Below are 113,307 nucleotides of genomic sequence, written 5' to 3' on the forward strand. Positions count from 1 at the left end.
GCGTCCTCGAATTGCGCGATTTCGCACGGCGCGACGGGCAAACCGTAGCCCGCGACGATTTGCGTGCACAGCCACTCGTTTTCCACCGAGGTGCGCATGTCGGCGCGCATGTTGCCGACGAGGCCGAGCGGCAGCTTCAGGATGTGCGTGGTCGGCGTGCTGCCCTGCGGAAGCAGCCACTGCCCGCCATGCCGCAGCAGTGCGGTCTTTTCCTGCGCCCCGGCGATCGACAGCCGCAGGCTGTCCACGGCTTCGTGCTCGCCCGCATGCGGCGTGGCGGTGGTTTCGCGCAGCAGTTGCGCGATGTCGCCTTCGCTCAGGGCGCGCCCCTTGATGCTCTTCAGGCCGGTGGGCGCTTCGCCAGCTGGAAGGATCTGCAGCGCGCCCACGCAATCGCGGCCGAGCGCGGCGAGCAGCTCGAACGGCGAGGTGCCGCCGGTCTGGTAGCGCGCGGCGATGCGTCTGCGGATGCGGTCGCTGTCCGGCAGCAGATTGTCGAAATAGTCCGCGACGATCTGGCCGCGGTAGGGCTGGTTGCCCGGCGTGAACGGCAGCGAGAGCGAAAGGGGGCGGCCTTGCTCGTCGTAGAGCCAGCTGTCGAGGTAGACGAGGCGTTCATTGCCGCGCACGTTCTCCCAGTAGCCCACCGGGAGGCCGTTCATCCACAGGTCGAGCCGGTTGGGCAGGCGGGGGCGTGTGCTCACCAGTCCTCCCTCGGCTTGCGGCGGCCGGCGGACTGGCGCTGCGGCGCGGCCTCCGCCGGCGTGGCGCGGGTGCGTTTGCGGGCGGCCGGGGGGTTGGCCGCGCTCGGCATCCTGGCTGCAGCCGCAGGTGCTTTGGCCGGGCGGGGCGCGGCTTTCGCCGCGACAGGCGAGGCCTTGGCTTCGGGCGCGCCGAGCTTGATTTCGACGTCGACGAGGCGCAAGACCCGCACGAGCCGCTCGACGCTCGCGGCTTCGGGATTCGCCTCGAACGCGGCATAGCTCTGCTGCGAGATGCCGAGCCGCGCGGCGATGTCTTTCTGGGTGAGGCCGGCCTTCTTGCGGAAGCCGACGAGAATCGGGCGCAGCTGGCTCAGGGTCTTGAGAGGGTAGTCCACGGCAACTCCGGGCGGCGAAATGCCGATGCAGACGGCCGAGGCAAACGGAAACGCGCGGCGCAGTCGGATACAGTCTATACCCTGTAAAGTAAAAATACAAATCACAGGCTGTAATTTAAAAATACAGTCTACAGGTTGTATTCGCTGCGAGGGCGGCGGTAGGTGCATGACACGCCAGTAAATGTGCAACTAACTGTCAATCGCCGCGCAACCCCGCCCTAGCCGCTTCGCGGCCAGGGCAGTCTGCTTGCAGGCGTCCGGGCCCGTCTTCCCTTTTATCAGGACTCCGATCAGCGTTCGGCGCCATGCATCGGCTCGCCGAGCACGAACGGTCCGCCCTGATACTGCTGCGCAGCGTCGCCGAGCTCGGCGTTCGGCGCGGTCGCCGGGAAGCGCTCGGCGTACGGCGCCGAGCTGTCGCGCGGGCGGTAGCCGAGGAATCCCGCCTTGCCGTTGTCCCACCAGCTCGCCGGATTGTCCGACACGCCATAGACGATCGCATGACCCACGCGGTTGGTGAACAGCGAGCAGCGCACGAGTTCGATGAAGTCGCGATAGCTCAGGAACGTCACGAGCATGCGTGCGTTCTTCGGTTCTTCGAACGACGAACCGATGCGCAGGCAGACCGTCTCCATGCCGAAGCGATCGAAGTAATAGCGCGACAGCGATTCGCCGAAGCATTTCGTCACGCCGTACAGGCTGTCCGGCCGGTGCGCGGCATCGGTATCGAGCACGCTCGTGACGGGATGGAAGCCCGTGACGTGATTGGAGCTGGCGTAGACGATGCGCTTGACGCCGTGCTTGCGCGCGGCTTCATAGAGGTTGTACGTGCCGCGAATGTTGGCTTCGAGTAGATCGTCGAATGGCGCGTCGATGGAGATGCCGCCCAGGTGCACGATCGCGTCCACGCCCTCCACGAGTTGCATGACCGCCGCGCGATCCGAGAGGTCGACGCGGCGCGTTTCCTCGTGTGCCGCCCCCTCGCCCGGCTCCGTGATGTCGCTGACGCGAACGATCTCGGCCCAGTTCGCGAGCGCGCCGCGCAACTGACGGCCCAGATTGCCGCCCGCGCCGGTAAGAAGAAGGCGGCCGAACGGTTTGGCTACAGGTGGGTGTTGCGACATCAGGGCTCCCTGGAGATATTTTGGTATTGAAAACGCGAGGAAAACGTTTTCCGAATATAGCCATCGGCAGACGCAGCGTCAATGGAGGAATACCTGCGGCGAATACCGGGGTTCACCCCAGGTCCGTTTCTGCGACAATGCTCGCCGTCGATCCTCCCTGGCGTTGCCGATCTATGAAAAGTGGTTCCCCGACGATTCGCGATGTCGCCGCCATGGCCGGCGTTTCGGTCGCGACGGTATCGAAGTACGTGAACGGCACCCAGCGCTTTTCGCCGGCGGTGGAAGCGAAGGTCAAGGACGCCATCGCGCTGCTCGGCTACCGCTCCAATCCGCTGGCGCGCTCGATGATCACGGGGCGCACGCGCACCATCGGCATCGCCATTCTGGACATCGCGAACCCGCACTTCACGAACGTGGTCAAGGGCGCGAACCGCGTGGCGCTCCAGCACGACTACACGCTGCTTCTCGTGGACGCCGAAGAGAATCTCGCCCGCGAACGCTCGCTCATCGAAGCGCTCGCGCCGCGCGTGGACGGGCTCATCGTCAGCTCGCGGGCTTCCGAGGAAATCGCCCGGTGGACGATGAATCTGGGCAAGCCGGTCGTCATGCTCAGGACCGTGCGCGGGCTCGACATGCCCACCGTCGGTTTCGACAACCGGCTCGCGACGTCCATGCTGGTGCGTCATCTGCTCAATCTCGGGCACCGGCATATCGCCTATCTGGGCTTCGCCGCGGCGACCATCAACGACGAGCGTATTGCCGGCGCCACCGAGGCGCTGGCCGAGGCCGGCCTCACGCTCGATGTCTACGAAACGCACGCGCCGACCGCCCAGGCGGGCGAGCACGCCTGCTCGCGGGTGATGCTCGGCCCGAAACGCCCGCAGGCGGTGATCTGCTACAACGACCTCATTGCGCTCGGCTTCATGAAGGAGGCCAGGTCGCTCGGCTTTCGCGTGCCGCAGGACGTCTCGGTTGCCGGCATCGACAACGTGCCCTATGGCGAATACGTCGAGCCGCGCCTGACCACGATCGACGGGCAGAGCGAGCGCATGGGCGAACTGGCCATGCAAAAGCTCATCGACGTCCTGGCCGGCCGCGCCGATGTCGAGCAGGTCGTGCTCGAACCCCGCCTCGTCGTGCGCGACTCGACCGTCGCCTGTCGCTGATTCCCTGATCGCTGTAGATCCCCCGCGCTGGCCGCCAGACAAAGGCCGGCGGCCTTGCCACGCCTGTTTCCGATACGCCAACTGGGCCGCGCCAACCCTGCTTCGCTCCGCGTAACTACCTACTAGCCATTTTGAAGGGAACGCATTAAATTTCGAGAAAACGTTTTCCAGAAATGGCACACGAAGAACAAAAGGAGATCGGGAAATGGCGGAGAACAGGCGCCGGTCGAAGTGCGCTGTGGTCGGGGTGGCGATTGCCGGCGCCCGCCCCCGCCTTTGCGTCGTCCTTCACGCAGGTATCACCCACCACCGGTTCTGAGACACCCGGTTGGCCAGCGAATCAGCCCAAACACGGCTCGAAAACAACTCTTCCATTCTTGGGGCAAGCAATGAAAAAGACCTTTCGCAACTCACAGGGTGCACGCACCGCGAAGACCGCAATGACCGTTCTGGCGGCGGCGCTCGCGCTCACCGCAGGCGCTGCGCACGCGCGCGTGTTCCGTGTCGCCGACGTGCACAGCGACACCTTCCCGACCAACATGGCGCTCAAGCACATGGGCGAAGAAATTTCGCAGGCCACGGGCGGCAAGGATTCGATCAAGGTGTTCGGCAACAGCGCACTCGGTTCGGAGAACGATACGATCGATCAGGTGCGTATCGGCGCGCTCGACATGGTGCGCGCCAATGGCGCCGCGTTCAACGAGATCGTGCCGGAATCGATGATTCCTTCGCTGCCGTTCCTCTTTCGCGACATCGACCATTTCCGCAAGGTGATGTACGGCCCCGAAGGCCAGAAGATTCTCGACGCGTTCAAGGCCAAGGGCATGATTGCGCTGACCTTCTACGAGAGCGGCGCGCGCTCGATCTACGCGAAGCGTCCGATCAAGTCGCCGGCCGACATGAAGGGCCTGAAGGTGCGCGTGCAGCCGTCTGACCTCATGGTCGACGAAATCAAGGCGATGGGCGGCACGCCCACGCCGATGCCGTTCGCCGAAGTCTATACGGGCTTGAAAACGGGCCTCGTGGATGCAGCGGAAAACAACCTGCCGTCGTACGAGGAAACCAGGCACTACGAAGTGGCGCAGGTGTATTCCGAGACGGACCATGCCATGACCCCGGAGGTGCTGGTGTTCTCGAAGAAGGTATGGGACACGCTCACGCCGCAGGAGCAGGAGATCATCAAGAAGGCCGCCGCCGACTCGGTGCCGTACTACGTGAAGCTCTGGACCGCGCGCGAAGACACGGCGGGCAAGACGGTGGAAAAGGGCGGCGCGACCATCATTCCGGCCGCGCAGGTCGATCGCGCGGCCTTCGTGAAGGCCATGCAGCCGGTCTGGACGAAGTATGAAAAGACGGCCGACATGAAGAAGATCGTGGACGAAATCCAGGCGATTCACTAAAGCCCGGGGCTCCGCGTCACAAGCGGCGCGGAGCCGGAAAAACGCCGTTGTGCAGTGTGTGCCGTGCAAGGATGGATCATGACTTTCCTGAAACTCCCCAACGATTTGCTGTTTCGCCTGCTGACGATCGTTGCCTCGGTTGCGCTCGCCGCGCTGACGGTTCTCGTCTTCTACGGCGTGATCATGCGCTACGTGTTCGAGAGCGCACCCGATTTCGTCGAGCCGGTCGCGTTGCTGCTGGTAGTCACGATCGCCATGTTCGGCGCCGCGCTCAAGGTGCGCGAGCGCGGGCATATCGGTCTCGATTCGCTCGTCAAGAAGCTTTCCCCGCGGGGGCAACTGATCGCGGAGGCGTTCCAGCACCTCTGCCTGATCGCGCTCGGCGTGGCGATTTTCTTCGGCTGCCTGCAAATGGCGGACACGACCATGGATGACCACATCGCGATTCTCGGCATACCGGAAGCGGTGCGCTATGTCATACCGGTCGTGGCCGGTACCTGCATCGTGCTGTTCTCGCTCGAGCATCTTCTGGCGCTGTTCGTACGCAAGGCAAAGTAGGGCAAACATGGAACTCGCAATTCTTTCGCTCAGTTTTTTGGTGCTCCTCGCCGTTGGGGTGCCGGTTTCTTTCTCCCTCGGTCTCGCCTGCGTCAGCACGTACCTTTACGAAGGACTGCCGGCCGCGACTGCCATGCAGTCGATGATCTCGGGCATGAACGCGTTTTCGTTTCTCGCGGTACCTTTCTTCATTTTCTCCGGCGAGCTGATGCTGCACGGCGGCATTGCCGACCGCATCCTGCGCTTCGCCCAGGCTGCAGTGGGACATTTCCGTGGCGGACTCGGCATGGCCAATGTCGTCGCGTGCACGCTGTTCGGCGGCGTTTCCGGTTCGCCTTCCGCCGATACGTCGGCGATGGGTGGCGTGGTCATTCCGCTCATGAAGCGCGAAGGCTATAGCGCGGCCTATGCCGTCAACGTGACGACGCACTCGTCGCTGGCGGGCGCGTTGATGCCCACCTCGACCAACATGATCATCTATGCGTTCGCGGCGCAAGGCATTACGGGCACGCTGAACGGCCAGCAGATGAGCGGCGTGTCGATTGGCGACCTGCTTTTCTCGGGCCTGCTGCCGGTGTTGTGGGTCATGGGCTTCGTGCTGATTGCGGCTTACTGGCAGGCGCGCCGCTTCGGCTATCCGCGCAGCGCGGACGGCTCGACCAGGCTGCAGGTGTTTCCCGGCTGGCTCGCCGTGGTGCGGGCGTTCCTCGGCGCGCTGCCTGGGCTGTTCGTGATCGCGATCATTCTCTTCTGCGTGGCGCGGGGCATTGCGACCGCCACCGAAGCGGCCGCGATTGCCGTGGTGTATTCGCTCGCGCTCACCGTGGTCGTGTATCGCTCGATGACGAAGGAGAAGCTGTTCTTCGCCCTCTCGCGTGCGGCCAAGACCACGGGCGTGGTGCTGCTGCTGATCGCGGTGTCGAACATGCTGCGCTATCAGATGGCTTATCTGGAGATTCCGGAGGCCATCGAGCGCGTGCTCGCACATGCCACGACCCTTCCCTGGCTGATGCTTCTCTACATCAACATCATCCAGGTGTTTCTGGGCACGTTCATCGACATGGCGGCGCACATCCTCATCACGACGCCGCTCTTCCTGCCGCTCGCCATGCATAGCGGCGTGGGCCCGGTGCAGTTCGGCATCATGATCCTGCTGAACTGCGCGCTGGGCCTCGTGCATCCGCCAATCGGCTCGGTGCAGTTCATCGGCTGCGCCATCGGCGACGTGTCGATCGGGGAGACGACCAAGGTCGCGTGGCCATACTATCTCGCGATTTTTAGCGCGATCAATCTGGTCACCTACTTTCCGTTCTTCTCGACGTGGCTACCCAGCGTGATCAACGGGCATCCGGTTTTCTAGAACGACCGGCACAAGAAGAACGGAGCGGGCACCATGCGTGCCCGCTTCGCTTTTCTGCGCACGTGCTCTCAGGCCACGCGTATCACGACCTTGCCGAAATGCTTGCCGGCTTCCAGCCACGCGTAAGCTTCGGGCGCTTCCTCGAAAGCGAACACGCGATCCACCACGGGGCGAATCTGCTGCGTGGCGACGAAACGTGTGAGGTCGTCGAGCATCGTGCGGCTGCCGACCATGATGCCGTGCAGACGCTTGATACCGCCGATCACCGATAACAACCCCAATTCGGGGCCCGCGAAACTCGTCACGCCGCCGATGATCGAAACAAGCCCGCCCATCTTCGCGGCCGCCACCGAGCGCGGCAGCGTATCGCGTCCGCCCACTTCCACGACGATATCCGCGCCTTCGCCGCCCGTGAGCCGCAGCACTTCGTCCTGCCATTCGGGATGCGAACGATAGTTGATGGTCTCGCTCGCGCCGAGGGTGCGGGCGCGTTCGAGCTTCTCGTCGCTCGAAGAGGTGATGATGGTCCGCAAGCCCGCCGCGTGGGCGAGCTGCAGCCCCCAGATCGACACGCCACCGGTGCCGAGCAGCACCACGGTCGCACCGGGCCGTGCGCCGCCATCGGCGAAGATCGCGTTCCAGGCGGTGATGCCGGCGCACGAGATCGTTGCGGCCTCCTCGTAGCTCAGGTGCGCGGGAATCGAGACGAGCGAGGTTTCCTCAGCGACGAAGCGTTCGGCGAGCACCCCGTCGAATTGCGCACCGGGCGACTCGCGCACTTTCCACGGTGTGGGTGGGCCATCCACCCAATGCGGGAAGTAGGTGTTGATCACGCGGTCGCCGGGCTTGAAGCGCGTGACGGCCGCACCGACTTCGACCACTTCGCCCGCGCCGTCGGCGACGGGCACGAGCGCCGTGTCGCCAAGGCCGAGGTAATCGCCGCGCGCGAACATCAGGTCGCGATAGTTGAGCGAGGCTGCGTGAATCTTCACGACCACGTCATGCGGACCGGGCGCGCGCGGCGTGAAGTCGGTGCGCGCGAGTGCGCCATGGCCGCTGCCGGCCTTCAGTTTCCATGCGTTCATGACTGCTCCAGTACGAGTGGGAGCACCTATGATAGTGTTGCTTGCGAGGCGACATTGGTGAGATTCCGGAGCTTGGTTGTCGCCGCGGTGGATACAAAAGGAGTGGGGATATGAACGATCGCCTGAGCGGCGTGGCCGAATTCGTAGACGTGGTGGACGCGGGCAGCTTCTCCGCCGCGGGCGAGCGCCTTGGCGTGACGCGCTCGGCGGTCGCGAAGATCGTCGCGCGGCTCGAACAGCGCCTGGGCGTGCGCCTGCTGCAGCGGACCACGCGCAGCTTGAGCCTCACCGACGAAGGCCACGCGTACTACGAGCAGTGCCGTCGCGTGCTCGGGGAGCTGAGCGCCGTGGAAGCCGCCTTCGATCACGGACGGCGCGAGCCTGCGGGGCGCTTGCGGATCAGCGCGCCGGTGCTGTTCGGACGCCAGTGCGTGGCGCCCGTGGTGCGGCGGCTCGTGGAGGAGCATCCGCGTCTGAATGTCGAACTCTCGTTTAGCGACCGGGTGGCCGATCTCGTCGAGGACGGCTTCGATCTGGCCGTACGCATCGGGACGCTGCCCGATCACGGCACGCTCGTCGCGCGCCGGCTTGGCGTGCAGCGCATGGGGATCTGCGCGTCGTCTGCGTATCTCGCGCAACACGGCAAGCCCGCGGACGTCGCAGCCCTCGCCACTCACACGGGCATCGCCTATGGCCGAGCGGGACAGAGCCCGGCTTGGCGCGTGCGCGGGCCCGGCGGCGAGATCGAGGAATGCCGGCTCGCGTCGCGGCTGTGCTTCGACGACCTGCTGGCGATCGCCGATGCCGCCGCCGCCGGCGCCGGCCTCGCGTGGCTGCCGTGCTGGCTCATGAGCCCGTATTTGAGCGACGGTCGACTCGAACTCGTCATGGACAGCAAGAGCGTGATGGGCGACGAAGTGCACGTCGTGCGGCAGAAGGCGCGTCACATGCCGTCGAAGGTGCGCGTGGCGGTGGATGCGCTCGTCGCGGATATTTCGCGCATGCTCGGCGCGCAACCGGACTGACCGTGCGCAGCGCGTCTCGCACTGCCGACGCGTCATGGCGTCGTGACGATCAGTGACACTTCATCAAAGCATGAATGGCGTCCTTTGATGCGACCGCGAGGCCAGTGTCCACGCCACGCAAACTCACGCAGGCCCGACAACTGTTACTTCGCCACCGGCATCGAAAATTCCGCACCCTTTTCGGTGCTTTCCGGCCAGCGCTGCATGATCGACTTCTGCTTCGTATAGAAGCGCACGCCTTCTTCGCCATACGCGTGCATGTCGCCAAAGAGGCTGCGCTTCCAGCCGCCAAAGCCGTGCCATGCCATCGGCACCGGAATCGGCACGTTGATGCCCACCATGCCCACTTCGATCTGGCGGCCGAACTCGCGCGCCACGTGGCCGTCGCTCGTGAAGCAGGCGACGCCGTTACCGAACTCGTGATCGTTGATGAGTTCCACGGCCTCGGCGAAATCCTTCACGCGCACGCAGGCGAGCACCGGTCCGAAAATTTCTTCCTTGTAGATGCGCATCTCGGGCGTGACGTCGTCGAACAGCGTACCGCCGGTGAAGAAGCCTGCTTCGTGGCCCGGCACCTTGAGGCCGCGTCCGTCCACCACGAGCTTCGCGCCTTCTTCCACACCGCTCGCGATATAGCCTTCGATGCGCTCGAGCGCCTGCTTCGTGACGATCGGGCCCATTTCCGCGTCGGCTTCCATGCCGTTCTTCACGATGAGGCTGCGTGCGCGCTCGGCGAGGCGCGGCACGATCTTGTCGGCCACATCGCCCACCAGCACGGCCACCGAGATCGCCATGCAGCGCTCGCCGGCCGACCCGTAGCCCGCGCCGATCAGCGCGTCCACGGTCTTGTCGAGATCCGCGTCGGGCATCACGACCATGTGGTTCTTCGCGCCGCCGAGCGCCTGCACGCGCTTGCCGTGCTTCGCACCGGTCTCGTAGATGTAGTTCGCGATCGGCGTGGAGCCCACGAAGCTCACGGCCTTCACGTCGCGGTGCGCGAGCAGGGCGTCGACCACGGCCTTGTCGCCTTGCACGACGTTGAACACGCCGTCGGGCAGGCCGGCTTCCGTGAGCAGACGCGCCATGAAAAGCGAAGCGGAAGGGTCGCGCTCGCTAGGCTTGAGGATGAACGTGCAGCCGGCTGCGAGCGCCACCGGGAACATCCAGCACGGCACCATGCAAGGGAAGTTGAACGGCGTGATGCCCGCCACCACGCCCAGCGGCTGGCGCACGGTCCAGTTGTCCATGCCCGTGGAAACCTGTTCGGTGTAGTCGCCCTTGAGCAGTTGCGGAATGCCGCAGGCGAATTCGATCACGTCGATACCGCGCGCCACTTCGCCCTGCGCGTCGGAGACGACCTTGCCGTGCTCGGCCGTGATGATCGCCGCGAGTTCGTCCGCGTGACGGTTCATCAGCTCGAGGAACCGCAGCATGACGCGCGCGCGGCGAATGGGCGGCGTGTCGCGCCACTTCGGGAACGCGGCTTTCGCGCTCGTCACGGCGGCGTCCACGTCGGCGACTTCGCCCAGCACGAGGCGGCGCGCGGCGGCGCCGGTCGCGGGGTTGAAGATCGCTTGCGTGCGGTCGCCCGTGCCGCGCTCGGTCTTGCCGCCGATGAAGTGGACTACGTCTGCGGAATCGGTATAGGCCTGCATGTCATCTCCTCGTTAGGTGAGTGCGTGCCGCCAGTCTACGGAGGGTGCGGGGGCGAGGAAAGACGCTGGCGCTGAATTGATTGTTTTTAGCTGTGAACAATCACTGGCGTAGTCTGTGAAAAGTGCGCGAACGGCATGCTAGTATCGACGCGGGATTCACGAGTTTTGACGCGGACTTTTTATCGATGGATACGCAGCGAGTCGAAGCACTCTGGACGCATTTGCACTGGCTCAATGTGCTGGCCACCCAGGGCAGCTATACCGCGGCGGCGACGCGCCTGGGCGTGAGCAAGGCGGCCGTGAGCCAGCGCATCGCGGAACTGGAGCGCGTGGCGGGCGTGCCGCTTGTGCAGCGCACCACGCGCAGCGTGCGCTTCACGGAGGCGGGGCTGCGGCTCGTGGAGGACACGCGCGCGCAGTTCGACAGCATCGCCGCGAGCTTCGCGAGCGTGCGCGAGATGGCCGACGTCGCCCGCGGCACGGTGCGCGTCACTGCACCGGTCGCCTTCGCGCGCCAGCAACTGGTGCCGCGTCTCGCGCACTTTTCGCGCACGCATCCCGAAGTGCGCGTGCAACTGGAGCTTTCCGACCGGCTCAGCTCGATTGCGACCGAAGGGTTCGATCTCGCGATTCGCCATAGCGCGCAGGTGCCGGAAACCCACGTGGCCTGGAAGCTCTGCGACACGCGCTCGGTCATCGTCGCCACGCGGCCTTACCTCAAGCAGCGAGGCACGCCGCAAACGCCCGCCGATCTGGCGCAGCACGACTGTCTGTTCTATCCGCGCCCGCTGGGGGCGGGCGTGTGGTCGTTCGAGAAAGCCGGCCGCCGCGCGGAAGGCGCGCGCGAGACGGTGACGGTAAACGGCCCGTTCTCGGCGAACAACAGCGAGGCGTTGCGCGACGCGGCGCTGGAACATCTCGGCATCGCGCTGTTGCCCGATTTCAGCGCGCAGGCCGCGCTGCAGGCCGGCAAGCTCGTCGTGCTGCTGCCCAACTGGCGCCCCGTGGGCGCGTTCGCTTCGCAATTGCACGTCGTGCGGCCGTATGGGGCGCAAGTGCCGCGAGCGGTCAAGCACTTTACGGAGTTTCTGCGGCAGACGTTCAAGGATGGCTTTCCGCTGGAGTGAGGTGGCGCACGCAGCCCTGCCGCCGCCTTCCTGATGCGGTTTTGATAGATTTTTGGTATCCACGGCGCCGGGTGCCGACGTTATGCTTGATCCAACACGGAGGCAGACGCATGGACCAGCACGAAATACCGGTGGCGGATTTGGGGCGGCAATGGTACGTCGAACGCGAATGCTCGCTGGACGCCTTCGTGAACCGACTGCGCGACGACGGCAGCCCGTTGCGTTACGCCTGCGATGTGAGGCAGCGCATTCCCGTCTACGACTGCGTGGCGCTCGAAGGCGCGCTGCACGACGCGGCGCGGCGCGCGCAGTTGCAGGCGGAATGGGCGCATGTGCTGCGCGACGGCGCCGGAGTGCTGGTGCTCGAGCGCGCCTACGCGAACACGCAGCCCGTGGACGATGCCACCGCCGTGTTCGAAGCCATCATCCGGGCCGAGCGGGAGCAGGGCACGAGCGGCGCGGACCATTTCGCGAAGGCGGGCGCAAACGACCGCATCTGGAATGCGCAACAGAAGCTCTGCCTCGAAGCGCCTGCCGTGTTCGTCGACTACTTCGCAAATCTGCCGCTCATGGCCGTGTGCGAGGCGTGGCTCGGACCGTGCTATCAGATGACTTCGCAGGTCAACGTGGTGCGGCCCGGCGGCGCGGCACAGGAAGCGCACCGTGACTATCACCTGGGATTCCAGACGATCGAGGAGGCGCAGCGTTATCCGGCGCACGTGCATCATGTATCCGCTTTCCTCACGCTCCAGGGGGCGGTGGCGCACAGCGACATGCCGGTCGAGAGCGGGCCGACGAAACTCCTGCCGTACTCGCAACGCTATGCCGAGGGCTATCTTGCATGGCGGCGAGCCGATTTCCGCGCGTACTTCGAAACGCATTGCGTACAGTTGCCGCTTACCAGTGGCGACGCCCTGTTCTTCAATCCCGCGCTATTTCATGCGGCGGGCGCGAACCGCACCGCCGACATACAGCGCATGGCGAATCTGCTGCAGGTTTCGTCGGCGATGGGGCGCGCAATGGAAGCGCTTGACCGTACGAGCATGTGCGAGGCGATTTATCCCGTGCTGCGCGAGTGGCGCAGGAAGGGCCTGGGCGTTGCAGACGAACTCGCGACAATGGCGGTCATCGCGTCGTGCGCCGAAGGCTATCCGTTTCCCACCAATCTCGACCGGGACCCGCCTCTGGGGGGCCTCGCGCCAGAAAGCCAGCAGGCACTCATGCAGCGCGCGCTGCATGAGGACTGGGAGCCAGGCAGATTCGCCGTGGCGTTGCGCGCGCATGACGCGCGACGCGACCCCGCGTAAGCGCGGCGATGGCGTCCGCGACCACGAGACGGTGAGGTGAGGATATTCAGGATTGCTGCCGGATCAAGTCGACGCTCCCACCTCGGTGAAGCGCGCTTCGTTCAGATCGGCAATCAGCGAGGGACCGGTCGGGCGCCAGCCTAGCCGCGCCTGGGTGAGCGCGCTCGAAGCGGGCATGTCGAGGCCGACGAACATCCCCATCCAGCCGAAATGCGCGGCTGCCTCTTCCGGCGCGATCGAAACGACCGGCAGGCCGAGCCCGCGGCCTAGCGCCCCGGCGATTGCGCGGCTCGTCACGCCTTCTTCGCCAACCGCGTTGTAGCGCGCGCCCGGTTGACCTTTTTCAACGGCGAGCCGATAAAGGCGCACGACGTCGGAGAGGTGGCCGGCCGGCCAGCGGTTCTGACCGTCGCCCACGTAGGCGCAAACGCCTTTCTCGCGGGCGATCGCGACGAGCGGCGTAATGAGCCCCTGCCGGAACGGGTTGTGGACCTGGGGCAGCCGCACCGCGCCTACATTGAGCCCTTGTTCCAACAGTACCTGCCCAGCCAGCTCGGACGCAATACGCGGGTTGGGATGGCCCGGATTGAAGACGTCCTCGCTGGCCAGTTCGCCTGGCTGGGCGTTGCCGATGCCCGTGCCGGACGTGATCAGTAGCGGACGATCCGAGCCGGCAAGAGCGGTGCCGAGCGCCGCAATGGCGCGCTTGTCCTTTTCGCAGTTTTCGACGAAGCGCGAAAAGTCGTGGTCGAAGGCCGTGTGGATCACGGCGTCCGCTTGCTCCGCGCCGCTGCGCAGGCTTGCCGGTTCCTCCAGCGTGCCGCGATGCACGCGTGCACCCGCCCTGGCGAGCGCCTGTGCACCGGCTTCGGAGCGGGTCATGCCGATCACTTCGTGACCGGCTTCGATGAGTTCCGGCACGAGCGCCGAGCCGATGAAGCCGGTCGCGCCAGTTAGAAAAATACGCATGGTCATCTCTCCTGGGTCATGACTGGCGTACTATCTCCAAATTCTCTATACCGTTAAAGTAGTGAGTTCATCATAGTAAGATGACTAACAGGCTTTCCATTCCGATTCATTCGGCGGGCTCGTCGACGAGTTGTGCAGCATGAGCCCCGAGTTCGACGCACTGTGGCGCGAGAACGAAGTGCCGGCACATGCAGAAGCCGACCACGTGAAGCGCTTGCACCATCCCACGCTGGGTCTGATCGCGCTGGAGCAATCGGCGTTTTCCGTCGATGGCCGGCCCGACCTGCACATGATCGCCTACAACCCGGTCGATGCCGGGCAGGCCGAGCGCATCAAGGCGCTCATCGAGCAGTCGTGACCCTGCCGCACGCATCCTGACCTCCCTCGTCTTCCTCTCTCATCGCCACACTCCGAGCGTGTCCTGGCTGCACCACAGCGGGCGCGAGGCTTGCGGGCAAAGGCCGTCCGCTGCTCGCCGTCGCGAGCGCGTTTCGCTTCGCGGCAGCGAGGCACGGGCGGATTGCCAGCGCCGCATCCAACCAGGAGACGTGTCATGGGAGACGACAATAGCCCGCATCACGGATACGACCGGCGCCGCTTTCTTGCCGGCGTAGCGGCGGTTGCCGGCAGCGTTGCATTATCGGGCTGCGGTGGCGGAGGCGGTGACGACCCGGCCGGCCAGAACGGCGACGCGCCCGCGCCCTCGGTCGGCGACGTTCCCTCGCCGGACGGCGCTGACCGTTATAGCTTGCCGCGTCCGGCGTTGCCGAATCCAGCGAGTTCGGGCATCGACTTCATCGTGCTCGTCACGATGGAAAATCGTTCCTTCGACCACTTCCTCGGCTGGGTGCCGGGCGCCGAAGGCATGCCCGCGAACCGGCAGTTCAAGGACGCGTTCGGCGCGACGCAAACGCCGTTTTCGCTCGCAGCGAATTCCGCCTATGGCTACCAGGCGTGCGCGTACCAGGACCCCAATCACAGCTACGACGGCGCGCGTACGCAACTCGCTTCGGGCGCGATGAACGGCTTTCTCCTCACACCCGGCACGAGCCTGCATCAGGGCGACTTGCTGCCCATCGGTTACTACACTTCGGCCGATGTGCAGTTCTTCGACGCGGTCGCGAGCAGTTACACGATCGGCGACTTCTACTTCACCGGCATCCTCACCAGCACGTTTCCCAATCGCCTTTATCTGCACAGCGGCGCCACGGATCGCCTCGACGACAGTATCGACAATTCGACGCTCCCCACGATCTGGGACAGGCTCAGCGCCGCGAATATCGGCTGCAACTACTACTATCACGACGTGCCGTTCACGGCGCTTTACGGCAGGCGCCATGTCGGCATTTCGCGTCCGTTTGCGGATTTTGTCGCGCAGGCCGGGACGGGTACGCTGCCGCCGTTCTGCATGGTCGATCCGGCATTCGCGGGCGAGCCGCAAGGCACTTCCGCGGACGATCATCCGCACGCGGACATCCGCAACGGCGAGGCGTTTCTCGGGCAGGTGTACGAAGCGCTGCGCACGAGTCCGACCTGGAACCGCACGCTGATGATCGTCGTCTATGACGAGTGGGGTGGCTTTCTCGAACACGTGGTGCCGCCCACGAGGCCGATCAGCAAGAACGAGCTCGCGCTCGGCAACGACGGCAAGCTGGGTTTTCGCGTACCGCTCGCGCTGCTGGGGCCGCGCGTTCGCGCGGGCACGGTCACGCGCTATCCGTTCGACCCGAGTTCGATTCACGCGCTGCTGCAATGGCGCTTCGGCTTGCAGCCGCTCGGCGTGCGCAGCAGCGATTCGGCGACCTTCAATCTGGCCTATGCGCTCGATTTCACCGATGCGCCGCGCACAGACGCGCCTGCGTTCACGATTGCCCAAGGCACGTTCGGCGGGGAGTGCTCGGGGATCCCCGGGGTGTCGCCGTCGAATCCGGTGTCGTCGATCGATCAGTCGCAGCTCGCGACCAACCCGAACGTGGACCGCTTCGCGGACCTGCGCGCCAAGGCGGCATCGTTAGGATTCCAGACGGGAGGTTAGCGCTGCGGGGAGGGCTGCCTGTGTCAGCGATCGCCGTGTCAGCGCACGGCGATCGATGCGGCGATCCGGTCGGCGAGCTCGCCGAGCACGCGACTGAGCGCAGCGGCTTGCGCCGCCGCATCGTGACCCTCGACCGGCGCGCTTAGCGCCGCCTCCTGGCTCATTGTGGTTCGTGCGGGCTGACCCGCGAGCAGCGTCCACGCCACTTGCAGCGTGAGCGTGCCGCCCGCGCTCGCGTTGCAGTCGAGCACGGTGACGACGAGCGTGCGCGTGCCGACGGGCGCGGGCGCGTCCGGAAAAACGAATGCGCCGGGCGGCAGGCGCGGCAGCAGGTCCTGCGCGAGCGTGCTGCGCATCATCTGCCCGAGCGGCGCCCCCCAGCGGTCGTTGTCGTCGACGGCGAGCCGGTTGGGCGCGACATGCGTCACCACTTCGGGCCGGTCGAGCACGGCGGGAATATGCACCGCGCCCAGCTGCACCGGCGCCATGGCGGCGGTGGCAAGCGGCGCTTGCGCAGGCGTCGCGTTGAGCGTGACGTAACGCGTGGGTGCGCTGTGGCCACATGCGGTGATCCCGACGACGATACCCGCGAGCACGGCCGCATCTAGCAGTCGCGTGATCGAAGCCCGGCTCGCATGGCGACGCATCATTGGCTCTCCTCCTGTGCCTTGCCGCGCAGCAGCGCTTCGGGATGCCGGTCGAGATAGTCGGCTAGCGCGCGAACCGAGCGCGCGGTATCCGTCAGCTCGCGCAGCGCGGCGGGCAGGTCGTTCTGGCTCGAGGCGTCGGCGCCCAGCGTGCGATTGGCTGCCGCGACGGTGCGATCGGCTTCGTTCGCCGTCTCGCGCAGCTGCGCGACGAGCGGGCCGATCTTGGGCGACACCTGCGCGAGCGTCTGATCGATTTGCGCAACCGAGCGGTCGATATGCATGAGGCTGTCGCGGATCTGCGGCGAGGCGCTGATGGCGTTCACGTGCGCGGCAATGCTGCGCACTTCGTCGCCCGTTTGCTTGATCGGCAGGTCGTCGATCTTCCGGATCACCTCGCCGGCGCGCGAGGTCATGGTATCGAAATCGGCGGGGGCGACGCTCGGGATCACGGGGAGCCCGCTGTCGGCGGTGAGCGTCGCGCCCGCTGCGCCCGCAACGAAGTCGAGATTGACCTTGCGCGGCCCGACGAGCGGCGGGTCCTGCGAAAGGCGCGCGCGCAGCCCGTCGGCGACGAGGTGATCGAGCATGCCGTCGACGAGCGGCCGCCAGTTGCCGTCCGCGGGCGGCGGTGCGCCGACGATGCCAAGCTGCGACGGGTCCAGCGCGAGTTGAACCGGGGTGCTCAGCGCGCCAGTGCGCACGTCGTAGCTCAGGCGCACGCTCGTGACGGTCCCCACGGGAAAGCCGCGCAGGTCCACTTCCGAGCCGGACTCCAGGTTGCCGACCGCGCCGTCGAAGCGCACCGCATAGCGCACCATCGGACCGTGTTCGGGCGCAAGCGGCGGCCGGCGATCGCTGCCGTCGAAGTGGTCGGCATGTTTGCCGGGACCGGGCTCCATGACGATTTCGGGTCCCGAAAGCATGGCCTTCAGCGAGGCAGGGTCGCTCAAATCCACCTTCGCGCCGCGCAGGTAAAACCGCGTGCCCGAGCGCAAATACGGATTCTCCGCCCGGTCGATCCGGAGCTTTGCTTCGACATGCTGACCATCTGGCGCGAGCGACACGTCCGAGACGGCGCCCACTTTCACGCCGTGCAGCGTGACGATCGTGTCGTCGGGCTTCATGCCGTAGGCATTGTCGAACGTCACGACAACCGTCTCGCCGTCATGGACGAGCGCGCGCAGGCCGAGCCATCCCGTCGCGCCGATGGCGGCAATCGGCACGGCCCAGATCCAGCCGGGCCAGGCGCTGCGCCGCACTTCGGCTTGCGTGCGGTGGCGATGCGGGCCGCTCATGGCTTTCTCCGCCTATGCACGTCCCACATCATGCGCGGGTCGAAGCTGCGCGAGGCCAGCATCGTGAAGAAGACGACGAGTGCAAACGCCGTCGCGCCGGTGTCGGGTCTCGCCACCGCCACGCCATCGAAGTGGATCAGCGGCACGAATGCCGCGATCGTGAAGACGTCGACGTTCGACCAGCGGCCCAGTTCGTCGATCCAGCGATAAAGATGGGTCTTGGCGCGCAGGTGCCGGCGCGAATGGCGCAAGACCGAGGTGATGAACCACGCCATGCCGCCGAGCTTCGCAAGGGGAATGACGATGCTCGTGCCAATGATCAGGATGCCGAACGGCCATAGTCCGACGTGAAAGAGCTGATAGACGCCGTCGATGATGCGGTGCGAGTCGTAATGCCCGAGTTGCCGCGACATGGTCATCGGATAGAAGTTGGCGGGCACGGTGAGCACGAGCGCCGCGAGCGTGAGCGCGGCCGCGCGCACCACGGCGTCCGGCTTGCGCGCGCGCAGTTTCAGGCCGCAGCGCGGGCATGGCCGGCCTTCATGCGAAATGGGCACGACGAGGTCGCACACGGGGCAGGACAGCGCGCCATGCCCGTGCGGCGCCTGTTGGTCGGGGACGATGGCGCGCCAGACGGTGCGGCGATCGAGCGAGGCGCGAGTGAGCATCGACATGAGCGCGGCTAGGATGAAACAGTAGCCGCCCGCCCCGATCGTTCCCGTGAGGTTCTGCGTGACGCGCGCATAGCCGACGAGGCAACCGGCGAGGTAGACGTCGGGCATGGCCCAGATGTCGAGCGCGATGGACCAGCGAAAGAGCGTGCCGATATGCCTGAATCGCACACCGAAGCCGACCAGTCCCAGCACGATCATGAGCAGGCCGAAGCGTACGAACGGCAGCACGATGCCGAATGCGCCGAGCAACAGCGCGAGCGCGAGCCAGCCGTCGCGCCAGATCGACACGATGCCCGACGCGAGAACGGATGAACGATCGGCGCCGAGCATGTGCACCGTCATCAGCGGCGCGAGGTTGGCGGGGAACAGCAGGACGAAGGTCGTGATGGCGCAGGCGAGCGAAGCGGTGATGCTGCGCCCGCTGCGCCGCTCGAGCGGGTAGTGGCAGATCCTGCAGCGCGCGAGCATGCGCGGGCCGAGCGGAGGGATGTCCTCGAGGGCGCCGCATTCGGGACAGCCGATCGTCATGGGCGGAGCTCCTGACTACGCCTCGCGATGACACACGATTCGCATCAGTGAGGCGATTTCACGACCACGCGCATAAAGCGTTCCCGAGCCGGGGTTGGCTTTCAGCCTTCGGATTTATTGCGGTTCAAGACCCATGCCGCGCCGAGCGCGAAGCCGACAGCGGCGGCGAGCCCGAGCGCGGTCATGGGCTTGTCGGCGACGTTGTCGCGTGTTGCGTCGGCCGCATCGTTCAAGGCCTGTTGGGATTTGCCGTACAGCACCTTTGCCTTGCCGGCCAAGCCCATGGCGGGGTCGCGCAGCATGCGGCCGGCCAGGTGCTGCGCTTCTCCCGCGACCTCATTCGCGATGGCGTGTGCGTGTCTCGTGTCCATGATCGTGCTCCTGTGTGCTCAGGGTGGGTCATCGAATTTGCGCGCTCCACTTGCGCAATGACGGTGGAGCAACGCGAATGCCCGCCGTGCAGCGATCGATGAAACACGGGCGAATCAGCGCTCGCGCGCAAGCATCAGCGCGGCGGTGAGCTATTCAAGGCCGGTAGGCCTGGCGAGATGCCGATCGAAGCCGGCCTGCGCGTTGCGCTGCACGCCGGGGCGACGCTTTCCGAGGTGAAAGACACGTTGGGCCTGACTTATTTCGATGCCTGAATAGCGCGGGGCGCAGGAACATGCGATGCGAATTTAAGGTATCCGAAGTCCGATTGGCTGATCATGCCGGCATGCCCGATGCACCGTATCAATGGGGATGCCGCGGGTTGGAACATCGGAGTGAGTTGGGAGGGAAACGACGATGCGCAGGAAATCACGCTCATTGCGAGCGATGGCCGATAAATGGCTCTTCTTGCGGCCGGACACGCAAGTGCATGTGACGCGTGTTGCGCAGGGTGCGAGGAAGCATCGGTCGTGCGTCTATGTCAGCGCGGTCGGCGCCGTCGGCGAATCGGGCATGTTCTTCTTCCGTCACGACGACGGCAGCTGGTACATCTTTCCGCCGGACGAAGCGCGTCCGGCGCTCGGCGTCGAGGGCCGTGACGTTTGAGCGCCGAAGCAAGCTGCGACACGCCCGGCCGGCGCGCTGGCGCCGTTCACGGGCCGAACAGGCCCTGCGTTGGCAGCGACAGGTTGCCGTGATCGACGAAGCGTGTGCCGCCGCCGATGCCGCCCGCCAGGCGCCCGCGTATTTCGTAGGGAATGTTGCCGGCCTGTGCGCTGCCCGCAAAGGCGAAAGCCTGCCGGACGGCGGAGAGTGCCGGCACGGTCAGCGGCACGATGATCACCGCTTCGCCGAAGCGCGGCACGACGCCGCTTTGATCGCTTACGCCGCTCGCGAACGATTGACCGTTCAGGTCCAGTTGCAGTGACACGCCGCTAAATTCGACCGGCGTGTCGTTGGGATTCTGGATGCGCAACTTCACGTTGAAGCGCATTTCCATCCCCTCGCCCTGGAGTGGCTCCAGCCCCGCCACGTTGACCCGCAGCGGGTCTCCCGTCAACCCCGCGCAGCCGCCAAGCCAGAACAGCACACAAAGCAAGGCGCAAACAAGTCGCATTGAGCGCCTGACGTCAGGTGCTGGCATGGCGAGTACCTCGTCTGGAGAGTTCGCGGGTGCCGCTTAGTGTAGCGTCGATCCTTCGCGGATTTCGCGCTATGCGCCCGACTGTTGCCGGCCCCCGAGTTTCGATTCGCGTGTTCGAGCGGGCGAAGTCGACCGGATCGATCCGGATTGCATGGATTCGGGCCAAACCTGGGATACGATGCGTCCCCGACGCTTAAGCGATATGCGCCACACGCGGCCTGGATTCTTTCAATATGCTTTCGATGGTCGTCGTGCTGCTCGTGCAGGGCACGCGCCAAGTTTTTGGCATGCGTGCCGTGTGGCGGTGCAGCCGTCGCCCTGGAACGTGGTGCTGCTCGGCCTTGCGATCGTCACGTTGCCTTGCATGTCGATCGGCATGGTGATGCTCGCTCACGACCGGATACCTGGGCGCATGGAAAAACTCGCGACGATCGACGAACTGACGGGCGCCTCGGTCGACTTCAGCCGCGAGGTGCAGACCGTCCTCTATTCGCGCAACGACGGCGACGTGCAGATCATGGAGGGCCTGCAGGTTCAGTGGTTCGACACCCTCTGCAAGCGCAGTCTGGAAAGCGGGCGGCGCGTGGTCAGCAACGTCAAGGATATCCGGGGCGATTCGCGGGCGGCCTCCGAACTCGGGATTTGCACCTATGCGAGCGCACCGGTCTGCGCGCAAGGCGGCGCCGTGATCGGTACGCTATGCGCCATCAGCCGGAACATCTCGCACAACGCGCCCTGATCGACGACATGACGGAACTGCCCAACCGGCGCGCGCGGCTCGCGCCGGCAAGAGCAACTGGACATTCGGGTAAGTCTTCGGCTGCCGCTTTCAACCCCCTTTAGGGTCTTCCCTGCCATAGGTGTTTCCGCCTGTTTTTGACGACTCGACGCGCGTATTCTGGACTGCTACCTTGCCGGGCGCAGGTGCACCCGCAGCGTCGATCACGTTTGCGGCGTGCGCCGCGAGGGAATGTCCGCGCCGCAACCATGCGGGCGGTGTTTATGTTCTTGACCACCTTGATATCCAGAACCGAGGGGATCCCATGAAAAAGTTGTTTGCAGCCGTATCTATTGCCTTGATCGCCTCCACGGCCAGCGTCGGCGCCTTTGCGGCGGACACCATTCGCTTCGGTGTCGATGCAAGCTATCCGCCGTTCGAATCGAAAGCGCCGGACGGTAAACTGGTCGGCTTCGACATCGATCTCGGCAACGAGATCTGCCACCGTCTGAATGCCAAATGTGTCTGGATCGAGAACGACTTCGACGGCATGATTCCGGCGCTGAAGGCGCGCAAGTTCGACGGCGTGCTTTCGTCGATGTCCATGACCCCGGCGCGCAAAGAGCAGATCGCGTTCTCGGACAAGCTGTTCAACACGCCGACGCGTCTCGTCGCCAAGACGGGTTCGGGCATCATGCCGACCGCCGAATCGCTCAAGGGTAAGCGCGTGGGCGTGGAGCAGGGCACGATTCAGGAGGCCTACGCAAAGGCGCATTGGGCAACGGCAGGCGTTGAGGTCGTGCCTTACCAGAACCAGGACCAGGTTTATCAGGACCTGCTGGCCGGCCGCGTGGACGCCGCGCTGCAAGACGCCGTGCAGGCCGACGTGGGCTTCCTGAAGACGCCGCGCGGCAAGGGCTACAGCTTCGCGGGCGGCGACCTCGACGATCCGGCAACGCTCGGCAACGGCGCCGGCATCGGCCTGCGCAAGGAAGACGCCGCGCTCAAGACGAAGATCGACGGCGCGATCGCCAGCATCATCAAGGACGGTACGTACAAGAAGATCGAGAAGAAGTACTTCGACTTCGACGTGTATGGCAAGTGATGTGACGCGTCCAGCGTGACGTGTGCACGGCGCGAGAGCGGATGCACCGCTCTCGCGCTGCGTGTCAGCGGAGCGTGCTACGCGGCCTCGCGCAGTGCCTTCGCTTGAGTCGAGTCTTTTTTCGGTGGCGCTCCGAACATTCGCGTGTATTCGCGGCTGAACTGCGAGGCGCTCTCGTATCCCACTTCGAAGGCGGCGGCCTGTACGCTCATCGACAGCGAAAGCAGCAGTCTGCGCGCTTCCAGCAGCCGCAGCTGCTTCTGGTACTGAAGGGGCGGTAGCCCGGTCAGCGCCTTGAACTGCCGGTGGAACGCCGAAGCGCTGAGCTGGGCGACTGCCGCCAGGTCTTCCACCCGCACGGGTTCGGCAAACCGCACACGCAAGTTTTCCACCGCGCGCAGCAGGCTGTGAGAAGGGCTTTCGGTCGACGCCAGCCTCGCGATTTCCGAACCGTTCGGACCGCTTAGCAACCAGTAGCAGATCTCGCGCATCAGCATGGGATACAGCATGCCGATGGCGTCCGGCGTGTCCAGCAGGCGCACGGCGCGCAGCGCGCAATCGGCGAGGGGGCCGTCGAAGTTCGCGACGAACACGCCGCGGCTTGCGTCCGCCGCCGGCACGGGTGCAGGCGATATCTCCTTTGCCACGGCGCGCAACATGGCCAGGTCCAGCTCGAGAATCAGAACCAGGCAAGGCTTGTCCGGGCTCGCCTCGAACACGCGGCCCCGCGACGGCGTTTCCACGCCGACCACGAGCGCTTGACCGGCGCGATACTCCAGTTGTTCCCCGCCAAAACTGGCCCATTTGGCGCCTTGGGCGACGATGCACAAAGCCGGCCGCGCCGAGCGAAACGTGGGCGGCGCGGGATGGTCGGAGCGCAGGATGAGCAGTCCGTCGACAGCGGTGCTGTATGGGCTCGTGCCCGGCGGTGTTTGCGTGTAGCGCAGCAGGGCGGCGGCCAGATCGTTTGTCATGGGGGCTGGATAAGAAACGCGCGACGGAAAGTGCGCGACGGTCCATCTTAGTCAGCGAAGCAGGATTAGGCAAGAATCGGGGAGATTCGGGTATTCACTCGCCGGTCGCGTCAGGCGCAGAATCGACGCTATCCAACCCAGCGAGAGGTGCCAAATGGCAACGAACAACGGCAGTCAGTCGGGCCCGAAAATCGCGGTCGTCACCGGAGGCAGCCGAGGGATCGGTCGCGACACGGTGCTGCGGCTGGCAAGCCGCGGCGTCCATACGGTTTTCACCTACAACACCAATCGAGACGAGGCGGAGAAGGTCTCTGCCGAGATCGCGCAAGCGGGCGGCCGGGCGATTGCCCTGCAGTTGAATATCGCGAATTCGGGCGCGTTCGACGACTTCGTCGCGCGCCTGCGAGAGGCGCTTGGGACGCTCAATGCAACGGGCTTCGATTATCTGGTGAACAACGCCGGTATCTCATCGACGGCCACGCTCGCAGCGGGCACCGAAGCGGAGCTCGACGCGCAGTTCGCGGTGCATTTCAAGGGGCCGTTCCTGCTGACGCAAAAGCTGCTGCCGCTCATTCATGACGGCGGCCGGATTGTGAACATCTCCTCGGGCCTTGCGCGCTTCGCGTACCCGGGCCGCTCGATTTATGGCCCGATGAAGGCGGCTGTCGAAGCGCTCACGCGCTATATGGCGCTCGAACTCGCGCCGCGCAGGATTGCGGTCAACGTCGTGGCACCGGGCGCCATTGCCACCGACTTCAGCGGCGGCATCGTGCGGGACAATCCTGAGGTCAACAAGGCAGTGGCGGAACATACCGCGCTGGGCCGCGTGGGATTACCGACGGACGTGGGGCCCGTGATTGCCGGTCTACTATCGGATGACTTTGGCTGGGTGAACGCGCAACGCATCGAGGTGGCTGGCGGCATTCATATCTGATTGCGCGGTTGATTTCGCGCGTTAAGGCGTGACGCTTTTGCCGGACGCGTCGACTTCGATACCCCAGTTGCCCTGTTCGAGCCAGTCGTCGCCGAGCAGTTCGGCCGGATGCTGCGTGCGGCTCTGGCCGTTGCCGCATCGCATGTCGTTGGCCGGGCAGTAGTGGTCGCAGCCCCAGCACAGGCGCTCGGGGCGCAGCGGGTGAATCGGAAACTTCTTTGCCATGATGTCGCCCCCGCGCGATCTCGGACGGAACGCAATATCGAGATTGTGTTCTTTCCGCGGCACGGTGGCAGATGGCAGACTGTCGCGCCCAGGAAGGGCGGTGAAGAGGTAGAAGGCCGCGTCGCTCTCCCTGCGTGTTGTTGCCACAGGGTCATGCTATGGTCGTACGGCGTCCGGCCGATCCGGTCGCCGCGCCTGGAAGCGCTGAACACAACGACCTGCGTGCTCCTCCATGACCCGTTCGAGTCCTTTCCCGCCAAAGCGGCGCCGTGCGTGGCCGCTGATTTTGCTGTGTGCCGTCGTCATCGTCCTGGCTGCCATGGTGCTGGCGGGCTGGCTGGCATTGCGCGGCAGCTTGCCACAGCTGGACGGCACGCGTGCCGTGCCGCTCTCCGCACCGGTAACGATCGGGCGCGACGCGCTCGGCGTGCCGACGGTGCAGGGCGACACGCGTGGCGACGTTGCGTATGCGAGCGGTTTCCTTCACGCGCAGGACCGCTTCTTCCAGATGGATTTGCTGCGCCGGGTCGCCGCTGGCGAAATGGCGGCACTCATCGGCCCGGCGGCGCTGCCGCTGGACCGACGCGACCGGCCCTTGCGCTTTCGCGAGCACGCGCAGGCGGCGCTCGCCGCGCTCTCCGCCGACCAGCGGGAGCTGATCGAGCGCTACACGGCGGGTGTCAACGACGGCCTGCGTTCGCTTCGCGCGCGGCCGTTCGAATACTGGCTGTTGCGCGCGCAACCGGCGCCGTGGCGTCCCGAAGACACAGTGCTCGCGGTGTACGCGATGTACTTCGATCTTCAGTATGACCAGGTGAGGCGCGTACTCTCTCGCGCGGCGTTGCGCGAGCGCGTGCCGGCCGATCTGCTTGCGTTCCTGCTGCCTGAGACGAGCCACTGGGACGCCCCGCTCGACGGGCAGCGCCCATTGGCGCAGCCGCCGGCGGCGCTGCCCGCCGCGCCGCCGTCATGGCTCCCGTCAACGCGGTCCGCCGTCGATGCGGAACCGGAAGCCAACGTACTTGTCGCCGGCCTGCCTGGTTTCGTGAGCGGCTTCGCGGGCGGCGGGAGCGCGGTCGATTCGATGGTCGGCAGCAACGGTTTCGCGGTCGACGGCGCGCACAGCGCACACGGCGGCGCGCTGCTCGCGAGCGACATGCACCTCGGCCTGTCGTTGCCGAACATCTGGTACCGGATCTCGCTCGTCTATCCTGCGCCCGAAGGCGGCGAGCGGCGCATCACGGGCGTCAGCTTGCCGGGTACACCGTTCGTCGTGGCCGGCAGCAACGGCCATATCGCCTGGGGCTTCACGAACAGCTATGGGCTCTTCGTCGATCTGGTCGAACTTCAACGCGATCCGGCCGATCCACTGCGCTACCGCGTCCCGAACGGCGGATGGGAGCGCGCGCAGGTGATCCACGAGCGGCTCGACGTGAACGGCGGCGCGAGCGTCGATCTGCCGGTCGTACAAACGCGCTGGGGGCCACAGATTGTGGCCGGCGAGCGCGCGTATGCATTGCATTGGGTCGCGCAGGATCCGCAGGCGACCAACATGAACTTCATGCGGCTCGAAGGCATCACGAACGTCGCCGACGCGTTGCATGCCGCGCAGACCTTCGGCATGCCGACGCAGAACTTCATGGTGGCCGACGCGCAAGGCCATATCGGCTGGACGCTCGCCGGGCCGCTGCCGCGCTTCGCGGATGCTAATGCGGACGCTGAAGTGGACGGTCAAGCGGCCGCGCTCGCGAGCATGCCGTACCTCTCAGGGACGTACGCCGGCTGGCAAGGGTATCGGACGCCCGATGCGTATCCCGTGCGCGTCGATCCGCCGGCCGGCCGCATCTGGACCGCGAATAACCGTACCCTGCCGCTGGAGGAAGTGGCGCAGATCGGCGACGCCGGCACCGATCTCGGCGCGCGCGCCACGCAGATTCGCAACGACCTCCTCGCGCTGCCGCACGCGGGCGAGCGCGACATGCTCGCGGTGCAGACCGACGATCGCGCGTTCTGGATCGAGTACTGGCGACGCGTTGCGCTCGACGCGCTCGATACACGCGCGCTCGACGGCCATCCTCAACGCGCCGAATTCCAGCGCCTCGTTCAGGCGTGGGATGGCCGCGCCGATGTGAATGCTGTCGGCTACCGGCTGGTGCGCGCGTTCTACGACTCGCTCTACGAAGCATGGTTCGGGGTACTTGACAAGCAGATGGCCGCGATTGCGCCGGACCTCAGCTATCGCGCGGCGAACTCGCGTTACGAAGCGACGATGGAGACGCTGGCCGACCATCGCGCGTGGATACCGGGAGGCTTCGCGGACTGGCGCGCGTTCATGCTGGACCGCATCGATCGCACGATCGCCCGGTTGCCCAAGGGCACCACGCTCGAAGAGGCGCGCTGGGGCGAGCGCAACCGCTCGACCATTGCGCATCCGTTCGCGCGCATGGTGCCGGCATGGCTGCCGTGGGTTCGCGGCTGGCTCAGCGCGCCGCACGACCCGCTCCCGGGCGACATCAACATGCCGCGCGTGCAGGCCCGGGCATTCGGCGCGTCCGAGCGTTTCGCGGTGTCGCCGGGGCGCGAACAGGACGGCATCTTCGAGATGCCGGGCGGGCAATCGGGCAATCCCATGTCGCCGTATTTCCTCGCGGGGCATGAAACGTGGGTGCATGGCGACGCGGCGCCGTTCCTGCCGGGCGCACTGGTGCATACGCTGAAGCTCGTACCGGCCAGCGCGCAGCAGGCTGGAAACTGAGGGCTCTCGGCGTCATGGATGTCACGTCCCCCTCGAAATGCGGCGCGCGCGGCGGGTTAGCAGAACTCCGCTGACACCGCTAGAAGCGCTGGCTGATTCTCCCTATATCCGTTGCCCTCCTGCCCTTGGTGGGGGGATTGCATCAAGCTTGGCGCGCTTGCGTCGAGGCTTTCGCTCGCCGTGATACATATAAAACGGAATCGAATAAGGGGACAGCCATGAGATGGCTCGATCGCATGACGGTGTTCAAAAAGCTGCTGACAGCATGCATCAGCAGATCGGTTTCGCGCCCGTGCCGGCAGGTGTGGACAACGCCGAACTCGTACGCCGCGCCATTGCGGCGAGTGTCGCGTTGGGAGACAGCGTCGCCGCGCTGATCGATTCGCTGCAACGCGAGGCCAAGAGTGCGCAGACCGAAGCCACGGTGCAATTCCAGCACATGCGCACCCTCATCGTGGCGATGCTGCTCGGTGCGGTCGCGACAGGCGCATTGCTGGCGTGGTTGATTTCGCAGCGGCTTTCGCGCCAGCTGGGCTGCGAGCCGGCTCACGCCATGGAAATCGCGGGCCGTATCGCGGCTGACGATCTTTCGGTATCCATAGCAACGCATGCTGGCGATACGAGCAGCTTGCTGTACGCGCTCGGCGAGATGCGTGCGCAGCTAACCGGCATCGTCGCCGACATTCGCGCGGTCGCGCAAATGGACCAGGTCACGCAGCAAAACGCGGCCTTGGTCGAGCAGGCGGCTGCCACGGCAAGCTCGATGGCCGATCAGGCGGCGCAGTTGCAGCAGGCGGTGTCGGTTTTCAGATTTGTGGGCGCTTGACGTAAAAGCGGATGCCGCAGCGATCGTTGCGGCATCGGAGCGTCATCGGGAAAGACCGCGTGCGTCGACTGGCCAGATCGCTTCCACGCGATCGCCCCGAAAGCAGAGGTCGCGTGTAAACGCCGCTGGCAACCCGTTCGGGGCGTGCAACCATGCTGCACCAGTATTGCACACGCCGTGGCCGGCCTCCGCGGAGCGCCGGCTTTTGCCGGTAGGACCAAGGTCTGATTGTCCGCATCCGCCACGGCCGCCATGATCTGCGTGTGTTGCTCGCCAGATTCGCTACTCAGGGGTGCGTGAATGGGGTCTCTGTCCAATTTCGTGAAGCGCGCGTGGCTCGCCGCCGCGGTGCTGCTCGCGGCCGGTTGCGCCCAGCCGTGGCAAAGCATCGAACCGGGCAGCGACCAGTCTGCGTTGATCGCGCGTCTCGGGCCGCCGCGCGAAACCTATAACCTGCCGGACGGCGGCAAACGTCTCATGTGGCCGACCCAGCCGATGGGGTCGACGAACACCGTCGCCGACATCGACGCGAGCGGCAAGGTCGTGAGTGTGCGTCAGGTCATGCAGGAGAGCGAGTTCTATCGGGCGAAAGTCAACGAGTGGACACGCAACGATGTCCTGATCAATTTCGGCCGGCCCGCGGAGACGGCCTACTTTTCGCGCATGCAGCGGGAAGTCTGGTCCTACCGCTACATCGCGAACAACATCGACTACATGATGTTTCACTTCTACTTCGACGATCAGGGCATCTTGCGGCTCACGCAGAAGACGCCCGACCCAATGCGCGACCGGAACCTGAGGCGCGGGTTCTAGACCGGGTTCCGTTTAGAGGCGTGTGTGCGTAACGCCCAGGATTCGACGACTCTGCACCGCCTCGCGCGTGCGTGGCTATCGGCTGCGCTACTCGTGCTGCCTGGCGTCTTGCGCGCCATGGAGTTCAATATCTACTGAAGCTTTGCGCGAGCGCCGCTTTCGTTACCGGCTAAGGGCAGAGCAAGGGCATGGATTCGAAACTCGCGCAATGCGTGCGGCCACAAGGCGTGCCTGTTGAAAAGCTGCCAGCTGCGCGTGGCAGAACTCAGGCAGCGCAGCTAGTGGCAATACAGGTCGTTTTCCGCGTTGAACATGTCGAACGCGAGGCTGATTGCCTGATCTTTGCGCACGGTCGCCAGCCAGCGGCTGCGTTGCCACTGCGCCACCGTATTGCCGACAAAGACCGCGCTTGCCGCGTCGCCCGCGCGCGTGGCGATGAACGCCGCCTGCGCAGCGATGGTTCCGGGTAGCGGGCGATAGTAGGACCAGTCCGCCTGCTTGAGCAGCGCCTCGATCACGAATTCGTCGTCGACAAGGGCGGCGCAATCGCCCGCCTGGAACGCCAGCAGCGCATCGAGCGACCGGTCGAATCCGCGCAGGTTCGCGTGGTACTCGCGCGCTGCGCGCCGTGCATAAGGGTTGCCTTGCGATGCGCAAATCGCGCGGCCGCTCAGGTCTCGCCATGTCCGCACGTTGCCATGATCCAGCACGAGCGCCATGCCACGGCCGCTCGAATACGAAGCCGGTGCGAACGCGACCCGCGCGTCGGGCGAGAAGTCCAGGCCGGCAATGGCGGCATCGGCTTTGCCCGCCTGCAGCGCGGCACGCGCGGCGGCCGGTTGGGCCAGCAGGAACTGCACAGGCAGCCCTGCGCGGCGAGCGAGGTCCGAAGCGAGCGCCGCCGCGAACGGGTCGGGCGAGCGCAGCGCGCGGTCGACCTTGCCGACATAAAGCGCAGGCGCGGGGCGCGGGGGCACCGCCACGATCAGCACGCCGCGTGCTGCCGCGGCTGCGAAAGGCAGGTCGCTTTCGGCAAGGGCGCGTGGCAACTCGCGGTTCAGCGCCCACGCGAGCAGCGCGAGTAATGCGAGCGCTGCGAACGTGGCCGTTAGCGCGGTGGCGGGCCAGCGCAGGCGCCGCGGAATTGCCGAAGCGTCGAGCTCAGCGTTCCTAGCCATTCTGCGCGAGTCCGACGCGCCAGCGCAGCAGTTGCCGTTCGAGTATCGACAGGCCCTGATTGATCAGCAGTCCAAATATGGCGAGCAGCACGATGCCTGCGTACATATCGGGAATCTGAAACGTCTCCTGCGAATTGAGCGTATAGAAGCCGAGCCCCGAACGTGCCCCGATCATTTCTGCCGCCACCAGCGCCGTAATGCTGTAGGCGCCCGCCAGACGCACGCCTGTGAGGATCTGCGGCAACGCAGCCGGCAGCACGACCTTCGTCGCGATAAAGCGCTGCGAGGCGCCCATCGAGCGCGCGCAGTCGATCAGCACGCGCTCGACCTGTTTCACGCCCGCAATGGTGTTGAGCAGCACCGGCCAGAACGCGGCCCACACGACAATGGCGATCTTCGACGACTCGCCGATGCCGAGAAACAACATGAAAACGGGAAAGAGCGCAAACGCCGACACCTGCCGCAGCAGTTGAAAGACAGGATCGACGACGCGTTCGACGCGCTTGAACCATCCCAGCAGGAAGCCGCATGCAATGCCACCGGCCACGGCAAGCAGCAAACCGCTGATGGAGCGCACGGCGCTCGCACCGATATGGGTCCACGCGTCGCCGTTTTCGAAGAGCCGCGCGATGGCGAGGGCGACTTGTGAAGGCGGGCTCAGGTAAGCCGCGTTGACCACGCCGAGCCGGGGCAGCAACTCCCACAACAGGAGGAAGGCGGCGAGCGCGAGGGAGCGCTCCACGCCTACGTAAAGGCGCGCGAAAGATGAAGCTGTGTGCGCGCGCTGAACGCTGTGCGAGGATTCGCGGACCGCGCCCGGGTTGGACATCGAGTCAGACATCGAATCGGACATGATCGGCTCCCGTCAATGCATGGGTTTGCGGCTGTGCGTCGAGTCGCGTGTCGAGTTCCGTGCTGAGGCTCGCCCATGCGCGCTGACGCAGCGCGACGAACGCCGCCGAGTGACGCAGCGCGGCGTCGCGCGGGCGCGGCAGGTCGACGTCGATGATCTCTTTCACGCGTCCGGGGCCGCGCCCAAGAATGGCGATGCGATCGGAGAGAAAGATCGCCTCGTCGATGCTGTGCGTGACGAACACGACGGTCGTGGCGCTTTGCTCCCAGATCGCGAGCAGTTCCTGCTGAAGCAATTCGCGCGTCTGTGCGTCGAGCGCGCCGAACGGCTCGTCCATCAGCAGGATCTCGGGGCCATAAGCGAGCGCACGCGCGATGGCCACGCGCTGGCGCATGCCGCCGGAAAGCTGATGCGGATAGTGATTCGCGAATTCCAGCAGGCCCACGAGGCGCAAGAAGCGTTCGGCCTCGCTGCGCCGCTCGACGCGTTTCATGCCGCGAATTTCGAGTCCCGCTTCCACGTTCTTGCGCACGGTGCGCCACGGAAAGAGCGCGTAGCCCTGAAACACGAAGCCGAGCTTTTGCCGCACGGCGCTCACGGGGTCGCCGTCCACGCGAATATCGCCCGAGGTTGGCAGCGTGAGGCCGGCGAGCACGTTGAGGAAGGTCGACTTGCCGCAGCCGCTCGGGCCCAAAAGCGCCATGAATTCGCCTTCCACGGCGAGATCGAAGCGTTTGAGGACCGTATGGTGCGTGTCCGTTTGCGCGTTGCTATAGGTGAGGGAGAGATCGCGCGCGACGATCTTCTCGCGTAGCGCAGTTGCCATGCTCACGAGCGTGTTCCGTTCGGCAAGGGCGTCGCGCTAGCCTGGGCCTCGTGCTTCGCGAACGGATTGAAGTCGTTCGTGTAAACATCCTTGACGTTGACCTTGCCCTTCGGAATCTTGCCTGCCGTTTCGAGGATATCGATGTAGTACTGGATGGGCGGCTCCGTGACCACGAGGTCCTTCACGTAGGCATACCGCTCCACGAGCCGAACGTCGATGCCGAGCCGCTCGGCCGTCAGCTTGCGCGCTTCGTCGGGATGCGCATTGACCCAGTTGCCCGCCTTCGCGATGGCCGTGACGAAGTCGCGCACCGCCTGCGGGTGGGCACGGGCAAATGCGCCGTTCACGCTATAGGGCGCCATGCCGCCAAGGCCGTGGTCCTCGTCCCAGTCGCTCCACAGCTTGCGCAGTTGCGGATCGGCCTCCGCCGAGCCGGAAAAGGGCGGATGAATGATCGCGACATCCACGTTCTTCGTGACGAGCGCCTGCTCGGACTGATTGTCGGGCACGACGAGCCAGTTCACCTTCGATACATTCACACCGTGTTGCGCCAGATACTTCTTGGTCACGAACTCCGCGCACGCGCCGAAGCTGTTGAACGCTACCGTTTTGCCCTCGAAGTCCTTCGGACCGAGAATGCCTGAATCCTTGCGCACGAAATACTTCATGTGCGGCGCGTCGGGCAGCGTTTCGCCGCCTGCGGAAATGACCTTGATATCGGCGCCGCTGGCAATCGCGGAGATGACGAGCGGCACCATGCGCGTGCCGAAATCGATATCGCCGGTGCCCACGAGCGGAATGATCTGCGGCGCGGAAATCTTGCCGACATATTTGGGCCGCGTGCTCGTGTTGTCGAAGTAGCCGAGCTTGTCGGCGAGATAGACCAGGTCGAACGCGGGATTGTCGGGGTACTTGAAGTAGGTGATTTGCTGCTGCGCCGGCGCTTGTCGGGTCGTGACAGACGCGTCTTGCGCCTGCTCCCCATGCGGCTTGCAACCGCTCTGGAGTACCAGGACCGCAGCGGCGCACGCGGCAAGCAGAACGGTTCCGGCGGAGCGCCGACGGATTTTCGGGGAGAACGACTTCATGAGCGGAGACTCGGCAACGAGCAGGGTAGTGGATTGACGATGCTCGATGATTGTCGATCTGCAACGATTCCAGGCAAACCAACGAATTATGATTTGCTTAGTTGTTCGTATCGACAATGCGTCAATCCGGCTACTCTGCAGTTGCTTCGAAATATCCGCTGCGGCGGTGGTTTTGTTTTTTGCGTTGATTGGGTGCGAAAGGGGCGGGCCGCACGCCACGCCCCTTTCGAACGCTCAAGGCAGCGAGATCGTCAGATTTGCCGATTGCGGCCCGAGCTTGATGAGTTGCGTATACGGGGCGAGCATGTGCACCGTGTTGTCGCGCAGCCAGGTGCTGAGGCCGAGCCAGGCGAGCAGACCCACCAGCGCGAACACCGCGCCGATGGCCCACAGCGGCACCTCGCGTTTGAGGCGGTGCGCAACCTGATCGGGCAGCGGCCAATGCGGCGCGAAGGCCGCGCGCTTGCCCTTGATATGCGCGATCTCGTCGCCCAGGCGCGCCGTGAGATAGGCGAGCTTTTCCGGCCCCTCGAGAATGTACTTGCCCTGGAATCCGAGCAGCAGGCACATATGGAAGACCTCGAGCGACTGCAGCCGCGGCGCGCCTTGTGCGCGACATTCCTCGAGATACTGGAAGAACTTCTCGCCCGCGAGTTGCTCGCCAAAGAGCGCGAGCTGCAAGGGGCGGCGTTCCCACTCGGCGCGAATACGGAACGACGACGCCAGCACCGATTCGTCGAGTGCGGCGCAGAACGCGAACTTGGCCGCGTACACGTCTTCGGCCGCGACGTTCAGTTTTTTCGCGCCGCGCTCGAAATCGCCCAGAAACTGCTGCACGCGCGCGCCGAATTCGCTGGCGTCGCCGGGCTCGCGGCCGTTCTTCAACAGGAACAGCATGAAGAAGCCGTCGTAGAGCAAATCGAGCAGCGAGCGCACCTGGTAAGCGGGCTCCGCGGCAGGCGCGGGGTGATTCACGGGCGGCGCCGCGTCGCCGAAAAGGGAAGGGGCGTTGCTCATGACGTCACCGCGATCAGTTCGAGTTTGAGATCGTTGATGCCCGAGGGCGCATAGACCATGGCCGACTGCGCCTGCACCATGCGCTCATAAAGCGCGCTACGCGCCTCGAACGCGAAATAGCATGCGCCGGGCCGCACGGGAATGGCGGGCGGCACCTGGGGCGTGTAGACGAGCCGCACGCCCGGCATGGCCGAGAGCACGAGCTTGTCGACGTCGTCGGGCGCGCCGACCTTGAAGCGAGCCGGCACGGCCTCGACGAGGTCGACGGCGGGCATGTCTGCCGAAACCGCGAGATAGAAGGTGGTCTTGTCGTCGATCTTGCCCGAATCGAGCCGGCCGATATGGAACGACGGACGCACTTCTTCGAGCGCAATGGCGAAGTATTGCGTGGAGATCACCGTTTCGAGCAGGTCGCGCAGTATCGTATCGAGGCGCGCAAAGCCGGGGCCGGGATCGTCGTGACGGTACGCCGGCAGGTCGGCCAGCGCGTAGCCCTTGGAGAACGTCATGAGCTGGCCCGCGAGGCGCAGCAGCTCGTGAAAGAGCCGCTCGGGGTGAAGCGCCGCATGCTGATAGAGATGTGCGAGCGTGGCGAACGCGCCGCTCGCCGTATGCAGCAGCCAGAACGAGGCGATGTCGCCCGAACGGAACTCGATGATGTTCTTGGTCGGCTCGCGATGAAAGCCGTAGAGCGCATTGACCTTGGCCTGCAGCGCGTCGATGAGGCGGCGCAGACGCTGGTGCAGGAGCGGCGACGCTTCGATGGCGAGACTCGGCGGCACGAAGCTTTCGTCGACCTCGAATCCCGAAGTCGCAGTGCGCCGCACGCGTGCGACGGGCACCGAGAGCAACTGATCGCGCGGCTCGCTGTGCGCGATCAGCTTGACGTTCGTTTTCAGGAACGTCACGTCGGCCTGCGCGGCGTCCGTGTAGTGATCGGCTACGCTCGCCTGCTCGCTCACGTAACGCGTGACGAAGCCGTCGTTGCGATCCGGCGCGTAGTTCGTGCCGGTTTCGCGCATCTGGTGCAGCGCCAGGTAGAACGTGAATTCGTTGATGCCCTCGGGCAGCGTGTCGAGCGCCACGGGCGGCGGCAGGTCGTCGGCCTGCGGCGCGCTGTAGAGCGTGCCGTCCGGAAACACGAGCGCGAGTTCGCTCATGCGCAGCATGTTGCTGCCCAGTGCGTCGTGGTCGAGCCGCGCGGTGCGCACGCCCCAGTTGTACGGCGCAATGGCCTGGATCGATTCGAAGAGGCGCGCTTCGTGGTAGGCGTCCTGCCGCTGGAAGTGCTGAGGCCTGAGGAACAGGCCTTCTCCCCAAAGCACTTTCGAGGAATAACTCATGTTAAATCGGCTATATGCGTGATTCGGCCCGTGCCGCTCGCGCCGGCGATCGGCGGACTGAAATTGTTAAATATCCCGCTTGCTCGTTACTCTGCCTGGTGCTTTGCCCTTTATTCACCCGCAAGTCACCGACGAAAGCAGATTCAGCTGCTGCGGCGGTAATCCCTGGTCCGGCGAGATCACCGTGCCGCTCGTGACGGTCATTGCGCAGTTATGCAGGCCGACCATTATGCCGGATTTCTCGGATTTCGCAGGATCGAAGGCGAACTTCCAGCGCTGCATGGCCGGATCGCGGAATAGCGCGACGATGCCGAAGGCTTGCGCCTCGCGTGAAACCTTTTCTGTGGCGTTATATCTCTGGCCCGGAATGAGCGTCACTTCGCGCACGCCGAGCAAGTCGCTGCCCAGCGCGCTCTTTTCTTTTGCGGGGTCGGTGAACGTATCGAACGGCGCCTGCTGGAATGACGTAGGGTCCTTCAGCACGTATAGCCGCACGACGAGCGCAAGCGGCTTGCGGTCGGTCGCCGCGTTGAGGTTTTGCGCGGCAAGCAGCGTGATACCGAGGTCGCGCGGGGGTTTCTGGCTGTCCGGCACGTCGGGCTTGCCGATGCCCGCGAGTTGCAAAGCGGCCGACGCCGCACTGCCGAGCGCCGGTACGGCCGCCGCGCAGCCGGCAAGTTGCGCCGCCACGATGAGGATCGATGCGAAACGAATAACACGCGCATTCATTATTTGTTGGCCAGGCGTGAATGCCCGGGGTCCGTTAAGTGGTGATATGCGATCCGGATAATGCTATCCGCATAAAGACGCGTTTAACCCCGCGTGGCGCCGATAAGCGGTTGATTATGTGATGCGGCAAACTTTTCCGGCTCGCTCGTGTTTTCAATTGCACGAGTGAGAAATTCTTTCCTGTGTGAATTTCTTGTGGCAGTAAACCTCGCGTCGAAGAAGCTATTTAGTGTCGGCGCATTACATTAAGAAGTTGAATTATCAAAATTTGGGCTGTACTATACCCGCGCGCTAGAGCTAAAGCAAAACTCTAGTTCCCTCCCATCGAATTAATAATTACACGCTGGTGAAAGAATGATAAACCGGGTCATTTCAAGGCTCTCCGGGGTGGTGCTGGCATGCGGGGTAATCGCGGGCTGCGCTACGCAGGACCATAATCTCGCGGCATCGCCAGACGCATTCAACAAGGCGCTAGCCGACGCCGATACCGCGGCGAAGGGCGGCGATCAGGATCGCGCGATCGCGCTTTACCAGAAACTCGCCGCTGCGGATCCCACGCGCGAAGAACCGTGGTCGCGCATCGCGCAGATCCAGTTCCAGCAGCAACACTATGGACAAGCCATCGTGGCGGCGCAGGAAGCGCTGCAGCGCGATCAGACCGACCGCGCCGCGAAGAGCGTGCTGGCCGTGGCCGGTTTGCGCGTCGCGACGCAGTCGCTTGGCGAACTGCGCCAGGATGCCTCGCTACAGGGTGATGCGAAGTCCGATGCGCAGGCACTCGCGAAGCAGTTGCGCGACACGCTCGGCGAGGATTCGCTGTTCCCGCCCGAGCAGGCGGATAAGCCCGCGCTGAAGAAGCGCCGCATCGTTCGCCATGTGCAGAAGCCGGCGGCGAAGCCCGTTGAAACAGCCGAGGCTGCACCGTCCGCGCCCGCAGCCCCCGCGGCTGCGGCTCCTGCGCCCGCGCCCGCCAAAGCGGCGCCGGCCAAAGCGGCGGCAAGCGGTGGTGCGTCCGATCCGTTCAGCGCACTGCGCTGAACCGCACGGCGGTGAATTGCTGACAACAGGTCTTGAACGACTCGAACACGGGAGCCCTCGATGGCCAAGAAAGAAAGTATTCAGAAGCGCTTGCAGAAAGTGCGGCCGCCGCGCGTCCAGTTGACGTACGAAGTCGAACTCGGCGACGCGATTGAGGTGAAGGAACTGCCGTTCGTAGTCGGCGTGATGGGCGATCTCGCGGGTCAGTCGGAAGTCGAACAGCCGCGGCTGCGCGACCGCAAGTTCGTCAATATCGACCGTGACAATTTCGACGACGTCATGAAGGGCATCGAACCGCGCGCGGCGTTCCAGGTCGAAAACCGCTTGAGCGAGGCGGGCGGCAAGTTCGCCGTGGACTTGCGCTTCCGTTCGATGGCCGACTTCAATCCCGACGAAGTCGTCGCGCAGGTCGAGCCGCTGCGTCGTCTGCTCGAGGCACGCTCGAAGCTCGCGGACCTGCGCAACAAGCTCGCCGGCAACGACAAGCTCGAAGACCTGCTAAGCGAGGTGCTGGCCAATACGCAGCAATTGCAGGCGCTCGCGGGCAACACGGGCGGCGCTGGCGAAGCGGATCGTGGCGAGCGCAACGAATCCGGCGACGGCAACGAGCAATAAGCGCGAGGGGAAATCGACATGAATCAGCAGACTGGCGCAGTTCGCGCACCGGCCCTGGAAGAAGCCAAGGCCGCGCCCTCGTTGCTCGACGAGATCGTCGAAAAGAGCAAGGTGGCCAAATCCGAATCCGAGCACGCTCGCGCGAAAGACCTCATTGGCGAGCTCGTGCATCAGGTGCTGGAAGGCACCGTGATCGTCTCGAGCAATCTTTCCGCGACGATCGATGCCCGCGTGGCCGAACTCGACCGCCTGATCTCGGCGCAGCTGAGTGCCGTGATGCACGCGCCGGAATTCCAGGGGCTCGAAAGCACCTGGCGCGGCCTCGAGTATCTGTGCAAGGAAAGCAATACCGGCTCGACCATCAAGATCAAGGCGCTGCACGCGCCCAAGCGCGACATCGTGCGCGACTTCAAGACCGCCGTCGAATTCGACCAGAGCGCGCTCTTCAAGAAGATCTACGAAGAAGAGTTCGGCACGTTCGGCGGCGCGCCCTTCGGTGCGCTGATCGGCGACTACGAAGTGACGCGCCAGCCCGAAGACATGTATTTCATCGAGCAGATGTCGCATGTCGCGGCGGCGGCGCATGCGCCGTTCGTCGCATCGGCCTCGCCGGAACTGCTCGGCCTCGAGTCGTTCGCCGACCTTGGCAAGCCGCGCGATCTCGGCAAGGTGTTCGACACCGTCGAATACACGAAGTGGAAGTCGTTCCGCGACGCAGAAGATTCGCGCTACGTGGGTCTCACGCTGCCGCGCTTTCTCGGCCGCCTGCCGTTCAATCCGAAGGACGGCGCGACGGCGGAAGGCTTCAATTTCGTCGAAGACGTGGACGGCACGGATCACGCAAAATACCTGTGGTGTAACGCGGCATGGGCCTTTGCGGCGCGTTTGACCGCGGCGTTCGACGACTTCGGCTGGTGCGCGGCGATTCGCGGCGTGGAGGGCGGCGGCCTCGTGGAAGACCTGCCCACGCATACGTTCAAGACCGACGACGGCGAGATCGCGCTGAAATGCCCGACCGAAATCGCCATCACCGACCGGCGCGAAAAGGAACTGAGCGACCTCGGCTTCATTCCGCTCGTCCATTGCAAGAACTCGGACTACGCCGCGTTCTTTGCCGCACAGTCAGTGCAGAAGCCCAAAAAATATAGTACCGACAACGCGAACGCGAATGCCGTGCTTTCGGCGCAGCTGCAATACATCTTCTCGGTGTCGCGCGTGGCGCACTATCTGAAGGCGATGATGCGCGACAAGATCGGCAGCTTCGCGTCCGCGCAGAACGTCGAAGTGTTCCTGAACCGCTGGATTTCGCAGTACGTGCTGCTCGACGACAACGCCTCGCAGGAACAAAAGGCGCAGTTTCCGTTGCGCGAGGCATCGATCCAGGTCAGCGAGATTCCGGGCAAGCCGGGTTCGTACCGGTCGGTCGCGTTCCTGCGGCCGCACTTCCAGCTCGACGAACTGTCGATTTCGCTGCGGCTCGTGGCGGATCTGCCGAAGCCGGCGAATGCATAAAACCGCGCGAGCGCGCAACTGAGTTGAGCAGGAGCGGTCCGCTATCCAGCGGATCGCACCGGGAAGCAACCCGGGGGCATCGCCCTCGGGCCCGCGTTAGCAAACTACCGTAAACCACCACTCTGGGGAGTCGAGGCGTTATGAAGGACATCTATCTAAAATTCGGCAATCCGGCCATCAAGGGCGAGTCGCAGGACAAGGACCATGCTGGCTGGATCGAAATCGATTCGTGGAATCACTCGATTCTGCAGCCGCGTTCGGCAACGGCCTCGACGGCGGGCGGTCACACGGTCGAGCGCTGCGAGCATGCCGACATGCGCTTCCTGAAGGACATCGACGTGGTGAGCCCGCTGCTCTATCAGCACGCTTCGGGCGGCACGACCTTCGACGAAGTCACGATCGACTTCATGCGCTCGGACGGCGAGGGTAACCGCATCAAGTACCTCGAAATCAAGCTCAAATACGTGATCATTTCCAGCATCACGCCGGAAGTGGTCGGCGAAGGGCTGCCCACGGAGCAGTTTTCGCTGAAGTATGCGGCCGTGCAGTGGAAGTACACGCAGCAGAAGATCGGCGGCAACCAGGGCGGCAATGCGCAAGGCGCATGGAGCCTCACGAAGAACGACAAGACCTACGCGGTCTGACGCGGCGTGCGCAGGCGGCGCGCGCGATCGCGTGCAATGCCTGCGCCGGTTTCATCTGGCTGACCGACTCTATTTGAACCGATGAAGCGTTTCGAGCCAGGACTGCTTGACAAGCTCTTCGACGACGATCCGCATTCGCCGGCACCGGCGGCATTGCGGCAGTTCTCGATCGAAGAGCTCAAGGCGACCGTTGCGCGCGATCTGGAGTCGATCCTGAATTCGCGCATCGCGTTCACCGAGCACGAACTCGCGATGTTGCCCGAGTGCCGCCGTTCGATCCTGACCTACGGGCTGAACGATTTCGCTGGCTTGAGCCTCGCGAGTCATTACGACCGCGCGTTCATCTGCAAGTCGATCCAGCAGGCGATCGAGCGGCACGAGCCGCGTTTGCAGCGCGTAACGGTGACGCTCGAACTGAACGAGCGCTCGACCAACGCACTGTACTTCGCGATTCAGGCGTTGTTAGTGGTGCATCCGGCGCAAGAGCCGGTGAGTTTCGACGCGATGCTGCAGCCATCGACGCTGCAGTATTCGGTCACGCGCGCACGCGCAAAAGCATGACGCGGCCGCGACCGGCGGCGCGCGACATGGCATGACACAAAGGTAGTTTTGGGGGGCGGGAGCGTACCGATGGAAGAGCTGTTGCCGTATTACGAGCGCGAATTGTCGTTCCTGCGGCGTTATTCGCGCGAATTCGCCCAGCGCTACCCGAAGATCGCGGCCCGCCTCGCGATGACGGGGGAGCACTGCGAAGACCCGCACGTCGAGCGGATGATCGAGTCGTTCGCGTTGCTCGGCGCGCGCATCAACAAGCGACTCGACGACGACTACCCGGAGTTCACCGAGGCGCTGCTGGAGGTGCTCTACCCGCATTATTTGCGCCCATTCCCCTCGTGCTCGATCGCCCAGTTCGGCGCCGCGGGCGCGCTCGGCAATCTCACCGAGCCGGCCGTGATCGAGCGCGGCACGGAACTGAAGTCCCGGCCGATCCGCGGCGTGCAATGCCGCTTTCGCACCGCCTATGACGTGACGCTCGCGCCGATCCGCGTTTCGGAGGCGCGCTACGTGCCGACGGCGATCGCACCGAGCGCGACCGTGCTCCCGCCGAATGCAACCGGCGTCCTGTCGATCACGTTCGAGTCGACGTCGCCGCAGTTCGACCTCTCTGCGTGGAGAAGCGGCGGGCTGCGCACTTACCTGCACGGCGAGCAGTCGTTCATCGCGGCGCTCGGCGATTGCCTCTTCGTGCACGCGATCGCCGCCTACGCCGAGCCCGAACGCAATGGCCGCTGGCGCGCGCTCTCCGCGCTGCCGTTCGCGCAAGCCGGCTTCGACGCGGCTGACGCGCTGATCGACTATCCCGCGAAATCGCACCCTGCGTACCGCTTGCTCACGGAGTATTTTGCGTTTCCGGACAAGTTCGATTTCGTCGACTTCGACCTCGCGGCAATGACCGCCGCGGCGGGCCGCTGCCAGCGACTCACGCTTCATATCGTGCTCAAGGACGTGCGCGGCGACTCGCACGTGGCACGGTTGCTCGACGCACTCGCGGCGCATCATCTGCGGCTTTTCTGCACGCCCGTGGTGAACCTCTTCAAGCAGCACGGCGAGCCGATTCGCCTCGATCATCAGGCGGTCTCGTATCCGGTGGTGGCGGAGGGCCGGCGAGCGTTCGCCTATGAAGTTTATTCGATCGACTCCGTGCAACTGGTGCGGCAACGCGCACACGAAGAAACGGTCGTCGAGTTCCGGCCTTTTTATTCGCTGCGGCATGGCGAATCGATGCGGGCCGGCCACTACTGGTTCGCCCGGCGCGACGAAGCCGTCGCGCAAAAGAGTCCGGGCTACGAAACCGAAATCTCGATCGTCGATATCGACTTCGAAGTCGATACCGAGCAAAACGAAACATTGAGCCTCGATCTGACCTGTACCAACCGCGATTTGCCCACTGCGCTCGCGACCGGGCTCGAAGGCGGCGATCTGTTTCTGGAGGGCGGCGCGATGGCGAGCAGCATCGCGCTCCTGATGCGACCGACGCCGTGCGTGCGCTTCGAGCGCCGCCAGGCCACGCACTGGCGGCTCATTTCGCATCTCGCGCTCAATCACGTCTCGCTCGTGAACCACGGCGCCACCACGCTCAAGGAAATGCTCGCGCTCTATGACCTGCGGCGCACGGCGGTTTCGGCGCGGCACGTGGACGGCATCGTCGACGTCGAGCAGCGCGCCGCCGTGCAATGGCTGCCCGGCAAGCCGTTCGCGACCTTCGTGCGCGGCATCGAAATCCGCCTGACCGTCGATGAGGATCACTTCGTCGGCACGAGCCTCGGAACGTTCGTACGCGTCATCGACGTGTTTTTCGGGCTTTACGTGCACATCAACAGCTTCGTGCAACTGGTCGTCGTTTCGCGGCGCACCGGCGAGGAGATCATGCGATGCAGCCCCCGCAGCGGCGAATCGATTCTGGCGTAATCGAGCGGCTGCTCGATGAGCCGCACCGCTTTGGTTTTTTCCAGGCGGTGCGCCTGCTTGAACGCTGGTTCGTCGACAAGGCCGGCGCGCGGCAGCGTGACGTGCTCCCACAGCGTATCGGCTTTCGCAACACGCTGTCGCTCGCGTTTCCTGCCAGCGAGATCGCGGGTGCCGTGTCTTATGACGCGGCTGGCGCGCCGCTGGCCGATGCCGGCCAGCGCACGGCGGCGCTCGATGCAGGCGAACTCGAACGCGTGGATCTCACGCCCGCGTTCTTCGGGCTGCTGGGCGCGCAAGGCGCGCTGCCGCTGAACTACACCGAGCAGATCGTCGCGCGCGAGCAATTGCGGCGCGACCGCGCGGCACGCGAGTTTTTCGACGTGTTCTCGAACCGCGCCACGGCGCTGTTCTATTCGGCGTGGAAAAAGTACCGGCTGCCGTTGCACTACGAACTCGATCGCGACGAACGCTATCTGCCACTGCTGCTCGCGCTTGCGGGCGTGGCCAACGACGCGTCGCGCGAGAGCCTGCAGGACGGCGGCGGCGCGCTCTTCGACGAGGCGATCGCGGGGCATGCGGTGGCCGCGCGTCATCAGCCGGTTTCCGCCGCGTATCTGCGCCAGACGCTCTCCGACTATTTCGGCGTGCCCGTGCAGGTCGAGCAGTTCGTGGGCAAGTGGTACGACGTGCCGCCCGACCAGCTTTCCATGCTCGGCCAGCGCAACGTGATGCTCGGTGCAACGGCGCTTGCGGGCGAGCGCGTCTGGCAGCGCGACATGCGTGCGCGCCTGGTGATCGGGCCGCTTTCGAAGGCCGACTATGAGGCTTTCCTGCCGGGCGCGGAACACGCGCTCGCGCTCGAACGCATGCTCACGCTGCTCGCGCGAGTGACGCTCGAATACGAGGTGCTGCTGGTGCTGCGCCGCGAGGAAGTCGGGCCGAGCCGCCTGGGCGCCGGCGCGCGTCTGGGCTGGGATGCTTTCCTTTGCACGCACGAAGCCGACCGCGAGCGCCGCGACGCACGCTACGAACTGCACGTCATTCATTGAATACACGAGACCCGAGGCCGGACCGGACGACATGAGCACGCCCCTGAAAACCCTGATCGCGAAGCTGAACACGACTTGCCGGCTGGCTACCGAGCGTGCGGCCAGTGCGTGCCTGTCGCGCGGGCACTACGAAGTGGACCTCGAACATGTGCTCCTCGCGCTGCTCGAGGAACCGGCCAGCGACCTCGTATGCGTGCTGCGTGCGTCGCGCGTCGATGCGCATGCGCTGCGTGCGGATCTGGAACGCGAACTGCAACGCCTCAAGACGGGCAACACGCGCACACCGGTGTTCTCCCCGCATCTGATCGCGCTGTTCGAGCAGGCCTGGCTGATCGCGTCGCTCGACTCGCAGATCGGGCGCATCCGTTCCGGTCATCTGCTGCTCGCGCTCTTGAGCGCGCCCGATCTTGCGCAGTTCGCGCAGCGCATATCGACGCGTTTCGCTGAGATTCCTGTCGGCGAACTCAAGCATCGTTTTGATGAAGTGACGCTCGGTTCGGTCGAGGTCGAGCCTGTCGAAGGCGCGGCAGAAGCTGGTGGCGAGGTCGGAAGCGCAACAAGTGTCGCTGCGTCGAAAACGCCCGCTCTCGACACCTACACGACTGACCTGACCCAGCGTGCGCGCGAAGGGTTTGTCGACCCGGTGATCGGGCGCGAAGCGGAGATCCGCCAGACGATCGATATCTTGATGCGCCGCCGCCAGAACAACCCGATCCTCACCGGCGAGCCGGGCGTGGGCAAGACGGCCGTGGTGGAAGGGCTCGCACTGCGCATCGCCGCGGGCGATGTGCCAGAGGCGCTGAGCGGCGTTGCGCTGCGCGTGCTGGACATGGGGTTGCTGCAGGCCGGCGCGAGCGTGAAGGGCGAGTTCGAGAACCGTCTGAAAAGCGTGATCGACGAGGTCAAGAAGAGTGCGCAGCCCATTGTGCTCTTCATCGACGAGGCGCATACGATCATCGGCGCAGGCGGTCAGGCCGGCCAGAACGATGCGGCGAACCTGCTCAAGCCCGCGCTCGCGCGTGGCGAGCTGCGCACGATCGCCGCGACGACGTGGAGCGAGTACAAGCGTTACTTCGAGAAAGATGCGGCACTGGCGCGGCGTTTTCAGGTGGTCAAGATCGAGGAGCCCGACGAAACGCTCGCGGCGGCCATGCTGCGCGGCATGGTGGGGCTCATGGAGCGCCACTTCGACGTGCGCATTCTCGACGAGGCGATTACCGAGGCCGTGCGGCTTTCCCACCGGTATATCAGCGCGCGGCAACTGCCCGATAAGGCCGTGAGCGTGCTCGATACCGCGTGCGCCAGAGTGGCGCTCGCGCAGGGCGCGACGCCTGGTGCGATCGATGACGGCAAGAAGCGCATCGAACGTATCGAAGCGGAGATCGCCTCGCTCGAGCGGGAAACCGTGCATGGCGCCGAGCATGAGGGGCGCCTCGTGGCGCTGCGCGAGGCGCGGGACACTGCCGCTCGCGAACTGGCAGAAAGCGAGGCGCGCCACGCCGAGGAGCGCGAACTCGTGGCGCAGATCACGAAACTGCGTGGCCAGATCGACGCGGCGCGCGAAGACAGTACGTCATCCGAACGAATGCGCGAAGCCGATGCCGCGCGCGAATCGTTGCCGCCGCTCATCGCGCGCCTGCACGCGCTGCAGGAGAACGCGCCGATGGTGCCGCTGCAGGTCGACGCACACGTGGTGGCGGAAATCGTCGCGTCATGGACCGGGATTCCGCTGGGCCGCATGGTGAAGGACGAGATCCAGACCATGCTGAATCTTCATCCGCTGCTGGCCGAGCGCGTGATCGGCCAGGATCATGCGCTAGAAGCCATCGCGCAGCGCGTGCGCACGGCGGGCGCGAATCTGGAGGACCCGAACAAGCCACGTGGCGTCTTCATGTTCGTGGGACCGTCCGGCGTGGGCAAGACGGAGACGGCGCTCGCATTGGCCGACATTCTGTACGGCGGCGAGCGCAAGCTCATCACCATCAACATGAGCGAGTATCAGGAGGCGCACAGCGTATCGGGCCTGAAGGGCTCGCCGCCCGGCTATGTAGGCTATGGCGAGGGTGGCGTGCTGACCGAGGCGGTGCGCCGGAACCCGTATTCGGTCGTGCTGCTCGATGAAGTGGAAAAGGCCCATCCCGACGTGCTGGAAATGTTCTTTCAGGTCTTCGACAAAGGCACGATGGACGACGCCGAAGGCCGTGCGATCGACTTTCGCAATACGCTCATCATCCTCACGTCGAATGTGGGCTCGACTGCGGTCATGCAGGCCTGCCTGAACAAGTCCGTTGAAGAACTGCCTGACGCTGAAGCGCTGGCAGAGTTGCTGCGCCCGCAACTGTACAAGTCGTTCAAGCCCGCTTTCCTCGGCCGCATGAAAGTCGTGCCGTACTACCCGATTTCCGACGACGTGCTCGCGGAGATCATCGAGCTGAAGCTCGAGCGCATTCGCCGCCGCGTCGAGGCAAACCACGGCGCCACATTCGAATGGGACGAGTCACTCGTCGATGCGGTGCTTGCGCGATGTACCGAAGTCGATTCGGGCGCGCGCAACGTCGATCACATTCTGAACGGCACGCTCTTGCCGGAACTCGCACAGCAGGTTCTGGAGCGCATCGCGCAGGGCACGTCGCTCGCGCGCGTGAGCGTGCGCGCCGATGATGCGGGTGAGTTCAAGTACGCGGTGCAATGACCATGACGTTGATACGCGACCCCCATGCTTCGCTCGAAGCCCGACGCCTTAGCCCTTCTGTAGAACGCCATGTCGACTGACACGACCGCGCTGCTAGCGCCCATTAATGAAGCGTCGCCGTGCGGCGCCGACCTGCTGTTTTCGGCGGATTTCGACGCGATCCAGCATGCACGCCGCTTCGATGACCCGTCGCTCGACCAGGGCGAGTGGATCACCGAGATCAAGGAAGCCGACTGGCCTTTCGTCGTCGAACGCTGCACGGCGTTGCTGCGCACGCAGACGAAGGACTTGCGGCTCGCCGTGTGGCTTACCGAGGCGCTCGCGATTCAGGAGGGCGTGCCGGGGCTCACGCAGGGCTATGCGCTCCTGAGCGGACTGGTCGAGCAGTATTGGGAGCAGGTGCATCCGCTACCGGAAGGTGACGATACCGAGTGCCGCCTCGGCAATGTCGCGTGGCTTGCGGGCCGCACGGCGGAATTGCTGCGTTCGGTGCCGCTCACGCAGTCGGGTGTGGCTTTCAGCGCGATCGATTGGGATGTCGCGATGCACGTCGCGCAGGCCGTCAAGCGCGATCCGGATCACGCAGACGATATCGCGCGCGGCAAGCCTTCGGTGGAGCAGATCGACGCCTCGAAGCGGGCCACGCCGGCTTCGTTCTATCGAACGTTGCTCACGCAGTTGAAAGCATTCGAAGCCTCTCTCGCTGCGCTCGATATGGTGCTCGAGGCGCGAGCCGGTGATGCGGCGCCGAGCTTCCGGCAAGCGCGCGAGGCCAACGAGAGCGTGTATGGACTTGCGGAGCGGTTCGCGCGTGACGTGGGCGTGAACCTGAATGCGGAGGCCTTGGAGCCTGCCGTGCAGCCGGCCGCTTCGCCCGTGGCTGTCGAACGCGCGGAACCGAGCTTCAAGACACCTTTGCCCGTTGAGGACACCATGGCGAATCCGATTCGAATGCCGGTACGCGCGTACGCGGGCATACAGAGCCGTGCCGAAGCCGTTGCGCAACTGCGCGCGGTTGCTGTCTTCTTTCGCGAGACCGAGCCGCATAGTCCTGCTGCCTATCTCGCAGACAAGGCGGCGGAATGGGCGGAAATGCCGCTGCACAAGTGGCTTTCGACCGTGGTGAAAGACGATGGCACGCTCGCGCAGATTCGCGAGATGCTGGGTGTGAAGACGGATGATGCGAGTTGAGCATGAATCTCACTGAACTTGTTCAGGTCATTCAGGGCGGTCTGATCCAGCAGGACCGCCTGATCAAGACCGATATTCCAGCCTTGCCGGATAGTGCGCTCGTGCCGCGCAGGGCGGTTCTTTGTTCGGAGCTGGGGCGCGATTTCAGTGGCACGCTCGATCTGGTGTCCACGGCGGGCGACATCGAACTCAAGAAGCTCATTGCGCAGCCAATGACGCTGTGGATTCAGCAAGCGGACAAGTCCTATCTTCCGGTCAACGGCTATATTCATACGGCCCGAAGGCTCGGCGCAGATGGCAGCTTCACCAGCTACCAGCTGACTTACGCGTCATGGATGCACTTTCTCCGGTTCCGCAGCGACATGCGGTACTGGCAGGACAAGAGCGCCGACGCCATCATGACGGACGTATTCAACGAGCATCCGCAGGCGCGCGGCCAGTTCCAGTTCGCCTTGAGCAAGCCGCTGCCGCAACGCTCGTATTGTCGCCAGAGCGAAACCGACTGGAATTTTGTTCACCGGTTGTTAGAAGAAGAGGGTCTGTTCGGCTTCTGGCGTCAGGCCAAGGACGGCAAGTCACATACGTTGGTCGTGACCGACGACATCCATTCGCTCGACGAGGTGTCGCCTAATCCGGTTACGTTCTACCGGTCCGGCACTGGCAGCGAAACGGACGCCTTTACGCAGTGGTCGGGCTCGCGCACGTTGCAAAGCACCGTGCACACGACGCGCACTTTCGACTACAAGACGCCGTCGTCCGCGGTCAATCCCAAAGGGACAACGCTGCCGACGATGGCGAACCAGGGGAATCTGCCCGAGCAAGCTGAGGTCTACGAATATACCGGTGCATATACATACTCGGACCAGACTCGTGGCGAACACCTTTCAAGAGTTCATCTGGAAGAATGGGAGTCGCGTGCCAAACGGTTCTATGCGGCGGGTGGCGTTCGCGGTATGGATGCGGGACTGCGCTTCGAACTGACCGGTCACCCGGAGCACGATCACGATCCGGCGGGCCAGCGGGAATTCGCGGCAATCAAGGTGCGCCGGTACATCGAGAACAACCTGCCGCTTTCGGACCACGAAGCGAGCTTTCCGCACAGCTTGCAGAACGAACTGGCGAGGGCCAAATCCGGGCACACCGGAGAAACTGTTACCCAGGAAGACGGTTCCGCAGGTTTTTATCTGGTCGAAGTCGAAGCGCAGCGCGTGACGGTTCCGTACCGCAGCCCGTTCGAGCACAAGAAGCCAGAAATGCACCTGGAGACGGCTATCGTCGTCGGTCCGCAGGGCGAAGAGGTCTACACGGACGAACTGAACCGGGTGAAGGTGATGTTCATCTGGGACCGGCAGAATTCCGGAGATGCGGGTGCTTCGTGTTGGGTGCGGGTCGCGCAGTCGGATACGGGCGGCGGTTACGGGAGCGTTCACGTTCCTCGGGTCGGTGAAGAAGTGCTGATCGGGTATGTGGGCGGAGATTGCGATCGGCCCATCGTCCTGCATCGCGTCTACAACGGGAGTGTCCAGCCGCAGTGGCACAGCAACGGTATTCTCTCGGGCTACCGGTCGAAGGAGTATTCGGGTTCCGGCTTTAATGAAATGGTGCTCGACGATGCGACGGGGCAGAATCGGGCGAGGTTGTACAGCAGTACGGGGAACAGTGTGCTTCATCTGGGGTATCTGATCGACCAGAGCGGAAATACGCGCGGTTCATACCTTGGATCAGGATTCGATCTGAAGACGGATTCGTACGGTGCGGTGCGTGCTTCGCAGGGGCTGTACGTCACGACGCATCCTAAACAGGCTGGCAGCCAGCAACTGGACGTGAGCGAGGCCAGACAGCAACTCATGGGCGCCAAGAGCGTGGTTGAGTCGATGTCGCAGGCTAGTGAGGCGCATCAGGCGGAGAGTCTCAGTGACGGGCACGATGCGCTCAAGTCCTTTACCGATGCGACACAGAGCAGTGCGCAGGGTGGGGCATCGTCTGGTGGTAGAACGGCTGGAGGTGGCACCGGCAATGCGAACGCGTTCAAGTCGCCCGTCATGCTGGTCGCGAGTCCGTCTGGTATTGCGCTGTCGACGCAGCAGTCAGTGCATTTGGCGAGTGATCAGCAAACTAATTTAGTGAGCGGGAAAAGCACGTTTATTGCCACCGGGAAGTCACTCGTGGCGAGCGTGGCGGAGAAAATAAGTCTCTTCGCGCAGAACGCTGGCATCAAATTGTTTGCTGGCAAGGGCCCCGTGCAGCTGCAAGCGCAGTCGGATGCAATCGAACTGGCGGCGCAGAAAGGGCTGACGGTAATTTCGGCGACCGATATGGTCACAATCTCGGCAAAGACGGGAATTTTGCTGACGAGTGGCGGCGCCTATATCCGGATCGCCGACGGCAATATCCAGATCCACGCGCCTGGGACGGTCGATGTGAAGGGGACGGCGCACAATTTCTCGGGACCGACGCGCCTGGACACGAACTTCCCGTCATGGGTAGCGGCGGACGGCAAACCAAAGCGTTCTACCTCGTTCTCGGGATAAGCGCTTCGTGGAGCGAGCAGGACGCCCTGCGCACCCACGGTGCTTTTATGAGCATAATCAGGAAACCAACAGCATGGCAGCCGACAATGGCGATACGTTGACCCCGGTCTCGCAATGGGCCTATCCCTTTCCACAGAAAAATGCGGCAGGAACAGTGGACCCGGACGCCTATCTGGCCGCACTCCAGGGCAGCGATGGCGCCTTCCCTTTGGGCTTGAACGGTCTATGGCATGGCGGGATTCATCTAGATGAGATCGGCGCGTCGCCGACGGCAGGCGAAAGCGCAATGGACCGCAGCGGCGGCGTACGGTGTATCGCGGACGGTGTGGTCGTGGCTTACCGGCTCGATAGCGACTACCAGCATTTGTCTTATCCAGACAAATCGACGGCGCTATATTCGCGAAGCTTCACCTTGGTCAAACATAGGCTGACCTTGCCCGCGGTGCCGGCGAATGCGCCGAATGCGCCTAACAATGCGTCGCATCCAACTGGCACTCCGTCGCAGACGCCCGCGAACAACCAACCGAACAAGTTGAGCACGGACCCGGCAGATTCGCTGGTCTTTTTCAGCTTATACATGCATTTGGCGCCTTGCACGGTATACAAGCATTCGGAACAGGACAAGAACAAAAAGACCTGGCCGAGTTACTACAACGCCGAACCGCTTTACACCGTCAACGAGAAGCGCGCTACCGATAAGCAAGAGAACGTCAAGGACGGGGAGCCGATCAAAGGCTCGCATGTGCATCGCGACAACCATGGCCATGTAGGCGAGAACATTGGAATTTTGCCGTCGGGCAGCAAAGTTAAACTTCAACGTCTGGCACATACGCCGAAGAACTGGGGGCGCATTGCCAGCATCGTTTCCGGTGGCATCGTCCCGCTTGTGCCCGGAAAGGAGGCGCCGGCGGATGCGTCGCATGGCTGGGTATTTATCCCGTGGCTCGATGGCGAGATCGATCCTGCGGCCCTCGACAGCGTTTATGTGCTGCCCACGCCGGTACGCATTGGTGCCGGTGACGTGATCGGCTATCTGGGTGAATATCAGAATGTCGAGCATACGTCGACTTTGCCGCCGAGTCCGCAACGTGCGTTGCTGCATGTCGAGGTGTTCGCAGGCGACGATTTACAGGCGTTTTTAGCGCGCAGCCGCGCGCGTGCGGCGCAGTTGACGCAGGAGCCAAAGACACAACTGGTGCTGTCGAAAGGGGCGAATCTGTACGGCTGTAAGACCGATGGCGATTTTACGTTGCCCGCGAACACTGCGGTGACGGTTGCGAAAGACGCACCACAGACGGGCATGTGGACCAAGGTGCAGGCCAAGGCGGCTGGCGCCAACAGCGCAACGGATTACTGGATTTTGCGCAGTGAGCTGGCAAGCAAAGACTCACGACGCGCATGGAATTCCTTTCCGTTGTCGTTGTCGGCGGCGCCCACTGGAAGCAGCGACTACACGCGCGTTGTTAATATCGCCGGTCTGACCGAACATTTGGACGACAAGAAGAGCAAGTGGTACGAGGTCGATGCGGGCGATGCCAGTATGAAGACGGTCAAAGGGTTCGTTTGCGCATCCGGACAGCCGAATGTCTCGCTGCAGAACAAATGGGCATGGGCCGGATTTGAATTGCTGTCGTCGAATCTGACGACAGCCGATATGTACAAACGTTACCTTTACCTGAAAGGCGACAACGCAACTGCAGACGAAAAGAGCGCGTTCGAGGCGAGTTTCAACACGGCGAAAAGCGATGCGCTGATCGCAAAGCTTGATGAGATTCTGACGCCAAGGAGCGACCCGCAAGGCAAGATCGGTGGACGGAGTCTGCTCTCTGCATTGGACCTGAAATGGCGCGCGAGTCGTATCGATCATTTGGTCGTGAAATACGAGAGCGAGTGGGGCGGCCCGATGAGCAAATGGGACGCGCTCGACTCTTTTATGCATGATGGTCTGCCGTATTGGAAGACGGAGAAAGAGCGGATCAAGCTGTTGCAGATGTGGGATGCTTGCCAGGCGGCACTGAATCCCGTGTCGGCACCGAGTGTCTATCATTTGCATCCGGTGGGGATCGTGGGGAATTTCTTCGATCCCGACGCTTGTGCTTGCGGCTGCTGCGTAACGGTGACCGGAACGCGCTTCAAGAAGGATGCGAATACGTATTGGTATGGCCCGCAGCATTCGGGTTCGATCTCGCTGGGCAACTGTCCGGCGTTGGCGACGATGCGGACCAACGGGACCCTAAGCGAGACCGAGGAAAGGATTCTGCGCGCCATGTCGCAGAATGAAGGCAAGGTGGATACGGTTCAAGCGATCGATGTAGCAATCATCAGCGCTGGGGCAATGCAGAAGACCATCCGTGGTTCGGCAAGCCAAGGCGAACTGGCCACCCAGATCGCTGCGTTTCGAGACGCGCATCCTGCTGAGTACCAACGGTATTTTGCTAATTGCGGCTGGACCGTTACCGGTTCGGGCAGCGATGCTTCGCTGGGGTACGCGCATTCGACATTTACGAGTGGCGCCCGGATCATTGGTGACGAGCTTTACACTGCGTTACGGCGCGATTGCTCCATCTCCACTTTTGGCAAGCCGGTCAACTGCCCGCCTGTCGCGTCGATGGCGCACGCTGTGTCGTCACCGCTATACCAAGAGCTGCAAATCAAGGACTTCGTCGATCGGCTCAATCAGGCTATCAACAAGACACCTAGCGGCTACGCTTATCCGATCAAGGATTATCTTCAGTCAGCGCTCGGCCGTGCGACCGTGCTGGATCAGGACGTCAACTGGCCCCGTGCAACACCAGTCAGTATGAAAACTTCGTTGGATCGCTTTTTTCAACACAATCCGCAGGCGTCGCACAATCCGGCAGAATGGGGGGCGAACAGGTCTGCATACGAAACAAGTATCCTGCAAGATTACGGGCCATCGCGCTCTATGGCGCAAGTCAACGGCGAGTCGGTCGCGCCGGGAAGATATCAGCATCTGGTCCAAGCCTTGGGAATGCCATCTTGAGAAAGAAGACTTCAAAATCTATGAAGACAAGTAACCTGCAGTTTCGAATCAGCTTAGTTTGCTTGGATGCTGTTCGTATCGGCACGGGGATTGCCACCGCTTTTCTCCTGACCAACGGCGCTGCTACGCCATCACTTGCCTCCGAAACATCGTCCACATTCCGCTTCGCTCTACCGGGTGGGGCAGCCATTCTTTACGGCAACGCATCGAACCCTCAAGCACCATTGGCCGAGCGGTCCTGGCAACAGGCAGTATTTTATTTCCCGAACGGAGCGACGTTCAGCCTGCTGCCAAGAACTGGCAAAACGAACGCTGGCGGGGCTGCAATTGAACCGCCGAGCGAGAGCGATATTTCGCCGTCCGGCCAATTTGTTGTTGTAGGGCGAGTCGAATCGGGGACGGTATCGTCTGGGCCGGGGCAAGCGGAGTCCGTTCTGAGCCGGGAGTACTGTCCTGTCATTGAGATACGCACGGGGTGTATTACCGCCGATCAAACTGGTGCGATATGCGGAGCGGGCTGGCAAGCTGGCCAGCCCGCACAGTGGGGAACGGAGGATCAAACGAACGTGATGCTGAAGCGCGATCGTCCGTCGGCGAGCAGGCTGCTGCGCTTCATCAGCGCCGGTCAGCCGGTACGATTAGTAATCGACGACGATTCCGGTGCGGACAATCTCTTGCGGTGCGATCCGCTGTCGTCCATTAATCGCGAGGCCTATCAAAAGATTGCAACTGCTTTGCATGCCGCAGGCGCGAGCAACGATGCGCGATTGATAGACGCCGCACTGTCGAATGCCAACGACGGCGCGGCACATACGTTAGAGTCTGCAGTCGCGGATGACCGGCACCGTGCGGCGACTGTGTCGGCACATAATGCAACGCTCTATACGGCACCCGATGATAGCCACGCGAGCCGCGCCTATCTAGTCCAGAACGATACGGTGACGGTATTGAAGCAGTCGCCTGCCGGGTGGGCCTATGTCGACTACGTCACAGCTTCCGGCAAGCATCTGGTTCGATGGGTCAAAGCCGACCAACTGTCGATCGAGCCCTGATGTGATCGAATAACTGAATTGAAATGCCGTGACCACTTTTTCGGGCGTATCGTGCGTAAGCGATTTATCGGAAAGACGACTCTGTCGCCTGGAAGTGTTGCCGTTTCTTGGATTCTGGCCTCAAGTTGGCATTGGAGCTTCCGCAGCGGCGGCGATGGGGTTCGCAGCGACTTGAAGGCTATATGACCTACGACTATCTGACGAAGGTATCCATAAATCGCCCCGTGACGGCGGAGGAGTGCGCGCGTCGCCTCGATATCCGCAAGCCGGCGGCAAGCGATGCGAAAGACAAGCACATGGTCTTTCGAATGAACAACATCTATTTGGACATTTGCGATACCTCATACCAGCAGGTGGGTTGGGCAACCCTAGCCTTTCTCGTCGGATTTCCCGGATTTGCCTATTTTGGCTGGCAGTTCGTGTTGTTCACTCATAGCAGCGCGATTTTCTGGACACTGGTTGTGCCGTGTGCCATAGGATGCGCGTTTTGTGCCGGCATTTTGCTGAAGGACTGCTTCAACTACCGGCACAAGACAATTCGGTTTAACAGGAAAAACCGGATGGTCTATGCCTTCCGCCATAACGGCAAGAACGGGGTCGTTGCCGTGCCTTGGGACAAAGCTTTCTTCTTCACTGACCGGCAGACGTCTTCGCCGCTCTTCGGCGGTGCGCCAACCGTCCTGAGATGTTTCGTGCTCGCCGAGGACAATAAAACCATCGTCAATACCTTCAGTTTTGGCAAACGTACGGTCAACGGGGGATCGGAGACGTCAGCGTGGGGGCGAACGTTCTTGAGCAACTTCTGGCGAACTTCGAATTCGTTCGAAAGTTTATGGAAGACGGCCCGGAATCGCTTCCACCTATCAAGGAGTACTTGCCCGAAGGACCGTCCTTGAGGGCATCGGCGAGTGTGTTGTTTTCCAATTTCAAGGCCGTTCGCAGGGCAAACGCCGCCCTTTGGCTGCTGACGACCGTGATCGCGGTTCCAATGTGCCTGATGGTGTTATTGCATTACATTGCGCAACTGACTAGTCGTGAGCCGGTGTGGCCCGAGGACGTACAACGAGCTTCGCTCCCCGGTGAACCGTCTTCGACGGTGGCGGCCCAAGTGGCGGGACGCTAAGACTCTGACGCGATGGCATTCGACGGCAACATCCGGGTTAAGACTCAGCGGCCTTTGACTGACAAGGGAGATCGTCAGGAAGGCAAAGTTCGTGGGCAACCTCCAGTCCGTGTTCGCCTGGCTTAGCTGGAAAACGTGCCGTGAGCCGGTTTTGCCAGAAGCCATCCAGCAGTCATCGAAGCTCGACACATTCGTGGCGAGCGCCACTAAAGTCGGATCAGAGAAAAATCTCAGGGAGCAAATATGACTCGCAAATTCATACTGAAAGACGACAAGACCGATCAAAACGGCGTCGTTATGGATGGCATCGAGGGGTCTTCGTTTTCCGGGAGGCCGATGGCCTATATCGGAGCACCGGTCATGTGCCACACCTGCAATACCCAAGGTGTCATCGTGTCGGATGGAACTCCGCACACGCTGACGGTAATGGGAAAACAGGTCGCTCTAGAAGGCGACCTGTGTCAGTGCCACTGTCAACCCCAGCCGAAGCTTGTGGCATCGCAAACCACGGGAACGCTTTCCGCCTGAAGTGATCTGTGGTTGTGATGATAGGCCCGAGGGCCATTCCCCCTACAACCCCGCCCGAAACTCAATCCGCCGATTCCTTGCCCGCCCATCACTCGTATCATTCGAAGCAATCGGCTGATCAGGACCCACACCAGTCGCCGTCATCTGTTGCGGCGAGATCCCCTTGCCGACGAGATACCCTTTAACAGCATCGGCACGCGCCTGGCTCAGCGCAATGTTCGACGCACGATTGCCCGCATTGTCCGTATGCCCGATGATCGCCACAGTACGCGTATTCATCTTCGCAAGCACGGCCGCCATCTGATCAAGAATCGCCCGGCCTTGCGGCGTGAGCGTCGCACTGCCCGTTTCGAATTCGATAGTGCGATTTGCGAGCGTCTGGTCGAGCAGCCCCTGTTCGGACGCGCTCACGCGCAACCCATTGCGGATCGTATAGGTCGGATTGAGCGCGGTGGCCATGTCGCTCGCGATCTGCTGGCGCGTGGCCTCGTTGCCCACCTCGCCGCGCACGTCGATCTGCGTGCCGTCGATCTTCAGTTGTCCTTTATGGATCTGCTTGAGCTGCGCGTTGAGCAGCTTCTGCACGTTATCCGACCAGTTGGGCGGCGTCGCTACGTCGCCCACTTCAATCTGATCCACGACGTTCGCCGCGCCATAGGTCTCGCGCAGACGAGCGAGCACAGCCGCGTGCGTGGCTTCGTCGGGCACCTTGCCGCCTGCCACGACCTGGCCGGGCGCCGTATCGACAGGCGCGGGCGTGGACGTGGCGGTCGAGCGGGGAACAGTATCAGCCGTAGAGGCGGCCGGGTTCGCCGCAGGAAGCTCAGTCGTGCTGACCTGCGCGCCGCTGTTGTTCACGGGCGTGACGCGAGCAGGGCTCGCATCGTCGGCCCACGCGTTCGAGCCAGCGAATCCCAACACGCCAGCCGCGAGCGCCGCAGCCATCGCCGTACGCACAGGAACGCGCGCCTGTTTATCCGCGCCGAGCATGCCCAGCCTCCCCAACGAACGCTTCCTGGAACGTGTCGATCGCAAGACGCAGCGACAGTTGCGGCTGATCGAGGTAGCTGACGAGTTTGCTGATGCCATGGTCGCTTTGTGCGTGACCGTCGATCCATTCGGGATCGTCGATATCGATGTTGTGGGCGGCGTAGGTTTGCGGATCAACCACGCTGTGCAGGGTCCGGGCCGATGCGCCGTTGAAGCCGACGATGAGCCGCTCGCGCTGCGCGATGGTGCCGATGAAGATAGCGAGTTCGAAGTCCGCCTTCGAAACGAACGGCGCGATCAGCTCCAGCCAGAATGCGGCCACGAGGCTGCGGTAGAACGGGTCGACCGGCAGCGGCAGCGTGAGGCCGCGCTCCAGATGCGAGGAGCCGCTCGTCATCACTGGTCGCAGCAGCGAGCCGAGCGCGAGCATCGCGCCGCGCAGGCGCACGGGGTGGCCGCTCGCGAGCAGCATCCGCTCGAGGCCTTCGAGCGTCTGGTGTTCGACGAAGTCGTTGAAGGTGCCGTCGTGCGGGTTGCCCACGCCGCCCACATCCACGGGAACCTGGGTTTCGCCGAGCGCATGCAGCGCGCCCGCCGGTTCGCTCGTGCCAAGGAGCGGCTGCATCTGCTGCGCGGCACGCGACCACAGCCGCGCGAAGGCGAGCGGGCTGCGCGCGAGAAAGGCGAGCGGCTGCTCGACTTCGAGCGCGGTGGCCGCGAGAAACGGAAAGCGCCGCGACGACTGGTCCTGGCTCGCCACCATGTGCCCGGCGATCGCGAGTTTGCTCTGCGAGCCGAGAAACGCGAAGTGCATGGGCTGCGCTTCGGCATAGACGATCTTCCACCGCGGATCGTCGGCGAGCAGTTCCATCGCCTGTGCGATCCAGCGGTCCAGTGTCTGCAGCAGCTGCGGATTGTGAGCACTCTTGACGAAGTCGCCGCGCGACGGAATCTTGCCGAAGTACGCGATCTGCGCCTGAACGGACTGCGTCATTGCGCGGTTCCTCCTGTCTGGGTGGGGGCCGCCGATGTTGTTACGGCGGCCACGGCGGCGGGCGACGCACTCGCGCCGGCCGCAGGGTTGGCAGCCGCACTGTTCACTGTCCCGACGCTTGCGATCGAAGAGGGCAGTTGCACGCCGCTCAAACCTTGCTGCTGCGGCGCGTTACTGCTCGCAGCCGTGGGCTGCGAGGTGCTGACGATGCGCATGCTCACCGATACGGTCACGCTGCCTTGCGTCCACGTCAGGTCGAACGTGCCGTCCGGATGGCGCGTGCGCTGTGCCGAGTTGATGAGCTTCTCCAGGCCGTAACGTCCCGGCTCGTTGACGAACTGGATCGTGCGACCGTCGAACGTGGTGGCCGAGAGCGTCGCGCCCGGCGCGCCCTGAGGATTGGGCCAGACGAAGTTCGTCCACTGCGGCGGCGTGTTGCGGTAGCGCAGTTGCTGGCCGTCGATCGCGATCGTGTACTCGGTCGTGCCGCTCGACGGCTGCGGCAGAATCTGGAACACGGTCTGCGGCTCGGACGAGCCTTGTCCCGCGCCCGCCGCGCCGCCCGCAAGCGGCGCCACCCAGCGCGCGAAGCCGGTCGTGAAGTCGGGCGTGAGCGTGAGGCCCATGTCGCCCCAGGTGCGTGCGGAGAGCGTGTCGCCGCGGCGCACGGCGAGTGGCCCGAGCGTGGTGCCGACGAACTTCGAAATCGCACCGTCCGGCCCGAACATCTGGGCGATTTCGCTCGCGCCTGCCTCGATCTTCGCGCTGCCCGCAAACGGGTACTTGTTCGCGAGCGAGGCCTGGAACGGTTGGTACACCTGCGCATTCCAAACCTTGTTCACTTCCACGGTCGCAGGCTGGATCACCACGGCGTAGGCCTGCATGAGCGGGCGCACGAGCAGCGGGCGCAGCGCCTTCTTCTGCGCGTCGGTCAAGCCCGTGAGCATCTGCTCGTCGACGAACTTGAGCGAATCGGAAAGTTCGGAGCCGTTGCCGTCCAGCGTTTGCTGCATGAGCTGGCGCGCGCCCGGTCCCGGGTCGCCCTGATTCTTGATGACGTTAAGACGCGTGCGCACCTTCGAGAGCGAGTCCATGTAGCCGCCGAGCAGCGACGCGTTATCGTGCGTCACGACCATGCGGCCCAGCCCCGCGAATGCCTGGCCGATCGGACCCATCGAAGGCTCGACCGGATTGCCGTTGAGGTCGAGATTGGCCGTGGCAGTGTTGCCCGACATGCGCGAGAACCATTGCCTGACCCATCCCGTCACGCCGCTTTCCGCGCGCTTGATGCTCACGCTCGCGAGCGATGGGTTATCCCACGAGGTCTGGTCGTACGCGGTTTCGAGGATCTTGCGGATCGGCGAATCCTGCGGGTCGCCCAGGCGATTCATCGCATCGACGGCCTGGCCGAACGTGCCGAAGTCCTGCACGGCAATGCCCTGCATGAACTTCTGCCAGTTCTGCGCATACTCGGTCTTGTACATCGACACCAGCGCCTTCTGGATCTGCTCGGGGCTGCCTTCGAGCGTGAGATCGTCTTGCGCCGAGGTGTTGAGCACCCAGTCTTTCGCTTGCAGTTCCTTCGTTGCGGCGTCGCGGATCGCGGGCTGCACGTACTGGAACCACGCCTCGCGCGTGAAGGTGCCGGAAATCGCGTAACTGCCCGCAATCAGCGAGGTATTCGTGTCGCCGACGATGCGCGCCACCGTCATGGGCGCGAAACGCGTGGAGGCGCGCGCCTTGATCTCCTCGTACACGCGCTGACGCGCCGGCATGCCGCGCACCACGTGGCGCAGGTTTTCTCGCGTCTGGTCGACGAGCGCGAGGTTCGCGTCGATCATCGGCCAGTCGTCGTCGGAGACGCGCGCGAGGTAGAACGTGATCATGCGCTCGGCACTCTTGATCATCTCGTCGCGAGGCATGTTGCCGCGATTCGTTTCGAGCCAGCCACGCCAGAAGCGCGCGATCTGGTCGGTCAGGTGCGCGGCCTCGACGTGACGCTTGTCGGAGAGCATCAGGTAGGTTTTGAGCGCGTTGTAGGCGTCTTCGACGCTCGTGGGCGAGGCGGCGCTATAGAGGCCGCCCTGGCTGCCGCCCGCCATTGCCGTGTGCGCCGAGACGGGAATCGCACCCGAATCGGGCGTATGCGACATCGGCGCGAGCAGTTCGGGATGCGCGTCCACGTCCTTGAGAAACGAGGCGAGATTCTGCGAGACGGGCGTCAGCATGATCTGCCGTACGCCGCTGTAATACTCTTCGAGCAGATGCTGTTCGAGCCGGTCGCCCTGGTAGAGTCCGAGCGAAACGGCGAGCGGGCGGTCGCGACGGAACTGCTCGAGTTGCTCGATGCGGTCTTCGAGAATGTCCATGGCCTGCAGGCGCGACTGCAGGTCGTTGCGGTTCTGCTGCATGCGCTCGACATTGTCGAGATCGGCCTGCACGTTCGCCACGAGCTGCTGGTTGCCGATGGTCGACCACGTCCAGCCGCCCAGCGCGAGCGCGAGCACCGCGACGAAGCCGAAGAACGTGGCGTAGCGCAGGCGCGTCTTGGCAGGGCTCGCGAACTGCTTCACGGTTTGCCGGTCCGCGAAGATCACTTTCGAGAAGAGATCCCGCAGGAAGAAGCCGTTTTTGGAAAACGCGCTATGCGGCTTGGGCAGCCCCTCGGCGGAGAGCACGAAACGGTTGGCAATGCGCTGCGCGGCGGCGCTGCTGGTTTCGCCTTCCTGCAGCGCGCTCGTGAAATAGAAGCCGCGGAAGATCGGCTTGTACTGGAAAGGGTTGTTCTCGAACAGCGTAGCGAGGAACGCGCGCAACGCCGGCTTGATCGCCGAGAATTCGAGCGGGAAGCTCAGTTGCCCAGGCGAGAGCTGCTTGCCGCGGCTGAGCGACATCTGCGCGATGCTGATTTCCTTGAGGCCTTCGTAAAGCTCTTCGAAGCGCTCGTCGAACAGCGCGACGATATCGCGCTTCTCATCCGGCTCGTAGGGCAGGGTAGCGCCCCACACGCGGTCGTACTCCTGGCGGTCGTTGCTGCTGAAGAATTCGGTGAAGCCGGTAATCAGGTCGGCCTTCGTGAACATCACGTACACGGGCGCAAACACTTCGAGCTTTTCGGTCAGTTCCTGCACGCGCTGGCGCAGATTCTTCGCGAGGTTGATGGCGAACTCGGGGCGGTTGCCCGTGAGTTCCGCGATGCTCGCGGTGACGATGATGCCGTTGATCGGCGCTTTCGGACGATGGCGCTTGAGGAGGCCGAGAAAGCCGAGCCATTCGGTGCGGTCTTCCTCGTGGACCGAATAGCGGCCCGCTGTGTCGAGCAGGATGCCTTCGGTCGTGAAGAACCAGTCGCAGTTGCGCGTGCCGCCAATGCCGTGCACCACGGCGTCGTGCTTGTCGGCGAAGGGGAATTGCAAGCCCGAGTTCAGCACGGCGCTGCTCTTGCCGGCTGCAGGATTGCCGATGACGATGTACCACGGCAACTCATACAGCGCCGAGCCGCCCGAAAGCTGGCCGATCTTCGAGGACTTGATGGTTTTTACGGCGTCGACGAGCCGCGTGCGCAGCACATCCAGCTCCGCCTGCCTGGCAGGGGCGGGTGCGGGCTCTCCGTTATCGGTCTGCGCCTGCTGCTCCAGCATGTCGCCGAGCTTGCGGTTCGCGCGCCGCACGCGCGCGCGGCGCCAGAGCCAGAACACGAGCCAGATCGCGAACAGCGCGCCGAGCACGGCAGCGGGCCAGACCGGGCTGATTTGCAGTGCATCGGCCGCGATGAACAATGCGGCCGCGAGCGCGATCACGCCGACGACAGAGAGCGTGCGCGTGTTTGTCAACACGTTGAAGAAGCGTTGCATAAGCCGTTCAGGTCCTGGTGCCTTGGGTGCTGTTTGTCGTGGTGTGCGGTGTCGTCACGCAGCAAGAGGTTTTGCCGCCCGGCAGAATGAATGAACGCCCCATAAAACTCCCCATTTATTTCCCGCTGCGCCTCATTTAACAATTGCCGGCGCGCGACCCAGAACGAAGCCGGGTTTGTGATATTCGACGTGGCCCAGGTCCATCAATTTCCAGCGTCCGCCCCAGGTCAGGCCAACCTGCTCGGCCACCTGGCCGTATAACTGATAACCCCGCATCGCCCAGGGATCTTTCTCTGAAATGACGAGCTTGCCGTCACGCAGAAATGCGTTATCGGCCGCGAGCCCATATTGGTGATAGCTTTGGAAAGCTGCCGCGTTTGTCACATTACCGCCCATTTGCGCAAGCCTGTTTTGCCGCTCGGGGCTGCGGTAACCTTCCAGTAGTGCCATTTCATAACCGTATTGCTCGCGCATGATCTTGTAGACGAGCAATAGCCGCGTGCGGAAATCCGCATCCAGCAGATTCCAGTCGCGGCTTGCGTCGTGCAGCGCGGGCCGCACCTGCTCGACCTCCTTCGTGGCGAATACCTCGGGAGGCAGCGGCGGCGGTGGAACCAGCTGCTCGCCGTTCAGCAAGGCAGCGATTTTTTCGTCCGGCACCCGGGGCGTGTCATCGTATTGAAATAACTGATGACCGCGCAATGTAATGGCAATGAGCGGCGGCGTCGCAAGAATACCTGCGGTAATGAAAATCAGCAAGCGCCGCCGGATGAGTATATTTTTCATATCGGCCATTCTCGAATGAGAAATTTTTGCCGACTTAAAGAACTGACTCCGGGCGTGAGTGGCGCTTGCTGAAGCGCGACGCATAATTAAATTATGCAATTCGAATAACGTGCTGAAAAGCGATGCGCGTACGGCGGGCAGCAGCAAGAGTGCGGCCAGTGGTACGGCAATGGCAAAATAGGCGACGAGAGCAATGGCGACCAAAAGCGAACCCGCGGAGTGGCAATTGTTTTTTGTAATGCTTGATTTTAGAATCAGCGCTGCCCGAAGTTGGGCCGCCTCGTATTATTGCGGTGAAACAGGCTCAATTCAATGAGCACAATGAGCACGATTCCAACGAGACAGTGAATGAGTGCGCCGGACAACTCTACCCCCAAGGCTGCCCCCAGCCTCCTCGCCGACACGCCAGCCAGCGTCCCGGGCGCACAACCGGGCGGCTCGCGCATCCTCGCGAATCTCGAGGGCCGCGTCGTGCCGCCGGCCGCGCCGCCTGGTACAGGTCGGCGTTCGCGCACGCCGATGCTGGTCGGGGCGCTGGTTCTGATCGGCGCCGCCGGTTTCGGCGCCTGGCACGTGGCCGAGCGCAGCGCACCAGCGAACGCCGGGACGCAGGCGGCTGCCACCGCCGTTGCACCGATAGCTGCCCCTGCAGGGGCAGCGCCAACCGTCGCGAACGCGGCGAGCGCGCATGATACGGCGTCGGCTTCGCACGCCGCCACGATCGTGAGCGACGACGAAACTGCCGACAACGCGAAGCCCGCACCTGACGCCGTTGCGTCCGCAACGGTACCCGACGATGGCCGGCTTTCGCGTGCGTTGGCCAATGGCGCGCGCGATGCCGGAGCGAGCGCACCGGCGGGCGGTGCGGCGCCGCAGGCGAGCGCGTCCGTAGACGCGAATCACAAGCATCCGGCCAAGGGCGCCGAAGCCCACCACGAAGCGAAAAGCGCCGCGCATGCAGGAAGCACCAAGGCTGAAACGCTGGCGAAGAAGCGACACGATGCGCGGCCAGGCGGCCAGAAGGACGATTCCGATGTCGATCTGCTAGCCGTGCTCGTTGCCCGCACCAAGCCGGGCGATGGCAAGGACGCGTCCGCGCACGCGTCGAAGCCGGCGGCTGGCAAGCTCACGCTCGCGCAGCAAGTCAAGGCGTGCGGAGAACAGGGCTTCTTCGAAGATCAGCTTTGCCGTTGGCGCGTGTGCGACGGGCATTGGGGCAAGGATCCGGCGTGCCCCGCGGCGGCGCGCGCAAGCACGGAGCATTGAGGCGTCAGCGCGCCTCTCTCGAACGCACGCACGCGCACGTCAACAAGGCCGTTCGTTCGCTGTGTACTGTGAACACCCCGGCGAGCACCCCGTTGCATCGCGAATCGTGGCCATCAGGTCATCGGGGTGCACCATCAATTCGCGCACGAGACGCAGCATCGAATACTGGTCGAGCACGGCATGCCAGCGCGACGATTGCGTGAGGTGCTGCCAGACAGCAGCCAGTATTTCCGGATCCGCATGGCGCCCGTCCCACTGGGCGCTGGCGTATTCGAGGCTCGCCGGTGCGGACAAAAGCTGCATACGGCTCGCGGCGTTGAGCATTCGCGAAACGCCGTTGGCGGGCGCGTCGCAGCAATAGAGCACGGCGTTCAGCAAGCCGCACTCGTCGAAGCCTTGCGCGCGTAGCGAGGCGCCGTGCAGTCGCACTGGCCCCTGCTGGGTCTCGAACGTATACACGACGTTTTCTTCAGCGTGCGTGAGCAGGCGCAAACCGCGCATGAGCCGCGGCAGGTCGGTCGTTGCGGATTCGACGGATGCCTTCGCTTCGACGAGCAGGCGCACGTTCCAGACGGGCACGATATCGAAGGTCTTCGCATGCAGCCGCTCGAGCAGGACCACGTCCCATTCCGTTTTGGCGCGCTCGTGCGAACCCGGTATCGAGGCCGGGACGCGCATCGAACTCACGACACGGTACGCGTGCGGGTTCTCCTGCGCCGCGTTGAGCCTTTGAGCCAGAGATTCGAGGGCTTGTATGGCCAGCGCTTCGACAGCCGCGCCGCGTCGCTGCGACGCCCGGCCTTGCGCCACGGCCGCCGGCGTACCCGGCCGCGGACCATACGCATCCAGCAATGATACGTATTGCTGCACGAGTGGGTCGGGCGCCAGGGCTTCGAGCCGGCACAAGCGCGCCAGTGCCGGACTGTTCTGCAGATCGGCCAGCGCGGGTTCGAAAGCCGAGCCCTTCGCAAGCTCCGGCGAAGCGAGAAGGTCTCGCGCGGTTTCATGGAGTCCCGCGTAATGGGCCTCGTGGTGCGCCAATGCCGCGGACGCATGCAGCCGCGCAAGCGCTTCGCGCTGCCAGGCCTCGAGGGCGCGCTGCTGTTTGGCTGGATGCGCGATCGCATTGACCGCAGCATGGATCTGCCGGCGGTCCTGATCGGCCTGGGCCGAAAGCGAGGCAAATTCGCGTACGTGGGGCGCGCGGTGCCGCAGCACCATCGCCTGAAATGCCCGGTCTCCGGAATCGGCGTGCATCGCCTCCGTGATCATGGCCGCGAGCGCGTCGATGAAACGCGGCTTCAGCGTCGCGTCGGGTGCTCCGCCATGTGCGATGGCTTCACGCGCCTGTTCGATGACGCGTGCGAGAGCCGTCGCCGGATTGGCGTGTCGAAGCGGCAGCGCCGAAGCCGCGGGCTCTTGCGGCAAGCGATAGCGGCGTGGGGCGTCGCGAAGGATCTGTTCGAGCAGCAGAGCGGGTGAGGACATCGGCGATTGTGCAGCACGCGCGTGCGGGGCGATGAGGAAGATAGTCTCATAACCCCGCGCTACCGCTAGTGGCGGGTGTGCTGCGCACGCGCGGCGCGTGTCTTCGCCGCCTTTTTTGCCGCGGCGGAACGACCCGCTGCGCCCTTCGTCTGCGCAGCCTTTTTCGCGGCCGCCGACCGGCTGGCCGCGGGGCGGCGCGCCGCCGCGGTCTTCGCCTGTTTCGACGCGGCTTGTGGCGATGCGCCCGCCCGGCTCTCGCCCTTGAGCACTTGCGTCGTCGTGCGCGAGCGTTTGGCCTTCGATTCCGTGCTCGCGCGGCCCGTTTTCTCGCCGCGGCCCGCCGCGCTATCCTTTGCGGCCTTCTTGCGCGTCGCTTCGCTGGTTTTGCCTGGCGCCGGCGGTTTCAGGTCCACACCGGCGCGCCGCGCCTTCGAGAGGCCGATCGCGACAGCCTGCTTCGCGGAACGCACGCCATGCTTGCCTTCGCGCACGCGATCGAATTCCTCCTTCACGAACTCGCCGGCCTGGGTACTGGCAGATTTGCCTGCGCGCTTGTCCGCGCGCGCACGCTCGATCGTTTTCTTCTCGGGCATTTTGGCTCTCCTGGATGAGTGACCCACTTATCGCAGCAAGCACCGTTCCGCACAGGCGCAAAGCCATCAGACCGCAACGAAAGCCGGCCGCGGAGCAGCCGCGAGGATTTCGGCGACGAAGTCGAGAAACACGCGAGTCTTGTTCGGCAGCCGCCTGCCCGATGGATGCACGCCGTGGACGGGCAACGGCGGCGGCGCGAAATCCTCCAGCACGCTGACGACCTCGCCGCTCGCCATCTCCGCTGCGAAGAGCCAGGCCGGCGCCTGAACCAGGCCCATATGGGCCAGAACGGCAGCGCGAATCTGCTCCGCGTCGCCGGTGCGGAAATTGCCGGACGGAACCTGCAGGCCCGGCCCTTCGACGTTGCCGAAACGCCATGCCCGCGGCTCGTGCAGGGGCGCGAAAACCACACAGGCATGCCGTTCGATCTCTTGTGGCCGTTCCGGGCGCCCATGCTTTTCGAGGTATTGCGCTGTCGCGACGACAACGACCGGACTCGAGGCCAGATGCCTCGAAATCATTGAGGAATCGGCAAGCGGTCCGCTTTTGACCGAAAGATCGAAACCTTCCTCGACGAGATTGACGACTCGCTCCGTTGCGGAAAGGTCCACGTACACCTGCGGATAGCGGGAGAAAAACACCGGCAGGTGCGGCACGACATACAGCCGGCCAAAGACCGGTGGCACGGTGACGCGGATCAGCCCGCTCGGAGAGAGCTGGCCGTGCCCGACGGAGGACTCGAGATCGGCGAAGTCGCCAATGATGCGCAAGCCCGCTTCATAGACCGTTTGACCGGTCTCGGTGAGCGTCATGCTGCGCGACGTGCGCCGCACCAGTTGAGCGCCGAGATGACGCTCGAGCGACGCGATCTGCTTGCTGACCGCAGGTTGACCCACGCCGATGTCGCGGGCCGCCGCGGCGAAACTCCCGCTTTCGACGATGCGAATGAAAAGTTTGAGCGCGTCGAGCCGGTCCATTTTCCCTTCCCCAAAACTTCCTGACTGGAATGGATTCTATTCCATCTGACCGTCTTCCATGCCATAAGTGGAATCGATATCGTCATGCCCATCGACAACGCATTCACGCAACGAAGGAGCCATGATGAGCATCGGACAACGCACAAACCTGACCGAAGTGCGGCACAGCCTGAGCGAAGACGACCGCGAGGCGGCGAGGGCCTCGATCGAGCGCACGCAGCGGCTTTTCGACGAATTCGAAGGAACGATGCGCGAGGCGTACGACGCCATGACCGCGCAGACGCCGGTCGCGGACGGCGTCGGCATGGAGAGCATCGCGAACGCGGACGCAACAGGGTGGTGGATTCGGCCGCGCGCCGCGCCTGCCCATCGCGCGATCCTGTTCCTGCACGGCGGGGCCTTTGTGCTCGGCTCTGCATCGGGCTATCGCGGTTTCGCGAGCCAGATCGCGGTGCGCGCCGGTGTCGATACCTTCGTGCTCGACTATCCGCTTGCGCCCGAGCATCCGTTTCCCGCGGCGCACGATGCCGTGCTCGCCGCCCTGCGATGGCTGGCGAACGGCGGCATACGCGAAGTCTCGCTGGTCGGCGACTCCGCGGGCGGCGCCCTTGCACTGGCGGCTCTGGGTGTGGAGGAACCGCGCACGTTGAACATTGCGAGCGTGGCCGCTTTCTCGCCGTGGGTCGATCTGGCGTTGACAGGGCCGTCGTTCAAGAGCGATGCGACCCGGGATGCCGTTCTGACGCGGCCGGTGCTCGCCAATGCCGCCGCAGCGTATCTTGGGGCTGGCGATCCCACGGATGGACGCGCGTCGCCGCTGCATGCCATTCCCGGGCGCCTGCCGCCCATCGCGCTCCAGGTGGGCACGGACGAGTTGCTATTCGACGACGCGCGACGTTACGCGGCGGCTGCAGCGGAGCAGGGCGCAGCGGTGCAACTGGAAATCTACGAAGGACTGCACCACGTGTTCCAGCGATCCACGCACGAGCTGTCGAGTGCGCGGTATGCGCTGGATGAAGTCGCGAGATTCATCTCGCGGTGCTGGACGCCTGACGCGTAAGTCTGCCTCAGCCCTGCTTGCGCGCCTGCCCGATGGCGCGTTCGCGTGCCGCCTGCGCTTGTTGTACGAGCCGGTAGGCGGCGTAGTACTTGTAGATATTGCGCACGTAAGTGGTCGTCTCGATCCCGATCTTCTCGCCGACCACGATCTCGACGTTGTTGAACCACTTGTCGGGCGAGAGCCCTCGGGCGGCCGCCTCCTTGCGCATCTTCGCGATCCTGGCCGGACCCGCGTTGTAGCTCGCAAACGCGAACAGGGCGCGGTCCGAGTCGGAAAAGTGCGCATCCGGGAAGTAGCGGGACATCAGGAGGTCCAGGTATTTCGCGCCGGCGTGGATGTTCGATTCTGTCACGCGGATGTCACCGACGGCCAGCTCCTTGCCGGTCGCCGGCATGAGCTGCATGATGCCGATCGCGCCAACGTGGCTGCGGGCGCTCTGATCGAGCTGCGATTCCTGGAACCCTTGCGCGGCAAGCATCAATGGATCGAAGCGATATTGCGCGCCGTACTTCTCGAAGAGACCGACCGTTTGCGTGAAGCGCTTCAGTTCGGCGTCCTCCGTATTGCTGGTGATCTGCTTGACGCGCTGCAGTTCCTGCTGCAGACGCACTTCCGCCACGCTCTGCTTTTTCACGTAGCCAACGTAGAAGTCGGTGATGGCCTGCTGGAGTTTCGGACTCTGCTTGCGGATCGCCCAGCCGATATAGCCGGCGTCACGCACGGCCATGTCGTCATGCACCACGATGCCCGGCAGCACCTGCGCCCAGAATTTCGCCTTCCAGTCGTCGACGACGAGAATCTGGACCAGCCCGACATTGAGCATCTCCATGGCGTCCTCGTCCTCGAGCGCATCGGGCAGCAATACCAGCTTTATCGGCGGTTTGCCTTCTTTTTTGAAGCGCGCGTTCAGGGCGGTCAGACTCTCGAAGTAGCTGCTGCTCGCACGGACGTGCACGGTCTTGCCGCTCAGGTCGTCGAGTTTGGTGAGCGCGGGCGACTTCGGACCGGTGACGACCAGCTCGCGAACCGGCTTGCGGTCGCGCGGCGCGACGAAGTCGACCTGCTTGAGCCGCGTTTCGGTGACGGTCAGATTGCCGGCGGCAATGTCTCCTTTCCCGGCCAGCAGAGCGGGAAGGAGCTGGTCGCGCGTCGTCGGGATGATCACGAGCGTCAAGGGACGCTTGCCGAGGCTGCTCTGGTACGTCTTGTTCAGGTAGCGCTCGAAGTCGCGCATGAGCCCGGCGGTCAGCCCTCGCTCATGACCGAGCTCGTTGAAATAGAGGGTCCTGCTGTATGGCACCAGCACGCGGATCAGCCTGCGGTCGAGCATGGCATCGAAATCGCCGAACTTCGGCTGGATGGCGAGGTTGAGCCGGCGCGTGGCGGTGGGGGTGGGGGACGCAGGGGGCGATGGCGCACTGGCTGGTGCAGCCGTCGCGGCCTGTGACGCCGCGGCTTGCGCAGGCGTACCCTGGGCAGCGAGGCAGCCTATCGGCCGGCTGGCAATACTCGTCCCGAAAGCCAGGATGATCAGCAACGTATGAACAATGCGCATGGTGCCAGGGCCGAGTGTGACGCGCCCTCCCATCATGTCACAACCGCACGATCTGGCTATGGGCCCATGGTCCTATAGCGAAAACGAACAGCCGCTACTTTGGCGATGTCATGACGTCACAGCCGCCGTGCGTGCCAGCGCCTTTCAGGGTGAGCGTAAGCCGGCTGCCCCGGTTCGCCGTGATGATCTGCCCATAGCTCACCGTGGGAATGAACTGGATATCCGGCGCGACCGCTACAGGGGGATTCCTTGCGCCGTCGACGGTCAAGTCGAGTTCCACGGTGACCGTGTCGATTGCGACGCCCATATCCTGCTTGCGCTCGGCCTGTTCCTTCCTGAAATTGCACAGGCCCGTGAGGACCTGCTCGAGGGCGGTCGGAATATCGACCGGCTTGCCCGGTGGGATGGGCGGCGTGTTGCAGCCGACGATCGTGAATGGCAAAGCGCAAAGGACCACGTATCGGCAGGCGCGCATTGGGTTCCCCTTCGATGAGCCAAAGGACGGCTTTGTCGAAGGGTGCCATGCGTGGATGCGCAGTCAATCGGACCTATGGCCTATGCGGAAGCCCGCTTCGCCTCGTGAATCACCCGGTCAGGCGCGTCCATAGCGTTCGTATGCGGCGCGCGCGCTCGTCTAACAGATACGACGCTGCGAGCGCGATCAGGCCAGCGACGACCCCCGTCGCAATGTGTTCGAGAACATGAATGCGATAGTGACTCGTGTGTGCGTAGGCATCGCCGATGATGGTCAGGCAGCCCACCAGCAGCGCGTTGCCATACCGATTCGCGTACCACTTCGTTGCTGGCGTGAAGGTGAGAAGCACCGCCAGCGCGCCGGTGAACAGTCCTGTTTTGAATGCAATGGTCCAATGGGGCAGGCTCATGATGTTGCCCCAGCTCCCCGGCATGCAGGTCATGCATGCGCTGGTTGGCTGCCAGAAGCGCTGAATGAACAATTTCAGGCGGCGTTGCCATTCGCTTCCCATCACGTACTCCCAGTGCAGGGTGTGCGGCCCCGCGGAAATCGTGCATCGCTTGCGCATTGTGCTGGGGCGCACGCGATGCGCTCCTGGCAAGCGACGCCGGGAGCGCGTTACGACGGTTCAGTGCGCCATGGCGCCCGACGCCGGATGATCCATGCCCATGGCGTCGGGCTTCATCGGCTTTTTCATCTGATCATGGCTCATCGCGCCGCCTTTGCTCATTGTATCGTGCGCCATGGTGCCTTTGCCCATGGCGTCCTTCTGCATCGAGTCCTTCGACATGGCGTCGTTCGACATCGCGCCGCTTGCCTGCGCGAATGCTCCCGCGCTCATGCTCAACAGGGCGGCCGAGATGGCGATGGCTGCGAATCGGATCGTGTTCATTTGCATTGCTCCTTGCTGGGTGGAAAAAAACGTTGCCCCTTTTGCGGGCGGAAGTGAAACAGAACCGTCGCATGAAGTGGCGTATCAGGCGGCGGCCGGAAGACGTCACGAACCGCCGAACCAGTTGTAGCCCTGGTCGACCCAGTAGCCGCCTGGATACGTATTCGTGACGAAAATCTCGACGATGTGCTTGGGGTTCTTGTAGCCGAGCTTCGTCGGCATGCGCAGCTTCATCGGATAGCCATATTTCGCCGGCAGGCGCTCGCCGTCGTAGTCGAAAGCGAGCAAGGTTTGCGGATGCAGCGCCGTGGCCATGTCGATGCTTTCGTAGTAGTTGTCGGCGCAGCGAAAGCCCACGTATTGCGCGGTGAGATCCGCATCGACCCGGCGCAGGAAATGCGCGAATGGCGTGCCGCCCCAGCGGCCTATCGCGCTCCAGCCTTCGACACAGATGTGCCGTGTGATCTGCTCGGCGTGCGGCAGCGCGTACAACTCGGGCAGCGTCCAGACGCGCTGGCCCTTGACGAGCCCGCTGAGCCTGAGCCGATAGTCGTCGCCATCGACCACAGGCGCTTCGCTTTCGTTATAGAACGCGTTGAAGGGGAAGGGGCGCGTGATCTGGGCTTCGCTGTACGTGGGTGCGAGCCCGGTCGGGTCGAACAGCCATGCCTGCACGCGATCGTTGAGCCGGGAAACGGCGGTGAGGAACGTGTTGACCGAGGCGTCGTCGGTAATCGTGCAGCCTGTCAGCAGCGAGAGGCCGCCGAGCGTGAGCATGCGCTTGCCGAACAGGCGCCGTGACGGCATGTCGAGTTCGCGCCGTGCATCGGCAAGAATCGCTGCGCGGTCGATTGCGATGATCTTGCGGTCGATCGTGTTCATCTGGAATCCTTATCGATATCGAAGGACGGTGATTCAAACAGGATTGGGCGGCGCGTTCAGCGTCCGCGCAGCATGGTGAGCAGCGAGCGCGGCACGAGCGCGACCATCGTCACGTGAACGAGCACGAACGCCGCAAGCACGGACATCGCGCAAAAGTGCACGACGCGCGCGCGGTCGTATCCGCCCATCGACTCGCGCAGCAGCGGAAACTGCACCGACTTCCAGATCGCAAGGCCCGACAGCACGAGGACGACGAGATCGGCGATCGCAATCAGGTAGGCGAGCTTCTGCACGGCGTTGTACTGGCTTAGGTCAGCGTGAGAAAGCCGGCCCATGAGCGCGGCGCGCAGATCGTGCAGCACGGCGCGCGGGCTCAGCGGGAAGAACTTCGTGCGCCAGCGGCCGGTGGCGAGATTCATGGCGAGATAGACGAGGCCGTTGAAAAACAGCAGCCACATTGCCGCGAAATGCCATTGCAGTGCGCCGCCGAGCCAGCCGCCGAGCGTGATCGAGGTGGGAATGACGAAGCCCGCGAACACGGGAGACGCATCGTAAATGCGCCAGCCGGAGAACATCATGACGAGCGCCGCAAGCGCGTTGAGCCAATGCGTGACGCGCAGCCAGAGCGGCTGGATGGCGCGTGGGCGGCGCACGCTGGCTTCGAGTGCTGGCGATTCACCGATCGACGTGTGCATGGCGATTCCTCGTTAGCGCAGAGTTGACAGTGAATTCGCTGTGGCGCGCGCGCCGGTTACAGCGCGTCGGGAAAAAATCGCGAGACCGGGGGGCGGCTAAAAATAAGTCGCCGAGGCTGTAACCCAACTGGCGCGGCGAACGAACTACCCGCAACGGGCGCACGCGCTCGCGCCAAGCGAAAGAGGCACAAGGTGGGTTTGACTAGCACATGGGCGACGATGACGGAAGGGGCGACGCCCGGCGCGCGCGCCGGGGCAGCGCATGCCGTTGCGGGGCGCGAAGCGTTCGGCTACGCTCACGCGAACGGGCGCGAAAATGGCGGTGCTCGTAATAATTTTGAAAGCTCTCCTTCGCAAGACCAGGCGAGCGCCATGCCCGCAAGCCCGCTAACCTACCGTCGCGATCATCCAGGACGACCTTTGCACACCGCGGAAACCCGTCTCAAAGCGCTTTTCGTCAGCGGCCTGGAAGGCGACGCGCAAGCGTATCGCGACTTCCTAGAGGAACTCACGCGCCATTTGCGCGGCTACCTGCGCCGGCGCATCCCGCAGTTGCGCGACGACGTCGAGGACCTCGTACAGGAGATCCTGCTGGCGGTCCACAACGCGCGTCACACATGGCGCCCCGACGAACCGCTCACGGCCTGGGTGCACGCGATCGCCCGCTACAAGCTGATGGACTTTTTCCGCTCGCGCGCACGCCGCGACGTGCTCAACGATCCGCTCGAAGATCACACCGATCTCTTCGCCGCGCCCGACGACGAACCCGCGCAGGCGCGCCGAGATATCGGCAAGCTGCTCGAGCAATTGCCCGACAAGCAGCGCCTGCCTATCGTCCACGTGAAGCTCGAAGGGCTTTCGGTCGTGGAGACGGCGAAGCTCACGGGGCTCTCCGAATCGGCGGTCAAGGTGGGCATTCATCGCGGTTTGAAGGCGCTTGCCACGCGCATCAGGGGAGCGCGATGAAAACCGACGATCTGATCAACCTGCTCGCCGCCGGCGATGCGCGCGTGGACCGCAAAGCTGTGCTGCGCCGCTTCGCGCGGGCGCTGGCGCTCGGTTTTGCGGGCTCGGTCGTGCTGATGAGCGTGGTGTTCGGCGTGCGGCACGATCTCATGAGTGTCATGCACACGCCGATCTTCTGGGCGAAGCTCGCGTTCCCGTTGTGTGTCGCGGCCGCCGCCGCGCTCGCGGTCAGCCGCCTCGGGCGGCCGGGCCGGCGCGGCGGCTATGCGTGGGCGCTGGTCGCGCTGCCGTTCGTCGCCGTGCTGGCGGGCGCGTGGCTCGCACTGGGCGACGCGGCGCCCGCGCAACGCATACCGCTCGTGATGGGCCTCACATGGCGCACGTGCCCGTTCAATATCGTGCTGCTTTCGGTGCCCACGTTTGTGGCCGTCTTCTGGGCCGTGCGCGGTCTCGCGCCCACCCGCCTGCGCGCAGCGGGCGCGGCAGCGGGGCTCTTTGCGAGCGCGCTCGCGACCATTGCGTATTGCCTCCATTGCCCGGAGATGAGCCCGGCGTTCTGGAGCGTCTGGTACGTGATCGGCATGTTGCTGCCCGCCGGCATTGGCGCGTGGCTGGGGCCGCGGTTGCTGCGCTGGTAACGGCGCGTGAGGATCGACGCGCGTGAGCGCGCGTCACTGCTTCAGGAAGCGTTGCGCCAGGGCTTCGTACAGCGGCGGCGCGAACAGCTTCGAGACCTGGCTCGACACGAGCGCCGTTGCCATCAACGAGATCACGAGCGCGTGCCCGTCGATCATTTCGATGACGATGACAAACGCCGTGATCGGGCTCTGCGTGACGGCGGCCAGATAGCCGACCATGCCGAGCGCGATCAGCATCGGCAGCTGCATCTGCCCGAACACCATGTGCAGCACGTTGCCGATGCCTGCGCCGATCGCTAGCGACGGCGCAAAGAGGCCGCCCGGCGTGCCCGGCAGGTACGAGCCGACCATCGAGGCCATTTTCAGCACGGGATAGGCGACGCCGAGCTGTGAATGACCCTCGAGCATGCCGCGCGCTTGCGCATAGCCGCTGCCGAACAGATTGCCGCCGCTCGCCACGCCAATCACGGCGATGAATAAACCGCACACGGCGCCGAACGTCACGGGCCGTTCCTTTCGGAGAGCGAACAAACGGGCCGGCATCCATCGTTCGGTGTTGAGCAGCAGCCAGCAGAACACGCCGCCTGCGAGGCCGGTGATCACGCCGACGAGGATGACGGCGACCGCGAGCAGATCGGGCATATGACTGCCGATGGCGATCGTGCCGAAATACACATAGTTGCCTTGCAGCGCGAGTGAGACGATGCCCGAGAAGATGATCGCCGTGATGATCACGCCGCTCGTTCGTGCTTCGAAGCTGCGCGTAAGTTCCTCGATGGCGAAGACCACGCCCGCGAGCGGTGCATTAAATGCGGCAGAAAGGCCCGCGGCGGACCCAGCGAGCGCGAGCTTGTATTCGAGGCCGACGCCGTACATGCTGCGCAGTCGCGCCGGGTAGAAACGCCGGAGGCTGTACATGAGCGCCGCGCCCACGTGGATGGTCGGCCCTTCGCGGCCAATCGTGAATCCGCCGACAATGGCGAGAAACGACAGGGCGATCTTGCCGATCAGGATGCGCAGCGTGAGCAGGCGCGGGCCGAATTTGCGCACGTCGTGCAGCGTTGCGATGACTTGCGGGATGCCGCTGCCCTCCGAACCCGGAAACCAGCGGCGCGTGGCCCATACGCAGAACGCACCGATGGCCGGCGTGATGACGAGTGGCAGCCACCGGTTGTGGCCTGTCATCTGCACAAAGAGCGAGTAACCGAAGTCGACGAGCCGCGCGTACATGACCGCGACCAGTCCCGTCGCGATGGCGCCGAGCCAGAACACGCCGAAATACAGCCAACGCCGCCGGCTGCGCAGAATCGTGCGGCTGTCTACAAGGTCGGAAACTCGCATGAGGCGGCTTGGCCAAACTCCTCTTTCCGAAGCGTTGCCGGTCGTGCCGCCACCCGGGCGGCACGACCGATCTTCAGGAGATTAGCACGCACGCGTTTTTTCGCGCCAGCCAGTTTCACCCACCTGCCTTAGCGCAGGCCCCCGCTGGCGACGATATGCTCGCCGGTCAACCATTTGGCGTCGTCCGATGCGAGGAACACGACGGCCGAGGCGATATCGTCCGGCTGACCGATGCGTCCGAGCGGCGTCTGGCTGACCGTCTGGCTTTCGAAATCCGATCCGATGACGCCGATCGCGTGTGCGCCTTCTGTCTCGATGATGCCGGGATTGATCGCATTCACGCGGATCTTGCGCGGTCCCAGTTCGCGTGCCAGCACGCCCGTGATCGCATCCACCGCGCCCTTCGTGCCGCTATAGACAGCCGTTCCCGGTGGCGTGACCGTCGTCACGACCGAACTCACGTTGACGATGCTCGCACCCTCGCCAAGATGCTTCACGGCCGCCTGCGTGGTGAGCAGCACGCCGAGCACGTTGATGTCGAACTGCTTGCGGTATTGCGCCTCCGTGAACTCTTCGATTGGCGCGAACTCGTAGACGCCCGAGTTGTTGACAAGGATGTCGAGGCGACCGTAAGTTTCGACGGCCGTGCTGATGATACCTTGTGCGTCGGACGCCTTCGACACGTCGCCGCCGACGGAAACCGCCTTGCCGCCCGCGGCCGTAATCGCGCTCACGACCGCATCGGCGCCCGCCTTGCTGCTCGCGTAGTTCACGACCACCGAAGCGCCTTCGGCCGCGAGGGCCTTGGCGATCGCAGCGCCAATGCCTTTCGACGCGCCCGTGACGACTGCCACCTTGCCTGCAAGTTTGCCCATCATGTTCTCCTTACCGTATGTCGCAGCATCGAATGGAACCGGCGTCCTGGCTTGTATGAAGCCATCGGCCGGCGACTATTGCGAATCTAAAGGTCCACGCCGCCGCGATAAAGCGGCCTGGCGCGAATTGACTGGCAGGATCAGCCGAACAATCGGGGCGGAGCAAAATCGGGTAAGCGGGCGCAGAAATTCCTGCGGCCTCGACCGCAAGGGCTTTTACCAGCGCTGGTGGACGTGCGGCGCTATATAGTGTTCGTAAACGTCCCGCACGCGTTGCATCGCCGCGTCGGAGAGCGGCGCGAGGTTTGCCGCCGAGACGTTCGACGCCGCCTGGGCCGCGTTCTTGCTGCCCGGAATGATGACGGAGACAGCGTCTTCCATGAGTATCCAGCGCAGGGCGAGCTGTGCCATCGAGGCGTCCACGGGTACCAGGCCGCGCAGTTCATCGACCGCCTTCAAGGCGACGTCGTACGGCACGCCCGAGAACGTTTCGCCTACGTCGAATGCCTCGCCATGACGATTGAACGCACGGTGGTCGTCCGCCGCAAAAACGGAATCCGCGGACAATTTGCCGGTGAGCATGCCGCTCGCGAGCGGCACTCGCGCGATGACCGCAACATTCTTCTTTAGCGCCTCGCGGAAAAACAGGGCGGCAGGCCGTTGGCGGAACATGTTGTAGATGATCTGCACCGAGACCACATTGGGATATTCGATCGCCTTCAGCGCTTCCTCCACCTTTTCGACCGAAACGCCGTAAAAGCGGATTTTGCCGGCGGCGACGAAGCTGTCCATCGCGTCGAATACCTCGGGGCGGTAGTAGACCTCCGTCGGCGGGCAGTGCAATTGCACGAGGTCGAGCGTGTCGACACCCAGGTTCGAAAGACTCCGGTCGATGAAGCCTTCGAGTTCGCGCTTGTTCAGATAGCCGCTGGTCACATGCGGATCGAGCCGGCGTCCGAGTTTCGTCGCCACGATCGGGCGCTCGCCGCCGCGTTCGCGCAGCACGTCCCGGATAATGCGCTCCGAGCGGCCGTCGCCGTAGACGTCGGCGGTGTCGATGAACGTGACGCCGTTATCGAGCGCGGCGTTCAGCGCGGCTCTGGCGTCGTCTTCGCCGACGCTTCCCCACGAGCCGCCGATTGCCCATGCACCAAAGCCGATCTCGGACACGTTCCAGCCGGTCCGCCCAAATTTTCTCTTCGAAAGCGTCATTTGCGTGCTCCTCCTGTGGTTCGCGCAGTTGTCTGGCAGGCGTTGCAATCGCCTCTGCGCCCGTAGTGTAGCTGGCTGTCAGGAGCAGGTATCCAAGGCGCTGGAACTCAGGGCCACAATCGTGGGAAACCGCGTGTTCACCGCATCGATCGATTCTCAACGGTCCGAATAATCGAGGGGCGGGGGCCGACGATCGCGCGCGCCGTCACTGCCTCGACTTTAAATCGGTTTTTCGATCGCTGCCTGGCCGTGCGGCGTCAGCGTTTGTTGCCCGTCCTTGTCGAAGCCGCTATAGGTCCAGTCCAGTTTGCCGGAAGTGGTGGCGACCGAGCGGGTCAGGCCGATGCCGTACTGAGTCAGATACGTTCGACGCGTCTTGTTCTGGACGATACCGTCCTTCGTCTGTTCGCAGTCCAGGTCGATCGCTTTGCCGGTGAACGCTGCATTGAACTGGGAAGCCGGATAGTAGCGGCTCGTGTGACAGGTCCACGTGAGCGCCCGGAAGTTGACGATCTGAACTGTCGTGCCGAACTTGAACGTCGTGGTATAGGTTTCGTCTTCCTGCGGCGCGTTGAACGCGAACTGATTGTTGTCGGCGTCGTGCGCGACGAAGGGGATGAACGCCGCCGTCTGCGCGTAGTTCGCCGTTTCCTCTTTCAGGCTGTAAATGTTGAGGTAAGAGAGGCTGAACGTTGCGGCGGCGGGCACACCATTCGCCGAGCTTTCATACACCTGCTGGACCATGCCCGTATCTTGTGCGTTGATCAGCACAGTCTTGAAGTCGCGCTCGATTCCCACCGTGCCAACATGGCCCGTTACCTTGCCGAGCACCGTCAAGACCTTGAAGGGCAGCACGTGCGTGCCCGCTGCCGGCATTTTCTCGCGAACGCTCGTGGGCAAGGAATCCACGGCAAAGTGCGCCGCGAGATAGCCGGGCTTGTCGTTGGCCATATCCTTGACCGGCACGAACTGAACACAACCTGACAATAGCGCAGCGGATGTGAAGGAAGTGCCGACGAGCAGGCGGGTCATTCTGTTTCGCATCTTTTTCTTCGATTCTTTGTCAACGGATCGGGCGCCCGTCAAACGAGCACGGCATGGCATGCTTATCGGCGCGATGCGAGCGTTCTTTAATCGAAGATCGAAGCGAGGCGGGTGGCTGCCAGCTTCAGGGCGCAAGCTAGCGGTCTTCGCCGCGCCCAAGCTGCTCGAGGTAGGTCCATGGATAGATGCCGCGTGCATGGCCGTCGCTGAACGCGAGCTGCACGCCGTAGCCCATCGGCTCGATGCCGATCAGCATCACATCCGCAGCGGCCGCGGGCGCGGCGCCGTCGAGCCGCACGCGCCGGCAGGCTGCGCACGGGCACGCCGCGCGCAGCCGGGCGTGCTTCACACGTTGTGTCTCGCCTGCCGGCCAGCGGAGCGTGAGCGCTCGCGCGACGGCGTCGTTGCGAACCTCGAGCGGCGTTTTCATGGCGCTGCGCCCGCGATCTGGCCGATAGCGATGCGCACGGCCTTGCGCACCTCGGGATCGCGGTCCTGCAGCGCGCTTTGCAGCGCGGGCAAAGACTCGCGCGTGCCCAGTTCGCCGAGCGTGAGCGCCGCTTCCTTGCGCAAGTTGCTGATCGAATGCGTGAGCAGCGTGGCGACGGCGGTGGCCGCTTGCGCATCGCGTAGCTGCCCGAGTGCGCGGGCCGCGCGCAGCCGGACCTGCCAGTAGGCGTCACCGAGCGCTTCGACAAGCGGTGCGAGTGCCGTTGCGGCACGCAGCTTGCCGAGCGTCGTCGCGGCTTCTTCGCGCACCTGCCAGGCGTCGTCGCGCAACGCCGTGAGCAGCGCGTCGAGCGTGGCCTGATCGTCCGGCGATGCGAAGCCGAGCGCGCCAACGGCGGCGCGGCGGACGTCGGGGTGCGCGTCGCCGGCGCCGAGCGCGGCGAGCGCCTTCAGCGCGCGTTCCTCCTTCAGCCAGCCGAGCACGGCGACGGCCTCGAGCCGCACGTCGGCCTCAGTGTCCGCAAGCGCATGCAGCGCGGGCTCGAAGGCATCCGCAAAGCGGAGCTCGCGCAGGCCGCGCAGCGCCGCGCGGCGCACGAACGGTTCGGGCCGCGCGGCCCACCGGCGCAGCACGTGGCCCGACGACTGCGCCTTCAATTCCGAAAGACTTTGCGCCGCGGCTTCGCGCACGTCGTCGTCGGTGTCGAGCAATGCTGCGCAGAGCGCTTCGACGACGTCGTCGTCTTCCCACGCGGCCAGCACGGCGGCGGCTTCGCGGCGCACGTCTGGAGCGGGATCGTCGCGCAGCGTGGCCACGAACGCGGGCAGCAGCGCTTCATCTTCGAGATCGGCGAGTTCGAAGAGCGCGATGCGGCGCACGGCGGGATCGGCGTCGGCGAGGCGCGCGAGCAGGGCGCTCGCTTCGGCGCTCGGGTGCTGCGGGTTCGGCAAGGTGGGAGCGGAAACGGTCATGGGAAGGGCAGTGATCTGGTGGGCGCTTGAGGGACTACGCCGCTTCGCGCAGCAACGCGAGGCAGCGGCGCTTGATGTAGATGAAGCCGGCTTCGGTCGTGCTCTCGTCGCTGCGCGGCCGCGCGAGCGGCACTGTGATATCGGCGACGAGGCGCGCGGGTCGTTGCGAGAGCATCAGGATGCGGTCGCCGAGAAACAGCGCTTCGTCGATGTCGTGCGTGACGAACACGACGGTCGTGCGTATCTGCGTCCAGATGTCGAGCAAAAGCGTTTGCATCATGCGGCGCGTTTGGGCGTCGAGTGCGCCGAAGGGCTCGTCCATCAACAAAATGCGCGGACGGTTGATCAGCACGCGCGCGATTTCCACACGCTGCTGCATGCCGCCCGACAGCTGCGCGGGATAGTGCGACTCGAATCCCGCGAGCCCCACCAGCGCGAGCAGTTCGGCCGCTTCGCGCCGACGCTCACTGGCGCCAACGCCCTTCATCTTCAGGCCGAAGGCCACGTTGTCGATCACACGCTTCCAGGGAAACAGCGTGTGCTGCTGGAATACGAGGCCGCGCTCCGGATGCGGGCGCTCGACCGCGAGGCCGTCGACGGCGATTTCGCCCTGCGTGGACGGGACGTGCCCCGCGATGGCGCCGAGCAGCGTGGACTTTCCGCAGCCGGACGGCCCAAGCACGCACACGAACTCGCCGGGTGCGATCTCGACGTTCAGTGAGTCGAGCGCGGCGAAGCGCGCGTGCGGCGGCCCGACCTCCACGGTCAGCGAACGCACGTTGATGTGCCCCGCCGCGTGGGACACCGGCGCCCTGGCGCGGGCTTCAGGATGGACGGCGGCGGGCGTGTTCACTGGCGCGCTCCCCGCAGGCGGTACCACGGCGTCAGTGCGGTGCCGATGCGTTTGACGAGGAGGCTGCTGCCCATGCCGAGCACGCCGATCAGGGCCATGCCGACCACGATATCCGCGTAGTTCTGAAGCGTATAGGATTCCCAGGTGAAATAGCCTATGCCGTACTGCCCGGCGATCATTTCCGCGGTTACGAGGCAGAACCACGCGGTGCCCATGCCGATGGAAAGACCCGTGAAGATCGCAGGCGCGGCACCCGGCAACACCACTTCTGTATAGAGCGACAGCGAGCCGGTGCCGAGCCCCCGCGCGGTGGCGACGAGGCGGGGGTCGACGGCCTCCACGCCGTGGATCGTGTTCAGCAGGATCGGGAACAGCGCACCGATGAACGTGATGAACATCATGCTCAGTTCCGAAGAGGGAAACATCAGGATCGCGAGCGGAATCCACGCGACCGCCGGGATTGGCCGCAGCACTTCGAGCGGCGGCAGGAGCACATCTTCGAGTGCGCGATAGCGGCCGATCGCGAGTCCGAGCCCGACGCCGACCAGGGCCGCCGCGCAGAAGCCGGCCAGCACGCGCGTCAGACTCGCGGCGAGATGCATCGGCAGCTTCGGCGAATGGAGCAGCGCCCATAGCGCGGGAATGGCGTCGGCGGGCGAAGGGACATTCGCGAACGTGACGATGCCAAGCGAGAGCCGGAAATGAACGGCCAACTGCCAGGCAGCCACGAACAGCACGATCGAGCCGGCGCGCCATGCGCGGCGGCGTATCGGTGCGCTGCGCGCTGCGGCTGCAGTCAGTGCCGGTTCCCGGACGGCCTGGCGTTGCCGGGCTGCGAGGTCAAGCGTGGCAGACATGCGGACTCCTCATAAATGGCAAGTGAGCGGGCGGACAGAGCGCGACGCGTTAGCGCGAAGCGAGGGCCTGCTGGGCGCCCGTTTTTGCAGCGGCATAGTCGACGACCGCGCCCGACGTGTGCTGTGCATAGGCATCCGCGCCTGTCTTCTGCAGGAACGCGGTGACGTCGCCATGCGCGTCGCGTACGTACCAGGCGTCGGAAGCGAAGAGCTTCTGTCCGCTGTCGTGGTCCTGCACGTAGACCGCGCGCACCTTGCTGCCGGACTGTTCGAGTTTCGCGAGCGCTGCGAACCCTTCCGCCGCGTTCGCATAGTTGCGCACGTGTGCCTCGTTGGTGACCCACACCTGTGTGACCGCGAGGAAATCACGAATGGGCTTGCCGGTCAGCGCGTCGTTCGCGGCGAGCGGCTGCCGAGCGTAGTTTTTCAGCGCGGCGTCATAGTCGAGTGCCGACTCCTTGAACGCCTCGCGGATGTAGCGGTCGTCGATGAAGGTGTTCGCATCGAGATTGACATCCGTTTTCTTGAGCAGCTTCAGCGTGTCGATGGCAGTCGCCACGGCCTGGCGGTACTCCGGCTTCCAGGTGAGATCGCGCGTTTGCAGGCCGAGCGGTCCATGATAGAGATAGTCGACGGGCGCCTCGATGCCCGTCACCTTCTCGATCAGCAAACTATATTTTTCGGGATCTTCCGCAATCAGGCGGTTCGCTTCGATTGCCGCGCGCAGATAGGCGACCACCACTTCCGGGTACTTCTGCGCATAAGCGGCATCGACGAGCGCGCCGTGAAAGGTGGGCGCACGGCTTTGGGCGCCGTCGTAGATCTTGCGAGCGATGCCGCGGTACGGGAACAGGTCGGCGAACGGCACGAAGTCGGCGTGGGCGTCGATCTTGGCCGCCTTGAGGGCGCTCCCTGCCACTTCCGGCGCTTGCGTGATGATGTTCACGTCGGTATCCGGGTTCCAGCCTTGCGCTTTGATTGCGCGCAGCAGCATGCCGTGCGACGTCGAGGCGAACGGCACCGAGATCGTCTTGCCCTTGAGGTCGGCAATCGAATGCAGCGGCGAGTTGACGGGCACGACGATGCCGTTGCCGCTGCCATCGGTGCTGCCTTCGAGCACGGTGATGAAGAGGCTCTTTCGGCCCGCTTTCTGGAACGCCGCGCCATTGAGCGAGCCCGGGAAATCCGCCATGGCGCCGAAGTCGAGCTTGCCGGCCACCATTTCGTTCGTGAGCGGCGCGCCGGAAGTGAAGTCCTTCCACTGCACGTCGTAGGTGACGTTCGCGTATTTGCCGGTGTGGGGCAGATACTTGTCGAGCAAGTGCAATTCGCGGATCAGGAGGCCACCCGTCGCGCAGTTGATAGTGGTGTCCTGGGTGCCGATCGCGACGCGAATCGTCTCGGCGTGTACGGTGATCGCGGCGCTCAACAGTAGCGGGGCGGCGAAAAGGCGAAGAATCCGTTGGCGTGTTTTCATGATCTGTTTGGCGAGCAATACGGGTACCGTCGTGGGTGACAGCGGTTAGCGCAACAGGTACGGAATGTCGACCTTGACTGCGCCGGTCGGGCAGTCGCGTTCGCAGGGCATGCAATACCAGCATTCGTCGAATTGCATATAGGCCTTACCCTTGCTCACATCGATTGCGAGCAGGTCGAGCGGGCACACATCCACGCAAACCGTGCAGCCTTTGTCGGCGATGCAGCGGTCTTCGTCGATCGTGACGGGCGCACTGCTGCGCTGGAAGATTTCGTGCGGCGTATAGGACATATTCGGATTCCTTAGTGTTCGGCGACGAGTTCCGCGGATTCGCGAATGCGTAGCTGATCGTAAGCGCCTCGATCCGCTTGCGCGAGCGGGATGATGTACGGCTCGACCGCGCGCTTTTCGCTCGTCATGCTGCCGGAAGCGTCCTTGCGCAGGTGCGTATGGCAGAACCAATCGGCGTCGTTGCGCTGCGGGAAATCGACCCGATGGTGATACAGGCCCCAGCGGCTTTCGGTGCGGAACAGTGAGGCGCGCGCCGCCATTTCCGCGCAGTCGCGAATGGCGCGCACCTCGGCGGCGCGCATCAATTCGTGCGCATTGTCGGCCTTGATCGCTTCGATGTCTTCGGCGATCTCGTCGAAGCGCTGCAGGCCGATCTCCATCTTGCGCGTGACCTTGGGCGGCTGAAGATAGTCGTTCACCATGCGGCGCAGCTTGTATTCGACCTGGGCCGGCGCGAGTCCGTTTTCGCGATCGAGCGGCGCGTAGATCCGTGCGCGTTCAGCGGCGATCTGGGCTTCGTCGAGGCTCGCATGCTCGCGGCCCTCCACGTATTCGGCCGCGTTGGCGCCCGCGAACCAGCCGCAGGTGAACGCGCCTAGCATGTAGTTGTGGGGCACGGCCGCCATGTCGCCTGCTGCATAGAGTCCGGGTACGGTCGTCTCCGCGCGCGCATTCACATAGACACCCGACGCGCTATGCCCGCTGCAAAAGCCGATCTCGGAAATATGCATCTCGACCATCTGGTGACGGTAGTCCGTGCCGCGGCCCGCGTGGAACCGGCCGCGGCTCGGGCGCTCGTTGGTGTGCAGGATCTGCTCGATGGTCTGGATCGTTTCCTCGGCAAGATGGTCGAGCTTCAGGAACACGGGGCCGTTTCCGCTCTGCAGCTCCTGGTAGAACTCCCACATCATCTGGCCGCTCCAGTAGTCGCATTCGATGAAGCGCTCGCCCTTGCCGTTCGCGGTGAAGCCGCCGAGCGGCCCGGTGACATATGCACAAGCCGGTCCGTTGTAGTCCTTAATAAGTGGATTGATTTGAAAGCATTCCAGATTCGCGAGGGCGGCGCCCGCGTGGTACGCCATGGCGTAGCCGTCGCCCGCGTTGGTCGGATTCTCGTAAGTGCCCATCAGGTAGCCGGAGGAGGGCAGACCGAGGCGCCCCGCCGCGCCGCAGCACAGGATCACGGCTTTCGCGCGCACCACGTGGAACTGCGCCGTGCGGCAGTCGAAGCCGAGAACGCCGCTTACGCGGCCCTGCGAATCGGTCATGAGCCGCGTGGCGACGATGCGGTTCGTGATCTCGATGCGCGCACGTTTGAGCTGCCGGTAGAGGATCTTTTTCACGTCGTGTCCTTCGGGCATGGGCAATACGTAAGCGCCCATGTGATGGACCTTCTTCACGGCATAGTCGCCGTTGCCGTCTTTTTCGAACTTCACGCCCCAGCGGTCGAGCTGCTCGATGGTCGTGAAGCTGTGTCGCGCATACGCATAGACGGCCTCCTGGTCGATAATGCCATCGTTGGCGACGGTGATTTCGCGCGTGTACTGCTCGGGTGTGGCGTGGCCGGGAATGATGGCGTTGTTCAAGCCGTCCATGCCCATCGAGATTGCGCCGCTGCGCTTGACATTGGCTTTTTCAAGCAGCAGCACCTTGAGCGCCGGGTTGCGTTCCTTGGCCTTGATTGCAGCCATTGGGCCGGCCGTGCCGCCGCCGACGACCACGATGTCGTATTCGAGCACTTCGGTATTCATAGCGCTTTCCTTCCCCTTGCACGGGTTTTTTGGCGGTCGACGCGCAGCCGGTACTGGAAGGCGTCGCCGCGGAAATACAGGTATTCGTAGTCGATGGGATTGCCGGATGCGTCGTGCGTCAGGCGTTCGATCCGCAGAACGGGGCTGCCGTCTTCCACGCGCAGGGCGCGGGCGATGTCGTCATCGGCGAGAATCGCGTCGATCGACACATCGGCATGACCGAGCGGAACGCCGCAGTCGTTCTCGAGAATCAGGAAAATGTCGCGAGTGGCGAGGTCGGCGTTGGCGAGCCGCTTGCCGAGCGCTTCCGGCACCCACGTGAGTTCTAGCGAAACCGGTTCGCGGTTGAGCATGCGCACGCGATGGATTTCCGCGACCGGCGCACCTTCCAGAAGATTGAGCCGTTGCGCGACGTGGCGATCGGCCTTGATGATCCTGAAGCTGCGCAACTGGTTGACAATCTCGTAGCCCATCGACGACATCGCTTCCGCGAAGCCTTGCAGCGAGGTCACGTTCTGGAATGCCTTGGGCCTGGAGACGAACGTGCCCTTGCCGTGCAGCCTGAAGACCAGGCCTTCCTTTTGCAGATCGCCTAGTGCCTGGCGCACGGTGATGCGGCTGACGCCGAACAGGGCGCATAGCTCGTGTTCGGAGGGCATCTGGCTGTGCGGCGCATAGGTGCCGTTCAGGATGCGCTCTCGGAGCGTGTCCTTGATCTGGACGTAGAGCGGCTGGGGGGATAGCGCCACCAGATTCGTTCGGGGCATGGTTCGCTTGTCATAACAAGATGGATCTGCAGTCTAGTCAGGGTTCCATCCGCGACAAACTAACGAATTCTGATATGTATTTCTTTGGTGTCTGGTTTGGGTTTGCTTTGTTGTGGTTTTTTGGTGCTATCGCGGAAGGGTTGTGGTTTTTGGCGCTTTGGCTTTTTCTTGTGTTCGCGTCGGGAACCTTACAGGGGCAACCCAGGCATACCGACGCGAAAACAAGGCACCGCAAAGTACTCATTTCACAGATGGTTTTCTACCAGCCCCCTCGAGCCAGAAACCGGCTCGCCGCTGGGCAAAGACAAATCGCCAGCGCCCGACGCGTCCCCACCCTCAATCTCCCCATTCAGAACCGCCCGAGCCCGCGCAACATCCATCGCCCCTTCCCACCTGGCGACCACAATCGTGGCCACGCCATTCCCAATCAAATTGGTCACCGCCCGAGCTTCATTGAGAAACCGATCCACCCCCAACAGCAGCACCAGCCCGGAAACCGGAATCTTATGCATCGAAGCAAGCGTAGCAGCGAGCGCAACAAACCCCGCTCCGGCCACACCAGCAGAACCCTTCGAAGTCAGCAGCAAAACGCTCAGCACGACAAGTTGATCGAACAGCGTGAGATGAATGTTCATCGCCTGGGCCACGAAGAGGGCCGCCATCGTGAGATAGATCGCCGTGCCGTCCGCGTTGAACGTATAGCCGGTCGGCAACACCATGCCGACAACAGGCCGCGAACAGCCGAGGTTCTCCATCTTGACGAGCATCTGCGGCAGCACGGCCTCGGTCGACGCCGTGCCGAACGTGATCAGGATTTCGTCGCGGATATAGCGGAGATACTTCCACAGCGAAAATCCGCAAACGCGCATGACGAGCCCCAGCACGACCACGACGAAGACAATCGACGTCACGTACAGGCAAAGCATCAGCTCGCCAAACGACGCCAGCGTGCCGAGCCCGTACTTCGCGATGGTGAACGCCATGCCGCCAAACGCGCCCACGGGCGCGACATACATGACGATCCGCACGACGCCGAACATGCCCTGCAAGAACATGTCGAGCATATCGACGAGCGGTGCGGTACGCGGGCCGAGCTTCGCCAGCGCAATGGCGAACAGCACCGAGAAAAAGATGATCGGCAAAATTTCGCCGTTCGCAAACGCGCCGACGATGCTGTTCGGCACGATGCTCATGAGGAACCCGAGCGCCGTATGGTCGTGGGCCGCGTGCGCGTAGCTGGCGATCGCCGAGCTGTCGAGCTGCGCCGGATCGATGTTCATGCCGCTGCCCGGCTTGATCACGTTCACGACGACGAGGCCTACGAGAAGCGCAATGGTCGACGCCACCTCGAAGTAGAGCAGCGCCTTCACGCCTACGCGGCCGGCTTCGTGCAGGTCGTTCATCCGGGCAATGCCCACGACGACCGAAGCGAAGATGATCGGCGCGAGCGCCATGCGGATCAGCTTGATGAAGAGGTCGCCAAGCGGTTTGAGATCCGCTCCGATATCCGGATAGAAGTGGCCGACGAGAATGCCCGCCAGGATACCGATCAAGACCTGTATGTAGAGCTTCGAAAGATTCTTTTTGAGTTTCGAGGGCCGCATGTCTGTCTCCTGAGCATGGCGCCATGCAGGTAATTTCGGGCGACCGCCAACCGCCATGCGTGCAGCGGTTGTGTTTCCGGTCGCGCTCTTTTCTTCGCTTCGGCGTCAGGCCGCGATCTTCTTCATTTCCGCAAACAGATCGGCCTTGCCCTCGAAGCCGATGCCGGGCAGGTCGGGCATCGTGATGTAGCCGTTGTCGACCTTCACGCCATCGGGGAAGCCGCCATAAGGCTGGAACAGATCGGGATACGACTCGTTGCCGCCAAGCCCGAGGCCCGCCGCGATGTTGAGCGACATCTGATGGCCGCCGTGCGGAATGCAGCGGCTTGCGGACCAGCCGTGCTGATGCAGCATCTCCAGCGTGCGCAGATATTCGACGAGGCCGTAGCTCAACGCGCAGTCGAACTGCAGCCAGTCGCGGTCGGGACGCATGCCGCCGTAGCGGATGAGGTTGCGCGCGTCCTGCATCGAGAACAGATCCTCGCCGGTCGCCATTGGCTTGTCGTAGTAGTTGCGCAGCGTGGCCTGCAATTCGAAGTCGAGCGGATCGCCCGGCTCCTCGTACCAGAACAGATCGTATTGCGAGAGCGCTTTCGCGTACTGGATCGCGGTGTCCAGATCGAAACGGCCGTTGGCGTCGACGGCCAGTTTCTGACCGTCGCCCAGCACGCTCAGGATCGAATCGATGCGGCGCAGGTCCTCGTCGAGCGACGCGCCGCCAATCTTTTTCTTCACGACCGTGTAGCCGCGGTCGATATAGCTGCGCATTTCGTCTTTGAGCTTGTTGTGGTCCTGGCCTGGGTAGTAGTAGCCGCCCGCCGCATAGACGAAGATCTTGCGGTCGGGTTGGCCATTGCCGTAGCGCTCGGCGAGCAGCTGGAAGAGCGGCTTGCCTTCGATCTTCGCCACGGCGTCCCATACCGCCATGTCGATCGTGCCGATCGCCACCGAGCGCTCGCCATGGCCGCCCGGCTTTTCGTTGGTGAACATCGTCGCCCAGATCTTGTGCGGGTCGAGGTTGTCGCCCGCCTCGTTCACGAGCGAGGCGGGATCGGCTTCGAGAATGCGCGGGATGAAGCGCTCGCGCATCAGCGTGCCCTGGCCATAGCGGCCGTTCGAGTTGAAGCCATAGCCGATGACGGGCTTGCCGTCGCGGATCACGTCGGTGACCACGGCGACGAGGCTGAGCGTCATCTTGCTGAAGTCGATATAGGCGTTGCGGATCGAGGAACTGATCGGAACGGTTTTTTCGCGGATTTCAACGATTCTCACGGGTGTCTCCTGGTGGCACGGCCAGCATGCGCGGTCGTTCTCGCGGTCGTTCGCGATTCGCTGGCTGTGGGAGACGCTAGGTTATGCGCCCGGATCGGCACTATGATTCACTTGTTTTCACATCTTTATTAACTCACGGTGAAGAATGACCTGACCTCCTACCTGGCGTTTTTCGTTCTGCTCGGGCGTTACGGAAACCTTTCAAGCGTTGCGCGCGACATGGACATCACGCCGCCGGCGGCGACCAAACGGCTCGCGCAGCTCGAGGCGCGCCTGGGCGTGCGCCTGGTCAACCGGACCACCCGCAGCGTGAGCCTGACCGCCGAAGGCGAGACCTTTCTGCACTACGCGACGCGCATTCTTGCCGAAGTGCAGGAAATGGAAGATGTCGTGTCGTCGAGCCGCTCCGTCACGCGCGGCTTGCTGCGTGTGAACGCGACGCTCGGCTTCGGGCGCACGACGATCGCACCGCTCGTTTCGGAGTTCGCGCGGCGGCATCCGCATGTCGAAGTGCAGCTCGATGTCACCGACCGGCCGATCGATCTCGTCGAAAGCGGCGTGGATCTGGCGATCCGTTTTGGCGAGCTGCCCGACAAGCGGCTCATTGCGCGGCGCATCATGACGAACCGCCGCTTGCTGTGCGCCTCGCCGCGCTATCTGGAGACGCAGGGCACGCCCGCAACGCTGGGCGATCTCGCCAACCATCAATGCATCGTGCATCGACAGAACGACAACGCCTACGGCATATGGCGCCTCGAGCGCGATGGCGAGGCGCATGCGGTGAAGGTGCACGGCATGCTGTCGAGCAACGACGGCGATATCGTGCTCGGCTGGGCGCTCGACGGGCACGGCATTCTGCTGCGCTCGGAGTGGGACCTGGCGAAGTATCTGGAGAGCGGCCGGCTGCGCGTCGTGCTGCCTGAGTTCGTGCAGCCGCTTGCCGATTTGTTCGTGTACTACCCGAACAAGCGCAATCAATCGGCGCGTGCGCGTGCGTTCATCGATTTTCTGGCGGAGCGGTTCAACCGGCAGCCTGCGGTGGCCGCGCCCGCGCAATCGGGCGCATAACGATTTTGTCTGCGTCCCCCGCAGACAATCCATCCGGCTGGAAAGGTAGCGGTGGTCATTACAGCCGGCCGATGTTTGCGGTAACGTGCGCGTTTGCAGAGGCGGGAACGACGCCACGAAAAGGAGAGAGACAGATGACAAAGCGAGTGATAGTGACCGGCGGTAGCGGCCTTGCCGGCAAATGGGTGGTCGAGAACCTGGTCGCGCACGGCTACGAAGTGTTGAATCTGGACCGTGTGCCCATGCCGAAGCGCACGGCGCGCACGCTGATCACGGACATCACCGACGCGGGCCAGGTTTTCAACGCGATCGCCTCGACCACGGCGCCAGTGGAATTCGCCGACGACCTGGAGCCGAAACCCATCGACGCGATCGTTCACTTCGCGGCGATTCCTCGCATCATGTTGACGACCGATAACGAGGTCTACCGCATCAATGTGATGGGGACTTACAACATTCTCGACGCCGCTGCGAAACTAGGGGTCCGCAAGGTGATCCTCGCCTCGAGCGAGACGACTTACGGTGTGGTGTTCGCCCACCGGCATCGCGATCCCGCGTACTTTCCGCTGGACGAGAACTATCCGGTGGACCCGATGGACAGCTACGCCACCTCGAAAGTGGTCAACGAAGTGACCGCGAAGGCATTCCAGGCGCGCACCGGGTCGGACATCTACTGTTTTCGCATCGGCAACGTGCTCGATCCCGAGGATTACGCGAAGTTCTCCACGTGGCTCAAGGATCCCGCGCTGCGCAAGCGTATTGCGTGGAGCTACATCGACGGGCGAGATCTCGCCAACGCGTGCCGGCTCGCCATCGAAACGGACGGCCTCGGCTTCGAGATCATGAACGTCGCGGCGGACGACGTGTCGTCCGACTTGCCGACCCAGACGTTGCTGGATCGCTACTATCCGGGCGTGCCGGTCAAGAAGGCCCTCGGCGAGTTCGAGACGCTGCTCAGCAACGAGAAGCTCAAACGCTTGCTTGGCTGGCAGCAGCAGCACTACTGGCGCGACGAGGCAAAACGCTTCAATCCGTAAGCGGCATCAGCGTCGAAAACGCGCAGGGCCAGCGAGTGCTGGCCCTGTTCACGACATCGACGCTCCCGGCGTTATGCTGCCAGCTTGAGCGCTTGCGAGAAGTCTGCAATCAGGTCGTCGATATCTTCGATGCCCGCCGAAAGCCGCAGCATGCCGTCGGAGATGCCCATCGCCTTGCGCGTTTCTGCGCCGGCTTCGAAAAAGATCGTCGGCGCGACGGGGATGATGAGCGTGCGCGTGTCGCCGAGGCCGGTCGCCTTGATCGGCAGTTCGAGCGCGTTGACGACGTCGATCATGCGTTCCGCGTTGAGCAGTTCGAACGAGAGCAGCCATGACGCGCCCTTGAAAAGCGCATGGGCAACCTCGTATTGCGGATGGCTCTTCAAGCCCGGATAGAACACCTTGCCGATGGCTTCGTGGCCTTCGAGAAACTGTGCGAGCGCGAGCGCATTGTCGCTGCTTTGCTTCACGCGCAGGGCGAGCGTTTCCGCGCCCATGGCGATGGCGTGCGCCTGCTCGGACGACAATGACGCGCCCATGTCTCGCAGGCCCTTCTTGCGGATCTGCAGGAGCCCCTGATCTTTCGGTGCCGAACGCCGATAGTCGTCGGCGATGTTCGGATACGCGCTCCAGTCGAACAGGCCCGTATCGGTCACCGCGCCGCCGAGCGCGGCGCCATGGCCCGCGATGGTCTTCGTCAACGAGTTGATGACGAGGCTCGCGCCGACCGCCTTCGGCTGGAACAAGGCGGGCGAGGTAATCGTGTTGTCGACGACGTAGACAATGCCGCGCTCGCGGCACAGCTCGCCGATGCCTTGCAGGTCGGGGATCTGCGTGCCCGGATTCGCGATGGTTTCGACGAACACCATGCGCGTATTCGGCTGGATGGCGTTCTTCACGTTTTCCGCGTCGCTGGCGTCGACGGTCGTGACTTCCACGCCGAGCGTGCGCAACGTGCCGAACAGGCTGTTGGTGTTGCCGAACACATAGCGGCTCGACACGAGATGATCGCCCGCACGCAGCAGCGTGAGGAAGGTCGCCGTGATCGCGGCCATGCCGGTGCTGAAACAGACTGTGCCGGTGCCGCCTTCCAGGCTCGTGATCTTGCGCTCGAGAGCCGCCGTCGTGGGAGTGCCTTGCCGCGCGTAGTTGAAACCCCCTTTCTTCGTGCCCTGAAATACGCCGATCAGGTCCTCGACGCGCTCGAAACCATATTGCACGGACGTATGAATCGGCTGGCGCACGCCGCCGTGCTCGGTGCCCGCGATCCTGTCGCCGTGAACGATGCCAGTGGTGAAGCCTTGCTTGCTCATTCTCACTCCGTTTCTCAAGTCGATTGCGTTTGGCACATTATCGCCTGTAACGCGTGTTGCCGGCAGGTGGGACGCACCGAACCAATCGGTCGGGCGCTAACGCAGTTCGGACTCCGACGGTTCCAGCACGCTGCGCAGCTTGCCGAGCAGCCAGTTGACCAACGCGTTGTTGTGCCGGTAGTGATTCCAGGTGGGAATCTGGCGGGCGCCGAGGATGCGTTTGAACTCATAGGACGTCGCGCCCAGCTCGATTTCCTCGAAACCTTCGCGAATGCCGAATTCGACCGTGCGAATGAACATGGCGAAGTACAAGCCGTACTCCTGGCTCCTGGCGTAGTCGAGCCCGATATAGCGGTTGACGAGGTGCCTTCCCTTGCCGATCAACTGGGTGAAGCCAATCAACTCGTCGTCCAGAAAGTACAGCAGATAATGGCTAAGGCTGCGGGTATTGGCGAAGTACTCCGGCGTGAGCTTCTCGAACTTCAACTCGGCTTTCTGCCAGGTGTTCAGATACAACTCATACACTCTGGCGACGAGGTGATCGGGCAGACCCGCGCATTCTTCATAGCGCAGTGCAGCGGCCTTTTTCAGCTTACGCTTGAGCAGGTTCCTGCGGTCGCTCTTCATGGCCTGGTAGTAGTCCGGGCCGATCGACAGCACCGGCACGGGCAGGCCTTTTGCCGCCACGAAGCCGCGCAGCGGCAAGTCCTCGGTGAAACCCTTGTACGCGAGCAGGCTCCCTTTCTTCGCAAGCGCCGTGCTGATGGCCGCGAGCGTCTCCTGCGAGACTTCGCCCTGGATGCGGCCGGCATCGACGGTCGGATGCCCGATGCAGGCCAGCTTGAAGCGGATCCAGCTCAGGCTTTGCTTCAGCCAGCCGCTGGGAAGGAGGGTGTTGAGCCGGAAATCCATCACGAAGTAGGGCGCCACGGTAACGAGCGCGCTGTCCCGGTACACGGCGAAATAACCGAAGCTGAAATCATCCAGCCGGGCCGTCTGAAAGGCCTGGTAAAACTCCGCTCCCTCCGGCTCGTCGCGCAGAAACCCCTCGGGCGGATTGGCCAGATCCTCGATGTGCAGCATGGATTGCGGTCCCTTTTTTCTGTTTGCTTTGTCGACAGCCCAATGTCGGGCACCGATTGTCGGCGATCTTCGCTTTCTTGTCGATTGGCGGCGCGGCGCTCGCGGCAGGCGTCACAATTGCGAATCGAGGAGGGCGGCTGCGTGTTCGAGCAGCTTTTCCCGTAACGACCGGCGGCGCCAGTCTTCGAGCGTGATGCGTTTGGCGAGGGCAGCGTCGGCATCGAAAATGGCCGTCTGCTGGCGCGCGAAATCGCGGTCGTAGATGTTGAGATTGGCCTCGTCGTTGAGCTTGAACGAGCGGCTGTCGAAGTTGGTCGAGCCGACCGATACCAGATATTCGTCGACGACGATCAGCTTGCAGTGGAACATCGTCGGCTGATACTCGTACATCTCCACGCCGGCCGCGAGCAGGTCGCCCCAGCACGCACGCGAGGCCTCGCGCACCGTGTGAGTATCGATGCGCTTGCCCGGCGTGATGATGCGCACCTTCACGCCGCGCTTCGCCGCCTCGACGATCGCGTTGATCGTCAGCTTGTCCGGCACGAAGTACGCCGTCGACAAATGGATGGAGCGCGCCGCGGCGGTGATCGCCATGAGGTACATCAACTCCATGTCGTCGCTGCCGCCCGAGGGCGAACTGCTGAACACGTGCGCGAGGCCGTTGCCCGCGGCGTCGATCGCGGGAAAGTACTGCGGGCCGTGCAGCACATTGCCCGTCGACTTGACCCAGTTGTCCATGAAGACCGCCTGCATCTGTCCGACCGCCGGGCCTTCAATGCGAAAGTGCGTATCGCGCCAGTGCTTTTCGTCCTGCGCATGGCCGGTCCATTCGTCGGCAATGCCTACGCCGCCCGTAAAACCGATGCGTCCGTCGATCACCAGCAACTTGCGGTGCGTGCGGTCGTTCATGCGGCCGAGGCCAGTCCAGTGCGGCTTGTGATACAGGACGAGCTGGACGCCCGCCTCGCGCAGCATGCGTTGATAACGCTTGTCCATTTTGGACGAGCCGACCCAGTCGAGCAGCACGTGCACGGCGATGCCCGCGCGCGCCTTGTCGGACAGCGCCCGGGCGACTTCTTCGCCAATCGCTCCGGACCAGTAAATGAAGGTCTCGAAGGTAATGGTGTGCTGCGCCGCGCGGATGCCGGCCAGCATCGACGGAAAGATCTCGTCGCCGTTCACGAGCACCTCGAAGCGATTGCCTCCCACGACGGGCGGCCCGAGCAGCAGCCCCATCGAGCGGATGAACTGCGGACTGTCGCTCGCGTAAAGCCGGTCGATCTTGTGCTCGATCTTCTTTTCGCCGCTCGTGAGGTTCGCGATCACCAGGATGACGACGAGCGTCACCGCGACCGTCACGACAATGAGGGCAATGGTCGACATGCGTGGGCCTCGCCTCGCGGATGGTAACGATGCCCTGCTGTAGCACATTGCATGCGCAAGCAGCGCTGTCGATCAATCCGGCTCGTCGGCTCCGGCCATTTGGTCCAGATTCGCCTGCAATTTCGTGATGACGCGGTGCAAGGTCTTGATTTCGCTGGCGGTCACGCCAGCGGAGAGCTGGTTGATCCAGGGGGCCTGAAGACGCATGGCCGCTTCGAAAGCTTGCCGGCCCTCGTCGGTCAAAACAACAAGCTGCGCGCGGCGGTGGTGAGGGTTGGCCTCGAAGCGGACCAGACCGTCGTTGGCCAGGTCATTCACGATTCGTTGCACGTTTTGCCGATTGGCCCCCAGATCGCGGGCAATCCAGGCCACCGGCTGCGGCCGTTGCGCGGCCCTGATGGCGCCGAGCATCTGCCAGCGTGCGCTCGTGAGGCCGAGGCCCTCGACCAGGCGGTCGCCCGAGGTGAGCAGTCCGCTATTGAGCCGGAAGAGCTCGAGCATGATGCCCGACAGGAGTTCGCCGACCGGTGTTCTCGCGAGTTCGCGCATATGGCACCCTATTTCTAAGTTGACATCATCATGTCAATTTACTATATATTTGCGATGACCGGTTGACATCATGCTTTTAGACTCTGGAGTGCACCATGCTGCAATTGCGACCGCTTGATCCTTCTTTCCCGATCGAACGTCAACTTGCCGTTGACGCCGAGCCCGTTGTGCTCGTGAACGTTTTCACACTGGATCTGGCCGATGAGGCGAAGTTTCTGGAGGCCTGGCAGGAAGACGCTGCGCTCATGAAGCAGCAAGCCGGCTTTATTTCAACGCAGCTCCACCGGGCGATCGGAGAGCAACCGGCTTATATGAATTACGCAGTGTGGGAATCCACGGCGCATTTTCGGGCGGCATTCTCTGCGCCGGCGTTCCGGTCGAGTCTGGCCGCTTATCCTTCCTCGGTGATCGCGTCGCCGCATATCTTCCAGAAAGTTGCCGTGCCGGGGATTTGCGAGAGTTAGTTGTTTTGCCGTCGTTGCGGCTCGATTTCAGGTCGCTGCTGGTTGCCGGCCCTTGGCCGCGTTGCGGCGAAGAGCGGGCATATCGTGGAAAGACAACGGCATGATCAATGGCTGCCGGCGGTCAGAACCGTCGAGATCACGCCGGTCGCGCTGGCAACGAGCACGTAGTCGCCGGCTACGCCGACCCAGTGGTAGCCACGCGGGGGCGCTTTCAGGCCATGCTGATTCCAGTTTTCGACCACGAAAATCCGATCACGGTATTCAGGCGGCAGGCGGTCGCCACGATGCCAGTCGCGATGCGGAATCGCGCCGACCGGACGGTTGGCTCGTTCGATCGACGTAGGCGGCGGGTTGCCAGGCCGGTGTTCGGGCTGCGATGCGAACGCGGTGCCTGTCGTGGCGAGCAGGGCGGCAATAATGAAGAGTGTCGTGACTTTCGCTTTCATGGTGAATGCTCCAAATAGCGTTCAAGAAAAGAGGAAGTGAGATGGAATTTACTTAGGAATGTTGATCACTCACTAACGGATTCACTTCCACCGGATTCGCTGGCGCGACGCTCCTCATCGGCGAAGCGGTTCGACGTGCGCTTCTTGACGAGAGATTCGCCATGCGGGACAGCGCTCGGCGCTGGCAAGCGGGCCATGGCCATGAACGGCGCCATCATGAGGAGGCCGGCGATCGCGAACGTGGCGTTGAGTCGGTTGATGTACGAGTTCATGGTTTTCTCCAGGGCAATGAAGTAAAGGATGACTAAGTTATCGATGGATTGACTCGAGCTTCGAGGGAAACCTCGGGAAGACTGCGTCCGAATCCAAAGCTTGCATCAAGTTTACATTTCGTAAGATTTGCTTTCAAGCAATGGGAGCGAAGTTTCAGTGCGGCGTATCGCCTCACAAAATTGGAGCGCGAACCCGGCGGCGGCGGTTGCCCGAGCCGCAAGGCGAGCCGCGGCCGGGCGTGCCAGTCAATTACGGCCGGTCTGCGTTGCACAGACCAGCCGGGGTTGCAGGCTCAGAGCGGGAGGACGCGGCGCTTATGTCCCCCAGGGCGCGCGCGGCAATCGCTCGAAGTCAGGCAATGGCGCCTTCCCTGAGCCTGAACGCGGACACGGTCTCGCGAAGCGCGTGCGCCTGCTCAGCCAGCGCATAGGTCGCGGCCGAAGCCTCCTCCACGAGCGCCGCGTTCTGCTGCGTGACCTCGTCCATTTGCGTGACGGCGATGTTCACCTGCTCGATGCCCGTCGACTGTTCGCGCGACGCCGTCGAAATCTCCTGCACGGTGCCGGAAACCCGCTGCACGGCTTCGACGATCTCGTCGATGATGTGGCCGGCGTCGGCCACCTGGAACGATCCGCTTTCGACGTGTACTTTCGACTGCTCGATGAGCGCCTTGATCTCGCGCGCCGCGCTCGCGCTGCGCTGCGCGAGCGTGCGAACCTCGCCCGCGACAACGGCGAAACCGCGGCCTTGCTCGCCCGCACGCGCCGCTTCGACGGCGGCGTTGAGCGCAAGGATGTTGGTCTGGAACGCGATGCCGTCGATCAAGCCGATGATCTCGCCGACCTTGCTCGAACTGTCCGCGATAGATTGCATCGTGCCGACCACGCCTCGCATCACCGTGCCGCCGCGCGCCGCGGTCTGCGCCGCCGTTCCCGCGAGCGAACTGACGTGCTCCGCGTTCTGCGCGTTCATGCGTACGATCGACGTCAGCTCCTCCATGCTCGCGGCCGTTTCTTCAAGCGATGCAGCCTGCTCTTCGGTGCGCGAGGACAGATTCTGGTTACCCGAGGCAATCTGCGCGCTCGCCGTTGCCACGCCTTCGGCGTTGGCGCGAACTTCGCTCACCACGCGTGCGAGGCTCGTCTGCATTTTCGAAAGCGCCGTGAGCAGTTCCGCGGTCTCGTCGTCGCCATGTGCATGCAGATCGGTCGACAGGTCGCCGTCGGCGACCTCGCGCGCGAAGTCCACGGCACGGCCCAGCGGGCTCGTGACAGTACGGCTGAACAGCACGCCGCCCGCCAGCGCGAGCAGGAACGCGGCCACCATCAGCACGGCGCTCACGATGGTGGCGTGCGCGGCCTGCACCGCGGCCTGGGCGGCCACTTGCGCGTTGGTGGCGGCAATGATCTGTGCGGCGCGGTCGAGCAGTTGGGCGGGCGCGCGATCGACGCCGGCGACCACGGTATCGCCCGCAACAGGATCGGCGCCGGCCGCCTTGAACGCCTCGAAGCCCTTGCGGTACCCCTGGCCCATCGCCTCGTGCGCCTCGGCGAACTGCGCGACGAGCGTGCGCGCTTCGCCTTCGGGCAGCTTCGTTTCGAGCCCGGCGGCGAGATCGTTCACGGTGCGCTCGCGCTTCTGAAACGCGCTCCAGTAACGATCGAGTTTTTGCGGGTCCTTGCCACGCAGGAGTGTGTCTTTCCACTCCTGCACCTGCAGCTTGAACTCGACGAGCGTGGCCGACACCATGCGCTCGTTCGCGGCGGCGTCCTGCACGGTGGTGCGGTAGGTATCGATCGCCTGGTTGAGCGTGTGGATGCCGTAGAACGCACCCGCCGACATGAGGGTGAGCGACGCGGCGAAGGCGAGGGGAATCTTGCGGCTGAGTTTCATGGGGTTCGGATGGCTAAAAATGCAAGGCGCATGACGCGCCGACTTCCCTATTACGGCTCAAGTCTGCTGTTCTTGAGTTTTTGCGGATTACGCCGTCTTTCGTCATACGTAAGCCGTTGCGAACACCATGCGCGTGCGGCGCGGCGAATTAGAGATCGGCCTCTCCTTCAAGCGCTTCGAATCGAGCCTCGGCTGTCTGGCGTGACGAGATACCGTTGAGGCGAGGGACGGTGAAGCGACGGATGCAGCGACACCCAGCTTCTCGCACTTTCCAGCGCTTCGATCTGACCGGTCTGCGAATTGCGCCGATACACGAGGCCGCTTCGGCCACTGATGTCGATGGCCTTTACCACTTCACCCGAAGCAAGCCGGATTCGGGTGCAAGTGCAGATAGACATCGTGGATGTCCGTAGTTGGCGCATCGAGACGGCGGATCGTGAGGCAGGGCGCAGGTTTTTACAAGCGGTTGATAGAATTGCGCAACGCGCAAGCAACCCCTCGACTCGAAGGAGCCAGTCTGAATGTCGCCGAACACGGATACCGAATTATTTCGCCTTCTCGCGAACAGCTATCGCCGCCTGTTGGGCGTCGCGCTCGTGCCCGAAGGCATGGGCGACACAGAGGGCGCGGCCTGGCTCTACGAACGCGCGCCGTTCGGCTTGCTTGCGCACGGCACGCAGGCGGACCCCGTATTCATGTATGGCAATCGTCGCGCGCAAGCGATCTTCGGCTACGACTGGGACGAAATCACGGCGCTGCCATCGCGTCTTTCCGCGCAGGCGCCCGAGCGTAGCGAGCGGCAGGCATTTCTCGATTCGGTGACGCGCGAAGGCTTCGTGAAAGACTATCGCGGCATCCGCATCACGAGGTCGGGGCAGCGCTTCTGGATCGAGCGCGCGACCGTATGGCAACTGATCGACGAAACGGGTGTGCTGCACGGGCAGGCTGCGATGATTCCGCATGTTGCGCCTTGCTGATGCGGGCTTGCGCTCGCGAATCCCGCCATCATTTTGCGTTCTGCGGACCCTTGCGGTTCGCTTGCGGCGCTGTCACGGCATAGCCCGCGAGAAATACATCGATTGCCCGGTTCACGACCTCCAGCAATTTCGCGCGCGAGGCCTTGACCTCATAGCCTAACGTCGCAATTTCGACCAACTCGGCTTCGAGAAGCGCCAGTAGATGTCGCGCCGCGACGCCTGGATCGCACGGCCGGATTGTGCCCGCCTCGATCGCGCTCGCCAGAAAGTCGCGCACGTGCATCAAGCCCCGTTTTGGACCCGATTCATACAAGGCTCGGCCCACGTTCGACCGGTCGACCTCCTGGTAGCACAGGCGGCGCGTTGCGAGAAAAGAGGGCTGCAGCACGGCCGTCAGGAAGTGGACCCCAAACGCGACGAGCGACTCGCCCAGCGGCATTTCGAGCGTCAGTTGACTGAACGCATGCCGGATTTCCCTTCCGGCGCGGCTCGTCATTGTTTCAGCAAATAACGCCTCTTTCGACTCGAAATAGCTATACAGCGTCGCCTTCGACGCGCCCGAACGAGCCGCGATTTGCGTCATCGACGCCTGCTCGAAGCCGACGTCCCGGAACACTGCCAGCGCGGCTTCGATGATGGATTGACGCTTTTCTTCGGTCTTCTTTCTCATCGGGTCTCCCTTCCTCACTTGTTCTCGGGCCTGGGACGCGAGCGTCCACGCCAATACCCTCGTCCGTCATGGAATGAAACATTCGTTGCCGGGCAAGGCGATTGACAGTCATCGATCGTTCCATTATAAACCATACCGTTCAGTTTAGTTATGTGACCGGGACATTAATTCAGGGTTCGAAGTTGATGCGCAACGAGGCATCAGCCTTTCCGGGCTGCAAGACTTCAACCGCTTAGTACTACGAGTCAATGGCTTTGCGCCTTGCCTTGTTCTGGCAGGGCGCGTCAACGCACGATTCGATGGAATATATGCCACAACAGATTCATGCAAGAGAGGGATGGAACAGGAAAGGCCAACGCCTCGGCGCGGCGCTTTTCTGCTCGACCGCCATATTGATCGCCGGCTGTCAACGTCACGACGCCGGGATGCCCGCTAACCCCGCCAGCCAGAGCGTCGAAGTCGGCGTCAAGACGCTCGCGCCGCAGCGCATCGTGATGACGGCCGAGCTTTCGGGCCGCCTTTCGTCTCTCAAGGTCTCGGATGTGCGGCCGCAAATCGGCGGCATCGTGCAGAAGCGGTTCTTCGTCGAGGGTTCGGACGTGAAGGCGGGGCAGGTGCTCTACCAGATCGATCCGGCCACCTACCAGGCGACGTACGATCAGGCGCGCGGCACGCTCGCGAAGGCCGAGGCAACGCTCGCTTCCGCGAAGACGAAAGCCGATCGCTACGCCCAGCTCGTGAAGATCAACGCGGTCAGCGCACAGGACAACGACGATGCGATCGCGGCCGTTCGCGAGGACGAGGCCGATGTGATCGCGGATCGCGCATCGCTCGAGTCGGCGCGTATCAATCTCGGCTACACGCGGATCACGGCGCCCATTTCGGGCCGCATCGGCGCTTCGTCGGTGACCGAAGGCGCGCTCGTGACTTCAGAGCAGACCACGGCGCTCGCCACCATTCAGGCATACGACGAGATGTACCTCGACGTCACGCGCTCGAGCGCCGACTGGCTGCGTTTGCGCAAGGCGTTTGCCTCGGGCCGGCTCAAGCGGTCGGGCACGGGCGCGGCGGTGCAGCTCGTGATGGAGGACGGCACCCAGTACGCACACGCTGGCGTGCTGCAGTTTTCGGGCATCACCGTTGACGCGACAACGGGCTCGGTGACGGTGCGCATGGTCTTCCCGAACCCGGACGGCGAACTGCTGCCCGGCATGTTCGTGCGCGCGCAGCTCGACGAGGGCGAGAGCACGAACGCGCTGCTCGTTCCGCAACTCGCGGTCACGCGCGCTTCGGACGGCAGCGCGAGCGTATGGGTCGTCGATGCGACCGGACACGCGAAGCAGGTTGCGGTACACGCGGACAGTGCCTATGCAGACCAGTGGATCGTCACGAGCGGATTGCAAGCCGGCGATCGGGTGATCGTGAGCGGACTGCAAAAGGTGCAGGCCGGCGTGGCGGTTCACGTGGCCGCGGATTCGGCCACCGCAGCCGCGGCTGCGTCTGCTGCGAAGTCGTAAGGAGGGCGCATGGCAGGTTTCTTCATTCAGCGCCCGATCCTCGCGTGGGTCGTTGCGATCGTCATCATGTTGATCGGCGCTGCGGCGACCACCACGTTGCCGATCGAGCAATATCCGACCATCGCGCCGCCTTCGGTGCAGGTCACGGCAACCTATCCGGGCGCCTCCGCCGACACGGTCGCGAAGACCGTCACGCAGGTGATCGAGCAGAAGCTTTCCGGCATCGATAACCTGCTGTACATGTCGTCGACGAGCAGCGGCGCGGGGCAGGCGACCATCAACCTGACGTTCAGGCCCGGCACCAATCCGGACATCGCGCAGGTGCAGGTCCAGAACAAGGTGACCCAGGCCACCGCCTCGCTGCCGGAGACGGTGCAGGAGCAGGGCGTGCAGGTGGCGAAGGCGTCGAGCGACTTTCTGATGATCGTCGCGCTCTCGTCGCCGGGCGGCACGCTCGATTCGATCGACCTCGGCAATGTCATCGCCACGCAGATCGAGGACCCGCTTACCCAGATCAACGGTGTGGGCGACGTCACGCTCTTTGGCGCGCAGCACGCCATGCGGATCTGGCTCGATCCCGTGAAGCTGCGCAGCTTCGGCGTCACTGCGTCCGACGTGACGACAGCGGTCACCAATCAGAACGTGCAGCTTTCCGTCGGCGAACTCGGCGGCGCGCCTGCTACGGACTCCCAAGCGATCAATGCGACGATCTCGGCGTCGAGCCTGATGACGTCTGCCGACCAGTTCGGCGACATTCTGCTGCGCGTGAACAGCGACGGCTCGAAGGTTCGCCTGAAGGACGTCGCGCGCGTCGAGGTGGGCGGCGATTCATACGATACGTCCTCGCGGCTCGACGGCAAGCCGGCGGCCGCGCTGGCCGTCAAGCTCTCGACGGGTGCGAACGCCATGGCGGTTGCGAAGGCCGTGCGCGCGAAGCTCGTAGAGCTGCAGCCGCAATTGCCCAAAGACGTGGCGATTGCGTATCCGTACGACTCCACGCCGTTCGTGAAGATCTCGATCGAGGAGGTCATGAAGACGCTCGTCGAAGCGGTGATCCTCGTGTTCCTCGTGATGTATCTGTTCCTGCAGAACCTGCGTGCGACGCTGATTCCGACGATCGTCGTGCCGGTTGCGCTGCTCGGCACGCTGGGCGTGATGTCGGCGATCGGCTTCTCGATCAACGTGCTCTCGATGTTCGCGATGGTGCTCGCGATCGGCCTGCTGGTGGACGACGCGATCGTCGTCGTCGAGAATGTCGAGCGCATCATGGCCGAGGAAAAGCTCGACGCGAAGGCGGCCACGAAGAAAGCGATGAGCCAGATCACCGGCGCGCTCGTAGGCGTGACGACGGTGCTGACCGCCGTCTTCATCCCGATGGCCTTCTTTTCCGGCTCGACCGGCGCGATTTATCGCCAGTTCTCTGTCACTATCGTTTCGGCGATGGTGCTTTCGGTGCTGCTCGCCATGACGCTCACGCCCGCACTTTGCGCGAGCCTGCTGAACCCGTCGGCCGTCGAACATGCGCAGAGCCGCGGCTTGCTCGGCGCGTTCAATCGCTTCTTCACGAAGAGCAATGCGCGCTACAGCACCACGCTTGCGCGCGTGGTGGCCAGGCCCGCGCGCTGGATGCTCGGCTATGCACTCATTGCGGGCGTGGTCGGCATTCTGTACGTGACGCTGCCTTCGTCGTATCTGCCGGAGGAAGATCAGGGCTCGATCATGGTATCGATTTCGGCGCCGGTCGGCACGCCTTCTTCGAAGACGCTTCAGACCGTGGCAGCTGTCGAGCAATACTTTCTGAAGCAGCCCGCGGTAACGCACGTGATGGCCGTGAACGGTTTCAGCTTCAACGGGCAAGGGCAGAACAATGCGCTGGCGTTCGTGCAGTTGAAGGACTGGAGCCAGCGCGGGTCGAACGATAGCGCGCAGGCGGTGATCAATCGCGCGAACGCGGTCTTCGCGGGCAATCGCGATGCGCAGATCTTCGTGATGAACGAGCCCGCGATTCATGGTCTCGGCACGCAAAGCGGCCTCGACTTCGAGATCGAGGACCGCGCGGGCCAGGGGCATGACAAGCTGCTGAAGGCGCGCAACCAGTTTCTTGCGCTGGCCGCGAAGGAACCGTCGCTCGCCATGACGCGCTCGGCCGGCCTCGAAGATACGCCGCAGCTCTACGTCGATATCGACCGCGAAAAGGCGAGTGCGTTCGGGCTGTCGATCGCCGATGTGGACACGACGATTTCCACCGCGTTCGGCTCCGCGTACGTGAACAACTACATCGATACCGGGCGGATCCAGAAGGTCTACGTGCAGGCGGACGCACCGTACCGGATGATGCCGGACGACATCGGGCAATGGTATGTGCGCGCGGATTCGTCGTCGTCGAGTACTTCGTCATCCTCGAGTTCGTCGTCGAGTTCGACTTCGGCTTCAACGTCTACAACGTCCACGACGTCCACCACGACGTCGGGCTACGACGGCCAGATGGTGCCGTTCTCAGCATTCGCCACCACGCGCTGGACGTTCGGGCCGCCGCAGATCGAGCGCTACAACCGCGAACTGGCGATGCAGATGAGCGCACAGCCCGCGCCCGGTGTGAGCACCGGCCAGGCAATGGCCGCCGTCGAAAATCTCGCGAGGCAGTTGCCCACCGGATTCGGCATCGAGTGGACGGGGCAGTCGTATCAGGAAGTGCTTGCCGGTTCGCAGGCCACGTATCTGTATGCGATTTCGCTGATCGTGGTGTTCCTGTGCCTCGCGGGGCTGTATGAGAGCTGGTCGGTGCCGCTCGCGGTCATTCTCGTGGTGCCGATCGGCGTGCTTGGCGCGTTGTTGGGCGCGCATTTGCGCGGGCTGTCGAACGACGTCTATTTCAAGGTCGGCCTGCTGACGACAATCGGCCTCGCAACGAAGAACGCGATTCTGATCGTCGAATTCGCGAAGGACCTCCAGGAGCAGGGCCGTGGGCTCGTCGAGGCCACGCTCGAGGCGGCGCACCAGCGCTTGCGGCCGATCCTGATGACATCGCTGGCGTTCGTGTTCGGCGTGCTGCCGCTCGTGATCAGCACCGGAGCGGGCTCGGCCGCGCGCCATGCGATCGGAACCGGCGTCGCCGGCGGGATGATCGCGGCGACGGCGCTCGCCATCTTCTTCGTGCCCGTGTTCTTCATCGTCGTGCGCCGGCTGTTCAAGGAGCATGGCGACGGCGAAGCCGTGCAGCACGCAAAGGACCAGGAATGAAATTGAAGCTTCTGTCCGTGCTCTGTGCGGCAGCATTGAGTGCGTGTTCTCTCGACCCGGTTTATCAACGGCCCGCTGCGCCGGTCGCCACCGCCTGGCCAACGGGCGCCGCGTACGCTACGGGTGCATCGGCGGCTACGCCCTCAACATCACCTGCGGCGCCGAACGCGGCCGACGTCGGCTGGCGCGATTACTTCAAGGACCCGCGCCTGCAGGAACTGATCGCGCTCGCACTCGACCACAACCGGGACTTGCGGGTGGCGGCGCTGCAGGTGGCCGAGTACGAGGCGCAGTACCGCATCACGCGCGCGGAGCTGGCGCCGACGATCGACGCCGGCGGCTCGCTCACGAACACGCGCACCGACGGCGCGGTTAGCCACTCGAATACCGTTTCCGTCGGCACGACGTCGTGGGAAATCGACTTCTTCGGGCGCATCCGCAGCCTCAAGCGCCAGGCGCTCGAGAACTATCTGTCGACGCAGGCCTCGCGCACGAGTACGCAGCTTTCGCTCGTGGCCGATGTCGCGACCGACTATCTGCAATTGCTCTCCGATGAGACCTTGCTGAAGGTTTCGACCGACACCGCCGCGGCCGACCAGAACACCTACGACCTCACGGTGAGCATGATGAAGGTCGGCAGCGCGTCGCTTCAGGACGTGCGCGAGGCACAAACGTCGCTTGCGAGCGCTCGCGCGAGCGTGGCGTCATACACGCGCGCGGTCGCGCAGGACCGCAACAATCTGATCGCCGAAATCGGCTGTCCATTGCCCGACGACTTCGCCACTGGGTCTACGCTGCTCGAGAGCGACGCCATGTTCGCGGACGTCGATGCGGGCATCCCGTCCGACTTGCTCGCGCGACGGCCCGATATCATCGAGGCGGAGCATACGCTCAAGGCGGCGAACGCGAACATCGGCGCCGCGCGCGCGGCGTTCTTTCCCAAGATCGAGCTGACGGCGAGCGCCGGCACGGCTAGCACGAGCCTCTCGCAGTTGTTCAAGGCGAGCACGGGCGCGTGGACCTTCGCGCCGACGATCACGATGCCGATCTTCGACTACGGCAGCAACAAGGCGTCGCTCGACGTTGCGAAGATCGAGAAGGATATCGACGTGGCCGACTACGAAAAGGCGATTCAGACGGCGTTCAAGGAAGTGTCGAACGCACTGGCGGGGCGCGCGACCTATGTCGAGCAGGTCGCGGCGGACCGCGACTACGTGAAATCGGCGCAGGATTACTACGACCTCGCGCAGGCGCGCTACAAGACCGGCACCGACAGCTTCCTGACCGTGCTCACCGCGCAGCGCACGCTCTATACGGCACAGGAGCAACTCGTCACCGACGAGCTGGCGAAGTTCTCGAATCAGGTCACGCTGTACAAGGTGCTGGGCGGCGGCTGGTCCGCGTCGAGCGTGCCTGAGCAGGCTGCCGCAAGCGACCCGGCGCATTCCTGAAACATGCAGTCGGAAATGCGGCCCAGGATGCAGTCCAGGCGAATCACCCGCTAGAATTGCGATGGTCGGCGCTGCGTTGTGCAGCGGCGCTTGCGACTTCCTTGCCATTACTCGATTCAATTCACGCGTGAAGACCGCTACTCTCGAACAACTGCGTGACGGGCAACTCGCCGGCGCACGACAGCTCAAGCTCGCTTGCGGGTTGACCGAATTTCCGCGCGAAATCTTCGATCTCGCCGACACCCTCGAGGTGCTCGACCTCTCGGGCAATGCGCTCACGTCGCTGCCGGACGACCTGCCGAGGCTGCGCCGTCTGCGCATACTGTTCGCTTCGAACAACCCGTTCACCGAGTTGCCGCCGGTACTCGGCGACTGCGAATCGCTGAGCATGGTCGGCTTCAAGGCGAACCGCATTCGCCGCGTTACGGGGTGCGCGCTGCCGCCGCAATTGCGCTGGCTGATCCTGACCGATAACGACATCGACGCGCTGCCGCCTGAAATCGGCGAACGTCCGAATCTGCAGAAGCTGATGCTTGCCGGCAACCGGCTGCGCTCGTTGCCCGAGACGATGGCCGCGTGCAGCCGGCTCGAGCTGCTGCGGATTTCGGCGAACCGGCTCGACGCCTTGCCCGACTGGCTGTTGCGCCTGCCGCGCCTGGCGTGGCTCGCCTACGCCGGCAATCCGCTGAACGTGGTGCGCGAGCAGGTGGCGCTGGCCGATTCGCCGGTGCCCGATATCGACTGGCATACGCTCGCACTCGGACAAACGCTCGGCGAGGGCGCATCGGGCGTGACGCATCGCGCGACGCGTCTCCTGCGCGACGGGCATCCGGTGGAGGCGGTGGCCGTCAAGCTGTTCAAGGGCGCGGTCACGAGCGACGGTTTGCCGGAACTGGAAATGGCGGCGTGCCTGCAAGCCGGGCCGCACGCGAACCTCATCCCGGTGCTCGGCAAGATCACGGGTCATCCGCTGGGCGAGCACGGCCTCGTGATGGAACTGATCCCTCCGTCGTTCGTCAATCTCGCCGGGCCGCCGAGCCTCGACTCGTGTACGCGGGACGTCTACGCAGCCGATGTTCTGTTCGACAGGCTGGTTGCGTTGCAGATCGCACGCGGGATCGCGTCGGCGGCGCGGCATCTGCATGGGCGCGGGATCATGCACGGCGATCTCTATGCGCACAACATCCTGCACGACGGCTCAGGGCACGTATTGCTCGGCGACTTCGGCGCGGCGTCCTTTCACGATATCGACGATCGCGCACAGTCCCAGGCGCTCGAGCGCATCGAGGTGCGTGCGTTCGGCTGTCTGCTGGAAGAACTCGCGCAACGTCTGGCCGCAGAGGCTAATGAACGCGACGCCGGCTTCGATGCGCTGATTGCAGACTGTTTCGCCGAGCAGGTCGACAGGCGGCCTTCGTTCGATGAGATCGTCGAACGGCTGTCTGCCTGACGCCATGAAACGGGCGGTTTCGCTGACGCCCGAGGAATTTTCGCAAGCCGCTAAATACTCGGCGTGAAGGGCAAGAATTCTGTCCTCTTTCCCACACTCATTCGTGCAACGAGCAACTACAGTTGAATCGTTGGGGATCAGTTGCACGTTGGACCCGCCATCGCCTGATTGCCGTCCCAGGGTGTGAACGCCATGAAAAAATTCCTCAGCGCGCTATTGCTCGCTTCGGCGCCGTTCGTCGCGTGGGGCGAGACGCCATTCCTCCATTCACACAGCGCGATCGTGTATGACGTCGCGCGCCACGAAGTCCTGCTCGAAAAGAACGCCGACGAGGCCCAGCCGATCGCGTCGCTCACCAAGCTGATGACGGCGATGGTCGTGCTGGACAGCGCCCAGCCGTTGGGTGACACGGTGACCGTCGACAACGACGACATCGATCGGCTCAAGCATACGGGGTCCCGCATCCCTATCGGTGCGTCGCTCGAGCGAGGAGAGATGCTGCGTCTTGCGCTCATGGCGTCGGAGAACCGCGCTGCATCCGCGCTTTCGCATGCGTTCCCGGGCGGCCAGGCGGCGTTCATCCGGCAGATGAATGAAAAGGCGCGCGCGCTGAATATGGCCAGTACGCACTTCGACGATCCAACCGGGCTCTCGCCCGAGAATCTCTCGACGGCGCGCGATGTCGTGAAGATGGCGGACGCCGCGGCGCGCTATCCGTTGATCAGCGAATACACGACGCTTCCCCGTTACGAAGAGGCGATCGGCACGAGGACGCGGTTCTATCACAACACCGACCCGATAGTGAGCTCAGCCGACTGGGACGTGCTGGTCGCAAAGACAGGCTATATCCGCGAGGCGGGGCGCTGCATCGTGGTCGATGCGAACATGCCGAACGGGCAGGTGATGATTGCGCTGCTCGGCTCGCGAACCTCGTGGGGACGCTCTGCCGATCTCGTCACGATACGGCGATGGCTGAACGGCGACGACACGCCGGTCGTGGAACCGCGCTATTACGCAAGCGCCCGTGCGCATCATCACTATTCGATGCTCGCGCGCTCGCACGGCGTCAGGGTGCGGCTCGCATCGTACCCGAGCGCCCCGACGTCCGGTGCGCACCGGCAGAGCGTCAAACACCATGCCGGCAAGCGGGCGCACCATACGCTGGTTGCCGCGCTAGGCTAGACGGCATTCGTGTCGACCGGCGTATAAATCGCGAGTTTCAGCGCCGGATCGTCGTTCGCCTGAAACGTTGCGTACTCGTAGCGCTGCGTACCGTGCTTCGCGTGCGCCAGGACCTTCTGGCCCGACGCGCCGCTGCGCACGTCGTGCGTACTCCACCACCTCACGAATTCCTCGCTGCCTGAACGCAGGCGCTCGACCAGTTCGACGAACGCCGGGTCGCCCGCATAGAGGTCGTGGCTCGTGCGAAACAGCGCGATCATGCGGCGCGCTTCATCGGGCCAGCCCGCGCCAAAGAGCCGCCGTGCCTCCGGTTCGATGAACATGTAGATCATGATGTTGCGATCTTCCGCAGCGAGGCGATCGAAGCCAAGCAGATCGGAGGCGGCCTCGTTGCACACGAGGATGTCCCAGCGCCGGCCCGTGACGTAAGCGGGCAGACCGAGACTGGCGACGATCCGCGCAAGGGTCGGCGGCACGCTCTCGCGGGCGAAGACGCGCGCCTCGCCGCGCTGCGCGAGCACGCGCAAATGGGCGGCTTCGGCCTTGTCGAGCCGCAGTGCGTGGGCAAGCGCATCGAGCGTCGCATCCGAAGGGCTGACTGCGCGCCCCTGTTCGAGGCGGACATACCAGTCGACGCCGATGCCCGCGAGTTCCGCGACCTCTTCACGCCGCAGGCCGGGCGTACGGCGGCGCCTGCCGCCACCGAGGCCGACTTCGTCGGGGCTCAGCTTCTTGCGCCGGGAGCGCAGAAAATCGCCGAATTGGGTTTGTGTCGTGGCTGTCATCGCGTTCGCTTCGTGCAGGGTGGGTGGGACTGCGCAATCCTGGGATCGCAGCGGGCCTTGTTGCTGATTCTAAGCCTGCCAGAATCGGCTCGTTCCCCCTTCTGGAAGCGCCATGAAAGCTGCCATTCTGAAAACCCTCAACGCGCCGCTCACGATCGAACAGATACCGGACCCCACCGCCGGCACTGGCGAGGTCGTCGTGGACGTCGTTGCGGCGCCGGTGTTGTCCTATGCGCAGGAAGTGTTTAGTGGAGAACGCCGCTATCCCATCGACCTGCCGATCGTGCCTGGTTGCGGCGCGATCGGCCGGGTCCGGACCGTCGGCCCGGATGCGACGAAACTGCAACCGGGCGACTGGGTGTTCTGCGATCCGACGGTGCGCGCGCGCGACGACGCGCTCATGCCCGACATCGTGCTGCAGGGCTGGAGCGCGCGGGGCGAGGGCGGCCAGAAATTGCAGCGCTATTTTCATGATGGCCCGTTCGCGGAACAGCTTAGGGTGCCGACCGAAAACGCGGTGCGTATCGGCGACATCGATCCGGCCGACGCTGCGCGATGGTGTGCGCTCAATACGCTGCTCGTGCCTTATGGCGGGCTGCTCGCGTCCGATTTGCGGGCGGGCGAGATCCTGCTCGTGAGCGGCGCGACCGGCAACTTCGGCAGCGCGTGCGTCGCGGTCGCGCTCGCCATGGGTGCGCGGTGCGTCGTAGCCCCCGGGCGCAATGTACAGGCGCTCGACAAACTGGCGCGCAACTTCGGCGAGCGCGTGCGGACCGTGGCGCTTTCCGGCGACGAAGCAACGGACCGCGAACGCATGCAACAGGCGGCGCCTGGGCCGATCGACTGCGTGATGGACCTGATGCCGCCATCGGTTCCGGCGACGACGGTGCGCGCCGCGGTGATGGCGGTCCGCCCATACGGGCGCGTGGTCCTGATGGGCGGGGTCGGCATGCTCGGTGGCGCCGGGCTCGAACTGCCTTATCCTTGGATCATGCGCAATGACATCACGGTGCGGGGCAAATGGATGTACCCCACGCACGCCGTGACGCTCATGACAGGTTTGATTCACGGGGCGCTGCTCGATCTGCGCCATTTCGACGTGACGACCTTTGCGCTCGACGATGCGAACGAGGCCGTCGCGCACGCGGCGGCGAACGGCGGCCCGTTCAACATGACGGTGATTTGCCCGTAGCCTCGATTCATGCGCCTTGCGGCGATGAACGGCGTGCGCCGCTCCGTCCTGCCAGTGCGCCAAGCGCCGTTCGAGGTAATTCTTCGGTGGCGAGAGCCCACAGCGAATACGCCACGCCGCGCTGGAACAACAAGCTGACAGCACTGCGAAGCTCGCCCCTGCCGAGCGCATAGACCGAGTCAGTGACGGCCTTGGCGCCGTGCATCAGCACGCTGGCATGGCGGTAGCACCCCATCATGCAGGCGTTGCACGGTTCGCGTTGATCGGGCAGGCGGTCGAGGTCGAACACAGAGCCCATGGGCTCATGCCACGGTTCGCAACGCCAGACATCGAGATTCCAGTCGATATAAAAATACTTGCTCCCGGCGATGCACGGAATGAGTTGCTGTTCGCCGCGCACGAACCGCGCGACTTCGTCCAGTGCAGCGCCCGGGTCCATCACGCGAAAGCGCTTTTTGAGGGCCTCGATGGCACTCAATGCTTCGAGCAGTTCGTCGCGGCTGAGGTCGACGAGCTTCGAATTTTCGTCGTAAACGAGCGATGTGGAACCGAATGCGTCGCGCCTTGGGTAGGAGAACACCACGGAATCGAAGCCAAGCTGATTGAGCGTCTCGGGAAGCGCTGCGTAACGGACCAGATGGCTCACCGTAACCGTTGCGCAAACCGGGATGCCAAAAGCATGCGCCTGGGTGATGCCCTCGCGGATGCGGGCCGCAAGGCCGGGCAGGCCGCGATTGTGCTCGTGCTCGCTCATGTCCGCGCTATCGATCGAGATCAGGAGACGCTTGAGGCCGGCGTCAGCCAGCTGCTTGATGTGGCGGGGAAGGAACCAGCCGTTCGTGATCACGCCGCACTGGATGCCGGCTTTCGTGGCCGAGCCTACGAGCGATTCGATTTGCGGGTGCACCAGAGGCTCTCCGCCCTGCAGCGTCATGTAGCGAATCTTGCGTCTGCGCAGCATCGGCATCGCACGCTCGAACGCATCGGGATCGAGATAGCGGCGCGGACCTGCCATTTTCTTCTCACGAGAAAAGCCGCAGAAGTCGCATGCAGCGTTGCAAACGTTCGTCACTGAGACGTCACAGACCGCAGGCAATGGATTGCGTGGCTCGTTCGCGTCGTTGCTTACATTTGGCAAACTGCGCCACTTGATAGTCCGCTCTGTCCTGTCCATGGTGCTGGTGCCCTCACGGTTTGCCGGCTCATTGCGCTCGAACCATCATAGGTTACGCCATGCACGCGCGCCGCATCGGGTACGATTCTTATTCAAAAATAACTCCAACAAATCCTGTTTGACCGGCTAGTGCGAGTCGACTTCAATCCCCATACTTGAGGGTGTCTCGTCGGAATTTCGGTTCCGGGCGAGTTTGCGAACGCTATGCACTGGCTGCAGAAGGAGGGGGAAATGGTTGACACTTCAACCACCAGGCCGCGCGTCATCGGCTTCAATCACGTCGCGCTGGAAGTCGGCGACATCGAGGAAGCGCTGGCATTCTATGGCCGCATCTTCGACTTTCAGTTGCGCGGCAAGAGCAGGACGATGGCCTTCATCGATCTTGGCGATCAATTCATCGCGTTGCAGGCGGGGCGCAAACAGCCCGCCGACGACGGCCGCCATGTCGGCCTCGTTGTCGATGACAAGGAGGCGGCGCGCGCCGCACTCAAGGCGGCGGGCGTGAAGCCGCTCGACGGTCCATTTCTGGATTTTCGCGACCCGTGGGGCAATCGCATCGAGATCGTGGGCTATGACAACATCCAGTTCACGAAGGCGCCGAACGTCCTGCGCGGCATGGGCCTGACGCACCTGACCAAGAACGAAAGCGCGAAGAAAGAACTGGCCGAAAAAGGGATGGCAGCCAGTTGATGGCCGGCTTTCGGTGATGGCCGATCGGCCGGACGGCTGCTTCGCTCAATTCGGTTGAGGTTGCGGTTCTTGTGGCGCCAGTTGCGGTTGCGGTGGTGGTTGCAGCGGCAGTTGCGGCGCCGGTTGCGGCTGCAGCAGCGGCAGCGGAGGAGGTTGCGGTGCCGTGATCGGTTCGAGACCGCTGTGCGTGATCGCGGCCGCCGCTTCCGGCGAGGACAGAAAGCGGATCAGCGCTTCTGCGCCGACAGGATTTCTCGCTGTGGTTGCAATGCCGCCGGAGTACACCGTGTAACGTTGTACTTCCGCGGGCAGACTGCCGACCACTATTATCCCCTTCACCGGCAACAGTTCCACGACCTGTTGCAAGCCGATCTCGGCGTCGCCGTTCGCGACGACAGTGGCGACCCGCTCGGCGGAAACCATGCGGCTCCTGCTATTCACGCGCCCGTCGAGGCCCAGACGCGGAAACAGTTCGTTGGCGATATAGACGCCGCTCGCGCTATCCGGATAGACAATCGACTTCGCTGCAAGCAGCGTGCGGCGCAAAGCGTCGACCGTGCTGATGTCCGGTTGCGGCGCGCCCTCGCGCACCGCGAGGCCGATTGGCGAGCGTGCGAAGTCCACCTTGCTGCCGGGCACCACGTTGCCCGCGCGAACCTGGTCGTCGAGCGCATTGCTGACCACGATCAGCACGTCGGCCCACTCGCCGCGCGCAAACCGCACGGGAATCGCATTCAGGGCGTTGCCTGTTGCAGCGCCCCAGACGGTGGCCAGCGTATAGCCGCTCTCGTCCTCGAATTGCGGGCCCAGATCACGATACGCTGGCGCAAACCAGCCCGACATCATGACTTTCACCTGGTCCGCCAGACACACGCCGGGGCCCAATAACGCGAACGCGATGCACAGCGCAAGTGTGCAAAACCTCAGCTTGTGGATAGTCACGGTTGCGCCCCATCTCGATCGGCTGATCCGGCACCACGGACATGTATCGCTCCCTATTTGCAACCGCAGCGTGCAGCGAAAGCATGCGATGAAAACGCGCTATGTAAGCGCGTCGTGGATACGACCTTTTTGCATCGTTTATACAACACGTTCGTTTGCACACACACTGGTTTTCTTCGCCTCTGATA

General features: G+C 63.7%; 101 protein-coding genes and 2 pseudogenes. 45 read left to right on the forward strand and 58 right to left on the reverse strand.

What is annotated here, in order from left to right:
• The 3 genes from AB4Y43_RS19010 to AB4Y43_RS19020 all read right to left on the reverse strand — a co-directional run.
• Positions 1–662, reverse strand: a 662-nt coding sequence (locus AB4Y43_RS19010; protein ID WP_368728561.1) for a HipA N-terminal domain-containing protein, incomplete at its 3' end; no start/stop codon positions are given.
• Positions 663–700: 38 nt separating this feature from the next.
• Positions 701–1,099, reverse strand: coding sequence for a helix-turn-helix transcriptional regulator (locus AB4Y43_RS19015; RefSeq protein ID WP_368618849.1), 399 nt, complete (start codon positions 1,097–1,099; stop codon positions 701–703).
• Between the two features lie 290 nt (positions 1,100–1,389).
• Positions 1,390–2,223: an NAD-dependent epimerase/dehydratase family protein gene (locus tag AB4Y43_RS19020; RefSeq protein WP_368728521.1), complete on the reverse strand. Its 834-nt coding sequence runs from the start codon at positions 2,221–2,223 to the stop codon at positions 1,390–1,392.
• A 173-nt stretch (positions 2,224–2,396) separates the two neighbouring features.
• On the opposite strand from AB4Y43_RS19020, the gene AB4Y43_RS19025 reads away from it, so the two are divergent.
• The 4 genes from AB4Y43_RS19025 (at position 2,397) to AB4Y43_RS19040 (ending at position 6,707) form a co-directional block, all read left to right on the forward strand.
• On the forward strand, positions 2,397–3,389 hold the full coding sequence (locus tag AB4Y43_RS19025; RefSeq protein WP_069266659.1) for a LacI family DNA-binding transcriptional regulator: 993 nt from the start codon (positions 2,397–2,399) through the stop codon (positions 3,387–3,389).
• A 440-nt stretch (positions 3,390–3,829) separates the two neighbouring features.
• Entirely contained in the window at positions 3,830–4,789 is a 960-nt protein-coding gene (locus tag AB4Y43_RS19030; protein ID WP_256094893.1) for a TRAP transporter substrate-binding protein, read from the forward strand.
• A 78-nt stretch (positions 4,790–4,867) separates the two neighbouring features.
• Positions 4,868–5,347 (forward strand): TRAP transporter small permease, encoded by a 480-nt coding sequence (locus AB4Y43_RS19035; RefSeq protein ID WP_368604437.1) that lies wholly within the window; start codon positions 4,868–4,870, stop codon positions 5,345–5,347.
• Between the two features lie 7 nt (positions 5,348–5,354).
• Positions 5,355–6,707, forward strand: coding sequence for a TRAP transporter large permease (locus AB4Y43_RS19040; RefSeq protein ID WP_368728522.1), 1,353 nt, complete (start codon positions 5,355–5,357; stop codon positions 6,705–6,707).
• A gap of 68 nt (positions 6,708–6,775) precedes the next feature.
• Here the strand turns inward: AB4Y43_RS19040 and AB4Y43_RS19045 are convergent, their stop codons facing one another.
• Complete coding sequence (locus AB4Y43_RS19045) at positions 6,776–7,792, reverse strand: NAD(P)-dependent alcohol dehydrogenase (protein WP_368728523.1); 1,017 nt, start codon at positions 7,790–7,792, stop codon at positions 6,776–6,778.
• Positions 7,793–7,902: 110 nt separating this feature from the next.
• Here AB4Y43_RS19045 and AB4Y43_RS19050 point away from each other — a divergent pair, with 110 nt between their 5' ends.
• A complete protein-coding gene (locus tag AB4Y43_RS19050) occupies positions 7,903–8,817 on the forward strand; it encodes a LysR family transcriptional regulator (protein WP_368728524.1) in 915 nt (304 codons plus the stop codon).
• 143 nt (positions 8,818–8,960) lie between these two features.
• On the opposite strand, the gene AB4Y43_RS19055 is transcribed toward AB4Y43_RS19050, so the two are convergent.
• On the reverse strand, positions 8,961–10,472 hold the full coding sequence (locus AB4Y43_RS19055) for a CoA-acylating methylmalonate-semialdehyde dehydrogenase (RefSeq protein ID WP_368728525.1): 1,512 nt from the start codon (positions 10,470–10,472) through the stop codon (positions 8,961–8,963).
• 185 nt (positions 10,473–10,657) lie between these two features.
• Between AB4Y43_RS19055 and AB4Y43_RS19060 the strand changes: the two genes are divergently transcribed.
• On the forward strand, positions 10,658–11,599 hold the full coding sequence (locus AB4Y43_RS19060) for a LysR family transcriptional regulator (RefSeq protein WP_069266652.1): 942 nt from the start codon (positions 10,658–10,660) through the stop codon (positions 11,597–11,599).
• Positions 11,600–11,709: 110 nt separating this feature from the next.
• Positions 11,710–12,906: a phytanoyl-CoA dioxygenase family protein gene (locus tag AB4Y43_RS19065; protein WP_368728526.1), complete on the forward strand. Its 1,197-nt coding sequence runs from the start codon at positions 11,710–11,712 to the stop codon at positions 12,904–12,906.
• Positions 12,907–12,969: 63 nt separating this feature from the next.
• Here AB4Y43_RS19065 and AB4Y43_RS19070 read toward each other — a convergent pair whose 3' ends face one another.
• The gene (locus AB4Y43_RS19070) at positions 12,970–13,875 is read right to left on the reverse strand and encodes an SDR family oxidoreductase (protein ID WP_368728527.1); all 906 of its coding nucleotides are present in this window, start codon (positions 13,873–13,875) and stop codon (positions 12,970–12,972) included.
• A 112-nt stretch (positions 13,876–13,987) separates the two neighbouring features.
• Here AB4Y43_RS19070 and AB4Y43_RS19075 point away from each other — a divergent pair.
• Positions 13,988–14,233: pseudogene (locus AB4Y43_RS19075) on the forward strand (transcriptional regulator); the annotation flags it as partial.
• A 195-nt stretch (positions 14,234–14,428) separates the two neighbouring features.
• On the forward strand, positions 14,429–15,910 hold the full coding sequence (locus AB4Y43_RS19080; RefSeq protein WP_368728528.1) for an alkaline phosphatase family protein: 1,482 nt from the start codon (positions 14,429–14,431) through the stop codon (positions 15,908–15,910).
• 38 nt (positions 15,911–15,948) lie between these two features.
• On the opposite strand, the gene AB4Y43_RS19085 is transcribed toward AB4Y43_RS19080, so the two are convergent.
• The 4 genes from AB4Y43_RS19085 to AB4Y43_RS19100 form a co-directional block, all read right to left on the reverse strand.
• A complete protein-coding gene (locus AB4Y43_RS19085; protein ID WP_368728529.1) occupies positions 15,949–16,560 on the reverse strand; it encodes a membrane integrity-associated transporter subunit PqiC in 612 nt (203 codons plus the stop codon).
• Positions 16,557–17,855: an MlaD family protein gene (locus AB4Y43_RS19090; RefSeq protein WP_368728530.1), complete on the reverse strand. Its 1,299-nt coding sequence runs from the start codon at positions 17,853–17,855 to the stop codon at positions 16,557–16,559. Before AB4Y43_RS19090 ends, AB4Y43_RS19085 begins: the two co-directional genes overlap by 4 nt.
• On the reverse strand, positions 17,852–19,057 hold the full coding sequence (locus AB4Y43_RS19095; protein ID WP_368728531.1) for a paraquat-inducible protein A: 1,206 nt from the start codon (positions 19,055–19,057) through the stop codon (positions 17,852–17,854). Before AB4Y43_RS19095 ends, AB4Y43_RS19090 begins: the two co-directional genes overlap by 4 nt.
• A 101-nt stretch (positions 19,058–19,158) precedes the next feature.
• Complete coding sequence (locus AB4Y43_RS19100) at positions 19,159–19,428, reverse strand: CsbD family protein (protein ID WP_069266645.1); 270 nt, start codon at positions 19,426–19,428, stop codon at positions 19,159–19,161.
• 484 nt (positions 19,429–19,912) lie between these two features.
• Here AB4Y43_RS19100 and AB4Y43_RS19105 point away from each other — a divergent pair, with 484 nt between their 5' ends.
• Complete coding sequence (locus AB4Y43_RS19105; RefSeq protein WP_141710776.1) at positions 19,913–20,092, forward strand: hypothetical protein; 180 nt, start codon at positions 19,913–19,915, stop codon at positions 20,090–20,092.
• 46 nt (positions 20,093–20,138) lie between these two features.
• Here AB4Y43_RS19105 and AB4Y43_RS19110 read toward each other — a convergent pair whose 3' ends face one another.
• The gene (locus AB4Y43_RS19110) at positions 20,139–20,603 is read right to left on the reverse strand and encodes an LEA type 2 family protein (RefSeq protein WP_069266643.1); all 465 of its coding nucleotides are present in this window, start codon (positions 20,601–20,603) and stop codon (positions 20,139–20,141) included.
• Positions 20,604–20,934: 331 nt separating this feature from the next.
• Here AB4Y43_RS19110 and AB4Y43_RS19115 point away from each other — a divergent pair.
• Both AB4Y43_RS19115 and AB4Y43_RS19120 read left to right on the forward strand, forming a co-directional pair.
• A pseudogene (locus tag AB4Y43_RS19115) lies at positions 20,935–21,078 on the forward strand (GGDEF domain-containing protein); the annotation flags it as partial.
• A gap of 595 nt (positions 21,079–21,673) precedes the next feature.
• A complete protein-coding gene (locus tag AB4Y43_RS19120; protein ID WP_069266641.1) occupies positions 21,674–22,453 on the forward strand; it encodes an ABC transporter substrate-binding protein in 780 nt (259 codons plus the stop codon).
• Between the two features lie 77 nt (positions 22,454–22,530).
• Here the strand turns inward: AB4Y43_RS19120 and AB4Y43_RS19125 are convergent, their stop codons facing one another.
• Positions 22,531–23,427: an AraC family transcriptional regulator N-terminal domain-containing protein gene (locus AB4Y43_RS19125; protein ID WP_368728532.1), complete on the reverse strand. Its 897-nt coding sequence runs from the start codon at positions 23,425–23,427 to the stop codon at positions 22,531–22,533.
• 154 nt (positions 23,428–23,581) lie between these two features.
• Between AB4Y43_RS19125 and AB4Y43_RS19130 the strand changes: the two genes are divergently transcribed.
• Positions 23,582–24,361 (forward strand): SDR family oxidoreductase, encoded by a 780-nt coding sequence (locus AB4Y43_RS19130; RefSeq protein ID WP_342948788.1) that lies wholly within the window; start codon positions 23,582–23,584, stop codon positions 24,359–24,361.
• 21 nt (positions 24,362–24,382) lie between these two features.
• Here the strand turns inward: AB4Y43_RS19130 and AB4Y43_RS19135 are convergent, their stop codons facing one another.
• Positions 24,383–24,586, reverse strand: coding sequence for a DUF3079 domain-containing protein (locus tag AB4Y43_RS19135; RefSeq protein ID WP_368728533.1), 204 nt, complete (start codon positions 24,584–24,586; stop codon positions 24,383–24,385).
• Between the two features lie 232 nt (positions 24,587–24,818).
• On the opposite strand from AB4Y43_RS19135, the gene AB4Y43_RS19140 reads away from it, so the two are divergent.
• From AB4Y43_RS19140 to AB4Y43_RS19150, 3 genes are all read left to right on the forward strand, one after another.
• Complete coding sequence (locus AB4Y43_RS19140; protein ID WP_368728534.1) at positions 24,819–27,341, forward strand: penicillin acylase family protein; 2,523 nt, start codon at positions 24,819–24,821, stop codon at positions 27,339–27,341.
• A 265-nt stretch (positions 27,342–27,606) separates the two neighbouring features.
• Complete coding sequence (locus AB4Y43_RS19145) at positions 27,607–28,167, forward strand: hypothetical protein (RefSeq protein ID WP_368728535.1); 561 nt, start codon at positions 27,607–27,609, stop codon at positions 28,165–28,167.
• Positions 28,168–28,467: 300 nt separating this feature from the next.
• Positions 28,468–28,980 carry a hypothetical protein gene (locus tag AB4Y43_RS19150; RefSeq protein ID WP_069266635.1) on the forward strand — a complete coding sequence of 171 codons (513 nt, stop codon included), beginning with the start codon at positions 28,468–28,470 and terminating at the stop codon, positions 28,978–28,980.
• A gap of 278 nt (positions 28,981–29,258) precedes the next feature.
• Here AB4Y43_RS19150 and AB4Y43_RS19155 read toward each other — a convergent pair whose 3' ends face one another.
• The 7 genes from AB4Y43_RS19155 to tssJ all read right to left on the reverse strand — a co-directional run bounded on the left by AB4Y43_RS19155 (position 29,259) and on the right by tssJ (position 36,014).
• Entirely contained in the window at positions 29,259–30,158 is a 900-nt protein-coding gene (locus AB4Y43_RS19155; RefSeq protein ID WP_069266634.1) for a transporter substrate-binding domain-containing protein, read from the reverse strand.
• Positions 30,151–31,011: an ABC transporter permease gene (locus AB4Y43_RS19160; protein ID WP_368618859.1), complete on the reverse strand. Its 861-nt coding sequence runs from the start codon at positions 31,009–31,011 to the stop codon at positions 30,151–30,153. Before AB4Y43_RS19160 ends, AB4Y43_RS19155 begins: the two co-directional genes overlap by 8 nt.
• On the reverse strand, positions 30,992–31,837 hold the full coding sequence (locus AB4Y43_RS19165) for an ABC transporter ATP-binding protein (protein ID WP_368728562.1): 846 nt from the start codon (positions 31,835–31,837) through the stop codon (positions 30,992–30,994). Before AB4Y43_RS19165 ends, AB4Y43_RS19160 begins: the two co-directional genes overlap by 20 nt.
• Positions 31,838–31,839: 2 nt before the next feature.
• Complete coding sequence (locus AB4Y43_RS19170) at positions 31,840–32,925, reverse strand: ABC transporter substrate-binding protein (RefSeq protein WP_368728536.1); 1,086 nt, start codon at positions 32,923–32,925, stop codon at positions 31,840–31,842.
• Between the two features lie 234 nt (positions 32,926–33,159).
• A complete protein-coding gene (gene icmH, locus AB4Y43_RS19175; RefSeq protein WP_342948795.1) occupies positions 33,160–33,942 on the reverse strand; it encodes a type IVB secretion system protein IcmH/DotU in 783 nt (260 codons plus the stop codon).
• Positions 33,939–35,285 (reverse strand): type VI secretion system baseplate subunit TssK, encoded by a 1,347-nt coding sequence (gene tssK / locus AB4Y43_RS19180; protein ID WP_069266632.1) that lies wholly within the window; start codon positions 35,283–35,285, stop codon positions 33,939–33,941. The genes icmH and tssK overlap by 4 nt, the downstream gene beginning before the upstream one ends.
• A gap of 114 nt (positions 35,286–35,399) precedes the next feature.
• Positions 35,400–36,014 (reverse strand): type VI secretion system lipoprotein TssJ, encoded by a 615-nt coding sequence (tssJ, locus tag AB4Y43_RS19185; RefSeq protein ID WP_342948796.1) that lies wholly within the window; start codon positions 36,012–36,014, stop codon positions 35,400–35,402.
• A gap of 354 nt (positions 36,015–36,368) precedes the next feature.
• On the opposite strand from tssJ, the gene AB4Y43_RS19190 reads away from it, so the two are divergent.
• The 14 genes from AB4Y43_RS19190 to AB4Y43_RS19255 all read left to right on the forward strand — a co-directional run bounded on the left by AB4Y43_RS19190 (position 36,369) and on the right by AB4Y43_RS19255 (position 55,462).
• The gene (locus AB4Y43_RS19190) at positions 36,369–37,052 is read left to right on the forward strand and encodes a tetratricopeptide repeat protein (RefSeq protein WP_368728537.1); all 684 of its coding nucleotides are present in this window, start codon (positions 36,369–36,371) and stop codon (positions 37,050–37,052) included.
• Between the two features lie 60 nt (positions 37,053–37,112).
• Complete coding sequence (gene tssB / locus AB4Y43_RS19195) at positions 37,113–37,667, forward strand: type VI secretion system contractile sheath small subunit (RefSeq protein ID WP_342948797.1); 555 nt, start codon at positions 37,113–37,115, stop codon at positions 37,665–37,667.
• 18 nt (positions 37,668–37,685) lie between these two features.
• The gene (tssC, locus tag AB4Y43_RS19200) at positions 37,686–39,179 is read left to right on the forward strand and encodes a type VI secretion system contractile sheath large subunit (RefSeq protein ID WP_069266629.1); all 1,494 of its coding nucleotides are present in this window, start codon (positions 37,686–37,688) and stop codon (positions 39,177–39,179) included.
• 140 nt (positions 39,180–39,319) lie between these two features.
• Positions 39,320–39,823 (forward strand): type VI secretion system tube protein Hcp, encoded by a 504-nt coding sequence (locus AB4Y43_RS19205; RefSeq protein ID WP_028206760.1) that lies wholly within the window; start codon positions 39,320–39,322, stop codon positions 39,821–39,823.
• Between the two features lie 81 nt (positions 39,824–39,904).
• Positions 39,905–40,384, forward strand: coding sequence for a type VI secretion system baseplate subunit TssE (tssE, locus tag AB4Y43_RS19210; protein ID WP_069266628.1), 480 nt, complete (start codon positions 39,905–39,907; stop codon positions 40,382–40,384).
• A gap of 69 nt (positions 40,385–40,453) precedes the next feature.
• A complete protein-coding gene (gene tssF, locus AB4Y43_RS19215) occupies positions 40,454–42,292 on the forward strand; it encodes a type VI secretion system baseplate subunit TssF (RefSeq protein ID WP_368728538.1) in 1,839 nt (612 codons plus the stop codon).
• Positions 42,256–43,341: a type VI secretion system baseplate subunit TssG gene (gene tssG, locus AB4Y43_RS19220; RefSeq protein WP_342948799.1), complete on the forward strand. Its 1,086-nt coding sequence runs from the start codon at positions 42,256–42,258 to the stop codon at positions 43,339–43,341. Before tssF ends, tssG begins: the two co-directional genes overlap by 37 nt.
• A 31-nt stretch (positions 43,342–43,372) precedes the next feature.
• Complete coding sequence (gene tssH / locus AB4Y43_RS19225; RefSeq protein WP_368728539.1) at positions 43,373–46,033, forward strand: type VI secretion system ATPase TssH; 2,661 nt, start codon at positions 43,373–43,375, stop codon at positions 46,031–46,033.
• Between the two features lie 69 nt (positions 46,034–46,102).
• On the forward strand, positions 46,103–47,224 hold the full coding sequence (gene tssA / locus AB4Y43_RS19230) for a type VI secretion system protein TssA (RefSeq protein WP_368728540.1): 1,122 nt from the start codon (positions 46,103–46,105) through the stop codon (positions 47,222–47,224).
• Between the two features lie 2 nt (positions 47,225–47,226).
• On the forward strand, positions 47,227–49,755 hold the full coding sequence (locus AB4Y43_RS19235) for a type VI secretion system Vgr family protein (protein ID WP_368728541.1): 2,529 nt from the start codon (positions 47,227–47,229) through the stop codon (positions 49,753–49,755).
• 73 nt (positions 49,756–49,828) lie between these two features.
• Entirely contained in the window at positions 49,829–52,759 is a 2,931-nt protein-coding gene (locus AB4Y43_RS19240) for a hypothetical protein (protein ID WP_368728542.1), read from the forward strand.
• Positions 52,756–53,811, forward strand: coding sequence for a hypothetical protein (locus AB4Y43_RS19245; protein ID WP_368604415.1), 1,056 nt, complete (start codon positions 52,756–52,758; stop codon positions 53,809–53,811). Before AB4Y43_RS19240 ends, AB4Y43_RS19245 begins: the two co-directional genes overlap by 4 nt.
• Before the next feature lie 182 nt (positions 53,812–53,993).
• A complete protein-coding gene (locus tag AB4Y43_RS19250; protein WP_368604414.1) occupies positions 53,994–54,707 on the forward strand; it encodes a hypothetical protein in 714 nt (237 codons plus the stop codon).
• A 470-nt stretch (positions 54,708–55,177) separates the two neighbouring features.
• Positions 55,178–55,462 carry a PAAR domain-containing protein gene (locus AB4Y43_RS19255; RefSeq protein ID WP_368604413.1) on the forward strand — a complete coding sequence of 95 codons (285 nt, stop codon included), beginning with the start codon at positions 55,178–55,180 and terminating at the stop codon, positions 55,460–55,462.
• A 42-nt stretch (positions 55,463–55,504) separates the two neighbouring features.
• Here AB4Y43_RS19255 and AB4Y43_RS19260 read toward each other — a convergent pair whose 3' ends face one another.
• The 4 genes from AB4Y43_RS19260 to AB4Y43_RS19275 all read right to left on the reverse strand — a co-directional run bounded on the left by AB4Y43_RS19260 (position 55,505) and on the right by AB4Y43_RS19275 (position 62,290).
• On the reverse strand, positions 55,505–56,407 hold the full coding sequence (locus tag AB4Y43_RS19260; RefSeq protein WP_368604477.1) for an OmpA family protein: 903 nt from the start codon (positions 56,405–56,407) through the stop codon (positions 55,505–55,507).
• A 28-nt stretch (positions 56,408–56,435) separates the two neighbouring features.
• The gene (gene tagF / locus AB4Y43_RS19265; RefSeq protein ID WP_342948813.1) at positions 56,436–57,446 is read right to left on the reverse strand and encodes a type VI secretion system-associated protein TagF; all 1,011 of its coding nucleotides are present in this window, start codon (positions 57,444–57,446) and stop codon (positions 56,436–56,438) included.
• Positions 57,443–61,300: a type VI secretion system membrane subunit TssM gene (tssM, locus tag AB4Y43_RS19270; RefSeq protein ID WP_368728543.1), complete on the reverse strand. Its 3,858-nt coding sequence runs from the start codon at positions 61,298–61,300 to the stop codon at positions 57,443–57,445. Before tssM ends, tagF begins: the two co-directional genes overlap by 4 nt.
• Positions 61,301–61,432: 132 nt before the next feature.
• Positions 61,433–62,290: a M15 family metallopeptidase gene (locus AB4Y43_RS19275; protein ID WP_069266615.1), complete on the reverse strand. Its 858-nt coding sequence runs from the start codon at positions 62,288–62,290 to the stop codon at positions 61,433–61,435.
• A 144-nt stretch (positions 62,291–62,434) separates the two neighbouring features.
• Between AB4Y43_RS19275 and AB4Y43_RS19280 the strand changes: the two genes are divergently transcribed.
• Positions 62,435–63,352: a hypothetical protein gene (locus tag AB4Y43_RS19280; RefSeq protein WP_368728544.1), complete on the forward strand. Its 918-nt coding sequence runs from the start codon at positions 62,435–62,437 to the stop codon at positions 63,350–63,352.
• A 39-nt stretch (positions 63,353–63,391) separates the two neighbouring features.
• On the opposite strand, the gene AB4Y43_RS19285 is transcribed toward AB4Y43_RS19280, so the two are convergent.
• The 3 genes from AB4Y43_RS19285 to AB4Y43_RS19295 all read right to left on the reverse strand — a co-directional run bounded on the left by AB4Y43_RS19285 (position 63,392) and on the right by AB4Y43_RS19295 (position 66,411).
• Entirely contained in the window at positions 63,392–64,840 is a 1,449-nt protein-coding gene (locus AB4Y43_RS19285; protein WP_368728545.1) for a 3-deoxy-D-arabino-heptulosonate 7-phosphate synthase, read from the reverse strand.
• 65 nt (positions 64,841–64,905) lie between these two features.
• On the reverse strand, positions 64,906–65,433 hold the full coding sequence (locus AB4Y43_RS19290; protein ID WP_368728546.1) for a DUF6496 domain-containing protein: 528 nt from the start codon (positions 65,431–65,433) through the stop codon (positions 64,906–64,908).
• A 66-nt stretch (positions 65,434–65,499) separates the two neighbouring features.
• The gene (locus AB4Y43_RS19295) at positions 65,500–66,411 is read right to left on the reverse strand and encodes a LysR substrate-binding domain-containing protein (protein WP_368728547.1); all 912 of its coding nucleotides are present in this window, start codon (positions 66,409–66,411) and stop codon (positions 65,500–65,502) included.
• Positions 66,412–66,535: 124 nt separating this feature from the next.
• Between AB4Y43_RS19295 and AB4Y43_RS19300 the strand changes: the two genes are divergently transcribed.
• Positions 66,536–67,471 (forward strand): alpha/beta hydrolase fold domain-containing protein, encoded by a 936-nt coding sequence (locus tag AB4Y43_RS19300; protein ID WP_368728548.1) that lies wholly within the window; start codon positions 66,536–66,538, stop codon positions 67,469–67,471.
• A 7-nt stretch (positions 67,472–67,478) separates the two neighbouring features.
• On the opposite strand, the gene AB4Y43_RS19305 is transcribed toward AB4Y43_RS19300, so the two are convergent.
• From AB4Y43_RS19305 to AB4Y43_RS19330, 6 genes are all read right to left on the reverse strand, one after another.
• Entirely contained in the window at positions 67,479–69,026 is a 1,548-nt protein-coding gene (locus AB4Y43_RS19305; RefSeq protein WP_368728549.1) for a transporter substrate-binding domain-containing protein, read from the reverse strand.
• A gap of 94 nt (positions 69,027–69,120) precedes the next feature.
• Complete coding sequence (locus tag AB4Y43_RS19310) at positions 69,121–69,501, reverse strand: hypothetical protein (RefSeq protein WP_069266608.1); 381 nt, start codon at positions 69,499–69,501, stop codon at positions 69,121–69,123.
• Positions 69,502–69,610: 109 nt separating this feature from the next.
• Positions 69,611–70,012 (reverse strand): hypothetical protein, encoded by a 402-nt coding sequence (locus AB4Y43_RS19315; protein ID WP_368728550.1) that lies wholly within the window; start codon positions 70,010–70,012, stop codon positions 69,611–69,613.
• A 117-nt stretch (positions 70,013–70,129) separates the two neighbouring features.
• Positions 70,130–70,393, reverse strand: a complete 264-nt coding sequence (locus AB4Y43_RS19320; RefSeq protein ID WP_368604406.1) for a pentapeptide MXKDX repeat protein — start codon at positions 70,391–70,393, stop codon at positions 70,130–70,132.
• Between the two features lie 105 nt (positions 70,394–70,498).
• Complete coding sequence (locus AB4Y43_RS19325; RefSeq protein ID WP_368728551.1) at positions 70,499–71,275, reverse strand: molybdopterin-dependent oxidoreductase; 777 nt, start codon at positions 71,273–71,275, stop codon at positions 70,499–70,501.
• Between the two features lie 56 nt (positions 71,276–71,331).
• On the reverse strand, positions 71,332–71,970 hold the full coding sequence (locus AB4Y43_RS19330; RefSeq protein ID WP_342948821.1) for a cytochrome b/b6 domain-containing protein: 639 nt from the start codon (positions 71,968–71,970) through the stop codon (positions 71,332–71,334).
• Between the two features lie 420 nt (positions 71,971–72,390).
• Here AB4Y43_RS19330 and AB4Y43_RS19335 point away from each other — a divergent pair, with 420 nt between their 5' ends.
• Together AB4Y43_RS19335 and AB4Y43_RS19340 are read left to right on the forward strand one after the other, a co-directional pair.
• Positions 72,391–72,936, forward strand: a complete 546-nt coding sequence (locus AB4Y43_RS19335) for a sigma-70 family RNA polymerase sigma factor (RefSeq protein ID WP_069266604.1) — start codon at positions 72,391–72,393, stop codon at positions 72,934–72,936.
• Positions 72,933–73,574 carry a DUF1109 domain-containing protein gene (locus AB4Y43_RS19340; protein WP_069266603.1) on the forward strand — a complete coding sequence of 214 codons (642 nt, stop codon included), beginning with the start codon at positions 72,933–72,935 and terminating at the stop codon, positions 73,572–73,574. Before AB4Y43_RS19335 ends, AB4Y43_RS19340 begins: the two co-directional genes overlap by 4 nt.
• A gap of 33 nt (positions 73,575–73,607) precedes the next feature.
• On the opposite strand, the gene AB4Y43_RS19345 is transcribed toward AB4Y43_RS19340, so the two are convergent.
• The 14 genes from AB4Y43_RS19345 to AB4Y43_RS19410 form a co-directional block, all read right to left on the reverse strand.
• The gene (locus AB4Y43_RS19345; RefSeq protein ID WP_368728552.1) at positions 73,608–74,915 is read right to left on the reverse strand and encodes a chloride channel protein; all 1,308 of its coding nucleotides are present in this window, start codon (positions 74,913–74,915) and stop codon (positions 73,608–73,610) included.
• 128 nt (positions 74,916–75,043) lie between these two features.
• Complete coding sequence (locus tag AB4Y43_RS19350; protein ID WP_069266601.1) at positions 75,044–75,790, reverse strand: glucose 1-dehydrogenase; 747 nt, start codon at positions 75,788–75,790, stop codon at positions 75,044–75,046.
• A 216-nt stretch (positions 75,791–76,006) separates the two neighbouring features.
• A complete protein-coding gene (locus AB4Y43_RS19355; protein WP_342948823.1) occupies positions 76,007–77,002 on the reverse strand; it encodes an aldo/keto reductase in 996 nt (331 codons plus the stop codon).
• Between the two features lie 219 nt (positions 77,003–77,221).
• The gene (locus AB4Y43_RS19360; protein WP_368728553.1) at positions 77,222–78,034 is read right to left on the reverse strand and encodes a hypothetical protein; all 813 of its coding nucleotides are present in this window, start codon (positions 78,032–78,034) and stop codon (positions 77,222–77,224) included.
• Positions 78,035–78,182: 148 nt separating this feature from the next.
• Entirely contained in the window at positions 78,183–78,476 is a 294-nt protein-coding gene (locus AB4Y43_RS19365) for a gamma-butyrobetaine hydroxylase-like domain-containing protein (protein WP_342948825.1), read from the reverse strand.
• Positions 78,473–79,468: a HEAT repeat domain-containing protein gene (locus tag AB4Y43_RS19370; protein WP_368604401.1), complete on the reverse strand. Its 996-nt coding sequence runs from the start codon at positions 79,466–79,468 to the stop codon at positions 78,473–78,475. The genes AB4Y43_RS19365 and AB4Y43_RS19370 overlap by 4 nt, the downstream gene beginning before the upstream one ends.
• Before the next feature lie 34 nt (positions 79,469–79,502).
• The gene (locus AB4Y43_RS19375) at positions 79,503–80,273 is read right to left on the reverse strand and encodes an ABC transporter ATP-binding protein (protein WP_368728563.1); all 771 of its coding nucleotides are present in this window, start codon (positions 80,271–80,273) and stop codon (positions 79,503–79,505) included.
• Positions 80,274–80,317: 44 nt separating this feature from the next.
• Positions 80,318–81,178: an ABC transporter permease gene (locus tag AB4Y43_RS19380; protein ID WP_069266596.1), complete on the reverse strand. Its 861-nt coding sequence runs from the start codon at positions 81,176–81,178 to the stop codon at positions 80,318–80,320.
• Between the two features lie 49 nt (positions 81,179–81,227).
• Positions 81,228–82,655: an ABC transporter substrate-binding protein gene (locus tag AB4Y43_RS19385; protein ID WP_368728554.1), complete on the reverse strand. Its 1,428-nt coding sequence runs from the start codon at positions 82,653–82,655 to the stop codon at positions 81,228–81,230.
• A gap of 45 nt (positions 82,656–82,700) precedes the next feature.
• The gene (locus tag AB4Y43_RS19390; protein ID WP_069266595.1) at positions 82,701–82,946 is read right to left on the reverse strand and encodes a ferredoxin family protein; all 246 of its coding nucleotides are present in this window, start codon (positions 82,944–82,946) and stop codon (positions 82,701–82,703) included.
• A gap of 11 nt (positions 82,947–82,957) precedes the next feature.
• Positions 82,958–84,697, reverse strand: a complete 1,740-nt coding sequence (locus AB4Y43_RS19395) for a fumarate reductase/succinate dehydrogenase flavoprotein subunit (RefSeq protein WP_368728555.1) — start codon at positions 84,695–84,697, stop codon at positions 82,958–82,960.
• Positions 84,694–85,464, reverse strand: coding sequence for a GntR family transcriptional regulator (locus AB4Y43_RS19400; protein WP_069266593.1), 771 nt, complete (start codon positions 85,462–85,464; stop codon positions 84,694–84,696). The genes AB4Y43_RS19395 and AB4Y43_RS19400 overlap by 4 nt, the downstream gene beginning before the upstream one ends.
• A 245-nt stretch (positions 85,465–85,709) precedes the next feature.
• Positions 85,710–87,068: a C4-dicarboxylate transporter DctA gene (dctA, locus tag AB4Y43_RS19405; RefSeq protein ID WP_368728556.1), complete on the reverse strand. Its 1,359-nt coding sequence runs from the start codon at positions 87,066–87,068 to the stop codon at positions 85,710–85,712.
• A gap of 105 nt (positions 87,069–87,173) precedes the next feature.
• Positions 87,174–88,340, reverse strand: coding sequence for a mandelate racemase/muconate lactonizing enzyme family protein (locus AB4Y43_RS19410; RefSeq protein WP_368618893.1), 1,167 nt, complete (start codon positions 88,338–88,340; stop codon positions 87,174–87,176).
• A gap of 138 nt (positions 88,341–88,478) precedes the next feature.
• Between AB4Y43_RS19410 and AB4Y43_RS19415 the strand changes: the two genes are divergently transcribed.
• Together AB4Y43_RS19415 and AB4Y43_RS19420 are read left to right on the forward strand one after the other, a co-directional pair.
• On the forward strand, positions 88,479–89,408 hold the full coding sequence (locus AB4Y43_RS19415) for a LysR substrate-binding domain-containing protein (RefSeq protein WP_069266591.1): 930 nt from the start codon (positions 88,479–88,481) through the stop codon (positions 89,406–89,408).
• Positions 89,409–89,542: 134 nt separating this feature from the next.
• Positions 89,543–90,445, forward strand: coding sequence for an NAD(P)-dependent oxidoreductase (locus AB4Y43_RS19420; RefSeq protein WP_028207963.1), 903 nt, complete (start codon positions 89,543–89,545; stop codon positions 90,443–90,445).
• A 71-nt stretch (positions 90,446–90,516) separates the two neighbouring features.
• On the opposite strand, the gene AB4Y43_RS19425 is transcribed toward AB4Y43_RS19420, so the two are convergent.
• From AB4Y43_RS19425 to AB4Y43_RS19440, 4 genes are all read right to left on the reverse strand, one after another.
• A complete protein-coding gene (locus AB4Y43_RS19425; RefSeq protein ID WP_342948831.1) occupies positions 90,517–91,758 on the reverse strand; it encodes a cystathionine gamma-synthase family protein in 1,242 nt (413 codons plus the stop codon).
• A 96-nt stretch (positions 91,759–91,854) separates the two neighbouring features.
• Positions 91,855–92,841 carry a GNAT family N-acetyltransferase gene (locus AB4Y43_RS19430; RefSeq protein WP_069266589.1) on the reverse strand — a complete coding sequence of 329 codons (987 nt, stop codon included), beginning with the start codon at positions 92,839–92,841 and terminating at the stop codon, positions 91,855–91,857.
• Positions 92,842–92,952: 111 nt separating this feature from the next.
• The gene (gene cls / locus AB4Y43_RS19435) at positions 92,953–94,224 is read right to left on the reverse strand and encodes a cardiolipin synthase (protein ID WP_069266588.1); all 1,272 of its coding nucleotides are present in this window, start codon (positions 94,222–94,224) and stop codon (positions 92,953–92,955) included.
• Positions 94,225–94,296: 72 nt separating this feature from the next.
• Positions 94,297–94,773, reverse strand: a complete 477-nt coding sequence (locus tag AB4Y43_RS19440) for a MarR family winged helix-turn-helix transcriptional regulator (protein WP_368728557.1) — start codon at positions 94,771–94,773, stop codon at positions 94,297–94,299.
• 95 nt (positions 94,774–94,868) lie between these two features.
• On the opposite strand from AB4Y43_RS19440, the gene AB4Y43_RS19445 reads away from it, so the two are divergent.
• Positions 94,869–95,237, forward strand: a complete 369-nt coding sequence (locus tag AB4Y43_RS19445; RefSeq protein WP_368604395.1) for an antibiotic biosynthesis monooxygenase — start codon at positions 94,869–94,871, stop codon at positions 95,235–95,237.
• A gap of 104 nt (positions 95,238–95,341) precedes the next feature.
• On the opposite strand, the gene AB4Y43_RS19450 is transcribed toward AB4Y43_RS19445, so the two are convergent.
• The 3 genes from AB4Y43_RS19450 to AB4Y43_RS19460 form a co-directional block, all read right to left on the reverse strand.
• Positions 95,342–95,683 (reverse strand): RcnB family protein, encoded by a 342-nt coding sequence (locus AB4Y43_RS19450; RefSeq protein ID WP_069266586.1) that lies wholly within the window; start codon positions 95,681–95,683, stop codon positions 95,342–95,344.
• Positions 95,684–95,748: 65 nt separating this feature from the next.
• Positions 95,749–95,955 carry a hypothetical protein gene (locus tag AB4Y43_RS19455; RefSeq protein WP_069266585.1) on the reverse strand — a complete coding sequence of 69 codons (207 nt, stop codon included), beginning with the start codon at positions 95,953–95,955 and terminating at the stop codon, positions 95,749–95,751.
• A 352-nt stretch (positions 95,956–96,307) separates the two neighbouring features.
• On the reverse strand, positions 96,308–97,849 hold the full coding sequence (locus AB4Y43_RS19460) for a methyl-accepting chemotaxis protein (RefSeq protein WP_342948834.1): 1,542 nt from the start codon (positions 97,847–97,849) through the stop codon (positions 96,308–96,310).
• Between the two features lie 521 nt (positions 97,850–98,370).
• Here AB4Y43_RS19460 and AB4Y43_RS19465 point away from each other — a divergent pair.
• Complete coding sequence (locus AB4Y43_RS19465) at positions 98,371–98,826, forward strand: MEKHLA domain-containing protein (protein WP_069266583.1); 456 nt, start codon at positions 98,371–98,373, stop codon at positions 98,824–98,826.
• A 28-nt stretch (positions 98,827–98,854) separates the two neighbouring features.
• On the opposite strand, the gene AB4Y43_RS19470 is transcribed toward AB4Y43_RS19465, so the two are convergent.
• Positions 98,855–99,496 (reverse strand): TetR/AcrR family transcriptional regulator, encoded by a 642-nt coding sequence (locus tag AB4Y43_RS19470; protein ID WP_069266582.1) that lies wholly within the window; start codon positions 99,494–99,496, stop codon positions 98,855–98,857.
• A gap of 389 nt (positions 99,497–99,885) precedes the next feature.
• Between AB4Y43_RS19470 and AB4Y43_RS19475 the strand changes: the two genes are divergently transcribed.
• The 5 genes from AB4Y43_RS19475 (at position 99,886) to AB4Y43_RS19495 (ending at position 108,336) form a co-directional block, all read left to right on the forward strand.
• Positions 99,886–101,013: an efflux RND transporter periplasmic adaptor subunit gene (locus AB4Y43_RS19475; RefSeq protein WP_342948880.1), complete on the forward strand. Its 1,128-nt coding sequence runs from the start codon at positions 99,886–99,888 to the stop codon at positions 101,011–101,013.
• Between the two features lie 9 nt (positions 101,014–101,022).
• Positions 101,023–104,253 (forward strand): efflux RND transporter permease subunit, encoded by a 3,231-nt coding sequence (locus AB4Y43_RS19480; protein WP_368728558.1) that lies wholly within the window; start codon positions 101,023–101,025, stop codon positions 104,251–104,253.
• The gene (locus AB4Y43_RS19485; RefSeq protein ID WP_368728559.1) at positions 104,250–105,704 is read left to right on the forward strand and encodes an efflux transporter outer membrane subunit; all 1,455 of its coding nucleotides are present in this window, start codon (positions 104,250–104,252) and stop codon (positions 105,702–105,704) included. The genes AB4Y43_RS19480 and AB4Y43_RS19485 overlap by 4 nt, the downstream gene beginning before the upstream one ends.
• A 127-nt stretch (positions 105,705–105,831) precedes the next feature.
• Positions 105,832–107,154 carry a leucine-rich repeat-containing protein kinase family protein gene (locus AB4Y43_RS19490; RefSeq protein ID WP_342948838.1) on the forward strand — a complete coding sequence of 441 codons (1,323 nt, stop codon included), beginning with the start codon at positions 105,832–105,834 and terminating at the stop codon, positions 107,152–107,154.
• A 192-nt stretch (positions 107,155–107,346) separates the two neighbouring features.
• Positions 107,347–108,336, forward strand: coding sequence for a serine hydrolase (locus AB4Y43_RS19495; RefSeq protein ID WP_342948839.1), 990 nt, complete (start codon positions 107,347–107,349; stop codon positions 108,334–108,336).
• Here AB4Y43_RS19495 and AB4Y43_RS19500 read toward each other — a convergent pair.
• Positions 108,333–109,121, reverse strand: a complete 789-nt coding sequence (locus AB4Y43_RS19500) for a helix-turn-helix transcriptional regulator (protein WP_342948840.1) — start codon at positions 109,119–109,121, stop codon at positions 108,333–108,335. The genes AB4Y43_RS19495 and AB4Y43_RS19500 overlap by 4 nt on opposite strands.
• Positions 109,122–109,233: 112 nt before the next feature.
• Between AB4Y43_RS19500 and AB4Y43_RS19505 the strand changes: the two genes are divergently transcribed.
• The gene (locus tag AB4Y43_RS19505) at positions 109,234–110,313 is read left to right on the forward strand and encodes a medium chain dehydrogenase/reductase family protein (RefSeq protein WP_342948841.1); all 1,080 of its coding nucleotides are present in this window, start codon (positions 109,234–109,236) and stop codon (positions 110,311–110,313) included.
• 7 nt (positions 110,314–110,320) lie between these two features.
• On the opposite strand, the gene AB4Y43_RS19510 is transcribed toward AB4Y43_RS19505, so the two are convergent.
• Entirely contained in the window at positions 110,321–111,487 is a 1,167-nt protein-coding gene (locus tag AB4Y43_RS19510) for a radical SAM protein (protein ID WP_342948842.1), read from the reverse strand.
• Between the two features lie 204 nt (positions 111,488–111,691).
• Between AB4Y43_RS19510 and AB4Y43_RS19515 the strand changes: the two genes are divergently transcribed.
• Positions 111,692–112,177, forward strand: coding sequence for a VOC family protein (locus tag AB4Y43_RS19515; RefSeq protein ID WP_256094883.1), 486 nt, complete (start codon positions 111,692–111,694; stop codon positions 112,175–112,177).
• A 45-nt stretch (positions 112,178–112,222) separates the two neighbouring features.
• Here AB4Y43_RS19515 and AB4Y43_RS19520 read toward each other — a convergent pair whose 3' ends face one another.
• Complete coding sequence (locus AB4Y43_RS19520) at positions 112,223–113,119, reverse strand: substrate-binding domain-containing protein (protein WP_342948843.1); 897 nt, start codon at positions 113,117–113,119, stop codon at positions 112,223–112,225.
• Between the last annotated feature and the right edge of the window lie 188 nt (positions 113,120–113,307).

Source organism: Paraburkholderia sp. BR10872 (assembly GCF_040965835.1).
Classification (GTDB): Bacteria; Pseudomonadota; Gammaproteobacteria; order Burkholderiales; family Burkholderiaceae; genus Paraburkholderia; species Paraburkholderia nodosa_A.

What these genes read in the sequence shown, in the direction of transcription:
- AB4Y43_RS19385 (WP_368728554.1), bottom strand. Translation starts at nt 82,655, where the DNA reads ATGAAAACACGCCAACGGATTCTTCGCCTTTTCGCCGCCCCGCTACTG.
- AB4Y43_RS19320 (WP_368604406.1), bottom strand. Translation starts at nt 70,393, where the DNA reads ATGAACACGATCCGATTCGCAGCCATCGCCATCTCGGCCGCCCTGTTG.
- AB4Y43_RS19095 (WP_368728531.1), bottom strand. Translation starts at nt 19,057, where the DNA reads ATGACGATCGGCTGTCCCGAATGCGGCGCCCTCGAGGACATCCCTCCG.
- AB4Y43_RS19125 (WP_368728532.1), bottom strand. Translation starts at nt 23,427, where the DNA reads ATGACAAACGATCTGGCCGCCGCCCTGCTGCGCTACACGCAAACACCG.
- AB4Y43_RS19035 (WP_368604437.1), top strand. Translation starts at nt 4,868, where the DNA reads ATGACTTTCCTGAAACTCCCCAACGATTTGCTGTTTCGCCTGCTGACG.
- AB4Y43_RS19280 (WP_368728544.1), top strand. Translation starts at nt 62,435, where the DNA reads ATGAGTGCGCCGGACAACTCTACCCCCAAGGCTGCCCCCAGCCTCCTC.
- AB4Y43_RS19460 (WP_342948834.1), bottom strand. Translation starts at nt 97,849, where the DNA reads ATGAAACTCAGCCGCAAGATTCCCCTCGCCTTCGCCGCGTCGCTCACC.
- AB4Y43_RS19330 (WP_342948821.1), bottom strand. Translation starts at nt 71,970, where the DNA reads ATGCACACGTCGATCGGTGAATCGCCAGCACTCGAAGCCAGCGTGCGC.
- AB4Y43_RS19150 (WP_069266635.1), top strand. Translation starts at nt 28,468, where the DNA reads ATGGGGTCTCTGTCCAATTTCGTGAAGCGCGCGTGGCTCGCCGCCGCG.
- AB4Y43_RS19170 (WP_368728536.1), bottom strand. Translation starts at nt 32,925, where the DNA reads ATGAAGTCGTTCTCCCCGAAAATCCGTCGGCGCTCCGCCGGAACCGTT.
- AB4Y43_RS19165 (WP_368728562.1), bottom strand. Translation starts at nt 31,837, where the DNA reads ATGGCAACTGCGCTACGCGAGAAGATCGTCGCGCGCGATCTCTCCCTC.
- AB4Y43_RS19315 (WP_368728550.1), bottom strand. Translation starts at nt 70,012, where the DNA reads ATGGGAAGCGAATGGCAACGCCGCCTGAAATTGTTCATTCAGCGCTTC.
- AB4Y43_RS19365 (WP_342948825.1), bottom strand. Translation starts at nt 78,476, where the DNA reads ATGAAAACGCCGCTCGAGGTTCGCAACGACGCCGTCGCGCGAGCGCTC.
- AB4Y43_RS19480 (WP_368728558.1), top strand. Translation starts at nt 101,023, where the DNA reads ATGGCAGGTTTCTTCATTCAGCGCCCGATCCTCGCGTGGGTCGTTGCG.
- AB4Y43_RS19445 (WP_368604395.1), top strand. Translation starts at nt 94,869, where the DNA reads ATGCTGCAATTGCGACCGCTTGATCCTTCTTTCCCGATCGAACGTCAA.
- AB4Y43_RS19305 (WP_368728549.1), bottom strand. Translation starts at nt 69,026, where the DNA reads ATGCGCATTGTTCATACGTTGCTGATCATCCTGGCTTTCGGGACGAGT.
- AB4Y43_RS19250 (WP_368604414.1), top strand. Translation starts at nt 53,994, where the DNA reads ATGACCTACGACTATCTGACGAAGGTATCCATAAATCGCCCCGTGACG.
- AB4Y43_RS19465 (WP_069266583.1), top strand. Translation starts at nt 98,371, where the DNA reads ATGTCGCCGAACACGGATACCGAATTATTTCGCCTTCTCGCGAACAGC.
- AB4Y43_RS19025 (WP_069266659.1), top strand. Translation starts at nt 2,397, where the DNA reads ATGAAAAGTGGTTCCCCGACGATTCGCGATGTCGCCGCCATGGCCGGC.
- AB4Y43_RS19155 (WP_069266634.1), bottom strand. Translation starts at nt 30,158, where the DNA reads ATGGCTAGGAACGCTGAGCTCGACGCTTCGGCAATTCCGCGGCGCCTG.
- AB4Y43_RS19440 (WP_368728557.1), bottom strand. Translation starts at nt 94,773, where the DNA reads ATGCGCGAACTCGCGAGAACACCGGTCGGCGAACTCCTGTCGGGCATC.
- tssM (WP_368728543.1), bottom strand. Translation starts at nt 61,300, where the DNA reads ATGCAACGCTTCTTCAACGTGTTGACAAACACGCGCACGCTCTCTGTC.
- AB4Y43_RS19355 (WP_342948823.1), bottom strand. Translation starts at nt 77,002, where the DNA reads ATGACGCTTTCGAAGAGAAAATTTGGGCGGACCGGCTGGAACGTGTCC.
- AB4Y43_RS19510 (WP_342948842.1), bottom strand. Translation starts at nt 111,487, where the DNA reads ATGGACAGGACAGAGCGGACTATCAAGTGGCGCAGTTTGCCAAATGTA.
- AB4Y43_RS19485 (WP_368728559.1), top strand. Translation starts at nt 104,250, where the DNA reads ATGAAATTGAAGCTTCTGTCCGTGCTCTGTGCGGCAGCATTGAGTGCG.
- AB4Y43_RS19040 (WP_368728522.1), top strand. Translation starts at nt 5,355, where the DNA reads ATGGAACTCGCAATTCTTTCGCTCAGTTTTTTGGTGCTCCTCGCCGTT.
- AB4Y43_RS19190 (WP_368728537.1), top strand. Translation starts at nt 36,369, where the DNA reads ATGATAAACCGGGTCATTTCAAGGCTCTCCGGGGTGGTGCTGGCATGC.
- AB4Y43_RS19360 (WP_368728553.1), bottom strand. Translation starts at nt 78,034, where the DNA reads ATGACCCGCCTGCTCGTCGGCACTTCCTTCACATCCGCTGCGCTATTG.
- AB4Y43_RS19300 (WP_368728548.1), top strand. Translation starts at nt 66,536, where the DNA reads ATGAGCATCGGACAACGCACAAACCTGACCGAAGTGCGGCACAGCCTG.
- AB4Y43_RS19500 (WP_342948840.1), bottom strand. Translation starts at nt 109,121, where the DNA reads ATGACAGCCACGACACAAACCCAATTCGGCGATTTTCTGCGCTCCCGG.
- AB4Y43_RS19240 (WP_368728542.1), top strand. Translation starts at nt 49,829, where the DNA reads ATGGCAGCCGACAATGGCGATACGTTGACCCCGGTCTCGCAATGGGCC.
- AB4Y43_RS19450 (WP_069266586.1), bottom strand. Translation starts at nt 95,683, where the DNA reads ATGAAAGCGAAAGTCACGACACTCTTCATTATTGCCGCCCTGCTCGCC.
- AB4Y43_RS19430 (WP_069266589.1), bottom strand. Translation starts at nt 92,841, where the DNA reads ATGCTGCACATCGAGGATCTGGCCAATCCGCCCGAGGGGTTTCTGCGC.
- AB4Y43_RS19515 (WP_256094883.1), top strand. Translation starts at nt 111,692, where the DNA reads ATGCACTGGCTGCAGAAGGAGGGGGAAATGGTTGACACTTCAACCACC.
- AB4Y43_RS19045 (WP_368728523.1), bottom strand. Translation starts at nt 7,792, where the DNA reads ATGAACGCATGGAAACTGAAGGCCGGCAGCGGCCATGGCGCACTCGCG.
- AB4Y43_RS19160 (WP_368618859.1), bottom strand. Translation starts at nt 31,011, where the DNA reads ATGTCCGATTCGATGTCTGACTCGATGTCCAACCCGGGCGCGGTCCGC.
- AB4Y43_RS19380 (WP_069266596.1), bottom strand. Translation starts at nt 81,178, where the DNA reads ATGTCTGCCACGCTTGACCTCGCAGCCCGGCAACGCCAGGCCGTCCGG.
- AB4Y43_RS19350 (WP_069266601.1), bottom strand. Translation starts at nt 75,790, where the DNA reads ATGGGCAAACTTGCAGGCAAGGTGGCAGTCGTCACGGGCGCGTCGAAA.
- AB4Y43_RS19455 (WP_069266585.1), bottom strand. Translation starts at nt 95,955, where the DNA reads ATGAACTCGTACATCAACCGACTCAACGCCACGTTCGCGATCGCCGGC.
- dctA (WP_368728556.1), bottom strand. Translation starts at nt 87,068, where the DNA reads ATGCGGCCCTCGAAACTCAAAAAGAATCTTTCGAAGCTCTACATACAG.
- AB4Y43_RS19285 (WP_368728545.1), bottom strand. Translation starts at nt 64,840, where the DNA reads ATGTCCTCACCCGCTCTGCTGCTCGAACAGATCCTTCGCGACGCCCCA.
- tssJ (WP_342948796.1), bottom strand. Translation starts at nt 36,014, where the DNA reads ATGAATGCGCGTGTTATTCGTTTCGCATCGATCCTCATCGTGGCGGCG.
- AB4Y43_RS19395 (WP_368728555.1), bottom strand. Translation starts at nt 84,697, where the DNA reads ATGAATACCGAAGTGCTCGAATACGACATCGTGGTCGTCGGCGGCGGC.
- AB4Y43_RS19060 (WP_069266652.1), top strand. Translation starts at nt 10,658, where the DNA reads ATGGATACGCAGCGAGTCGAAGCACTCTGGACGCATTTGCACTGGCTC.
- AB4Y43_RS19495 (WP_342948839.1), top strand. Translation starts at nt 107,347, where the DNA reads ATGAAAAAATTCCTCAGCGCGCTATTGCTCGCTTCGGCGCCGTTCGTC.
- AB4Y43_RS19235 (WP_368728541.1), top strand. Translation starts at nt 47,227, where the DNA reads ATGAATCTCACTGAACTTGTTCAGGTCATTCAGGGCGGTCTGATCCAG.
- AB4Y43_RS19340 (WP_069266603.1), top strand. Translation starts at nt 72,933, where the DNA reads ATGAAAACCGACGATCTGATCAACCTGCTCGCCGCCGGCGATGCGCGC.
- AB4Y43_RS19255 (WP_368604413.1), top strand. Translation starts at nt 55,178, where the DNA reads ATGACTCGCAAATTCATACTGAAAGACGACAAGACCGATCAAAACGGC.
- icmH (WP_342948795.1), bottom strand. Translation starts at nt 33,942, where the DNA reads ATGAGCAACGCCCCTTCCCTTTTCGGCGACGCGGCGCCGCCCGTGAAT.
- AB4Y43_RS19145 (WP_368728535.1), top strand. Translation starts at nt 27,607, where the DNA reads ATGCATCAGCAGATCGGTTTCGCGCCCGTGCCGGCAGGTGTGGACAAC.
- AB4Y43_RS19400 (WP_069266593.1), bottom strand. Translation starts at nt 85,464, where the DNA reads ATGCCCCGAACGAATCTGGTGGCGCTATCCCCCCAGCCGCTCTACGTC.
- AB4Y43_RS19260 (WP_368604477.1), bottom strand. Translation starts at nt 56,407, where the DNA reads ATGGCTGCGGCGCTCGCGGCTGGCGTGTTGGGATTCGCTGGCTCGAAC.
- tagF (WP_342948813.1), bottom strand. Translation starts at nt 57,446, where the DNA reads ATGACGCAGTCCGTTCAGGCGCAGATCGCGTACTTCGGCAAGATTCCG.
- tssE (WP_069266628.1), top strand. Translation starts at nt 39,905, where the DNA reads ATGAAGCGTTTCGAGCCAGGACTGCTTGACAAGCTCTTCGACGACGAT.
- AB4Y43_RS19425 (WP_342948831.1), bottom strand. Translation starts at nt 91,758, where the DNA reads ATGAGCAAGCAAGGCTTCACCACTGGCATCGTTCACGGCGACAGGATC.
- AB4Y43_RS19345 (WP_368728552.1), bottom strand. Translation starts at nt 74,915, where the DNA reads ATGCGAGTTTCCGACCTTGTAGACAGCCGCACGATTCTGCGCAGCCGG.
- tssG (WP_342948799.1), top strand. Translation starts at nt 42,256, where the DNA reads ATGCAGCCCCCGCAGCGGCGAATCGATTCTGGCGTAATCGAGCGGCTG.
- AB4Y43_RS19070 (WP_368728527.1), bottom strand. Translation starts at nt 13,875, where the DNA reads ATGCGTATTTTTCTAACTGGCGCGACCGGCTTCATCGGCTCGGCGCTC.
- AB4Y43_RS19090 (WP_368728530.1), bottom strand. Translation starts at nt 17,855, where the DNA reads ATGAGCGGCCCGCATCGCCACCGCACGCAAGCCGAAGTGCGGCGCAGC.
- AB4Y43_RS19310 (WP_069266608.1), bottom strand. Translation starts at nt 69,501, where the DNA reads ATGCGCGCCTGCCGATACGTGGTCCTTTGCGCTTTGCCATTCACGATC.
- AB4Y43_RS19050 (WP_368728524.1), top strand. Translation starts at nt 7,903, where the DNA reads ATGAACGATCGCCTGAGCGGCGTGGCCGAATTCGTAGACGTGGTGGAC.
- AB4Y43_RS19080 (WP_368728528.1), top strand. Translation starts at nt 14,429, where the DNA reads ATGGGAGACGACAATAGCCCGCATCACGGATACGACCGGCGCCGCTTT.
- AB4Y43_RS19110 (WP_069266643.1), bottom strand. Translation starts at nt 20,603, where the DNA reads ATGCGACTTGTTTGCGCCTTGCTTTGTGTGCTGTTCTGGCTTGGCGGC.
- AB4Y43_RS19055 (WP_368728525.1), bottom strand. Translation starts at nt 10,472, where the DNA reads ATGCAGGCCTATACCGATTCCGCAGACGTAGTCCACTTCATCGGCGGC.
- AB4Y43_RS19135 (WP_368728533.1), bottom strand. Translation starts at nt 24,586, where the DNA reads ATGGCAAAGAAGTTTCCGATTCACCCGCTGCGCCCCGAGCGCCTGTGC.
- tssH (WP_368728539.1), top strand. Translation starts at nt 43,373, where the DNA reads ATGAGCACGCCCCTGAAAACCCTGATCGCGAAGCTGAACACGACTTGC.
- AB4Y43_RS19020 (WP_368728521.1), bottom strand. Translation starts at nt 2,223, where the DNA reads ATGTCGCAACACCCACCTGTAGCCAAACCGTTCGGCCGCCTTCTTCTT.
- tssF (WP_368728538.1), top strand. Translation starts at nt 40,454, where the DNA reads ATGGAAGAGCTGTTGCCGTATTACGAGCGCGAATTGTCGTTCCTGCGG.
- cls (WP_069266588.1), bottom strand. Translation starts at nt 94,224, where the DNA reads ATGTCGACCATTGCCCTCATTGTCGTGACGGTCGCGGTGACGCTCGTC.
- AB4Y43_RS19295 (WP_368728547.1), bottom strand. Translation starts at nt 66,411, where the DNA reads ATGGACCGGCTCGACGCGCTCAAACTTTTCATTCGCATCGTCGAAAGC.
- tssA (WP_368728540.1), top strand. Translation starts at nt 46,103, where the DNA reads ATGTCGACTGACACGACCGCGCTGCTAGCGCCCATTAATGAAGCGTCG.
- AB4Y43_RS19205 (WP_028206760.1), top strand. Translation starts at nt 39,320, where the DNA reads ATGAAGGACATCTATCTAAAATTCGGCAATCCGGCCATCAAGGGCGAG.
- AB4Y43_RS19290 (WP_368728546.1), bottom strand. Translation starts at nt 65,433, where the DNA reads ATGCCCGAGAAGAAAACGATCGAGCGTGCGCGCGCGGACAAGCGCGCA.
- tssK (WP_069266632.1), bottom strand. Translation starts at nt 35,285, where the DNA reads ATGAGTTATTCCTCGAAAGTGCTTTGGGGAGAAGGCCTGTTCCTCAGG.
- AB4Y43_RS19325 (WP_368728551.1), bottom strand. Translation starts at nt 71,275, where the DNA reads ATGAACACGATCGACCGCAAGATCATCGCAATCGACCGCGCAGCGATT.
- AB4Y43_RS19390 (WP_069266595.1), bottom strand. Translation starts at nt 82,946, where the DNA reads ATGTCCTATACGCCGCACGAAATCTTCCAGCGCAGCAGTGCGCCCGTC.
- AB4Y43_RS19370 (WP_368604401.1), bottom strand. Translation starts at nt 79,468, where the DNA reads ATGACCGTTTCCGCTCCCACCTTGCCGAACCCGCAGCACCCGAGCGCC.
- AB4Y43_RS19505 (WP_342948841.1), top strand. Translation starts at nt 109,234, where the DNA reads ATGAAAGCTGCCATTCTGAAAACCCTCAACGCGCCGCTCACGATCGAA.
- tssB (WP_342948797.1), top strand. Translation starts at nt 37,113, where the DNA reads ATGGCCAAGAAAGAAAGTATTCAGAAGCGCTTGCAGAAAGTGCGGCCG.
- tssC (WP_069266629.1), top strand. Translation starts at nt 37,686, where the DNA reads ATGAATCAGCAGACTGGCGCAGTTCGCGCACCGGCCCTGGAAGAAGCC.
- AB4Y43_RS19130 (WP_342948788.1), top strand. Translation starts at nt 23,582, where the DNA reads ATGGCAACGAACAACGGCAGTCAGTCGGGCCCGAAAATCGCGGTCGTC.
- AB4Y43_RS19085 (WP_368728529.1), bottom strand. Translation starts at nt 16,560, where the DNA reads ATGATGCGTCGCCATGCGAGCCGGGCTTCGATCACGCGACTGCTAGAT.
- AB4Y43_RS19065 (WP_368728526.1), top strand. Translation starts at nt 11,710, where the DNA reads ATGGACCAGCACGAAATACCGGTGGCGGATTTGGGGCGGCAATGGTAC.
- AB4Y43_RS19420 (WP_028207963.1), top strand. Translation starts at nt 89,543, where the DNA reads ATGACAAAGCGAGTGATAGTGACCGGCGGTAGCGGCCTTGCCGGCAAA.
- AB4Y43_RS19100 (WP_069266645.1), bottom strand. Translation starts at nt 19,428, where the DNA reads ATGGACACGAGACACGCACACGCCATCGCGAATGAGGTCGCGGGAGAA.
- AB4Y43_RS19140 (WP_368728534.1), top strand. Translation starts at nt 24,819, where the DNA reads ATGACCCGTTCGAGTCCTTTCCCGCCAAAGCGGCGCCGTGCGTGGCCG.
- AB4Y43_RS19120 (WP_069266641.1), top strand. Translation starts at nt 21,674, where the DNA reads ATGAAAAAGTTGTTTGCAGCCGTATCTATTGCCTTGATCGCCTCCACG.
- AB4Y43_RS19030 (WP_256094893.1), top strand. Translation starts at nt 3,830, where the DNA reads ATGACCGTTCTGGCGGCGGCGCTCGCGCTCACCGCAGGCGCTGCGCAC.
- AB4Y43_RS19470 (WP_069266582.1), bottom strand. Translation starts at nt 99,496, where the DNA reads ATGAGAAAGAAGACCGAAGAAAAGCGTCAATCCATCATCGAAGCCGCG.